Source organism: Bradyrhizobium sp. BRP19, from assembly GCF_020194195.1.
GTDB lineage: Bacteria > Pseudomonadota > Alphaproteobacteria > Rhizobiales > Xanthobacteraceae > Bradyrhizobium > Bradyrhizobium yuanmingense.
Window position 1 is genome coordinate 56,084 of the sequence record NZ_JADYVZ010000015.1, and the last position, 83,721, is coordinate 139,804.

The window sequence follows — 83,721 nt, forward strand, 5'->3', positions numbered from 1 at the left end:
TCGGCTCGGGCTTGGCCTCAGCTTTGGCGTCAGTCTTGGCGTCAGTCTTGGCCTCAAACTTCGGCACTTCGATCCGCGGCGGCTCAATCTTCGGGGCGTCCGCCTTGACCGGATCGGGCTTGGGCGGCGCTTCGTGGTCGGGGGCGATCGAGGGGGCCTCGATACCCGCGGCAGCCTCGATGGCCTGCGGCGCTGCCGCGTCGATGGCAGCGGAATCCTGGGCAGCCTGCTCGGGCATTGGTTCGCTCACGGCTCAAATACTCCAGTCTCGGTTGACCTTTTGGTAACTTTCATTGCTTGCGAAATCCTTACCTCGGGACCCGCTTACCGAAATTTTAGGAATTCATCCGGGGCCGAATTGGGCCGGGAAAGTGGAACCGGTGTGGCGGGCGTGAAACAGTTCGTAATCGGGGGAAGATGAACGGGGGCGGAATGGCCCCCATGGCGTCATTGCGAGCGCAACTCCGCGGAGGCAGTCTGGATTGCTTCGTCGCAAGGGCTCCTCGCAATGAGGGAGCGCGCCGCGCGCGCTCCGATCAAATCACTATCCGTCACATCACGACGGGAGCATCCGGCAGCTCGTTCGCATGCGGCCCTTGCTTAGGAAAATGCTTTGCCATTTCGCGCGAGACGGCCTCGATGCCACTGATCACGCCGCGTTCGAACCGGCCCGATCTGAACTCGGCCTCTATCGCGCGGCAGATCGTCTCCCAACCCTCCGCGCCGACCTTCGCGTCGATGCCGCGATCGGCGATGATCTCGACGTCGCGGTCCGCGAGCAGGAGATAGATCAGGACGCCATTGTTGTGGGCGGTGTCCCAGACACGCAGATGCGAGAACACGTCGAGCGCGCGCTCGCGGGCCGGCTGGTTGCGGAACAGCGGGCCGCCGTCGAGCGCCCCTTCGACGACGAAGCGGACCTGGCCGGAATGGGTGGCTTCGCCGCGCTTGATCGCCTGCTCGATGCGGTCGAGCACCGCTTGCGGAAAGATCTGCTTCGCCCGCCAGTGATGCTGCACGAGATGTCGGGCAATGCGCTTGATGCTCATGATCGCTACCAGCTCCCCGAGGCGCCGCCGCCGCCAAAACTGCCGCCGCCGCCGCTGAAGCCGCCGCTACTCGACGATCCGCTACTCCATCCGCCGGAGGAGCCGCTCGACCACGAGCCGCCGCGCGAGCGGCCCGTGCCCGGCGTGATCGCCGAAAACAGATCGGCGATGAATCCGACGATGAAGCCGAGGATGCCGACAGCCGCCGCGAGCGCCGCGGAGCCGAGAATGAGCCAGGTTACCGCTGCGATGATGCCCCCGGTCACCAATGATCCGAGCAGCCGCCCCAGGATGGCGCGGAAGAACCCGCCGACGCCGATCGAGGCAAACAGCGCCACCGCAAACACCGGCGCCAGATCATCCAGACTATTGTGGGCGAAGTTGACGCTGCGCGAGGGTGACGGCAGCGGCTCGCCGTCGATCACCCGCAACATGCGGTCCACGCCTGCGCTGATGCCCGCGGCGAAATCGCCACTCCTGAACTTGGGGGTGATCGCCTCGTCGATGATGCGCCGAGAGGTGACGTCGGTGAGCACGCCTTCGAGACCGTAGCCGACCTCGATGCGCAAATGCCGGTCGTTCTTGGCGACGACGAGAATCGCGCCGTCGTCGACCTTCTTGCGACCGATCTTCCAGGCCTCCGCGACGCGAATCGAGAATTGCTCGATCGTCTCCGGCTGCGTGGTCGCGACGATCAGGACAGCGATCTGGCTGCCCTTGCGGTTTTCGAAGTCGCGCAGCTTTTGCGTGAGCGTGGCGATGTCGCTGCTGGAGAGCGTGCCGGTCTGATCGACGACACGGCCGGTGAGCTGGGGGACGGCGACGTCGGCATGGGAGGGGAAGGCAAAGGTGAGGAGGAGGGCGATGGCGAACACAAAAGAGGCGATCGCTCGATGCGCCCACCAAATCCTCGCTGTCATCGCCCGGCTTGACCGGGCGATCCAGTATTCCAGAGACGCCCGTGGGATGCGGAGAGGCTGCGGCGTACTGGATTCCCCGCCTTCGCGGGGAATGACAGCGGAGTGTGGGGCGCGCATTCGAAACGACGCGCTTACTTCGACGGCGCCGGCGCCGCGTTAAAGTCCACCTTCGGCGCGGTCGAGATCGCCTTCTCGTTCTCGACAGAGAAGTTCGGCTTCTCCTTGTAGCCGAACGCCATCGCGGTGAGATTGGTCGGGAACGAGCGGACGGTGACGTTATAATCCTGCACCGCCTTGATGTAGCGGTTGCGCGCCACCGTGATGCGGTTCTCGGTGCCCTCGAGCTGCGACATCAAATCCTTGAACAGGGCATCGGACTTCAGCTGCGGATAGTTCTCGGTGACGACCAGGAGGCGCGACAGCGCGCTGGAGAGCTCGCTCTGCGCGGCCTGGAATTTCTGGAACGCGGCGGGATCGTTCAGCACCTCCGGCGTCGCCTGAATGCTGCCGACCTTGGCGCGTGCATTGGTGACGCCGAGCAGCACGTCCTTCTCCTGCTGGGCAAAGCCCTTCACCGAGTTGACGAGATTGGGCACGAGATCGGCGCGGCGCTGATACTGGTTCACGACCTCGGACCAATTGCCCTTGATCTGCTCGTCCTCGCTCTGGATCGCGTTGTAGCCGCAATTGGTCAGGCTCAGCGAGGCCAGGGCGGCCAGCACGGTCAGGATCTTGCGCATTAAATTTCTCCCGGTGGAATCCGGCGCAAACTATCAGATTGCGCGCCTGAGAAAAGCAGCAGGCTGACGCAAGCCTCTTGCCTCGCACCGGCCGACATAGTCAACTCCGGCAAAACAAGAGCGGAAACACCAGGGGGAACGCGATGTCCTCGTTCGAGACCATCCTCGTGGAACGGCCTGAGCCGGCGATCGTCCGTGTCGTGATGAACCGGCCCGAGGCGCGCAACGCGCAGAACCTGCAAATGACCTACGACCTCAACGCCGCCTTCGACGCGGCGGTGCAGGACGATGCGGTCAAGGTGATCATTCTCGCCGGGAACGGCCCGCACTTCTCCTCCGGCCACGACCTGCGCCCCGGAGACAAGAATACCGCAGGGGTCGATTTCCCGCCGATTGGAAATTGGGGCGGTTTCGCCGAGCCGAACGCCCATGGCCGGTTCGCCCGCGAGCAGGAAATTTATCTCCAGATCACCCGGCGCTGGCGCAATCTGGCAAAGCCCACCATTGCCGAGGTGCATGGCAAGTGCATCGCCGGCGGCTTGATGCTGGCCTGGGCCTGCGACCTCATCGTCGCCAGCGACGATGCGCAGTTCTGCGATCCCGTCGTCACCATGGGCGTGTGCGGCGTCGAATGGTTCGTGCATCCCTGGGAGCTGGGGCCACGCAAGGCCAAGGAGTTCCTGTTCACCGCCGACAGCTGGAGCGCGCAGGAGGCGCACCAGCTCGGCATGGTCAACCAAATCGTGCCGCGCGCCGAGCTGTCGTCGCGCGTGCTGGAGCTGGCGCGAAGGATCGCGACAAAACCGTCCTTCGCGCTGAAGCTGACCAAGGAGGCGGTCAACCGCTCGGTCGACGTCATGGGCCAGCCGGCCGCGATCGACCAGGCCTTCGCGCTGCATCAGCTCTGCCACGCGCACAATCTCCAGGAGTTCGGCATGATCGTCGATCCATCCGGCCTGCATCCCTCCGTGCGCAAGCCGCCGGCCGCCGCGGAGTAGACGCGATGGATCTCAATCTCAGTGACGAGCAAAAGTTGCTGCGCGAAAGCGCGGAACGTTTCGTGGCCGAGAGCTACGATGCCGAGCACCGCCGCACAATCGCGAATGATCCGCTCGGCTTCAGCCCGGCCGTTTGGAAGCAATTCGCCGAGCTCGGCTGGCTGGCGCTGCCGCTTCCGGAAGAGTTCGGCGGGCTCGGCGGCGGCGCGGTCGATATCGGCATCTTGATGGAGGCCTTCGGCCGGGGCCTGGTTTCTGAGCCTTATGTCGCAACCGTCGTGCTCGGGGCCGCGCTGATCGCCAGATGCGGCACCAGCGAGCAGAAGCAGGCGAGCCTGCCCAAGGTGGCGGACGGATCACTGAAGCTTGCCCTGGCGCATTCGGAGCGCGCCGCCCGGTTCGATCTTGCCAAGGTCACGACCAGCGCCAACAAGACCGGACAAGGCTGGCGCCTTTCCGGCAGCAAGATCGCCGTGCTCGACGGACATGCCGCCGACGAGATCATCGTCTCCGCCCATATCCACGATCATCGGGGCCCCTCGGGCCGGATCGGCCTGTTCCTCGTGCAGGCGACGACGTCAGGCCTCGTCATCAGTGATTATCCGCGTCTCGGCGGCGGACGCGCCTGCAACATCGAGCTGTTCGACGCGCATCTGCCGGAAGACGCCCTGCTCGGCGACGGCAGCGACGCCGTGCCCGCGATCGAATGGGCGATCGATCGCGCCATGGCCGCGCTCGGTGCGGAAGCTGTCGGCATCATGCAGACGCTGCTCGACACCACGCTCGACTACACCAAGATCCGAAAACAATTCGGCCGGCCGCTCTCCGCCAACCAGGTGATCCGCCACCGCCTCGCCGACATGGCGATGCAGGTGGACGAGGCCCGCTCGATGGCGCTGCGCGCGGCGTTGAAGGCCGATAGCGCGCCGATCGAGCGTGCCCGGGCAGCCTCGGGCGCGAAGGCGAAGATCGGCAAATGCGCGCGCTTCGTCGGCGAGCAGTCGATCCAGCTCCATGGCGGCATGGGCGTCACCGAGGAGCTTGAGGTCGGCGCCTATTTCAAGCGCCTCGTCGCGTTCGACACGCTGTTCGGCGGCAGCGCGCATCACTATGCCCGCCACGCCGAGCTGAGCCGCAGGGCCATCTCTGCTTAACAAGGAGCGCATCATGGACCTGTCGTTCAATGCCGAGGAGCGCGCCTTCCAGAGCGAGGTGCGCGGCTTCATCGCCAAGAATCTCACCGAGGAAATGAAGCGCGCGACCGCGCTGACGCCATCGGTGTTCTCCGATCCCGACATCGGCATGGCCTGGCAGCGCGCGCTGCACGCCCAAGGCTGGGGCGCGCCGGGCTGGCCGGTCGAATATGGCGGCCCCGACTGGACGCCGGCGCAGCGCTGGATCTTCGAGACTGAATGCGCCCGCGCCGGCGTGCCCAACGTCAACGTGATGGGCGTGAAGATGGTCGGGCCCGTCATCATCGGCTTCGGCAGCCCCGAGCAGAAGAATTTCTACCTGCCGCGGATTCTCTCCGGCGAGGATTATTGGTGCCAGGGCTATTCCGAGCCGGGCTCCGGCTCAGATCTGTCGTCCCTCAAGACGCGCGCGGTGCGCGACGGCGACGACTACATCATCAACGGCACCAAGATCTGGACCACGCATGCGCATCACGCCAACCGCATGTTCGCGCTGGTGCGCACCAGCGACGGGGCGCGGCAGCAGGACGGCATCAGCTTCGTCCTGATCGACATGAAAACGCCGGGCATCACCATCCGTCCCATCCTTACCATCGGCGGCGACCACGAGGTCAACCAGGTGTTCTTCGACGACGTGCGCGTGCCCGTCGCCAATCGCGTCGGCGAGGAAGGCAAGGGCTGGACCTACGGCAAATATCTGCTCGAGTTCGAGCGCGGCGCGGGCATCGCCTCGGCCAAGCTGCGCGAAGGATTGAAGGCGGTTGCCGATCTTGCCGAGTCCGACCTCACGGGCCGCGCCATCGACAGCCCCGACATCGCGACGCGGATTGCCGAGGTCGAGGTCGACATCGACGCGCTCGAGATGACGGAGCTGCGCGTGCTCTCGGCACTCCAGACCGGCCAGAATCCCGGCGCGGTGTCGTCGATCCTGAAGCTGCGCAACAGCGAGATCCGCCAGGCCGTGACGCGGTTGGGAGCCGACGTGATCGGCCACGACGCCCTCGCCGTCGAGCCGATGCGCCCGCTCTACAAGCTCAACCACGAGCCGGCGACGCCTGAGGAGATGCTGACGGTGATGCCGGAATATCTCAACGGCCGCGCCTACACCATCTTCGGCGGCACCTCGGAAATACAGCGGGATATTATCGCGAAGATGATGCTGGGGATTTAGGGCATGTAGCCCGGATGGAGCGCAGCGCAATCCGGGATATGGCGAGCGCCTGTGCTCCGATCTCCGCTGTCGTCCCCGCGAAGGCGGGGACCCATAACCCCAGGGAGAGGTTATGGGGCGAGCTGGTCACTCCGAGTCTTCGCCAAACCACTCCCTGTGGTTACGGGTCCCGGGCTCGCGCTTTGCGCGCCCCGGGACGACGAGCTGAGTTTGGTGCAATAGCCTGCGCAACAGCTAGCGCACCTAGCCCGCCGCCTTCGCGTCCCGGATCGCCTGCCACACCTTCTGCGGCGTCAGGGGCGTGTTCAGCTGGGTGATGCCGAGCTCGGCGAGCGCGTCCATCACGCCGTTGGTGACGCAGGGCGGGCCGCCGATGGCGCCGGATTCGCCGCAGCCCTTGGCGCCGAGCGGATTGGTGCGGCAGGGCGCGGAATCATCCAGCGTCACTACGATCGGCGGCACGTCGTCCGCGCGCGGGATGCAGTAATCCTGGTAGCTCGCCGTCAGCAGCTGGCCGTCGGCATCATACGACACGCCTTCATACAGCGCCTGGCCGATGCCTTGCGCGACGCCGCCATGGATCTGGCCGGTGACCAGCATCGGGTTCACGGCGACGCCGACGTCGTCGACCGTGGTGTAGCGCACGACCTTGGAGACGCCGGTCTCGGGGTCGATCTCGACCTCGCAGATATGCGTGCCGTTCGGCCAGCTGGGACCATCGACCTCGCCTTCGGAATCGACGCTGAGCCTGGCGCCGCTCTCCTTCTCGGCGAGATCGAACAGGCTGATGCGGCGGTCGGTGCCGACCACGGTGAGCATGCCGCCCTGATATTCGATATCCTCGACCGAAGTCTCCAGCACGTTCGCTGCTTTCTCGCGCGCCTTCTGGATCAGATCGTTGGAGGAGACCGCGACCGCCGTGCCACCGACGAACAGCGACCGCGAGCCGACGCTGCCGAAGCCCATGGCAAGATCGGTGTCGCCCTGCACCACGTCGATCTTGTCCATGGCAATGCCGAGCGTGTCGGAGATCATCTGGGTGTAGGTGGTCTGCAGCCCCTGCCCCATCGCCATGGTGCCGGAATGCAGCACAACGCGGCCTTGCGAGGTCGCTTGCAGCGTGACCTTCTCGGTGTGGGCGCGGCCGCCGGTCCACTCGATGTAGGAGGTGAGTCCGCGGCCGTAGAGCAGGCCCTTCTTCTTCGCGGCCTTCTTGCGCGCGGCAAAGCCGTCCCAGTCAGCGAGCTTCACGGCGCGGTCGAGCATGTGCGCGAAGGCGCCGGAATCGTAGACCTGGCCGGCCGCATTGGTGTAGGGCAGCTGCGCCGGCTTGATGTAGTTGGCCTTGCGGATCGCGCGCGGATCCATGCCGATTTTTCGCGCAGCGGCGTCGAACAGGCGCTCGACGATGAACACCGCCTCAGGGCGGCCGGCGCCACGATAGGCCCCGACCGGCGCGGTGTGGGTCATCACCGACTGCACCTCGAAGTGCACCAGCGGCAGGTCGTAGACACCGGTCTGTACGAACGGCCCGAGCACCAGCGGGATGATGTTGGCCGCGCCCGAGGAATAGGCCCCGGTGCAGCCGATCGACTTGACGCGATAGGCCAGCACCTTGCCCTTCTCATCCAGCGCGAAGGACGCCTTGGACGTGAGATCGCGGCCGTGGGTGCCGCCGACGAACTCGTCGGTGCGGTCGCCGCGCCAGCGGATCTTCTTGTTCAGCTTGGTCGCGGCATAGGCGACGATGCCGTCCTCGGGATAGAGATTGGTCTTCTGGCCGAAGCCGCCGCCGATGTCGCCGACCAGCACGCGGACACTGTCCTTGGGACGCTTGAGCACGGCTTCCGCCAGCACGTCGCGGGTCGAGGCCGGCGTCTGCGACTGCACGTGCAGCAGGAGACGGCCGGACTTCTTGTCGATCTCGGCAATGGTCGAGCGCGGCTCCATCGCGGACGGAACGAGACGCTGGCTGACGATATCGAGCTCGACGGTGTGCGCGGCCTTGGCAAAGGCCTCGTCGACCTTAGCGGCATCGCCGTAGCTCATGGCGCCGACGATGTTGTCGGGCGCCTCCGGCCACACCACGGGCGCACCTGATTTCACCGCCTCGACGGGATCGACCACCGCGGGCTGCACATCGTATTCGACCGCGATCGCCTCGGCCGCGCTCTGCGCCTCCACGCGCGATGACGCCACCACCGCGGCCACGGCCTCGCCGGCGTAGCGGACGACCTCGTGGGCGAGCAGCCGGCGCGGCGGCACGGTCATCGGCTTGCCGTCCGGGCGCTTGAAGATGTTCAGCGTCGGGATGGTGCCGATGTCGTCCTTGACCAAGTCCGCGCCGGTGTAGATCGCGGCAACGCCCGGCATCGAAGCCGCGGCGCTGGTGTCGATCGAGACGATCTTGGCGTGGGCGTGCGGCGAGCGCAGCACGTGCAACCACAGCGCGCCGTCCTCCGGCTTGTCGTCGATGAACTGTCCCTTCCCGGTGAGCAGCCTCTGGTCTTCCAAACGCTTGACGGGCTGCCCCGCTCCGAAACGCAAATTGCCGGGAAGAATGTTCATTCCGCTGTATCCTCGAGATCGGGAAAAACGACGGCGGCGGTTTTAACCGATTTTGCGCGCCAGACAACCGAGCCCCGGCGCATCTGCAATGCGCGTCAGGGCCCCTTGCAGGCGCGGATTGGGCGGCTAGGACCTGTCGATATCGACAATGCTCACATTCACGTCACGGGTGTCCGAGCCGCGCTTGACCGTGAGCCGAACGGTCTTTCCGGCCCCGGCCTGCTCGAGCGCATCGGTCAGGTCGGCAAGGCGCCGCACCGGCTTGCCTTCCACCGCGGTGATGATGTCTCCGACCGCTCCCGTGGAAAAGTTGACACCGCGAATCCCCGCCCGCTCGGCAGGACTGCCGGGGGCCGTCCGCACCACGATCACCCCTTCGACAGCAAGCCGGGTCGAAACATCCTCGCGGGCGGCCACGATGCCGATGCCCGGCGTCGGCACGCGGCCGTTGCGGATCAGCTCAGGGACGATCCGGTTCACGACGTCGACCGGGACCGCGAAGCCGATGCCGGCGTTCGAGCCGGACGGCGAGATGATGGCTGTGGTGACGCCGATCAGCCGGCCGGCGGAATCCAGCAGCGGCCCGCCCGAATTGCCGGGGTTGATCGCAGCATCGGTCTGGATGACGTTGGCGATCTCCCGGCCGCCATGGGTCGGGAGCCGGCGCTTGAGCGCGCTGATGATGCCAGAGGTCATCGACTGATCCAGCCCGAAGGGATTGCCGATCGCGAAGGCGGATTGTCCGACTTTCAGGTCGCTCGAACTGCCGAGAGCGATCGGCGCTGGAAGCTGGCGCACGCTGCGGATGCGCAACACCGCGAGATCGTAATTGGGCGCCGTGCCGACCAGGTCGACCTGGGCCACCTCACCCGAGGCAAAGCGCACGGCGATCTCGCCGCCATTGGCGACAACATGATTGTTCGTCACCAGGTGGCCGTCGCGGTCCCAGACAAATCCCGTGCCGGAAGCACCGCCGCCGGCCTGGCTCTCCTCGCCCATGAGGGGACTTGCCGCCGACTTGGCCGCAACCTGAACGACCGACGGCGATACGCGCTCGAAGATGTCGATGGTCGCCTTCTCGCCGTCCCACAGCGGCCCGCGCTGCTCGACGGCACGTGCGGAGGGCGCGGCCCATGGGACATACGAGACGGGGACATGCAGGATCTTCGCGGCCGTGACCGCGACCAGCAGGGCGGCGAAGGCTGCCGCGGCAATCGCATAGCGACGATTCATTGGGTGATCACCGTGTCTTGTGCTGAATGCGGGCTGTGAGATGCACATGCATGAACTGGCAGGATCTCGCTTACGCAGCAACGTCGCAAACGCGCGGAAGTTTCTCGGTCAGGTATGGACCATTTTGCGCCCGGCACGGATGCCGGGGCATATTGCCGCGTGGCGAGCTATTCCAGCTCGCGCAGCGCCGTTTCCACGATTTTGCGCGCATCCGCCGTCAGTGGCGCCTGCGGCGGGACGGGGCCGCCGACGTCATAGCCCTGGATCGCAAGGCCGGCCTTGATGCACGCCGCGAGATTGAAACGGGCGAAGGCTTCGTTGATCCGCCACAGCCGCCGCTGCAGCGCCATGGCCTCGTCCCAGCGGCCGGCCGTGCATAGATCGTAGAGCATCACGCTCTGGCGCGGGATGATGCAGGCAGGTCCCGCCATCCAGCCGCGGCCGCCGATCAGCATCACCGCCGCCGGAATGTGGGCGGAGGCGGAGAACACGCGCAAGGAGTCCCCGCAGCGGTTCATGATCGATAGCAGCCGACCGGTGTTGGTCGAGGCATCCTTGATGTAGCCGATGCGCGGATGCTCGGCGAGGCGCGCGATGACGTCGAGCGTGAGATCGGAGCGCTGGAATTGCGGATTGGTGTAGATGACGACGGGAATGTCGACGGCATCGGCAATGGCGCGGAAATAGGATTCGACCTGCGCATCGGCCAGCGGGAAATACGCCTCCAAAATCGCAAGGATGCCGTCGGCCCCACACTTCTGGCAGGCTTTCGCCTGCGCCACCGCATCCGCCGTCGCGGTCGAGGCGACGCCGGCGATAACAGGCACGCGGCCCTGCGCGGCCTCAATCGTGATCTGCACGACCGCCGTACGTTGCGCGGCGTTTAGGTAAGCGAATTCGCCGGTCGAGCCCAACGGCGTCAGCCCGTGCACGCCGGCGCCGATCAGGTCGTCGCAGAGTTTTGCCAGCACGTTGGTTCGCACCGTGCCGTCGGCATCGATGGGCGAGACGAGATACGGAAAGACACCGTGGAATTCGGACATGCGGCGCGGATCCCGGTCGATTGGTTTGCGGCTGACGGCTATTACCAATGCCGGCGCCGGCGATCAAACCCTGAGCAGACGCACCCGCGTGCCCCAGGGATCGATCGCCTCCACCCCGTCCGCAAGCGCCGTGACCTTCACACCGCCTTTGCGCAGCCGTTCTTCCTGCGCGGCGAGCAGCTCCGGCTTCGCCATCACCAGCGAGAACCAGGCAAGACCGGTCGTGGACTCGTCGCGCTGGCCGGCGCCCTGGCTCTGCCAGACATTCATGCCGAGGTGATGGTGATAGCGGCCCGACGCCAGGAACGCGGCGCCGCTGCGGCGACGAGTCGGGTCGAGGCCGACCGTGCCGTGATAGAAGCTCTCGGCCTGCGCGAGATCGCCGACGCGCAGATGCATGTGGCCGATGCGCATTCCGTCCGGCGCCTTGGCATAATCGGGAACGCGCGTATTGGTGAGCGACAACAGGTCGGGAATGTTGAGCTCGTCGGTCGCCATCTTCACGCTACCCTCGCTCCATTGCCATTGCGAGGGGTCGCGGTCGGCATAGACCTCGATGCCGTTGCCTTCGGGGTCGTCGAGATAGACGGATTCGGAGACGAGATGATCGGCAAAGCCCGACAACGGCACGCGGTGCGAGGCGGCATGAACCAGCCAGCGCGCCAGATCCTTGCGGGTCGGCATCAGGAAGGCAGTGTGGTAGAGGCCTGCGGCGCTGCGCGATTCAATCGCGGCTTCGGGACGGGCCTCCAGCACCAGCAGCGTGAGGCCTGATGTGCCGAGCTTGGCTGTGGCCGCCGAGCGCTCCATCACGGTGAGCCCGATCACATCGCGGTAATAATCTGCGACTTTGTCGAGGCTCTTCACCCGCAGCGTCACCATGCCGACCCGCATCGGCGTACGGCTGGCAAAGGTGGGGCCGCCGCCCTGCGCTGTGCCCTCGGCACGGGCCGCGGCTGCGGCGGCCATGGCGAGCGAGGTGGCGCCGGCGAGCTGCAGCAGGGTGCGGCGGGTCAAGTCGATGGTCATCGGTCGGGCTCGCTGGAAATCCTCGAGGCCAAATGGCCCAATTTTGGGATTGCTACACGTTCCCGTGAGGCGCTCCCAATCACATGTTCGTCGGTCGCGGTCTTGCGGAGGCCGTCCTGGTCCTGGCCACCCGGCCAGTTTCGCAATCGCCCGCGGCATCCCAGATTGAGGACAACTTACGGGAGCCCGCCATGACTGATCTTAGTCCCCTGTCCTCACTGTCCTCCGCGCTCGCGGACATTGTGGCGCGCACCGCGCCGTCCGTCGTCTCCGTACATTCGCATCGCTCTCGCGCGACCGGCTTCGTCTGGAGGAGCGGCCTGATCATCACCGCCGATGAGGCCCTCGCCGACGAGGGCGAGGTCGAGATCGGCCTCGCCGACGGTAGTCGGGTCGCTGCCACGATCGCCGGCCGCGACCACACCACCGACATCGCGCTGCTGCGCACTGAGGCCGCGGCCGCGCCGGTCAAGCTCGCCACAACCGTCCCGCCGCTGGGCGCATTGTCGGTCGTGGTCGCGACCAGCCGGGAGACACCAAGCGCGGCGCTCGGGATGGTGTCGGCGTCCGGAAAGAGCTGGCGTTCCTTGCGCGGCGGCGACATCGATGCGCGGATCGAGCTCGACGTCCGCCTGCGCGGCAGCCAGCAGGGCGGCCTCGCGCTCGATGCATCGGGCAAAGCCTTCGGCATGGCCGTGCTCGGGCCGCGGCGCGTGCTGGTGATCCCGACCGCGACGATCGAGCGTGTCGCGCCCCAGCTCGAGGCGCGCGGCCGCATCGCACGCGGTTATCTCGGCCTCGGGCTGCAGCCGGTGCGGCTCGACGACGGTATCGGCGCGATGGTGATGAATGTCGACAAGGCCGGACCTTCGGCCGCGGCCGGCATCCGCCAGGGCGACGTGATCGTGGCGGTCAACGGCCAGAAGCTGTCGGGCGTGCGCGCGCTGTCGCGGACGCTGGGACCTGCGAGCGTCGGCGCGGTGGTCGACCTCGCCGTGCACCGTGGCGGCGAGCCGGTCAGCTTCAAGGTCACGGTCGGCGAAAGGCCGGAGGCGTGAGCGAGGACAAGACGGCCGAGATCGTACTGTCGCTTGAGATCGACGATTCCGCCCTCGCCGATCGCCTCGCGGCCCTGCTCGGCAATGTCGCCGGGCTTCGCCTCGCAGCGCCCGGCGAGCAGCCCGCCGCAACGATCGTCGCCCGCGATACGCGCATCATGCCTGCGGACATCGCGCTGACGCAGCGCGAGCTCGACGTGCTCGCGCTGATGGCCGAGGGCGCCTCCAACAAGATGATCGCACGGCAGCTCGGCATCTCCGTGCACACCGTGAAATTCCATGTCGGCTCGTTGCTCGACAAGCTCGACGCCACCGGCCGCACCGATGCGGTGGCGCATGCGGCGCGCCGCGGCGTGATCGAGCTTTGACAGCCCTAACGGCGCCGCTCAGCCGCTACACCCGCTTGCCGCCGTTCTTCTCCGCCGCGCGGCGCAGCGCTTCGGCGAGCGCGCCGCCGCCAGAAGATTCCTGCTTGCGCGGCGCCGCCGACGTCATGCGGCTTGCGTTGCGCTGATTGTTGTCGCGCTGCATGCCGGGGGCCTCCTTCTTAGGCCCGACCTCGTCGTCGAGGCGAAGCGTCAGCGAGATGCGCTTTCGGGCGACCTCGAAGTCCAGCACCTTCACCTTGACAATGTCGCCGGGCTTCACCACCTCGCGCGGATCCTTGATGTAGGTCCTCGACATCGCCGAGATGTGCACGAGGCCATCCTGGTGCACGCCGATGTCGACGAAGGCGCCGAAGGCGGCGACGTTGGTCACGGTGCCCTCGAGGATCATGCCCTTCTTGAGATCCTTGATCTCCTCGACGCCTTCCTTGAACACCGCCGCCTTGAACGCAGGGCGCGGGTCGCGACCGGGCTTTTCCAACTCGCGAAGGATGTCGGTGACGGTCGGCAGACCGAAGGTCTCGTCGACGAAATCCTTCGGCTTCAGCGTGCGCACGACGTCGCTGTTGCCGATCAGCGCCTTGATGTCGCTCCTGGTCGCTTCGAGAATCCGGCGCACCACGGGATAGGCTTCTGGATGCACGCCGGAGGCATCGAGCGGATCCTCGCCGCCGAGGATACGCAGGAAGCCCGCGCACTGCTCGAACGCCTTCGGCCCGAGCCGCGGCACGTCCTTGAGCGCCTTGCGCGACTTGAACGGACCATTGGCGTCGCGATGCGCCACGATGCTCTGGGCGAGGCCGGAGCCGACACCCGACACGCGCGCCAGCAGCGGCGCGGAGGCGGTGTTGACGTCGACGCCGACCGCGTTCACGCAATCCTCCACCACGGCGTCGAGCGATTTGGCGAGCTTGGCCTGGCCGAGGTCGTGTTGATACTGGCCGACGCCGATCGCCTTCGGCTCGATCTTGACGAGCTCGGCGAGCGGATCCTGCAGGCGCCGCGCGATCGACACCGCGCCGCGCAGGGTGACGTCGAGGCCGGGCAGCTCCTCCGAGGCGAAGGCCGAGGCCGAATAGACGGACGCGCCGGCTTCCGACACCACGATCTTGTTCATCTTCAGCTCAGGCAGACCCTTGACCAGCTCGGTGGCGAGCTTGTCGGTCTCGCGCGAGGCGGTGCCGTTGCCGATCGCGATCAGCTCGACGCGGTGCTTGATTGCGAGCCGGCCGAGCGTCGCCAGCGACTCGTTCCATTGCCGCTGCGGCTCGTGCGGATAGATCGCGGTGGTGTCGACCACCTTGCCGGTGGCATCGACGACGGCGACCTTCACGCCGGTGCGGTAGCCGGGATCGAGCCCCATGGTGACGCGGGTGCCGGCGGGCGCGGCCAGCAGGAGGTCACGCAGGTTCGAGGCGAACACGCGCACGGCCTCGGTCTCGGCCGAATTCCACAGCCGCATGCGCAGATCGATATTGAGATGCACCTGGATCTTGGTGCGCCAGGCCCAGCGCACGGTATCGATCAGCCAGCGGTCGCCGGGACGCTTGAGATCGGCAATGCCGAACCGCTTCATGATCTTCAATTCATAGGCGCTCGGCACGCCCGGCGGCGGCGCCTCGGCCTCGGGCTGAATTTGCAGGTCGAGAATTTCTTCTTTCTCGCCGCGGAACATCGCGAGGATGCGGTGCGAGGGCAGTTTTGTCAGCGGCTCGGAGAAATCGAAATAGTCGGCGAACTTCTCGCCCTCGGTCTTCTTGCCGTCGCGCACCTTGGAGGCCATGCGCGCATTGGTCCACATCTCCTCGCGCAGGGCGCCGATCAGATCGGCGTCCTCGTCGAAGCGCTCGACCAGGATGGCGCGGGCGCCGTCGAGCGCGGCAGCGGCGTCAGCGACGCCCTTCTCGGCGTTGATGAAGCCTTCCGCCACGACCTTCGGATCATTGCCGGGCTCAGCCATAAGCTGGTTGGCGAGCGGCTCAAGGCCGGCTTCCTTGGCGATCTCCGCCTTGGTGCGGCGCTTCGGCTTGAACGGCAGATAGATGTCCTCGAGGCGAGCCTTGCTGTCAGCGGCCATGATCGAGGCCTCGAGGGCCGCATCGAGCTTGCCCTGCTCGCGGACCGATTCGAGAATGGCCTTGCGGCGATCCTCGAGCTCGCGCAGGTAAACCAGGCGCTCCTCCAGAGTTCGCAATTGCGCGTCGTCGAGCGCACCGGTCGCTTCCTTGCGGTAGCGGGCGATGAAGGGAACCGTGGCGCCGCCGTCGAGCAGTGTCACCGCCGCCTCGACCTGCTCGGCGCGAACCCCAAGCTCCTGCGCAATTTTCTGGTTGATGTTTGCCACGCGAGATTCCCTCTAATCCAAGCACGCGGGCGCAGGGGCGAACCACCGGCCGCGGGACGCCGCTTATGGACCAACCAAGGTTGATTCATCAAGGTGCGGTGCGCAACCGTCGACAGAGGATTTTTTGCCCGACCGATGCGATCTCGCCACATTCGTGGGGGCGCGGCGACTTGACATCGGCCCCGCGTTCCGCGCCTGCTTGTTCCCGCCGGGCCAATGAACTCTCCGCACGAGGACCAATCATGCGTACCACATCGGTCGGCGTCTTCAGGATCGCCACCACGGGACCCGGCGACGTCTCCGGCCTGATGGACTTGATCGGCTCCGGCGCGATCGATCCCACCTCGATCCTCGCCGTTCTCGGCAAGACCGAGGGTAACGGCGGCGTCAACGATTTTACCCGGGAATACGCGGTGGCCGCGCTATGTACGGCGCTGGCACCCAAGCTTGGCCTGTCGGCGGAGGCAGTCGAGCAGCGTATCGCCTTCGTGATGTCCGGCGGCACCGAGGGCGTGCTGAGCCCGCACATCACGGTGTTCACGCGCAGCGAGGCCGAGCGCCCGGCAGGCCTTTCCGGCAAGCGCCTCAGCATCGGCATGGCGCACACGCGGGACTTCTTGCCCGAGGAACTCGGCCGCGCCGCGCAAATCGCCGAGACAGCGAAGGCCGTGCAGTCCGCAATGGCCGATGCCGGCATCAACGATCCCGCGGACGTTCATTTCGTTCAGATCAAGTGCCCGCTGCTGACCAGCGAGCGCGCTGCGGCGGCGAACGCCCGCGGCAACACAACGGCAACGACAAGCGCTTACAGCTCAATGGCCTATTCGCGCGGCGCGTCCGCGCTCGGCGTTGCGGTCGCGCTCGGCGAGATCGGCTCCGACCTCGACGATGAGGACGTGCTGCGGCGCTATGATCTGTTCTCCAAGGTGGCCTCGACCTCGTCGGGGATCGAGCTGATGCATAACGTCGTCATCGTGCTCGGCAACTCGGCATCTTCAGCGAGTGAGTTCGAGATCGGCCATGCCGTGATGGAGGATGCGATCGACGCCGCGGCGGTGCTATCGGCGTTGAACAGTGTCGGGCTCGGCGCTGCGCCGCAAACCACCGCGGGCCGCACGCTCGTCAACATCTTCGCCAAGGCTGAGGCCTCGCCGGACGGCACCGTGCGCGGCTTCCGCCACACCATGCTTGAAGACACTGACATCAGCTCGACACGCCACGCCCGCGCAGCGGTCGGCGGCCTGATCGCGGGCCTTGCCGGCACCGGCGCGGTCTACGTGTCCGGCGGCGCCGAGCATCAGGGGCCGGCCGGCGGCGGCCCGGTTGCAGCGATCGCACGACTGTCGGATTGATAGCCGGCAGCCCGACCTCTCCGCCGGGCGCAACCCTGCCCCTCGTGGCGCCTCGGTTGATTCACGCGGGCCGTTGCGAAAAAGGTGACGCCGCGGCCTTAAGGGGATTTGACTTCATGACTTTGCCGATGAGCTGGAATGAATGGGCACAGCACGATGGCGTCGCGCTGGCGGGGCGCGTTCGCAAGGGCGAGCTGACGGCGAAGGAGCTGGCGCGCCAGGCCGCCGCGGGCGTTGCCAAGGTCAATCCAGCGCTGTCCGGCGTGGTCGAGCTGTTCGAGGACGTGATCGCCGATCCCGCCAAGGACGGCGCCAATCTCGCAGGTCCGTTCGCCGGCCTGCCCTTCCTGATGAAGGACCTCGGACCGACCATGAAGGGCCGGCTGCAGGAGATGGGATCGCTGCTGATGCGCGGCAATCGCGCGAGCGCCGATACGTTCCTCACCGGCAAATTCCGTCAGGCGGGGCTCAACCTGATCGGTCGCACCACGACGCCAGAATTCGGCGTGTGCTCGTCGGCCGACAATCCTGCCGTCTACGTCACGCGCAATCCCTGGAATACGGACTACACCACCTGCGGCTCATCGGCAGGCAGCGCGGCGATGGTGGCCGCGGGCGTGGTGCCGATCGCGCATGCGACCGACGGCGGCGGCTCGATCCGCATTCCCGCCGGCGTCAACGGCAATATCGGCCTGAAGGTCTCGCGCGGCGTGTTCTCGCTCGCGCCGCACATGTCGGACCTGACCGGCCTCGTCTCGATCCAGGGCTGCCAGTCGCGCTCGGTGCGCGACACTGCCGCCTTCGTCGATCATGCGCGCGGGCCTGCGCCCGGCGAGTTCATGCCGTTCTGGACCACGGCGCAGCCTTATTGCGAGATGATCAAGCGCGATCCCGGCAAGCTTCGCATCGCGCTGTCGCACACATGGGGCAATTACACCGCGACGCCCGAGCTCGCTGCCGAGCTGGAGAAGGCCGGACGCTTCCTCGAAGGCCTCGGCCATCACGTCGACTATGCGCTGCCGGAGATCGACCTCCCGGCCGCCTTCGAGGCGCAGACCACCTGCTACATCTCGAACTTCGCGGTGGTGATCTCCAACATGCTCGCTGCGCGCGGACTGGAAAAGCCGCCGGAGGATCTGATCGAGCCGATGAACATCCGCATCTGGGAAGCCGGGCGCCACACCAGCTTTGCCGAGCGGGCGAAGATGCAGGCCGTGTTCAACACGACCTCGCGCGGCTTCGGCAGCTTCTTCGAGCAATGGGACGTGATCCTGACGCCGATCACGGCGCTGCCGACGCCGAAGGTCGGCACCAGGGAATATCTCACCATCTCGGACAATCCTGATGTGCGCGACTGGTTCGACAATCTGTGGCGCTTCTTCGCCTTCACGCCGCTCGCCAATCTCTGCGGCATGCCGGCGATTTCGATGCCGATGGCAAGCCAGGACCACGGCCTGCCGCTCGGCATCCAGGCGATCGCCAAGCAGGCCAATGACGGCCTATTGCTGCAGCTCGCCGCCCAGATCGAGCGCGCGCTCGACGGCAAGTGGAACGGCGGCAAGAAACCGAAGGTGCATGTAGGCTACTAGAGCGTGATGAGATCAGTTCGATCGCTACGGCGGAGGTGCACTCCCTCTCCCGCTTGCGGGAGAGGGCTGGGGAGAGGGTGTTTCCGCGATGGGACAATCCCCTAGAGGAGAAAGCCCTCACCCGCGCCTTCGGCGCGACCTCTCCCGCAAGCGGGAGAGGTTGCAGCGAGCCCGTGGCATGGATCTCGCTTTAGCAAGTGTGCGATCGCATCGATACGCGATCGCAACAGCCTCAGTTCTTGACCGCCGGTATCTCCTCCGCCACCGGCTGCTTCTGACCCTGCTGATACATCGCGAGCGCCTTTTCGAGGGCTTCGCGCAGTGCCAGTGCTGCGGCGACACTGCAACGCAGATGCGCGGTCTGGACCACGTCGACCCTGACGGCAGCGCCGACCGGCATCAACAGGTTTGCGGCAAGCTCGATCTGGATCGCGCCGTTGTGGTGACCGAAGCAGGATGCGCCGTCGAAATAGATGATCGGCGCCCGCTCGGCGCTGGAGGTGGAAATGGTGACGGGCCCCTGGGCGGTCGAGGGCGTTTCGGGGTCGGCCATGGGCGCTCCTTGCAGTTCATCGACGAACGAAGCGCCCAACATCGACGCTTCGGCGCGCCCTGTCGAGACCAAACCGTCCCATGCGGGGCTCATTCGGGATTTTGCGCGAGGCCCGACACTGGTCTAGAAGGTCCCCATGAGCACCACGCCGACCACGCTTGCCTTCGAGGAACTCGCCGAGGCCATCAAGGGCCGCCGCTCCGATTACGGCCATATCAGCGGGCTCCAGCTCGACCGGTTCGCACCTGGCGAGGCTTGGTCCAGCCTGCCCTATCGACCGGTCTTCGTCGGCGACACCGCGACCGGCGTGCTGCATGGCGGCGTCGTCACCGCGATGCTGGACGAGAGCTGCGGCATGGCGGTGCAACTTGCGCTCGACGGCACCCGCGCGATCGCGACCCTGGATCTGCGCATCGACTACCAGAAGCCGGCAACGCCCGGCCTCGACATCAAAGCGCATTCGGTCTGCTACCGCACCACGCGCTCGATCGCCTTCGTGCGCTCCACCGCCTATCAGGAGTCCGAGGACGATCCGGTCGCGACCGCGACCGCCTGCTTCATGATCGGCGCCAACCGCACCAACATGCTCGCCGACCGCCGGATGGATGCGCGCAGCATCCCGACGCTGGAGGCGCCGGAGGATCCGGACGGGCCCTTTGCGCGCAGCCCGTTCGCGCGCGCGCTCGGCATCCGCGTCAACGATGACGGCACGCTGACGATGCCGTTCTCGCCGCAGATCATCGGCAATCCGATCCTGCCGGCGATCCATGGCGGCATGACGGGCGCCTTCCTCGAGACCACCGCCATCATCGGCGTGGCGCGGGAGCTCGGCGCTAGCGCACCGCCCAAGCCGATCGGCCTCACCGTCAACTACTTGCGCTCCGGACGCGCGCTCGACACGTTTGCCGACGTCTCGATCGTGAAGCAGGGCCGACGTATCGTCGCCTTCGAGGCGCGGGCCTGGCAGGACGATGCGACGAGGCCGATCGCCACCGCTTTCGGTCACTTCATGCTGCGCCCGACGCCTGGAAGTGACGAGGAATAAGCCCATTTTGACTTGACGGCCGCAGCTCCGGCCCCAACGATAGCGCGCCTTTCGCCAGAGGAATTGGATTGCGGCATCCGCTCGACATCGTTGCCATGTTCGCCGCACTCTGGCTGCTGGCATCGATGGTACTCGACACGCTGACGCCGAAGGAGCTGACCGCGATCATGATCGGCATCGCGATCGGCCCGGCCATCGTCATCACCGCCGTGTTCTATTACCTGCGGTGCCCGCGAACGGATTTTGCGGTGATGTTCGCAGCGCTGTGGCTGATCTCCGATATCGCGATCGCCTTAATCTCGCCGAAGCAGCTGCCGCATTTCCTGATCGCGCTCGGCTTTCTGCCGGCGCTGCTGATCGGCGTCGTGCTGCACTGGCAGACTTTCACCTCTCCCCGGAGGGGAGAGGTGAACCACCGCGCCGGCTGATATCACCGCGGCAAGAGATTCGTCTTCGCGAGGTCGAGCACCTCGTCGCCGCGGCCGTTCATCACCGCGCGGAGCACCCAGAGGCTGAAGCCCTTGATTTGCTCGGCCGTGATGGTCGGCGGCATCGACAGCTCCTGCTTGGCGGTGACGACGTCGAGCAGCGCCGGCCCATTGTGCGCCAGCATCTCTTTCATCGCGCCCGGAAGCTCGCCGGGATCCTCGACGCGCTTGGCAAAGATGCCCATCGCGCGCGCCATCGCGGCGAAATCCGGGTTCTCCAGGTGGACATTTGTGTCGACGAAGCCCGCCGCCTTCATCTCCAGCGCGACGAAGCCGAGCACGCCGTTGTTGAAGACCACCACCTTCACCGGCAGCTTCTCCTGCGTCAGCGTGATCAGGTCGCCCATCAGCATGGTGAAGCCGCCGTCGCCGGAGAGCGAGATGACCTGGCGTCCGGGCTGCGCCGCTTGCGCCCCGATCGCCTGCGGCATGGCATTGGCCATCGAGCCGTGAACGAAGGAGCCGATCAGCCGGCGGCGGCCGTTCATGTCGAGATAGCGCGCCGCCCACACCGTCGGGGTGCCGACATCGGCGGTGAAGACGGCATCGTCGGAGGCATGGTCGCTGATGACCTTGGCGAGATATTGCGGATGGATCGGCTTGGCTCCGGGCGTGCCCTTGGCTAGCGAATCGAGGCCCTCGCGGGCTCTCTTGTAATGCGCGACGGCGTCGTCGAGATGCTTGCGCTGCGTCTTCGTCTTGAGCAGCGGCAGCAGCGCCTCGATGGTGAGCTTGACGTCGCCGACGAGACCGAGATCGATCCTGCAGCGCCGTCCCAGATTTTCCGGACGGATGTCGATCTGCGCGACCTTCGCATCATCAGGGAAGAACTGCTTGTAGGGGAAGTCGGTGCCGAGCATCACCAGTGCATCGCAGGCGTGCATCGCGGCGTAGCCCGAGGAGAAGCCGATGAAGCCGGTCATGCCGACGTCATAGGGGTTGTCGTATTCGACATGCTCCTTGCCGCCGAGCGCGTGCACGATCGGGCTCTTCAGCGCTTCAGCGAGTTGCATCAAAGGCGCATGCGCGCCGGCGCAGCCGCGGCCGCAGAACAGCGTGATGCGCTCGGCGCCGTTGAGAAGATCCGCGAGCGCCTGCAGCTCATCCGCTTGCGGCACGACCTTCGGCGGAGCCAGTGCAAGGCCACGCGTCGTCGACAGCGCGCGCTTCGGAGGACTCCGGAACGCGACATCGCCGGGCATCGCGACGACGGCAACGCCGCGCAAGCCGACCGCCGCGCGAATTGCATTCTCCAGCACGAAAGGCAGCTGGCTCGGGTCCGACACCAGCTCGCAATAATGGCTGCATTCGCGGAACAGGTTTTGCGGATGCGTCTCCTGGAAATAGCCCCCGCCGATCTCGGCGGTCGGGATCTGCGCCGCGATCGCCAGCACGGGAACGCGGCTGCGATGCGCGTCGAACAGGCCGTTGATCAGATGCAGATTGCCGGGGCCGCAGGAGCCCGCGCAGACCGCGAGGCTCCCGGTCATCTCGGCTTCGCCGGCCGCCGCGAAGGCCGCGACCTCCTCGTGCCGGACATGAATCCATTCGATCGTGCCGCGGCGGCGCAGCGCCTCGGTGAGCGCGTTCAGGCTGTCGCCGACGATGCCGTAGATGCGCTTGACCCCGGCCTGTTCGAGCGTTGCCACGAACAGATCGGCCACGTTGTTGATCGCCATGTCGGTCTCCTGATTCAGCCAGTCGCATAACACGATGCGCGCATGTCGGCATCGCGCCACCATATGGCAGAATAGACCAAGTCAGGATTACGGCTAGTTTATTGTCGGCTCAATCTTTCTCAATTGCCCGATCGTAAGCGGCAATTGTCACCTCTGCGCGGGCTGCGACATCTGTTGCCGTCATGCCTGGCTTGTAGAGGCTGGAGCCGAGCCCGAAGGCGGTCACCCCGCCCTTGATGTACTCGGCAAAATTCTGGTCGGAGACGCCGCCGACGGCGGCGATCATCACGCCTGCCGGCAGCACGGCACGGATCGCGGCGATGCCGGCAGCGCCGAGCACGCTCGCCGGAAAGAATTTCAGGCTCGACGCGCCCGCGCGCACCGCCAGCAGCGCCTCGGTCGGCGAGAACACGCCGGGCATGGTCACCATGCGATGCTGATGCGCGCGCGCCAGCACTTCGGTGTCGACATTGGGCGAGACCATCAGCCTGCCGCCGACATCGTTGAGACGATCGACATCTGCCGTCGTCAGCACCGTGCCGGCGCCAATCAACACGCCTGGTGGCGCGAGCTTCACGGCAAGCGCGATCGAGCGGAATGGATCGGGTGAATTCAGGGGGATCTCGATCGCGGTCATGCCGGCCTCGACCAAGATGCCGACGATCGCTTCGGTCTCCTCAGGCTTGATACCGCGCAGGATTGCGACCAGCGGCCGCTGCATCGGCGGAAAGGGAACGCTCATCTCTCGCAGTCCTTCTACTTCGTCCAGATCGCGGCTGCCGCCATCGACAGGCCGCGGCGGACGGCTTCATCCGCATCGACCGGATTTGCGGTTACCGAGAGCGCCTCGAATGCCAGCAGATACAGCACCGCAAGCCGCCCCGCGGCAATCAGCTGGACGCCCGCTTGCGGCACGGTGCCGGAGAGCCCTGCCGCGAGTTCCACACCGATCAACGTGCCCGACAGCGTCTCACGTGCCGCTGCCGGCGTGCCGCCGAACAAGAGCTGTCGCGACCGTGCAGTGAACAGCAGGTTGGCGGCGAAGGCCGGAGCATCGAATGCGGCCTTTACGCCTGCCTTGAAGCTCGCGAAATCTTCGGCGTCATCAGCGCCGGCGACCGCGAGCGACAGGATCGTCTCGCGCGAGACGGCGCTGAACAGCTCGCCGGTCATGAAGGTGGAGAAGCGCTCGACCGTGCCGTCTTTCACCCGCACCCATTTCGAATGCGTGCCGGGCATGCAGACCAGCGCCTCGCCCGCGGCATCGAGGCCGAGCGCGCCGAGCAATTGCGTCTCCTCGCCGCGCATGACGTCCGGCGCCTTGGCATCGCGCTGGGCGATGCCCGGCAGGATGCGAATGTCGCGCGCCTCGCCCGGCACGCGCACGGCCTGTTTCAGGACGGCTGAGAGCTTTGCCGGCGTGTCGACGTAGCCGGCCTCGACCCAGCCGGTCTTGGCACCGGCCATGCCGCAGACCAGAACCGGCAGATGCGCGGGCGCTTCGACCGCGGCCAGATGCGCTTGCAGCACGGCAGGAAAGCCGGTCCTAGCCGCCGCCAGCATGCCCTCACCGCTGCGGCGCTCGGCCAGCACCTGACCGGCGCGATCGACCAGCCAGAGCCGGAAGCTGCTGGTGCCCCAATCCACCGCGACATAGGCGGGTTCGGTCATGTCAGGTCTCGTCCTCGTCTCATGGCCAAGACGCCGTCTCGCGACACATGAGACGATGTCCAGAAGGCTCCCGTCGAGATACCGGCTATTGCACGGGCAAACCAGCCCTTTCTCTTCATTTTGAGGCTCCGCCGCGCTGGCACACCGCTTGCTCAAGGTTCATCACTCGACAAGGTTCATCACTCAACTCCGTCAACGCGCGACAAGACGCGTCAACATCAGATGAGGAAACCCATGGAGATCGGCTATTTCACGATGCCTTCGCATCCGCCGGAGTGCGGCCTGAAGGAAGGGAACGACTGGGATCTGCAGGTCATGCGCTGGCTCGACGAGCTCGGCTATCAGGAGGCCTGGGTCGGCGAGCACCACACCGCGCCCTGGGAACCCAATCCCACGCCGGACCTCTTGATCGCGCAGGCCTTGATGCAGACCAAGAAGCTGCGCATCGGGCCGGGCGGCTTCCTGCTGCCCTATCATCACCCGGCCGAACTCGCCAACCGCGTCGCCATGCTCGACCATCTCTCCGAAGGCCGGCTCAATTTCGGCGTGGCGGCGAGCGGGCTGCCGAGCGACTGGGCGATGTTCAACGTCGACGGCATGAGCGGGCAGAACCGCGACATGACGCGCGAGGCGCTGGAGATCATCCTGAAGCTGTGGACCGAGCCGGCGCCCTTCACCCACAAGGGCAAGTACTGGACGGTGACCAAGCCAGACACGATGTTCGACTTCCTCAAGCCCCATATCAAGCCGCTGCAGGCGCCGCATCCGCCGATCGGCGTTGCCGGTTTGTCCAAGAACTCGGACACGCTGAAGCTCGCCGGCGAGCGCGGCTTCATCCCGATGAGCCTCAACCTCAACCCGGCCTATGTCTCGAGCCATTGGGACTCGGTCGAGATCGGGGCCGCCAAGACCGGCCGCAAGCCGAACCGCCAGGACTGGCGCCTGGTGCGCGAGGTATTCGTCGCCGACACCGACGAAGAGGCCTGGAAGCTCTCGACCGGCGACATGATGGGCCGAATGATGAGCGAGTACTTCCTGCCGTTGCTCGGGCATTTCGGCTTCAAGGACTATCTGAAGCACGCGCCCGATGTGCCAGACAGCGACGTCACGGTCGAATATTGCGCGAAGCGGAACTGGATCGTCGGCTCGCCCGCGACCGTCGCCGAGAAGATCGAGAAGATCTACGACGAGGTCGGCGGCTTCGGCGTGCTGCTCGTGTTCGGCTTCGACTACAAGCATAAGGCCGAGGCCTGGCACCACTCGCTCTCGCTGCTGAAGAACGAGGTGATGCCGCGCCTTGGGCATCTCGGCTCCGCGAAGAAGGCGGCTTGACGCAAGCATGATCCGGAAAAGTGCATAGCGGTTTTCCGAAGAGATCATGCTAGACTCTTGGCGCCGGGTGCGGCGCGATCGTGCCGCACCCGCTTCTATTCTGGGAGATTTCCGCGTGACGGTGGACGCGAAGGACTTCAAGCAGGCGATGCGCCAATGTGCCGGTGCGGTAGCGCTGGTCACGGTGGGCGCCGAGCACGGCAGGCGCACGGGGCTGACGGTGACCTCGGCCTGCTCGTTGTCGGACAAGCCGCCCTCGCTGATCGTCTGCGTCAACCGCAACGCCAGCGCCCATGCGCGCATCCGGGAGGAAGGTGCTTTCGCCATCAACTTCTTGCACGAGGATCACGCGCTGCTCGCCCTCACCTTCAGCGGCCAGAAGGGCGTCGACGGCGACGATCGCTTCGCCTTCGGGCAATGGACGCGTGGCGTGACCGGCGCACCGGTGCTGGCGGACGCGGTGGCCGCGTTCGACTGCGTGCTGGCGCAGGAGTTCGAGACGACGACGCATTCGATCTTCGTCGGCGAGGTCCGCAGCGCCTCGCATTCCGCTGCCGTCACGCCGCTGGTGTACTTGCGCAGCAATTTCCACACGCCACGAGAACTCCGCGAGAACGTGACGATCGGCGATCTCGACGCACGGCATCTGAGCTGGACGGATTTTTCGTAGGACGAGTGCTCGCTTTCTTCCTTCTCCCCTTGTGGGAGAAGGTGGCGCGAAGCGCCGGATGAGGGGTATCTCTCTGCAAACTCACCAGAGTCATACGCGGAGAGAGACCCCTCACCCGTCTCGCCGCGGCGCGGCGAGCCACCCTCTCCCACAAGGGGAGAGGGGAAGAAAGAGCTACTGCGCCGTCTCGATCTTCAACTGCTTGATCTTGCGATACAGCGTCGCGCGGCTGAGCTTCAGTGCGCGCGCGGCTTCCGTCACGCGGCCATCATGCTTACGTAGCGCCGCGACAATCGTCGCACGCTCGGCTGCTTCGAGATCAGGCTCCGTCCGTCCGCCAAACGGCGGCAGATCGAGATCGGCATCGGTGATGACGCCATCTTCCGCCGTGCAGCCGGCGAGCCGCAGCACGTGGCGGAGCTGGCGCATGTTGCCGGGAAACGGGTAGGCCGCGAGCTGCGACCATGCCTCCTCCGAGAGCCGGCAGCTCGGCGCCTCCTCGCGCGCGATCTGGCGGATGATGTCGTCGCGGTCGGCGCGCTCGCGCAAGGCGGGCAGGCGCACTTCGATGCCGCGCAGGCGAAAATAGAGGTCGGCGCGGAAGGCCCCCGCTTCCGCCATGCGGCCGAGATCGCGATGCGTGGCGCTGATCAGGCGAATATCGACGGTGACGGGCTTGAGCGCGCCGAGCGGCCAGACCTCGCGGTTTTCCAGAACGCGCAACAGGCGCGTCTGCAAGCCGATCGGCATGTCGCCGATCTCGTCGAGGAACAGCGTACCGCCGTCGGCCTGCACGATCAGGCCCTTCGAACCCTCGCGCCGCGCGCCGGTGAAGGCGCCCGCCTCGTAGCCGAACAGCTCGGCGTCGATCAGGCTTTCCGGCATCGCCGCGCAATTGAGCGCGACATAATTGTTGCGCGCGCGGTTGCTCGCACCGTGAATGGCCCGCGCGAACACGTCCTTGCCGACGCCGGTCTCGCCATGCAGCAGCACCGGCAGATTGTGGTCGCCGATGCTCCGCAGCCGTTTGACGCTTCGGATCAGGCCGGGGTCGCGGCCGGCGAGCCGGTGCAACGCATCAAAGCGATCGACTTGCGCATCGCGGCGCGGCGCATGCGATCTCGCATGCAGGGGCGGAGCAACATGCCCCTGCCCCAACGGACGGCCGTCGCCATGGCGCAGCTCGACGATCTCGCCGCTGCCACGCGCAGCGTGATGGTCGAACTTGAGATAGCGCGACAGGTCGATGCCGGAGGCGATCATGCCGTCGGTGAGGCCGAGCAGCGCACGCGCCGAGCGGCAGGCGCCGACGATGCGGCGGTCGTCATCATAGGCGACGAGGCCGCTGCCGCCGTCACCGGGCACGGTGGCGATCCAGGCATTGCGGAAATGCCCGCGGAAGATCGCACCCTCCATCCGCCGCGTCGCCTCCATGGTCACCGCAAGTGCAAGCTGATGCGCGGCACGCTCCAGATCCTCACGGCAGGAGGTGATGTTGACGGCACCGGCGAGCCGGCCGACCGGATCGAACAGCGGCGCCACCGCGCAGGAGAACATGTGCCATTGCGCCCGAAAATGCTCGTCGCGATGCACCAGGATCGGCTTCTGCTCGGCCAGCGCGGTGCCGAGCCCATTGGTGCCCTCGCAAGCCTCGGCGAAGTTCGAGCCGGTGTAGATCTTCCAATCCAGAAACATCCTTGCATCGGCTTCGCCCGGCAGACGGCTGAACAGCATGGTCGCGTTGACATCGGCGAGATTGACGCAGTAGCCGGCGTCGCGCAGCACACGGGCGAGATCGTCGAGCTCGGGCGTGACGAGCCGGATCGTCTCCTCCATCGGCTCGGCGACATGGCGGATTTCGGCTTCGGTGAGCGTCTGCGGTGGGCCCTGGCGGGCGGGATCGAGCTTGTGGTTGACGAGGCAGCGCCGCCAGGAACTCGCAATCCGCGAAGAGGCATCGACGTCGGCCACATGATTGGCGACGGACAAGACACGGGCGACATGGTTCGAGGCCGAGAGGCTGGCCATCGCGGACGTCTCCACCCTGTATTATTATGCAAAGTCTGGCAGCACAGGCGGGGATGTCAATCGGGAACCGGGAAAGCAGCTATTGCTGCACCGCCCTCACCACGTGTCGATGCACGGCCGCTTCTTCGCCGTCCTCGGCTCGGGCTTCGGCACCGTGCGCAAGCCCGCCATGATCCAGCGCCGCGTCTCGGCCGGGTCGATGACGTTGTCGATCTCGAACACGGAGGCGATCGAGACCGCCTTGCCGTTGGCATAGAGCTCGGCGACCTTGTTGCGGTAATAGGTCTCGCGCTCCTCGGGATCGGCGATCGCCTCCATCTCCTTGCGGAAGCCGAGGCGGACGTAGCCCTCCAGGCCCATGCCGCCGAACTCCCCGGTCGGCCAGGCCGCGGTGAAGAACGAGGCGTGGAAGCCGCCGCCGATCATCGATTGTGCGCCGAGACCATAGCCCTTGCGCAGCACGATGCCGAACAGCGGCACGGTGAGGCTGGCGCCGGTCACGAACATGCGTGAGACGTGGCGCACGATCGCGGTCTTCTCCGCCTCGGGGCCGACCATGAAGCCGGGCGTGTCGCACAGCGAGACAACAGGCAGATCGAAGGCGTCGCAGAGCTGGAGGAAACGCGCAGCCTTGTCGCCGGCATCGGCATCGATTGCGCCGCCGAGATGGCGCGGATTGTTGGCAATCAGGCCGAACGGCTTGCCTTCGATTCGGATCAGTGCGGTGATCATGCCGACGCCGTAGTCGCGGCGCAGCTCCAGCACGGAATCCTTGTCAGCGACGAGGTCGATCACGCTGCGGATGTCATAGACGCGCAGGCGGTTCTCGGGGATGGCGCGGCGGAGCAGGCGCTGGTCAGCAGCCTCCCAATCCGCCACCGCACCCTGGAAATAGGACAGATATTTTTGCGCGACGCGGGTCGCTTCCTCCTCGTCCTCGACCAGGATGTCGATGACGCCGTTCGGCGACTGGAATGATACGGGGCCGACCTCGGCCGGATGATAGACACCGAGGCCGCCGCCCTCGATCATGGCAGGACCGCCCATGCCGATCGAAGCGTTCTTGGTGGCGATGATGACATCGCAGCAACCGAGCATCGCGGCGTTGCCGGCGAAGCAATAGCCGGAAACAACGCCGACGACAGGCACAAGGCCCGAGAGCCGCGCGAACTGCACGAAGGACGGCCCGTCGAGGCCGGTCATGCCGAGCCGGTCGGTGTCGCCGGGCCGGCCGCCGCCGCCTTCGGCATAGAACACCAGCGGCACGCGCCAGTCTTCCGCCAGCGTCAGCATGCGATCGATCTTCTTGTGGTTCATGTGGCCCTGCGTGCCCGCGAGCACGGTGTAGTCGTAGGCCACGACGATGCAGCGCGCGCCTTCTGGCCCGAACTTCTCGGCATTGACAGTGGCGACGCCCATGACGAGGCCGTCCGCCGGCGTGTTCTTGATGAGATCGTCGAGCTTGCGCCGGCGGCGCTGCGCCGCGATCGCAAGGCTGCCGTACTCCATGAACGAGCCGTCGTCGACGAGCTGGGCGACGTTCTCGCGAGCGGTGCGCTGGTTGGTGTTGCGGCGGCGCTCGACCGCAGCGGGGCGGTTCTCGTCGAGCGTGTTGGCCTGGCGGGCGATCAGCTCGGCAAGATCGGGACGGATATGGTCGAGATCGATGTCGGCTTCCGCCGCCGCGCTGTCGGCGGCGACGTCGAGCGGCTCGAGATAGAGGATCGGCTCGCCATGCAGCAGCGTGACGCCGTCACCTGCGACGAGTTTTGTCACCCGCCCGCCCTGCTCGGCCATGACGAGGTGCTCCATCTTCATGGACTCGATCACGGCGAGTTGCTGGCCGGGGCGGACGATCTCGCCTTTCTTCACCTGGATGGTGACGATGGTTCCCTGCAAGGGCGCCGCGACCATCACCGTGCCTTCGGGTACGGCTGGCGCGACATGCACCTCCGCGCTGTGACCGGCGCCACGCTCGGCCGCGGCGAAGTAAAGCGGCTTGGCGGCACCATCCGATGCTTCCACGAGCCTGGCAATGTTGCGGTCGATGAAATCAGTCGCGATGCGGTTGGTCCTGAAATCGGGATGTGCGAGCACCGCCTGAAGAAACGCGATGTTGGTGACGACGCCATCGATCCGGAACTCGCGTAGCGCACGCGAGGCTTTCGCGACGACGTCATGCCAGGCCTCGCCCGGCGTGTGCACGATCACCTTGGCAAGCAGCGAATCGAAGGCCGCGCTGGTCTTGTAGCCGGCATAGCCGAAACTATCGACGCGCACGCCGGGGCCCGACGGCGGCTCGAATACCGCGAGCACACCGCCGGTCGGATGGGTGGCGCCTGACACGTCCAGCGTCTCCATGTTGACGCGCAGCTGCATGGCATGGCCGCGCGGCTTCGGGATCGATGCCTGCGCAAGACCGAGCGAGCTCAATGTGCTGCCTGCGGCGACCGCGAGCTGGGCGCGGACGAGATCGACGCCGAGCACCTCTTCGGTCACGGTGTGTTCGACCTGGAGACGCGGGTTGGCCTCGATGAAGGCGAAGCTGTCCTCGGCGGTTCCGTCGACCAGAAACTCGAACGTGCCGAGATTGTCGTAAGACGCGGCGCCCGCCAGCTGCTTTGCCGCCTCGATGATGCGGCCGCGCAGGGCATCGCTCAATGACGGGCTCGGCGCCACCTCGATCAGCTTCTGGTGCCGGCGCTGGATGGTGCATTCGCGTTCCCAGAGATGGGTGATCGCGCCATGGCGGTCGCCGATGATCTGGACCTCGATGTGGCGCGCCTGCCGGATCAGCCGTTCGGCATAGACGCCCTCGAAGCCGAACGCCGCCTTGGCCTCGGACTGGCAGCGCGCATAGGCCTCCGAAAGGTCGGACGCGTTCTCCACCACGCGCATGCCGCGGCCGCCACCGCCCGCCATCGCCTTGATCACGATCGCAGCATTGCTGCCGAGCGAGGTGAAGAATGCCGTGATCTCCTCGAGACTCGACGGCCCGCTGGTGCCGGCAATGATCGGCACGCCGCAGCGTTTGGCCAGCTGACGTGCCGCAACCTTGTCGCCGAACAGCTCGAGCGCAGCCGGTTTCGGCCCGACGAAGGTGATTCCGGCGTCGGCGCAGGCTTTCGCGAATGCCGCGTTCTCGCTGAGGAAGCCGTAGCCGGGATGCACGGCATCGCAAGCTGCGCTCTTGGCCGCCATCACCACGGCCTCGATGTCGAGATAGGCCCGTGCGCCGCGGCCGGGGATCTCGATCGCCTCGTCCGCAACGCGCCCGTGCAGCGACAGCGCATCGTCGGCGGGATGGATCGCGACCGTCGCAATGCCGGCATCGGCCGCCGCCCGTGCGATGCGGATGGCGATCTCGCCGCGATTGGCGATCAGGAGCTTCTTGAACGACATCGTCTCTCTCACTGGACGGCAGGAGGATTTGGAATGAGGTCCTGCTTCCTGACCTTGCCCGTTGCCGTCAATGGCAGCGCATCGATAATGCGGACTTCCGGAACCTTGTAGACGGCCATGCGCTCGGCGCACCAGGCGCGCAGTTCCTGTTCTGAGACCGTACCGATCGCTTCCGGCTTGAGCTGGATGTAAGCAACCGGCACCTGGCCCTTGTCCGGATCATCACGGCCGACCACGCCCGAGCCCAGCACCTTCGGATGCTGCCCCAGCAACGCCTCGATCTCCGGCGGAAACACGCTCATGCCCTTGACCTTCAGCATCTCCTTGCGCCGGCCGAGGAAGTGCAGAAAGCCGTCCTTGTCGATGGTGCCGATATCGCCGGTGCGCAACCAGCCGTCGACGAGCGATTCCGCCGTCGCCTCGGGCTTGTTCCAGTAGCTCTTGAGCAGCGACGGCGTACGCACGCGGATCTCGCCTTCGGCTCCCAGCGGCAGCAGCGCACCGGTCTCGAAATCGGTGATCTTGAACTCGGCGCCGGGGACCGGCAGGCCGACGAAGATCGGCTGGCTGTTGAGGTCGAAATCCCCGTCCTGAAAGCCAGCGGTGAAAGTATTGGAGGTGTGGGTCTCGGTCATGCCCCAGGCCGCCTCCATCAGGATCGTGCCGGTGAGGTCCTTCCAGCGCCTGCGATAGCCGGCGTTGAGCTTCTTGACGAAGGAGACCACGCGCACCTGTTGCAGCGACGACAGGTCGAACTCGCTCCAGCGCGGATGGTCCATCATCTCGACCGCGCTGTCGACCGGCATCGCCGTCATCGTGACCTTGTACTTGTCGATCGCCGCCATCGCGCCGACAGCGTCCCAGCGCGCGAGCAGAACCAGCGTGCCGCCCGAGAACAGCGGGAAGATCAGACCGGAATTCTCGCCCGCAATCCAGAACTCCGGAAAGAACGACAGGAACACGCTGCTCTCATCCGAGGGAAACGAGATGCCGTAATTGGCGGCGGCCGTGTAGACCATATCGCGATGGGTATGGACGCAACCCTTGGGCATGCCGGTGGTGCCGCCGGTGTAATTGAGCGCGGCGACATCATCGAGGTGGGGCGGCGGCAGCGGGGTCGGTGCGGGCAGTGCCGCGAGCGCCGGCAGGAGATCAGTTGCGCCGGAGACCGCAACGCGCGGCGTGCGGATCGAGTCCGGCGCGGGAAACGCAGGCGCCGCCGGCACGACATCGGCGAAGCTGGTGACGATGATCTCGCGCAGGCGCATCTCGCAGCGGACCTGATCAACGATAGGCATGAGCTGGTCGAGCGCGACGATCACCTCGGCCTCGGTGTCGTTGAGCTGGTAGGACAATTCGAACGCGCGCGACAGCGGGCTGATGGGGACGTGGATCGCGCCGAGCTTCAGGATACCGAAGAACACGACGTGGAATTGCGGGCAGTTCGGCAGGAAGACGGCGACGCGATCGCCCTTGCGCACGCCCTTTGCCTGCAACAGCGCCGCAAAGCGATCGCTCTTCTGATCGAGATCGGCATAGGTGGTCACATGCCCGTAGAAGATCACCGCGGGCCGCTCCGGACTCCGCTTCGCCCAGGTGCGCAGATATTCCGTCAGAGGAACTTCGCCGTGCAGATAGTTCGGCGAGCGCGGCAGGCCGGTCGGCCAGGCTTTGTCCCACAGGCCGCGCAAGGTGGCGAGGTAGTCATTCTCGTCGAGGCCCGTGTTCATGACGTCCTTCCCGTGTTGCTTTTCCTTTCGCGAGGGACGCAAGGCAGCATCGCTCGACCTCGTTACACGTCGAGCACCGCAGAGTTGATGTCAAGGAAAACAGTTTCCCGCAGCACGGCCGATGCCGCGGCGCGGAAAAACCGGGGCTACGCCGCGACGAGACGAATGATCCGTCGCACGGCAGATGGGATCGGGGCGATGATTGGCGCCGCGAACATCGGCTGAAGCTCGCGCGCCGCTTCACCCAGCGGCCCGCCGCCGATGATGACCGCTTCCGCTCTGTCTCGCACAATGCAGGCCTCAACCGCGCCGGCGAGCGCTGCGCGCAGCTGCGCCGGATCGCGCATCAGCTGTTGCGGATCACCATCGGCGAAGCGCGTGCCGGTGTAGCTCGCGCGCAAACCCAGCGTATCAGGCAATGCATCGATCTTCGCTTTCAGCAACGGCGTCGTGGTCGCCACGCCGAACCGGCGACCGTTCCCGGCGGCTTCCAGCATCGCGGATTCGCCGATGCCGACGGCGGGCAGCTTCATCGCCGCCTTGATCCCGGCGAGACCGGGATCACCGAATGCCGACACGATGACGCCGTCGCACTCGCCGCCACGGAGACGCGCGATCTCCTCGACCTCCAGCGCAGCCGCCTCCAGCGCGTCCGCCGAGACGATCATCGTGGGCGCACGCGTTGCCGTGGCGCCGACGATGTCGAAACCATCGGCGGCAGCGGACCTTGCGATCGCCACCATCATCGTGGTGGTCGCCTCATTGCTGTTCGGATTGATCAGGAGGATGCGCGCGCGTCGATCGGAGCTTTGGCCCATCCTCCCGTTATACTAAGCCGCCCGCACGCCCGCAACGAAGGCGCTGACCTCGTCCTGCAGCGATTGCAGCTTGTGCGTCAGCCGGCCGCTCGATTGCAGTACGAGGCCGGCGGCCTGTCCGGTCTCGGCCGTCGCGTCGGTGACGCCGGAGATGTTGTGCGAGACCTGGTCGGTGCCGGAGGCCGCCTCCTGCACGCTGTGCGCGATCGCCTTCGTCGCGGCGCCCTGCTCCTCGACCGCGGCGGCGATCGACGAGGAGATCTCGTTGACCTCCATGATGGTGGCGCGGATGCTCTCGATGTTGCCGACGACCTGATTGGTCTCGGCCTGGATCGCGGTGATCTGCGCGCCGATCTCGTCGGTCGCCTTCGCGGTCTGACTCGCCAGCGACTTCACTTCGCTCGCGACCACCGCAAAGCCCTTGCCGGCCTCGCCCGCGCGCGCCGCCTCGATGGTGGCGTTGAGCGCGAGCAGATTGGTCTGCGAGGCGATCTGGTTGATGAGGTCGATGACCTCGCCGATCTTGTGCGCGGCGGCGGCAAGGCCCTGCACGGTGTCGTTGGTGCGCTGGCCGTCGGCGGCGGCCTTGTCGGCGACCGTCGCGGCCTGTGCCACGCGCTGACTGATCTCGGCGATCGAGGCCGATAATTCGCCGGCGGCGGAGGCCACCGTCTGCACGTTGCTCGAGGCCTGCTGGCACGCGGTGGCGACGAAGCTCGCACGGTCGCTCGCCTTGTTCGCGGTTTCCGACATGCCCTGCGCCGCCTGCTGCATCGCGCGGGCCTCGTCGAAGACGTCGCGAACGACGGCCTGGACGCTCGCCTCGAACTTGCCGGCGAGATCGGTCATGGTCTTGCGCTTCTCCTCGTCGGCCGTCTGCTTCAGCTCCTGCTGCTCGGCATGCATCCGGCTCACCGCCGATGCATTGTCCTTGAACACGGCGAGCGCCTTGGCGAGGCCGCCGACCTCGTCGCGGCGGTCGGTGTAGGGCACGTCGAAGGCGCTGTCGCCGGCGGCAAGGCGCTCGGTCAGCGCGGTGATCCGGGCCAGCGGCCGGGTGACGCTGCGGCCGATCAGGAAGGAGGCGCCGAGCACCACGACCAGCACAGCGAGACAAATACAGGCGAAGGTCATCGCGTTCTTGCGGAAGGCGGCATCGACGTCGTCCAGATAGATGCCGGTGCCGATGATCCAGCCCCAGGGCGCAAAGCCCTTCACATAGGAGATTTTCCCGACCGGCTGGTCGAAGCCGGGCTTCGGCCAGAGGTAGCCGTAGAAACCCGCACCCTGCTTGTTGACGACGTCAACGAAGCCCATGAACAGCGCATTGCCGGCGGGATCCTTCATCCCGGAGAGATCCTTGCCGTCAAGCTCGGGCCTGATCGGATGCATGACCATCTTGGGGGTCATGTCGTTGATCCAGAAATACTCGACCTTGTCGTAGCGCAGACTCTTGATCTCGGCCATCGCGCCGCCCTGCGCCTGCTCGCGCGAGAGCTTTCCTTCGCCCTCGAGCTTCTGGTAGTGCGCCAGGATGCCGTAGCCAACATCGACCATCTGCTGCGTCTTGGCCTGACGGTCGGCGACCATCTGCGTGCGCAGGGTCGAGAGGGCGACCGGCGCCAACGCGATCATGCCGAGGAGGCTGATGCCGACAATCAGGACCAGCTTGAAACTGATGCGGGAGAAAATCATCGGTGCTCACAGGAATTGGAAGGGCTGATATGCCAGATTATCCCGCGTCTCTTAGCAAAGCTTTAAGCATTCGGGTTCCCGACACTCCGAAATTTTGCGGGGACGTTACCGGCACGCTCGTATGGCCACGAGACAAACGAGACCGACTTCACCCGAGATACGAATTCTTCCAATCTAGAACACCTCGACATCGCCTCTCCGCGCGTTGACTTGGAGAGCTCTCTGGCAGAACGATCGGCGCAGATCATCCGCGCCAGCGCTGGCGTGAGCGCAGCCGGAGGCCAGAAGCACAATGCATCGATCGACATACACCAGGCCCGTCGACCTTCCTGCGCTGAGCGCAGCGGAGCGTCTCTTCATCTGGGGATTTCGGGCGAAGGCGCGTAGCGGAAGCGCCGTCCCGACGGCGGCCGATATCCAGCAGGTGTACGACCATTTTCGCGTCGGCGATGCCGTGCTGTCGCTGGATTCCATCATCGAGATCTTTGCCTGCACCGCGCATACCGCGATCGAAGTGCACTGCCCCACCTGTCCGCGCATGTCCGACAGCGAGCGCGGAATCTTGCGCGCGATTGCCGCGGCCCAGCAGGACCGCGTCGATGTCGCGCGCGAGCAGTTCGAGCGCTGGCTGCCGCCGATCGGCGCCGATTGGGCGCTCGCGCCGGTCCTGGGGCTTGCGACGATCTTCCGCATGGCCGGCCTCGTCCTGCCCGACCGGCACGTGCAGCCTGTCGAGCATGACAGGATTTTGGCGATGAAGAGCTGGTTCGTGGGCAGCGCGACGTTGCATTGACGAGATCGTTCACGATGCGGGCCAGTTGCGATTCTGCGCCGACGTCGGACGCTGGTGAGCCGCTGCTCTGTCCACTCCAGGCCGCGCTTGCGACCCGGCCGGACATCGACAGCTACGATGATTTTTCCCGCCTCGCGCTGGCGCTGCTCCGCTTCATCGGAGCGGCCTATGCGACCGGCGCATCGGATTGCTGGGAAGCGGCCTATCGCTTTGCCGAGGAAGCGCCCGGCATTGCCGACAGCCCGCTGCTGGTCGCGCGCGCGGCCGCGCTCGTCAGGATTCTGCGCAAGGAGCGGTCCTGCGAGCTGTGCTTCATGCCGCCGTCCTGCAGGCGGCTTTCCAAGGACGAGGCGGAATTGATGCGACTGCTGGCGGTCGCGCGCCGCAAGCAGCCGGGCGAGCTCGAATCCACCGTTGGCCAGGTCGTTGGCTCCGGCAAGGAGGATGCTGCGACACGCGCGGTCAACGCGCTCGCGCTGTGCTGACACCTATCCGCCATTCCTGCCGAGCACGAGATCGATCGTGTGCGCGGCGATCTTGCGCAATTGGGGCTCGTCCCCGAAGGCACGCTCGAGCACGGCGAGGCCGCGCGTCACGGTGACGATGTGCAGCGCCGCAGCCGCGGGATTGCCGTCGAACTCGCCCCGCGCCGCGCCAGCGGCCAATGTGTCCTGAAGCAGTGCGGTGATGCGCGAGATCAGGTTCGCAAAAACCTGGCGCGCGTTGTCGTCGAGCCCCTCGCCTTCGGCGCCGCCGAGCTCCATCAGCCCGCGCGTCGTCGGACAGCCGCGCGGCGGTGTGCCCGAGCGGAAATTGGTGATGGTCAGATCGAAGAACGCGGTGAGGCGCTTGCGCAAGGAACCTGCCCCGAGCGCCTTTTGCAGCTTGGCGAGATAATCCCCCGCGTAGCGTTCATAGGCCTGCAGGAATAGCGCCTCCTTGCTGCCGAAGGCATTGTAGAGACTCCCGCGCTGGACCGCCGCATCGCGCGCAATGTCGGACAGCGAGGTGCCGCGCACGCCCTTGCGCCAGAACTGGTCGAACGCGATGCGCAGAACCTCGTCATGATCGAACTCGCGCGGTCTCAAGCTTGGCTCCGCAAAGTATTTGACATGCCGTCAAGAACATGCTTTCTCGACATCGTGTCAAAAACTGATCGAGATTGATAGTCCGTTTTTCTCAATTGGCCGAGCCGGCGGCGTTCACATCGCCGTGTCGGCCGGGACCGCATGCAAAGGGCCGCGTGATGCCTCTCCTCCACATTTCGATGCGCGCCGGTAAGCCGCAAAGCTACCGGCAGGCGATTCTGGACGGACTTTACCGCGCGATGCGCGAGGCCCTGAACGTGCCCGAAGGCGATGCGTTCATGGCCATCACCGAGCATGAGCCGGCCAACTTCCGCTGCGGCAATGCTTACGGCGTCGAGCGCAGCGAAGACGCCCTGCTGATCCAGATCACCGTGTTCGCCTCGCGCACGGCCGAGCAGAAGAAAGCGCTGTATCGTCGGATCGCCGACCTGCTCGGCGAGAACCCGGGGATCAGGCCCGAGGACGTGTTCGTCAACGTGCTCGACGCGCCCAAGGAGAACTGGTCCGTCGGTCACGGCATCGCGCAGTTCGCGTGAGGTGCACGGCGACGGATTGCCGGTCGAAGACTGAGATTCAGCGTCCCGCATGCGCACCGTGGTGACGGTGATACGCGCTCGGGGTAGGCCAGGTCCAGCCTTTCAGGGCCGTTCGATCCGGCTCGAAGATTTCGATCTTGAGCGGATGGCATGCCGCGGCATCGCTGGAATGGGTTGCGCTGCAGTCTCCACCCGGACAGGCCGACAGCGCGCCGAGCAGGTCGATCTCCGCGAAGAGCTCGATGAAGTCGCCGGGGCGGACCGGACTTGCCTTCATGAAATATTGGTGCGTATCCCCAGTGAAGCCGGTGCACATGAAGACGTTGAGCACGTCGTGGACATGATGCTCCACTGCGGCCGGATCCGCCTTCAATTCGGTGGCGAGGGCGCGGGACAGGTTGGAGTGACAGCAAAAATCGTAAGCCGTGCCGTTCAGCAGGAGATTTGTGTAGGGATCGCAGCGCGTGCCGATCACATCGTGAATGCCGGCACCGTCCGCGTCGAAGCCGTACCAGCCAAGCGTATCGTGGCTGATGGTCGCCATCGGCCTAAGATAGGGCATATTACTCCAGAGCCGGTCACCGATGCCGACATGCGTGCCATGGAGCGCCCGCGTCTTGCCGCTGAAGAAGCGCTCGGAGAGATCGTCTGCATTCCAGAGATTGAGGTCACCGACCTGAGGGCCTTCGATGCTCACGATGCGGAAGAATTGGCCGCGCGCCACGCGAAAGGCACGGGCATCGCGTGGCGGCACGATAAGCTCGTGCGTCTTGACCGCGGCACGGCGGACTGCTTCGAGCGCGGCCATGTCCGGCCCGGGCATCGTCCCGGCCGGATAGACGATGGCCGGCTTGGCAGCGCGGCGCGAGGCGGCATCAGCGGGGGCGAGTGGCATATTTGGCGGCATAGTTCGGCCTCGGATCGACTCGGCAAGAGGAGAGGTGGTGGCTAATGGCGGAAGCGGTTGACCCTACCCCCTCACCTCAGCCGCCGGCAACGCACGCCTCCATGACTTCATCGAGCTCCACCTTCGAGAGCATGCCAAGCTCGGCAATGAAGACGATGCGCGTCCGCGCCGCGCCCGGTGTCGGCGCATCGCCAGGCGCCAGGGTCGCGCGGCCGGCGGCGAACTGAAACACCATCGTGCGGCCGGGCTGCTCGAGCGTCTCGAACAGGCCCTTGGCGCGCGCCAGCTTCGGTGCAAGGCGGCTGATGGCCTGCTGCAGGCGCGGCAACGAGACCGGCTTATCCGAGGTCCAGCTCAGTGCCTCGAAGCGCTCCTCCGCCGGCCGTTTCGGTCCCACCTCGCGCGACGCCGGAGCGCGGTCGGCGCCGGCGGGAAACAGCAGCGCAGGCGGAATCTCGCCGTGGTGTGCATCGACCACCACCGCGGGCACGCGCTGGGCGCGGATGGCTTCACGCATCCGCGCCCCTGCGCCCGCGCCCACCAGATCGAGCTTGCTCAATGCCACGATATCGGCGACGCGCAGCTGCGACCGCTGCAACGCCTCGTCGAGGGCAGCGAGCGGTGTCCCTGCGTCCAACACGCAAAGCACCGTCTCCAGCTGTGCCTCGCGCAGGATCACCGGGTCCATCAGATTGCGCACGATGTCAGCGGGATCGGCGACGCCGCTGGTCTCGATGACGATACAATCGGGCTTGGGATCACGCCGCAGCAGCGTCGAAAGCGTGCGGAGCAGATCGCCCTCGAGCGAGCAGCAGATGCAGCCATTGGCAAGGCTGACCACGCCGTCGCTCGCGCCCGCGATCAGCTCCGCATCGATGTTGATGGCGCCGAAATCGTTGACGACGGCAGCGATCCGCCGCCCCTCCGCATGCGCCAGCAGATGGTTGACGACCGTGGTCTTGCCGGCCCCCAAGAAGCCCGTCACCAGGAGAATGGGGACCGCCATGGATCAGCCCTCGACGATTGGGCGGCGCACGGGCCTGCCCGGCCGCGCGGTCACATCGAGCATGCCGTCGCTGATCAGCACCTGGCCGCTGACGACCAGATGCCGGACGCCCTCAGAGGGCCGGTTCATCGCGGTGAAGGTCGCACGGTCCGAGAGCTTCTCGTAGTCGAACACGACGATGTCGGCATCCGCGTCCTTCGCGAGCCGGCCCTTGCTCCGCATCGCCGGCGTGCTCTGCGAGAGGATTTCCGCCGGGATCAGCGCGCATTTGCGCACGCCTTCCAGCAACGACACGGCTTTGCGCTCGCGCACCCATTCACGGATGAACTTCGTGAAGCAGCCGGCCGAGCGCGGATGCGAGGTCGCATCATCCGGCAGCGGCCAGGCATCACCGGTGTAGGTTGAGCCGTCCGACAGCGTCCACGGCATCGCGTCGGAGGCGATCGCGCCGCCGGGATACAGCACCGACATATCGAGCAGGTCGCGGTGGTGCGCATTGTTCTCGGTGTCGAGAATGTGCCAGAGCACCAGCGAGGACGGCTCCTCGGCCTGCGCCTTCAAGAGCTCCTCGCGGTCGTGGAAGCGGTAGCCGTCGGTGACGCGCTGCACGGAATCGTAACCGGTGCCGTTGCGCTCGACGAACTGGGGATCACTGAAGAAGGCCGCGGCCAGCACGGTCGAGCCGGTGCCGTAAGGATAAGCCTCGACCGTGATCGGCAGGCCCTGTCCTTGCGCCTTCTCGATCAGCACGCGGCAACGCTCGACGTCGGTCTTGCTCGACGAGTTGAAATGGCAGATGTGCATGTGCGCGCCGGTGGCGCCGGCATAGCCGATCAGGCGGATATAGGCTTCCACTGCGCTCTCGGGATCGATGCGCGACATGAAGGCGACATGGGTGAAGGTGGGGACGTCCTGGTTCGCGGCCAGCTGGCACACTGCGGTCAGCTCCTGCACGCCGGCGCCGGGCGCATAGGCGTTGAGGATGCCGATGCCGATACCGCCTTCGTTGAGGCCGCGGGCCAGACGCTCGAGAATGCCCGAGACCTCCGCATCGGTTGCGACGTTGTCCATCCAACGGCGGTCGCGCATGGCGTTGCCGAACGCTTCCAGCGAGCTCTCCGCGTTGGACCCCGTCATCGCGCCGATGCGGGCAAAGGCCCAGTTGGTGGCCGCGCCATAATTCAGCACGCGCCCCTTTCGGGCCTGGCGCTCATACCAGGACCCGACCGGCAGCACGCCGGCCTCGAGATCGAGGGTGGTCGTGACGCCGTCGAACGCCTGCATGCGATCGGCCGGGATCGACTGGCCATGGGCATGCAGATCGATGAAGCCGGGCGCCACCACGAGGCCGGTAGCGTCGATCACCCGCTCGGCGCCGCCGAGGCCCGTGCCGACGGCGGCGATCTTGCCGTCCACCACCGCCACATCCCCAACGGCGTCCATCCCGCTCGCGGGATCCACCACCCGGCCGCCAGAGACCACCAAACCGCTCATCTCGTCACTCCGAAAAGCAAATTGCCAGAATCTCCGAAGGCCCGGCAGCAGCTTCGGAGGCGCATCGGCGCGCATAGTGCATATTCTCGTGAGAACGACCACCACCACTGATGCCGATGCAGCATGCTTGCAAGTGAGGCCGGTGAACGCAGGAAGTGTATCGGACCGGAGCCCAACAATGCCGCTGCGTCAGTCCGCCGATCCAATCGGCATACGCTCGCGTTCTCGCGGCGTGATCCGCCCGAGCTATGCTCCGCTTCACACACCCCCTCAAGGAAAGGGCGCAGGGAAGACCGGGCGCCAGCTGGCACCCATAAGACCCCTGCGCTGAACGAATGCACACGCAGTGCACAGGGGAGACACAGGGCAGCCGAAACCAGGCCTTCCCTGCGCGATGGTTTGACGGCCTATGCCGCGCTCTCCCGGGAGCCGAGTTCCTTCTGGCCTCCCTCGCCTCCGCGAAAGTCACGCCTCTCGCGCCGGTTGACGCGATGACGTCTTCGCCAAGGCTTGACCGTAGCAACGACGGCCAGGACCACACGGTTTCGCCGTACGCAGGGCGCCGTTCGTCTTCGCGGGTCCCGCATGCTCACGAGGTTCATCTCGCCCTGCACGCGCAAGCTCCGCCTTCAACGCCGCCCGCGTCCACCGCAACTTCCAGCCCGCGCTCGAAACGACGTACGACGGCCCCTTGGTGGGCTGGAATGGCCGACACATACGACAAATCCGAATTTCGGTAAAGTGGAATATTTTTGGCGGGAGGGGTTGACAGCGGATCGGGGTGTTTTGCCGTCGACGCCGGGGCAGTTGCCTTCCGGACACGGCGAGGGTTCATTGCCTCGAAGGACGATCCGCTTATACTGTCCGGGCCGATTGCAGACAGCGCGGCATCGGTCCGTTGGCAAGGTGTCCAATGCGCGTGAAATTCGGAGACATCCTCCAGGCTTTTGAGTTCGCCGATATCAGCGGCATTGTGGAGTGCCGCACCTTCGTCTGCAGGCAGACAGGAAAGATCTACTACCAGTTCGATCAGGACGACCTCCAGGAGCTCGAGGACGACGAACTGCCTGACGATATCGAGGACGAGACCAAATACTTGCAGATCCCGAACTCACGAGACCTCGACCTCGGCAAGCCTCTCGTGATTGCCTTCGTCCGCGAGTTCCTGCCGAACGATCTGGACGACGTTCGCTATATTTTCAGCAAACGTGGCGCCTATCAGAAGTTCAAGGGCCTGCTCTCCCAACGGGGAGCGATCGATGCTTGGCATGACTACCGCAACAAAGCGAGGGAGCGGGCATTGCGCGATTGGTGCGAGATCCAGGCAATCGAGATCACCGACAGACCCGCCATTCACTTGAAGGCCACGACATGCGCGAGGCGGCTCCGCCGCGATCTCGCCCCCATTGTCATTCAGAGAGCAGATGGGGCGATGCTGTCGGGGGCAAAGTTCCCATGGGTTCCCAGTGATAGGCCGACGTCTTCTCCAAACAAATCATTCCATGTCGCGCCGCGCTCTCATCGGCGGTCTCCTGTCGACGGGTAGCGCGCTGGCGCTTGGCGGATGCGCTGGCCTCGGTGCGACCGGCGCGCGCTTCGACGCCTCCTCGCTCTCCGTCGATCCGACGTTGCTTGTCGTCACCACACGCAAGCCCGTGAACGGCGGCCGCGCGAAACCCTGGTTCGGGCCGGAGCGTGCGACGAGCATGACGGTCGCGCGGGCGAAGCTGACGGCGCCGGACGAGAGCCGGCTTTCCCTCGCCTCGGTCGGACTCGAGAATTGGCGTCTCGACCGGATCGAGCCGGTCCCGGCCGACGCCGGCGATCTAGCTGGCCAGGCCGGCGGCGGGGACGTGCTGATCTATGTGCACGGTTTCAAGCAGACGTTCGAGACGGCGGTGCTGGATGCAGCCCACCTTTCCGATGGGATCAAGTTCCGCGGCCGGACCATGGCGTTCTCCTGGCCTTCCAAGGCAGGACTGTTCGACTACGCCTACGACCGCGACAGCGCGATGTGGTCGCGCGACAATTTCGAGCGCGTGCTCTCTGCGCTGGTGTCGGCGCCGGGGGCGGGGCGCGTGCACATCGTCGCCCACAGCATGGGAACCATGCTGACGCTCGAAAGCCTGCGCCAGCTCCATGGAAGATACGGCGACACGGTGACGAGCAAGATTGGCGCGGTGGTGTTTGCCGCGCCCGACATCGACATGGACGTGTTCTCGTCGGCGATCCAGCGCATCGGCCCTCTCGCCGGCAAGATCACGGTGATCGCCTCGACCAACGATCGTGCACTGGCGCTGTCGGGGCAGCTCGCCGGCGGAATGACCCGCGTCGGCGCGGCCGAGAAGGCCGCCATCGCAGGGCTCGGTGTGCGCGTGGTCGATGCCTCCCAGGAAGGCTGGGGCATCATCAACCACGATTTGTTCCTGTCGAATACGGAAGTGCAGCGGGTGATCCGCCGCTCGATCGACGGCACGACGGCGTAGGAGAGCGCCGAGCCACGCGAAAAGCCTGCTCCTGCCCACACCCGTTGCGGCTCCGAGGGGAATTGCATTGCAGCTTGCGGATGGAAGACCTATGTTGGGTAGCTAGTCAGGCAGCCGCCCATCGAATGGCGAGAGTCTGCAGGATCGCCTCACGGTGGATGGTTTCCATTCCGCATCGGAGGTGATGCCATGGCCATTGCTCCCACCCTCCAGAAATACCTCGCCGCTGAGAACATCCAGTACGAGGTGATCCCGCACGAACTCAGCATGACGTCCGCCCGAACGGCGCAGGCATGCCATATCTCCGGCGATCGCCTCGCCAAGGGCATCGTGTTGCGGCGCGACGGCGGATACATGCTGGCCGTCTTGCCCGCATCGCATCACCTCCGCCTGTCGGACCTGAGGACAAGCCTCGGCGACAATGTCCACATGGCCAATGAAACCGAGATCAATCGGCTGTTCAGCGACTGTGCACACGGTGCAGTTCCTGCCGTCGGCAAATGCTACGGATTGGATATCATCGTCGACGACAGCCTCGAGGCACAGCCGGACATCTATATGGAAGCCGGCGATCATGAGACGCTGCTTCACATGGGTCACGCGCAGTTTGCGCGCCTGACGGCCAACGCACCACACGGCCGCTTCAGCGCGCATGACTGAGGACCTGTGCGCCGCCCATTGTCCTTGCGGCCTGGGCGGGAACTCTAGCGCAAGTTCGCCGTCATACCGTTCCGCAGGGTGGCGGCGAAAGTGTCTGCGCTTTGTCTGGTCGGAGTTCGGAAGATGGGGTGCCGCTGCATTGCATCAACGCACTTGAAACCCACGAACGGAGGCTCGCCATGAAAGTCAAAGACGTGATGCACAAGGGTGTCGACTGGGTCAGCCCCGACACCCCAATCACCGAGATTGCCAAACTGATGCGGGCACATGACATCGGCTGCATTCCGATTGGCGAGGATGACAAGCTGGTCGGAATGGTGACCGACCGCGACATCGTCTGCAAAGGACTCGCGAGCCACAGCTTCGATGCCGGCCGCGCGACGGCACGTGACGTGATGACCGAGGGCATCCATTGCTGCCGCGAGGACGATGACCTCGCCAAGGCGATGCATCATATGGAGAAGCTGCAGGTCCGCAGGCTGCCGGTGATCAACAAGAGCAAGCGGATGGTCGGCATCATCAGCCTGGGTGACGTCAGCCATTCCTCATCGGGTGACATGCTCACCGAGACCGTCAGAAGCGTTTCGGCGCATCACTGAAGTTACCGCCAAAACGTATGGCCACGGCTCCTCTCGCGATCCCCCCGAATAGGGTTGAGTGGGAGCCCGAGTCATGCGCTCGTGGTGCAACTATCGCGCGGCGCAGAAGCGACGACGCGATGCGGCTCATTTTGCGCCGGAGTGAATGCAAGTTGCGCCGGAATGGATGCAAGGCCCGTTCACTCGATCACGTCATCATCGATGACGCTGCGACGCGCAACCTACCACGATGTGTTTCTTTCGAATGCGGACGTGCAGCGGGCGATCCTCCGCTCGATCGACTGCACTACCGCGTGAAAGAGCGCCTGCGCGGCGTCGGGCTACGCGATCAAGCGCTGCACCAATGCCGACTCGCTCGAATACGTCAGGAGCGCCTCGTGAGTTGCCCGGGTCACCCCGACATAGGTCAGCCGGACACATTCCTCGACGGTCTCGCCGTGGCGGCCGAGCAGGCCCAAGCCGGCGATGGCGACGCAGGGAAACTCCAGCCCTTTCGCGCTGTGCATGCTCAGGAATCGCACGGCGACCCGCTTGACCGAAACCCGGTTGCGATTGTCCTTGGCGATGTCGATCGGCGCACCATGCCCGGCGACAATCTGCGCAACCCGTCCGCCGATCCAGTGCTCCGGGTAGAGACACGCCATCTGCGACCACTCGTAGCCGGCTTTCTTACGGTCGAGAAACCACTCGGCAACGCAGTGAGCTTCCGCCTCGATGCTCACGCACCGCCGCACATCCGGCTCCAGTCCCTGCCGACCCGCATCTTCGGGCAGCAGGATGGCGTGCTCGTCGTCGGCCGTGATGCCGGGAGCGCCGATGACGTCCGCGGCGAAGCGTCTCGCGAAGGCAACGATTTGGGCGGTGTTGCGATAGTTCACCTTCAGTACGGTCGTTCTGCCCTTTGCTTCAATGCCGAGCTGGCTCCAGACCGGCCGTTCACGCCCCTTATAGATAGCCTGGATATCGTCGTAGACGACCATCAGCGCCTTGGTGCGCGGGTTCACCATCTTGGCCGCAAGCGCGAGCCATTGCGGTTCGAAGTCGTGCGCCTCGTCGATCAGGACCGCGTCGTACTGCTCCGCCGGGATATGGCCGTGATCGACCGCCTTCACGACCTCTGAAACGCTCGCAGCCAGGCGCTCCGCGTAGTCCGGATAGTCTCGCTCGGATGGGGCGGTAATCCCGTACGTCCGCAGCATCCGGTAGCACCACGAGTGGAAGGTGAGAACCTGAACGCGGTCCTCGACACCCCTGCTCTGCATGGCATCTTCAAGCCGGCCGGCGATGCCGTTGGCGTAACACAGGATCAGCACCGGCTTTGCCGCCGCACGTGCCAGATACTCGGCGCGAAAAGCGAGGATCAGGGTCTTGCCCGATCCGGCGACGCCGCGAATGATGCGATGCCCCTCGCCCAGGCTGCGCGCGAACTGCTCCTGATGAAGGTCCATGACCGCGAGCGTCCGATCCGAAGAATCGGCGCGAGGCGCATCGTCCAAAGGCAGGGCAATCTGTCGTATCCGAACCTCCGGAAACAGCAGCGCGCGCAGGCGGTCGAATTGCGGCATGGACAGCGGCTCTTCGAGACGCGGATGAACCATGCGCCACAATTTCGACCGGAATTCCTCGGGGTCCGCGCCCTCGGTCATCTCGTCCTTGAACAGGCAGAGATGCCCGGAGAACACCTCCTTGAGATCGGTCTGATCGAACTGCTTGCGGGTGATGTTAGTGAACACGGCCCCGAAGCCGAACGGAACGATGGACCGGCCCGCGAGGCGATGTCCCGGCGGAAACAACAATTGCCCGTCGCGCTCCAGCGTGCGCACGACCTCGAATGTATATTTGCGAGCCTGCTCCAGCGGATTGCTTTCCCGCACCTCACCACGGCTGGTCAGCAGTTCGACCTTCGTCTTGTCGGCCGACACGATCGTCTCCAGGCGCCAATCCTTCACCTCGAGCACGAGCAGGCCGTTCGCGGGATGAATGATGATGAAGTCCGGATGCCGGTTGCGAGGCCCGACAGGCAGGTTGTGCCAAACGACGGCGTTCTCCTCGAGGAAGTCCTTCAATCGTTCCGCCAGTCGTAGCTCACCACGGCTGTCGAAGCGCGCGAAGCCGAGACTCGGGATCAGGATAGCCATGTCACGACCGCGAGCACCTCCAGGCTGACATGGTCGCCTAGAGTGTGCAGGTTTTCAATGGCTTAGGATCAGCTGGCGCTCCCTAGGGGAATCGAACCCCTGTTTCAGCCTTGAGAGGGCCGCGTCCTAACCGCTAGACGAAGGGAGCGTGAGGGCTAGCCAATAGCCTCGAAATTTGTCCGCCGCAAGGACCCCGAGGGGCGTTTTACGGCTCATTGGCGAATTTCAGCCGTCCGGCCGACTTCAGGGTATGGGCATCGAAGGTGCGGATCTCGATGATTCCGCCGAGATCCAGCGTCACTACGAGGCGGTCGCCGGCGACCCCGGTCGAGACGATTCTGGCGCCCTTGGGCAGGGTGGCAGTGACATCGCTTGCCGCTTCGACCGCCCTTCCCTCAGACTTGAAAAGGCGGTAGCCCACCGCGATCAGCACGGCGCAGAACGCCAGCGCCGTGGTCAACCCCGCGATCAGCATCATCCGCCGCACCCGCGCGAACAGCGCGGCCTGCTCGGGGGTCGGTTCGGGAACAGCGGTATCAGACGTCGTCATGGAAAGCCCTGGGTCAGCGCAAAGGTTGGAGGTTGTGGTCGAAGGCTCCGAGGGCTCGGCCCGGCTCGACCGCGTGCTGGCGGCGCGCCTGCCGGAGCTGTCGCGATCGAGGCTGAAAGCCCTGATCCTGGCGGGCGCAGTGCACCTGAAGGCCTCCGCGGTCCGCGACCCCGCTTATCACGTCGCATCCGGCGATACGATCATAATCGACGTGCCGGAAGCGGCGCCCGCCGAGCCCAAGGGGGAGGACATCGCCCTCGATATCGTGTTCGAGGACGACGACATCGTCGTCCTCAACAAGCCCAAGGGCCTCGTCGTGCACCCCGCGGCCGGCCACGAGACCGGCACCTTGGTGAATGCGCTGATCGCCCATTGCGGCGCCTCGCTCTCCGGCATCGGCGGAGTGCGCCGGCCCGGGATCGTGCACCGGCTCGACAAGGACACGACGGGGCTGATGGTGGTTGCCAAGAACGATCTCGCCCACGCTTCATTGACGGCGCAATTCGCCGATCACGGCCGCACCGGCGCGATGCGGCGCGGCTACATGGCATTCGCCTGGGGCGTGCCGAACCGGCACCGCGGCACCGTCGATGCGCCGATCGACCGGCATCCGCATGCACGCGAGAAGATGGCCGTGCGCCAGGGTGGCCGCGAGGCGGTGACGCATTGGGAAATCCTGGAGAGCTTTCATGGACACGACGGCAAGGGCGTCGCCGCCCTGCTCGCCTGCGAGCTCGAGACCGGCCGCACCCATCAGATCCGCGTCCATCTCGCCCATATCGGCCACCCGCTGATGGGCGATGCCGTCTACGGCCCGCATTTCAAGACCAAGGCCAACCAGCTCGGCCCCGCGTCGCAGGCAGCTTTGGCGGCGCTGGGTCGGCAGGCCTTACATGCTTACCTGCTGGTATTGGAGCACCCGAGGACGGGAGAATTACTGCACTGGGAGGCGCCTTTGCCGGAGGATTTGCTTCTCCTGGAACGTGCGCTCAAGGCGGCGCTATGACGCAGGCCGCTTCAGAAAGCCTTTACATTACAAAAAGTTATAGCTGCCACACGGGGACGTGACGTCAGCAATCCTTCCCTTTTTGACCCCCGATGGGGTATATTGCGTCTGCGTTGAAATGACCAACGCGGAACATCGCAGCTACGGCCGGCTTTAACACAGCGGTCGTCTGCCTGGCCCGCCGCTATCGGGGGCCTGAACCTTTTGGAGGGCGCACTATGGCCCGTACCGCTGCTTTGCCGGTCCTCAATGGAGAATCCGGCCTTTCTCGCTACCTCGCCGAGATCCGCAAATTCCCGATGCTGGAACCGCAGGAGGAGTACATGCTCGCCAAGCGTTGGCGCGAGCATGACGATCGCGACGCGGCACACCAACTCGTCACCAGCCATCTCCGCCTCGTGGCCAAGATCGCCATGGGCTATCGCGGCTACGGTCTGCCGATCTCCGAGGTCGTCTCGGAAGGCAATGTCGGCCTGATGCAGGCGGTGAAGCGATTCGAACCCGAGAAGGGATTCCGTCTCGCCACCTACGCCATGTGGTGGATCAAGGCGTCGATTCAAGAGTACATCCTCCGTTCGTGGTCGCTCGTGAAGATGGGCACCACCGCGAACCAGAAGAAGCTGTTCTTCAACCTGCGCAAGGCGAAGAGCAAGATCAACGCGCTGGACGAAGGCGATCTCCGCCCCGACCAGGTCAAGTTGATCGCCAAGCGCCTCGGCGTCACCGATCAGGACGTGATCGACATGAACCGCCGCCTCGGCGGCGACGCGTCGCTCAACGCACCGATCCGCGACGATGGCGAAGCCGGCGAATGGCAGGACTGGCTGGTCGACAACACGCCCAACCAGGAAGCCATGATGGCGGAGCACGAGGAGTATGATCACCGCCGTGACGCGCTGAACGGCGCCATGGGCGTGCTCAACCCGCGCGAACGCCGCATCTTCGAGGCCCGCCGCCTCGCCGATGAGCCGATGACGCTGGAAGACCTTGCTGCCGAGTTCGGCGTGTCGCGCGAGCGCGTCCGCCAGATCGAGGTCCGCGCCTTCGAGAAGGTGCAGTCCGCGGTCAAGGGCACGATCGCAAAGGCCGAACAGGCCGCGCTGGAAGCCGCGCATTAAGCGCGGCGGCTCAGCGCCAGAGATTGGCGGATCGAAAGAGACGAAAAGCCGGCGGCAACGCCGGCTTTTTTGTTGGTGTGATGCGAACTGCGCCCGATAGCGGTGCGTGTGGGCACACCGCCTACTCCCCCCATTGCCTTGCCATCGTCGCGAGCGTGCAGCCTTCGCAATAGCGGGCGTCCTTGTAGTCGATCCAGTTGTGCGCGTAGACCCGCTCGAGCGGGATGTCGTAGCGCGCGCGCAGCACTTTCACGAGGATCCTCCACGCCGCGACCTGTGCCTCGGTCGGCCCCGCCGTCACGTCGGGATAATTGCCGGCGAACTCGACGCCGATCGAATTGTCGCGCACCACCTGGCGGTAGGTCGGACGGTTGTCGATGTACTTGTTGTCGTTGCGGTTGGCGCCGTCGCCGTGGGTCGGCACGAGGTTCTCGGCGACCGCCCAATAGACCGTGCCGTCGGTCTCGACCCAGACCGTGACGCCGCGCCGCGTCGGGTTCTTCGCCTGGGCCTGCGCGCCGCCGCGGGCAGAGCCCGCAGGTCCCTCCGTCTGGTGCACGATGATGTTGCGCCAGGGTCTTGCGTTGCGGACCTCGCCCCAAGGCGCCAGCCAGACGATCTTCAGGCCGGGAATGACGGGCGTGCCGGAGGCGCGCGCGAGCCTGGCGAGCTCGGCATCCGCAGCAGCGGCGGGGAAGATCGGAAGGAGAGCGGCCAACACGGCCGCGAGCAGGCGAAATATCATCATGCAGGGTCCAATGCGACCCAAGCCTAACAGGCTTTACGCGAATGTCCTCACCGTCCCGACAGACTCGGGCGATAACGGCGGGGTGGGGTCATAGACCGCAAAATCGTTCTTGCCGTTCTTCTTGGCCGCATAGAGGGCATGGTCGGCATTGGCCATCAGGCGGTCCGGGAATTCCCCGATGCCGCGATCCCACTCCGCAACCCCGATCGAGATCGCGATCGGAATGTCGCGGCCGCTGCAGCTGACGGCATCCTGCCGGCAGACCTCAAGCACGCGGCGGGCGATCGCGGCAGCCTCGCGCAGCGACGAGGACGGCAGCACGATGCAGAACTCGTCGCCACCGGTGCGGGCGAGCATGTCGCCGGGCCGCAGGCGCGTCTGCGCCATCAGGGTGAAGTGCTTGAGGCAGGCATCGCCGGCGGCATGGCCATGGGTGTCGTTGATGGTCTTGAAGCCGTCGAGGTCGATCAGCAGCAGCGAGAACGGCTCACCGCTGCGCCCCGAACGGGCGCATTCCTCGGTCAGGCGCTGCAAGAGATGCCGCCGGTTGGCAACGCCGGTGAGATCGTCGAGCAACGCGAGGTCGGCAACCTCGCCCCGCAACCGGTCCATCGCCATCAGCAGGAAACCGAAATTGAGCGTCATCGACAGGAACAGCAGCCCGAGCACCATGATCGCATGGGCCTGGCCGCCGGCGCGCGCCGAGAGATCGTAGCCGAGCAGATTGCCCACGGTGCGCACGAGCAGGATCGCGATGATGCTGAGGATGACGATGCCGGACAGCTTGGCGCCCGGACTGACGCGGCCTTCCGGCGACAACAACAGACGCAGCGCCAGCACCAGCGGCAGGGCCTGACCGAGCGTGTAGCTCAGCATGCGCAATTGCATGTGCTCGAATCCAACCATGAAGAGCACGACGCCGACAAGGCTCAAGCACCCTGTCGCGGTCATCAGGCGCCACGAGACCGGCCGGTCGTAGAAGCGCTGAATTCCCATGGCGGCAAGGCAGCTCGCAGCGATGACACCGCCGGCGCCGAGCAGCAGCGGCAGGGGAGAGGCGACGAACAGACGGATCAAGGCCGTCATCGCGCCGGCGGCACCGACGAAGGCCGATGCCATCCAGAACCGCGCAGCCGCGAAATTCGGATAGGAACGCGTCACGTAGGCCCAGATCACGCCGAGCGCCAGGAAGTTGACGACGAAGACCGTCCACAATGTCGGTACGTTCAGCATGACGCGTACAGCACGCGCAGCGTCCCGCCCCCCGATCCCGGCAGCCGTCCGTCCATGACCCATCCCCGTTTTCTTGCGGAAGACAATGCGATGGTTGCGCTTAATGGAGTCTCACTGCGGCTCGCGAAAACGCGCCCTTGGTTTTGGATTCATGAACGGCACGCGGCTATTGCCGGATCGTTAAGGCTGTCGCGCCCGATGGCCTGACGCGTGGAGCGGATTCGCGCCAAAAAATCACCCGAAAGTGCATCTGAGCTGTGGATAACAGGATGACACGGATGTGACGACGCGGGGCAGCCGGCTCCGAATCTGCTGAGTTTGTCGTCGAGGATGTTGCGAGGCTGGCCCTCCGCCGAGCACCCTCGTGTCGCGTTCCACCATTAACCCTTGAGAGGATACTATGGCTAAGAAAGCGAAGAAGGCGGCGAAGAAGAAGGCGAAAAAGGCCAAGAAGGCGAAGAAGAAGTAACGAGGCTTCTGTTTCTTTGCCCGGGTGGAGTGAGCTCCGCCCGGGCGTCGGGTCGATCGAAGGTGGCGGGCGCAAGGCCCGCCTTTTTTATTGTGCGAGAGTTCGAAGTGTACCCGCTCTAACAGCGTCATGGCCGGGCTTGTCCCGGCCATCCACTCCTTGCCGCACAGTCCGAAGAGCGTGGATGCCCGGGACAAGCCCGGGCATGACGAGACCTTTCGAGAGGTGACGAAGAAGCTATCGCTCCGACAACGCCAGCTTGGCGCCGAGCGCGGCGAAGCCGGCGGCAAAGGAGCGGCGCAGCCAGGCCATGACGGCCGGGCGGGAGATGACGCGCTCGCGCACCGCGGCGGCGCAGAGGCCGTAGAGGACGAACACCGCGAAGGTCATCACCATGAAGGCGCCGCTCAATTCCAGCATGCGCGCCAGCACATGGGCCTCGTCCGCCGCGACGAATTGCGGCAGGAAGGCGAGGAAGAAGATCGACAGTTTTGGATTGAGGATGTTGATCAGGAAGCCGGTGACGATGACGCGGCTGCTCGACCGCTCGCGGATGTCGCCGCCAACCGCCAGCGCCCCGGTCTCGCGCAGCGCCTGCCAGGACATGTAGAGCAGATAGGCGACGCCGCACCATTTCAGCGCGGCGAAGGCGAGCGCGCTGGTGTGGAGCACGGCGGCAAGACCGAGCATCGCCGCCGCCATGTGCGGCACGATGCCGAGCGTGCAGCCGAAGGCGGCCGCCACGCTGGCGCGCGAACCGCGGGTCAGCGCCGCAGCGAGCGTGTAGAGCACGCCGGTGCCGGGGGAAGCGACGACGATGAGCGAGGTGAGCAGGAAGGACCAGGTCATGGGCCGACCTTATCACCGCAGCGCGCTGCGAGAAAGCGGGCGCGTCAGGACAGCTGAGCGATCTCGGCCTCGCGCAGCACGTCGAGCGGCGCCCAGGGCTTGGCCCAGAACTTGGCGCCGTCGGGCAGGGCCTGCTTCAAGGGCCGGCCCGAGGTGACGACGACGTCGAGCTTCGGATTGCGGTCCTTGGCGACATGCGCGAGCTCGACGCCGTTCATGCGGCCGGCCAGCTGGACGTCGGTCAGCATCAGACAGAGCGCGCCGGCGTTCTTGTCGAGCACGCGCTCGGCGGCCTCGGCGCTTTCGCACTGGATGACCTGGTAGCCGCTCTCCTCCAGGAGGACGCAAAGCATCTCCCGCTGCATGGCGTCGTCTTCAACGATCAGCGCTGTCGCGCGTAATGGCGTCGCTTGTCCCATCGGCGGCTCCCAATGCATGCCCTCATAACGGATGTTAAAAACCCAGGCGGACGTGGGTTCGGTTTCATTTCAAAAAAAAGTAATTCATAGTTCCATCATCGGGGACTTGACGGGGGAACTCATGACGACGATTCGGGGCGCCGCCGCCATCACGGGAGCCGCGAGCGGCATCGGCCGGGCGCTGGCGATCGAGTTCGCCCAACGCGGCTGCGACCTCGCGCTGGCCGATCGCGACGAGGGCGGATTGAAGGCACTCGCGGCGGAGATCGGAACAGCGCGCAAGGTCAGCCTGCATCGCGTCGACGTCGGCCAGCCGAGCGACATCGCGCAGTTCGCAAGCGAGGCGGTCGCCGCGCATCCTTCCCTCGGCATCGTCGTCAACAATGCCGGCGTTGCGCTGATGGGCACGTTCGAGGAGATCGACCAGGCCCAGATGGACTGGCTGTTCGACATCAATTTTTGGGGCGTGGTGCACGGCACGCGCGCCTTCCTGCCGCATCTGAAGACGAAGGCCGAGGCCCACATCGTCAACCTCTCCTCGATCTTCGGCATCATCGCCCCGCCGGGCCAATCGGCCTATGCCGCGGCGAAGTTCGCGGTGCGCGGCTTCTCGGAGAGCGTCCGGCACGAGCTCAGCGTCGCGGGCAGCGCGGTGAAGCTGTCGGTCGTGCATCCCGGCGGCATCGCCACCGCGATCGCGCGCAACGCCCGCACCGGCGTCGGCGTCACCGACAATGCCCGCCGCGCGCAATCGATCGAGCGGTTCGAGAACGCGGCGAAGACCTCGCCGAAGGACGCGGCACTGCGCATCATCAGGGGCATCGAGCGGAACGAGCCGCGCATCCTGATCGGCAACGACGCCCGCTTCATGGACCTGCTGCAGCGCTTCCGTCCGGGAACCTATTGGGCGCCGCTGCAGCGGCGGCTGGAGAAGATGGCGAAGGGGATAGAAAAGTAGCCAGGAGCGCAACGGCCTCCACACCCACCGCTGTCATTCCCCGCGAAGGCGGGGAATCCAGTACGCCGTGGCTTCTCGGCTCTAGCCGCGCCGTCTCTGGAATACTGGATCACCCGCCTTCGCGGGTGATGACACCGATGATGTGGTCACTGCCCCATCAGCCGATCGGCGAAATAGCCGATGGTCTTGCGGTACACCACCGCCCTGTTCCACTCGCGCATCGCCTCGAAGTTCGGCGTTCCCTCGCCATAGGGCTGGCCCATCTTGAAGCCGCTCGTGTGCAAGAGGTTCGCGGTCGAGGCGAGCACGTCGGGGATGCTGTGGCGGAGGTCGACATGGCCGTCGCCGTCGAAATCGACGCCGTACTTGATGTAGGACGATGGCAGGAACTGGGTCTGGCCGATCTCGCCGGCATAGGCGCCGATCATGTCGCGCAGCTGCAGGTCGCCGCGCTGCACGATCTTGAGCGCCGCGAGCAGCTCGCCCTGGAACAGATCGGTGCGGCGGCAATCATGCGCGAGCGTCGCCAGCGTGCGGACCACCGGCAGCTTGCCGGTGTCGCCCTTGCCGAAATCGCTCTCCAGCCCCCAGATCGCGACCAGGATATAACGGGGCACGCCGAACTTCTGCTCGACGCGCGAGAGCAGCGCCGCATGCCGCTGCAGCATCGCGCGCCCGCCATTGATGCGGCCGGGGCCGACCCGGGTCGAGACGTACTGCTCGAAGGTCTTGTTGAAGGTGTAGCGCTGGCGCCGGTCGAAGGCGAGAACCGCAGGGTCGGGCGCAACGCCGCCGAGCGCCGCATTGGTCACGCTCGCCGAGACGCCGGCGGCCTGAGCCTCCTGCGCCATGCTGGCGATGAAGCCGTTGAAGTCGCCGCCGCAGCGGGCGGCCTGCGCCGATCCGCCGGCCAAAGACAAGACGAAGGCGGCAGCGAGAAGCAGTCTCGGCATGTGGAGCAATCCCCCAGAGAATTCCAGTGCGAAGCAGCGCGCGGATCATGCCCGGGAACGCCGTGAGCGTCAAAGCACAAGGCTTGATCCGCATCAAACCGTCTCACGCCGTGCTTTCTAGACTGAGCCGAGCAGGAGAACCACACATGACCGGAATAACCTTGAGCGCCGAGCAGATCCGCAATGCGCCAGCACCAGTGCGGCAATGGATCGAGCAGGAGGTGATCGCCGCGCTCGGCCTTGCGCCACGGACGCCGGCGGCCGCGCCGCCGCAAGTCCCCCACCTCGTCGCCTGCAGCGTGGAAGACATGGCCGGCGTGCTCGAGCACATCCGCGGCGCGCTTCCGGCCGTGAACGTGCTGTTCGAGCTCGGCCGCCCGGGCATCAGCTTCGGCCGCCCCGCGGTGATGACGTTCCGCCTGATGGACCTCCTGCATCACACGCGCCTCTCGGACGTCAGCGAGGTCATGACGTGCCTCGAGATGATCAACCAGGCGCTGACCGAGGTGAAGAAGGACGCTTCCGTGCGGTTCTGCGGCTTCGACAATGAGGGCCATTGCCTGATCGCGCCGCAGACGCAACAGAGCATCGCGACGTTGTGGCAGACCATGATGGAGCGACAGCAGGCCGCGCGCGCCGCGCCGGCGGCGTGAGGGGAACGTCATCGCCATGCCCAATCGCCAGCAGCCGCAATCAACCCGCTCGCTCCTCCGCATCCCGCTGTTTCGCCTGCTCGCCATCAATCTCGCGATCGGCGCCTGCGCCGCCGTGCTATTGGTCGGCGGCCTGCTCTGGCTCAATTCCGGGCATCTGCGCGAGCTGATCTTCGCCGACCGCGCACCTGGCATTGCGCTCGTGTTGCTGCTCGCTTCCTTCCTCATCACCTTCGGCTCGGCCGCGATGGGCAGCGCGATCATGGCGCAGGGACGCAAGGAGCGTAGCAAGAAAGGCGGCGGACGGGGATCGCGGCTCGCCGTGCAGGAGGTGGTGCACCGCCGGCGAGATTGAGGCGCGCAGCGCGAAGCGTGCGCGTCGGCGCCGAAACAAAACCGCAAAAACAACCCCATGCACAGAAGAAGTCTTGATGTGATCTTTGCGATTTTTCCGAATCGACGTTGACCGTCGGGCAAAACAGTGGTATGGTGCCAACATCGCAAGACTCCAGACGCTGACGCCCGCGCGCTCTCGTTGCCTTCCGAGAGCGCAGCAAGATGAACAAAGTACTTCGAGGATCCAAAGCATCTGATTTTCGAAATTGTGGGAAATCGCGATATCCATCAGCTGCATATCTGATGCGCCTGCTGCGACATCGTCGCGCGACGATTTACCTTGCCATCGCGGCGCGCCTTCTATAGCCTTCTATTTTAGGTTGTCGCCCTGCCAGCCCCGGGCGACGCTGAAAAGATAAACGGCGGGCTTCGGCCCGCCGTTTATTGAAGGGCGTGGCGACGATCGCGAAGGTCACAATCCCGAAAGTCATTTGACTGCGGCGTCCTGATCGAGGACAAGCCGCCATGGCCAAAAAACCCGGAACCAACCCCAAAGGCGAATTCGCCTTCTTCAACGTCGTCTACGAAGACGATTCCCAACGCTCCAACCGCCGCGTCCCTTCCGAACTGCTCGGCGGCCTCGACGGCGACGAACCCGCCCGCAACTTCATCATGGAACAGGACCGCGAGATCGCGGAAAAGAGCGGCCGCCCGGCGCTGGAGATCAAGCGGATCGAGCGGGTGGGAGCGAAGAAGAAGTAGGCGGGCACAGCGGGGCGTTCACCAGCGCCCGCTCCATTTATTCCAGGCAAATAGCAGATCGGAAAACCGGTCATAGGCAAACCGCGTGACCGGCAGCGCCACGCGATTGCCGAACAGCACCGCAAGCCACCCCTGTCCCGGCGTCAACCGCCACAGCGCAATCGCGACATCAGCGCCGACGACGAGCCGCCCGGCCTCATCCGTCGCGTGTAGGCGCCGCCTGATGTCGTCGAGCGAAGCGCCAAAGTGCGCCAGTGCATCAGGCTGCTCGTTGATGTCCCTGAACTCGACGGTGCCCGCGCGCACCAGCGCTAGCAGCTTGTTGCGCTGCCAGTCAATGCCGGCGTCGCAGACGGGGCAGCGGGTGTTGTAGTAGACGGTGAGGTGGGGTGGCATCAATGAGCCTTTCTCGTCGGAATTATAGTCCGAGAGAAAGCCAGATAAACGCCTTCGGCTGAAGCTGCCGATACAAAGGCACAAAGAAGGACGACCCGACCTCGGCCCGCCGAATTGCGCGGCAGCCTCGACGGCGACGAGCCGGGCGCAACCTCATTGGGAGCAGCATCAAGAGTCGCGTAAAAGAGCGGGAGGTCGGCGCTGGAGATCGAGCGGATTGAAAGGAGGCGAAGAAGAAGCAGGGTTCGGCCCTATCCCCGTCATTGCGAGCGCAGCGAAGCAACCCAGATACGTCTGTGGGGATGGGCGGCAGAGCAGACCTGATTTGCTCAACTTGAGTTCTTCGCATTGTGCCCCCGAAGCGGACATGATGCAGCGAATGACAACTCGACTATCGAGCCCTCCATTGCTCGCGGAATTGCCCGGGCGTCACGCCTGCAACCCGGCGGAATGCACGGGTAAAATGGGCGGGATCTGCGTAGCCCGAAGCAAACGCAATCTCGATGATCTTGGAATCCGTATCTCGCAAAAGTCTTCTGGCATTTTCAAACCTCACGGTATCCAACAGCCGCGAATATGTCATCCCGGCGCGAGATAGCTTGCGTTGAAGGCTGCGTGCGCTGACCCCCGCCATCTCCGCGACTTCCGCCAGCGCCGGAGGCCGCTCGTCAATGTAGGATGGAAGCATCAGCTTAAGTGCGTGGATGAAGTCAAAGTTCGAATGTTCGACAAGATCGCTCTTCGGATGTGAAGGAGCTTGATCCAATCTGTTAGGAAGGCCCAGCAATGAAACAGGTACGTCGATCCACGAAGCTTCTTGACCAGACAGGAATTGAGACGTCGGCCAGAAAGACCGACATGCCGGACCCGGCGTGTACCGCGCCTCAAAGGCGATAGTTGCCGGAGCCCAGTCCGGTCCGGCGAATTGGCGGACGATGTAAATCGGGAAAACGTTCTGAAGCCATTGTGAATGCTCGAGATGCTGAAGTCCGGCAGTGCCGGCTAGCTTGCTGCAATAGCGAACATGGTCGCCGTGGCGCTCGATCCAGTTGCTCAAGTTTGAATCTTCGAGCGAAGCTAATCTACAGGCCTGGTGCAGCGCGACGAGCAAAGTCGGAGAATGACTGATTAGATACCTGGTCTTCTCACTAAGGTGTCCGAAATTGAGCGACTTAGCAGCGTGGAATCCAAAATCTTCAATACCTTGCGACCGGCTGGCAAACTCCGCAAATTCGATAGCAGGCAAAATCGGGACGTAATGATCGGCTTTTTCCTCCAGAGAAGCGGGCAGCAGATACTTTTCCAGTAAAGAAGCGGTTGGCGCGCCGAGATTATCCAGAATGTCAGCGAAGGGACTGAGGTGCTGACAACGCGTCAAATGAATCTTTGGCATTGGTGCGTCTCGATCACTTAATTCAGCGCACGAGCGGCGTAGCAGGACGACAACTCCCTAAACAGGGAGCGCCGACGCCTGTCACACGCTTAGATTATCAGGACTGCAAGGCTCTTTGCGTGCTTTTTGTCGCCTGGCTATGCCTCCAGAGGATCGCAGTCTCAGCTCATTCCATTCGACGAACATTTTGGCGCCCAATGGCCAGATGCGCCTCTCAGCTTCCCTAATCCTATGGATCGATTTTCCGCTGTAGGAGCATAGGCTTCAGGCCTGACGTCAAACGATGAGAGCCGTCCGCTTGCCTTCATCCACGGCGGTCCGCACCGCCATCGTTGCATCACTGCGGCACGGTGACGCAACCCTCGATAGCACAGCGCAGGCGCTCAGAATTAGCGGGCGCACATTACAGCGTCATCTAGAACGCATGGGCACAAGCCACAGCAAGATCCTCGACGAAGTCCGATTAGAGATTGCGTGCCGCCTGCTGGCCGATACGAGTAAGCGCTTGTCGGATATTGCAGAATTTCTAGGATACACGAACGCGAGCAGCTTCAGCCGCGCTTTCGTGCGTTTGATGAAAATTCAACCCATCGTTTATCGGCGGCAGCAACGCGGCCGCAAGCATGATCGGTCGCTCGTCCGCCGACGTTCTCACCCCACCAACCCGTTGAATGATTCCTGACGATTGGCGCGAAATGGCAAGACGCGCCGCGTGATTTGGCGCGAGATGCAGAGATGCCGCCGCCACTAGCGACGCTCTTGTCGCTTCCGAATTGCTCACGTGCTGTTCGAGGAAAAATGACTAGCCTGCAAAGGAGAGGACCATCATGACAATCCGCGTTGCCTTGATCGCGGTCTGCGCCGCTGGCTTAGTGGCAATTCCGCACAAGCTTCTTGCTCAATCTCCGGCCGAACCCAAGCCGCACATTCCGCTCGAGAAATCGATTGGTCAGGCTAAGCCGGAAGTGGTCCCATCGCTGTTTGTCCTCAACTCGCGCGGGGTGAGCCTGAAGGAGGGTAAGCTGGTGCTGAGTGCGATTTCTCCGAATGCGATCGTGTTTGCCGACCGACCGGTTCGTGCCGCCGGGCATGATCTGACCTCCCGGATTATCGAGGACTGGGGCAATGGCAGCGACAACTTCGCTAAAGACCCGCCCAACGCCACGGTGTCAGGATTCAAGAAAGACGGATCGTCGGTGTTGGATGCCGTCGTCGTGTTGAAATCCCCCAAGCTTGAGGGTGATAAGCTGACTTTCGACGTCGATCTCCTCGAAGGTGATCTCGCCGGGGCGGACGGGCCGGCATCTGTCTTTATCGATATCATTGGCCGTCCGTTGACGCCGTTGTCTTTCGCCGGCGTCGCTCGCCGCACCGCCTGGCGCGGAGCGTTCTACCGCGGCGCTGCCGTGGCAGGAGCCGCTGCTGTGGCCGGGGCTGCGGCGTATCCCTATTACTCACCGCGCTGCGGCTACTACCCCTATCCGCCCTGCTATTGAACCGTTCGCCCGAGTGGCTCCGTTACAAAGGCGTGAACTGCGAATCCACGTGACTGGTTTTCTATAGGAAGGAGATTAGCGATGAACATCACCCGTCGATCCCTTGCATTTGGCGGAATGGGGCTGCTCGCGGGAGCCGCCGCCACACGACCGGCTCTTGCCCAGGATTCATTTTTCGGAGTGGGACAAGGCCTGGAGGATTTCTGGCTGGCCAGCGACGCCTACATCTTTGGCTACCCGCTGGTGACGATGGAGATGACCCGGCGGATCATCACGAATGTCGCCGAGCCCGTCGGCACGCGCGGTCCGATGGGACACATCATCAAGCTGCGCCAGTATCCCGATGCCTCCTTCAGGGATGTGACGGCACCGAATGCCGACACCTTGTACACGACATCCTTCTTCGACGTCGGAAAGGAGCCGTGGATACTCAGCATTCCGGACATGAAGGGCCGCTATTTCCTGATGCCGATGCTGGACGGCTGGACCACCGTGTTTCACGTGCCAGGTAAGCGCACCACCGGCACCGGGGCGCAGACCTACGCGATCACGGGGCCGGGTTGGAAGGGCACGCTGCCGGCGGGTGTCAAGGAGTACAAGTCTGCCACCAATATCGTGTGGCTGCTCGGGCGCATCTATTGCACCGGCACGCCGGACGATTACGCTGCGGTGCACAAGTTGCAAGACGAATGCAAGCTCGTTCCGCTCAGCGCTTATGGCAAAGCCTACACGCCCGCCCCCGGGAAGGTGGATCCAACAATCGATATGAAGACGGCGGTCCGCGAGCAGGTCAATCGCATGGACGCGGTCTCATACTTCAAGCTGCTTTGCGAACTCATGAAGACTAATCCGCCCTACGCCGCGGACGCGCCTCAACTTGCGAAGTTTGCCCGCATCGGCATCGTCCCAGGGCAGGATTTTGATGAGAGTAAGCTGAAGGCAGATTTTCTGAGGCGCCTGCCGGAGGTGTCGTTCGACCGGATCATGCTTCAGTTCAAAATCAACAAGGCCATCAAAGACGAGAATGGGTTCGCGTTCACGACCAAGACCGGCATTTACGGCACCGACTATTTGATGCGGGCTTTGGTAACCGCGATCGGGCTTGGTGCCAACCGGCCGCAGGATGCCGTCTATCCGACTTCGCAAAAAGACGCCGACGGTCACAAGTACAGCGGCGCGAACAAGTACGTGATGCGATTTCCGAAAGGTCACTTGCCTCCAGCGGAGGGATTCTGGTCGCTTACGATGTACGACAGCAACTATTTCTTCGTGAAGAACCCGCTCAACAGGTACTCCGTCAGCGCTCGAGAAGATTTGAAGGAGAATCCGGACGGATCAACTGATCTGTACATCCAGAAGGACTCTCCCGGCAAAGAGAAGGAGTCGAACTGGCTACCTGCGCCTGAAGGAGATTTCATCCTCATGTTGCGTATGTACTGGCCTCAGGAGACGGACCCCTCGATCATCAACGGCACATGGACGGTCCCGGCCGCCAGAAAAGTCGGAGCCTAGCGCTAGCAATCATGCCGGCGCGCAGGCGCCGGCATGATTGCTAGGTCGCTCACAGATGGCCCACAGCACGCTGTACTCGCTTTGGGGTTTCTGGGGCGAATGACACGGTATTCGCGATGCAGGAGGCCATGATGTCGGCACTTGACCTCGGAAAAGGAAAACAGCGCGTTGGACGGAGCGCGACAAAGCCGTCTCTCTCTTCTGCGTTCAGGAATGCAGCCATTGCCTCGGCAGTCGTGACGCTGTCGGTGCCTGCTGCCACCGCTTACGCCGACGAAGGTGGCGTTTCCTACTGGCTCCCTGGCCGCTTCAGCAGCCTTGCCGCCACCCCTCAAGCCCCCGGCTGGTCAATGGCAGCGGTCTACTACCACACCAGCGTAAGTGCATTCGGCACCGCGGCTGCCGCAAGGGAAATTCACGTCGGCAGAATTCCCGCAACAGTAAACGTCGATCTGAACTTGCGTCTGAATGGGCGGGGGGATCTCGTCCTGCTCAATCCTACATACACGTTCGCAACCCCCGTGCTGGGCGGGCAACTGGCCATCGGAGTAACAGGACTGTTCGGACGATCGAGCGCTGATCTAGCAGGAACGCTCACCGCAACTGTCGGCCCCCTGGCCGTGACGCGCACGGGCAGCTTCGGCGACTCGATCACGTCAGTCGGGGATCTCTACCCGCAGGCGACGCTCAAGTGGAATGCAGGCGTCCATAACTTCATGACCTACGTAACCGGAGATGTTCCCGTCGGCGCTTACAGTTCGTCCCGTCTCGCCAATCTCGGCATCGGGCATGGCGCCATCGACGGCGGCGCCGGCTACACCTACTTCAATCCGCAAACTGGCCACGAGTTTTCCGCGGTGGCGGGCCTCACCTACAATTTCAAGAATCCGGATACGCAGTACCAGAACGGCATCGATCTTCACGTTGACTGGGGAGCCTCGCAGTTTCTGTCAAAGCAAACTTTCGTCGGCCTCGTTGGTTATGCCTATCAGCAGATAACTGATGACTTTGGCCAGCATCCCGCCCTAGGCGGCTTTCGGTCCCGAGTCTTCGCAGTTGGTCCGCAGATTGGCTTTCTATTTCCGGTAGGCGATATGCAGGGGTATTTGAATCTGAAGGGATATGGCGAGTTCGCTGCGGAGAATTGGCCGGCTGGCTGGAACACTTGGCTGACGTTCTCAATATCGCCGATAGCGCCGACCAGAACTGTCGCATCAACCCGGCGGATCACAAAATAGCAGCGTGGCCGCTTAGCCGATCTCGCCGACACACCATGGGTCGGTCGAACGTCTCACGTGAACATATCGAACTGAGCTGGTTATCTGCGTAGCCTCGAACCTTCCACCTGCTGAACAAAGCTGGCGTGAAGGTAGTCGAGAAGATCTACCTGCATCGAAATCCCGCACTTTGAAGAAGGAAAGTCGCCCCCCGGACCGGCACTTCCGCTTTCGGCCCATCTCGGAAGTCGGGCACCGTCCGCACTTTTGTTGCTGTTGGAATGGAATCGGGCATGGGTAGGGCAATCGCCTGGTGGATTACTTCGTCGCAAGCGCTCCTCGCAATGACGGGGCGAGAGCCGAGTCAAAGAAAAACGGCGGGCTGTTGGCCCGCCGTTTTCGTTCGGATTGAAATCGGATCAATTATCCAAAAAGCTCCGCAGCTTCCGGCTCCTCGACGGATGCTTCAGCTTCCGCAGCGCCTTCGCTTCGATCTGGCGGATACGCTCGCGCGTCACGCTGAACTGCTGTCCGACTTCCTCCAGCGTGTGGTCGGTGTTCATGCCGATGCCGAAACGCATGCGCAGCACGCGTTCTTCGCGCGGGGTGAGCGATGCCAGGACGCGCGTGGTGGTCTCGCGCAGGTTGGACTGGATCGCGGCGTCGATGGGCAGGATCGCGTTCTTGTCCTCGATGAAATCGCCGAGATGTGAATCCTCTTCGTCACCGACCGGCGTCTCCAGCGAGAGCGGCTCCTTGGCGATCTTGAGGACCTTGCGCACCTTCTCCAAGGGCATGCCGAGCTTCTCGGCGAGCTCTTCCGGGGTCGGCTCGCGGCCGATCTCGTTGAGCATCTGGCGGGACGTGCGCACGATCTTGTTGATCGTCTCGATCATGTGCACGGGAATGCGGATGGTGCGGGCCTGGTCGGCGATCGAACGGGTGATCGCCTGCCGGATCCACCACGTGGCGTAGGTCGAGAACTTGTAGCCGCGGCGGTACTCGAACTTGTCGACCGCCTTCATCAGGCCGATATTGCCTTCCTGGATCAGGTCGAGGAACTGCAGGCCGCGGTTGGTGTACTTCTTGGCGATCGAGATCACGAGACGGAGGTTGGCTTCCACCATCTCCTTCTTGGCCTGGCGGGCCTCGCGCTCGCCCTTCTGCACGGAATGCACGATCTTGCGGAACTCGACGATCTCGAGGCCGGTCAGCGCGGCGAGCTGATGCACCTCGTGGCGGAGGTCCTTGATGCGGTCCTTCTCGTGGTGGACGAAGTTCTTCCAGCCCTTGGCCGACAGCTTCGAGACGCGGTTGAGCCAGCGCGGATCGAGCTCCGAGCCGGTGTAGTTGCGCAGAAAATCCTCGCGGGCGACACCGTGGCTGTCGGCAAGGCGCATCAGGCGGCCCTCATGCGAGACGAGGCGCTTGTTGATGTCGTAGAGCTGCTCGACGAGGCTATCGATGCGGGCCTGGTTGAGGCGCAGCGACTTCACCTCGACGATGATCTCGTCCTTCAGCTTCTTGTACTTGCGCTCCTGGTGCGGCGAGAGCGACTCGTTCTGGAGCTGGTTCTGGATGTCCTGCTCCTGAAGCTTGCGCAGCTTCTTGTAGCTGTCGGCGATGCGATCGAAGATCTCGACCACCTTCGGCTTGAGCTCGGCCTCGATCGCCGCCAGCGACATCTGGTTCTCGAACTCGTCGTCGTCCATGTCGGACTCGGCGGCGGCCTCGCCCGGATCCTTCTCCTCACCCTCGGGGGCGGCCGCAGGCGCGGCGCGGAACGGCGTCGGCGACGGGGGCGCGGCAGGCGGCGCGACATGCGCGGGCGCAGCGGCGGACGCGGTGGCTTCGCCGCCCTCGGCCGAGGCTTCGCCGCCCTCGCCATTGGGTCCTGCGATCATCGCGGCGTTCATGCCGCCCTTGGCATCCGGGCCGGCATAGGTGGCTTCGAGATCGATGATGTCGCGGAGGAAGATCTTGCCTTCGTTGAGCTCGTCGCGCCAGATGATGATGGCCTGGAAGGTCAGCGGGCTTTCGCAGAGACCCGCGATCATCGCCTCGCGGCCGGCCTCGATGCGCTTGGCGATCGCGATTTCGCCTTCGCGGGAGAGCAGCTCGACCGTGCCCATCTCGCGCAGATACATGCGCACGGGATCGTCGGTGCGCTCGCCCGGCTCGCTCTTCTTGACCTCGGTGACGGCCTTCTGGGTGACCTCGACGAGCTCGTTATCGGTCTCGTCGTCGCCCTCGTCCTTCTCTTCCTCGCCTTCGGTGTCGTCGGCTTCGGTGACGTTGATGCCCATGTCCGAGAGCATCGACATGATGTCCTCGATCTGTTCGGGCGAGGTCTGGTCGGACGGCAAGACTTCGTTGAGCTGATCGAAGGTCACGAAGCCGCGCTTCTTGGCCTGCTTGATCATCTTCTTCACGGCCGCGTCGGACAGGTCGAGCAAGGGCGAGGGCGCGTCCTGGGAATCCTTCTCCGGCGCATCCGCTGCCTTGTCGTCTTTTTCCTTGTCCTTCGCCTGCAGCGTCTTTGCCTTGGTGGCCATCCATTGCTCCTAAACGCGCTTCATGCGAGACGCGCCGCGCCTTCGCGTGAATTCACATGAACCTGTTGCTCGACGCTCTCGCTTCGGCAGCTCTCGACACGGAAAGGGCGGCGCACAAACCTCTCGCCACCCCCAACTTTCTCTCGCCGGAATTGCCTAACGCTTCGTCAGCCTCTTTGTCGCGGCGGATGCAGGTGTAGTGCCAACAGCGATTGCGCGGATTCATTCCTGACGCGTCTGTTATGCCTGCGGCCGCCTCTGGGCCAAAGTGCTACAAGACCGTTAAGCCTCGATTAACCCTGTTTTTGCCGCCAAACCTAGGATTTGGCGAGTCTTTTAGCGGTTCCAGCCGTGGCCGTCCGCATGTTTCTTTCATCACATGCTCTTCTGGAGCCGGCCCGACAGCTCGCCAAAACCCTCGATCAGGGCCTCGGTACCGTCGACTTCACCTATCCGAGCCTTGACGTCACGCAGCCACGCCAAATTGGCCTCGCTGGGATCCTCCCCCAAGGCCAGCTCGGCGTCTTTCAGCTCTCTAAGTAGTGAATGCCATTGCCGATGCAAGGCAACCAGCTGGTGCCAGGTGGCAAGAACGTCGTCCCGCGCCGCGCCCTCGCGGGCGGCCCACACCGCCTGGGTCGTGATGACATTCTCAACCCTTTGAAGAGTTTGAGAAAATCCGCCCTTTTCGAGGTCGCCGCGCATCTTTTCTGCCTGCTCGCCGGGGTCCGGCGAGTGGTGATGGTCGTTGGCGAAGGCGGCGATGATGCCGGCCCGGAGCTTGTGGGCCTCCGGATGGGCCAACTCCAGGGCGGCGACCTCCTCCAGATGCTCGTGCAGCAGCCAGGGGTGGTTGATCAGGCATTGCAAGATAAGCGCCTCCCGGCGGGAGATGGCGCTGCGCTGGCCTCGCAGGATCGGGCTTGCCGCCAGCTGCGGGCTCGCCGCCTGGTAGGGGCCGGACGGTAGCGGGGTCGGACCCGGGGCGCCGCGGCGGCCGCCGAACCCTTGTCCGCCGAATCGATTCGCCCCGCCCCGCGGCTGGAACGGCCGGCCGCCACCGGGGCGGAAATTGCCCCGGCCGCCAAAGCCGCGGCCGCCTTCGGGCGCGAAGGCGCGCTGCAGCCGCTCGACGAAGTCGTCGCGATAATAGCGCCGCACCACCTCGTCGCGGATGCCGTTGGTGAGCTCCCTGATGCGCGCCTCCAGCGCGGCGCGCCGTTCGGGCGTGGCGAAATTGCCGCCTTCGAGCTCGCGCGACCAGATCATGTCGGCGAGCGGACGGGCAGCGCCGATCACCTCCTCGATCGCGCCGCGCCCGCCCGAGCGCACGAGATCATCGGGGTCCTGCCCTTCCGGCAGCAGCGCAAAGCGAAGACTCTTGCCGGGTGCGAGGAACGGCAAGGCAAGGTCCGCAGCACGATACGCCGCCTTCTGTCCGGCGCGATCGCCGTCGAAGCAGAGGATCGGCTCGTCCGCCATCTTCCAGAGCAGCGCGAGCTGGCTCTCGGTGAGCGCGGTGCCGAGCGGCGCGACGCTGCCGGCAAAGCCGGCGGTGACCATGGCGATGACGTCGACATAGCCCTCGACCACGATGAGCGGGCTGCCGTCATGGGTGGCTTTGCGCGCGGTCTGGTGGTTGTAGAGATTGTCGCCCTTGTGGAAGAGCGGCGTCTCCGGCGAATTCAGGTATTTGGCCGGAACGTCCTTCTCCAGCGCGCGCCCGCCGAAGGCGATGACGCGGCCGCGCAGATCGGTGATCGGAAACATCACGCGATCACGGAAGCGGTCGTAAGGAACGGGGATGTCGTCGCCGCCGATCAGCAGACCGGTCTCGACCATGTCCTCGACGGAGACGCCGAGCTTGCCGAGATGCTCCTTCAGTGCGAATCTTTCGCCCGGCGCATAGCCGAGGCGGAACTGCAATTGCGTCGCCGGCGAAATGGCGCGATCGGCGAGATAGCCGCGCGCTTTCGCGCCCACGCGCGAGGCCAGCGTCTCGGCGAAGAATTTCGCCGCGAGATCCATCACGTCATGCAGCGAGCGCCGCCGCTGCTCCTCGCGCGCGGCGTTGGGCGTCACCGCCGGCAGCGGCAGGCCCGCCATATTGGCGAGCCGCTCCACGGCTTCCGCGAACGGCAGGCCGTCGGTCTCCATCACGAAGGTGATGATGTCGCCGTGCTTGCCCGACGAGAAGTCGTGATAAAAACCCTTCTGGTCGTTGACGTAGAAGGACGGCGTCTTCTCCTGCTGGAACGGCGACAGCCCCTTCCACTCGCGCCCGGCCTTCTTCAGCTTGACGCGCTTGCCCACGACTTCGGAGACCGAAAGCCGGGCACGAAGCTCGTCGAGGAACTGGGGCGTGAAGCGCATGGGGCGAGTTTAGCCGGGCGTTTGAGTCGGGCGAAGGATCAGGGATATAGGGACGGCCCGGTCAAAGGCCAGGTTTGTCGGGCTTATCCGGCTTATTCGACCTATGCACAGGGCCGTCATTCCGGGGCGCCCCGCAAGGGGCGAGCTATGGTGCGCAATTGCGCACCTGAGAATCCATGGCGCCGCCCGAATACTAGGAGAAATGGATTCCGGGCTCGCGCTGCGCGCGCCCCGGAATGACAGAAAGCTTGAACCGCGCCCGGTTCCACGCTTCCATACCGCCATGTTCAGGACCTTTCGGGGCGGCCAGACCGGGGGTTGGCGGGTGACCTCGCTCTCGCCTGTGACGGGCGAGTCCCTGCCCTTCGTGCCGGCGCTGTCGGTGACCGACAGCGAGGCCGTCTCGTTGCCGCTGGTGCCCTCGCGCAATGCCTGGCGGCTGGTCGGCGTCGCCAGCAGCCTGCGGTACACCGAGCGGGCCGAGAAGCAGCAGCTCGTTGCCGTGCAGGCCGGCCTCGGCCGGCTCGAGGCCACCAGCGCGGCACTGATCCCGATCCGCAAGTCGCAGGCCTGGTGGGAGCTGACGCAGGAAGAGCGCCGCAAGATTTTCGAGGACAAGTCGCACCACATTGCCAGCAGTCTTCGTTTTCTGCCCGCGATCGCGCGCCAGCTCTATCATTGCCGCGATCTCGGCGGCCCCTTTGATTTCCTGACCTGGTTCGAATTCGCCCCCGTGCACGCCTCGCTGTTCGAGGAGCTGGTGGCGATGCTGCGGCGGACCGAGGAGTGGAGCTATGTCGAGCGCGAGGTCGACGTGCGCGTGGTGAAGGAAGTGCTGTCGGCCTAGAGAATGATCCGGACCCGGAGGGCCGCGCAGCGCAAAGTACGCAGCGGTTTTCCGAGAAGATCATGCTCGAAAATATCTAGTGCTCCAGGAAGCGCCCGGACTCGATGACCGGCAGATCGGTGACGGGCCAGTTGTACACGTAGGTCCATGCCTTCGCGGTGGCGCCATCAGGCAGAGTTACCTGGATCATCTGCCGCAAATATTCGGTGGGCTCCGGAAAGCCCTCGCCGCAGGCCTCGTACATGTCGAGCTCGCGCAGAAGCTCGTCCGCCAGGCGCAGCTGAAACAGCTCGCCATGGACGATGTCGGTCGGCGCCTCGGAGAGCAGCAATCCCGGATAGTGCTTCACCAGAACGAGCCGGCCGCGGCAGGTGGCTTCACTGAGGAATTCCGCATGGCCGGCCAGCAGCCGCGCCATCGGGTGGTCGAAGCCGCGCATCAGGGTGCCGTAAACGAAAAGTCTATCCGAGCTCATGCCGTTCCAACGTTGCGGCGTCGGTGCGATACCGCTACTCCGTCTACACAGTTTGTCATTCCATAGGCAAATCAGGATGGCTTTGGATATAGCCGACGCAACCGACCAGCTGCTCGGCGAGGGCGACATTCCGCCCGTGCATGAGGTGAATACGGCAGGGACATCGCCGTTCCTGCTCACCGCGGACCATTACGGACGGGTGCTGCCGCGCGCGCTCGGCGAGCTCGGCGTCGCGGAGAGCGATCTTGTCAGGCACATCGCCTGGGACATCGGCATCGCCGGTGTCGCCGAGCGGCTCGCCGAGATGCTCGATGCGCATCTGATCGCGCAGCGTTATTCGCGGCTGGTGATCGACTGCAACCGCCCGCCGGGCGTCGCAAGCTCGATTCCCGTGATCTCCGAGGCGACCGCCATCCCCGGCAATGAGGATCTGTCGGCCGCGGCCAAGGAAATGCGCCGGCGCGAGATCTTCGATCCCTATCACCGCCGGATTAGCGCTGCGATCGATGCGCGCATCAGGGCGGGCAGGCCGACGGTGCTGGTGGCGCTGCACAGCTTCACGCCGGTCTTTTACGGCGAGCCGCGGCCCTGGCACATCGGCACGCTCTATCACCGCGACACGGTGCTGCCGCGGCTGATGCTGCAGCATTTGCGGGCCGAGAGCGCGCTCGTCGTCGGCGACAACCAGCCTTATGCGGTGAGCGACATCACCGACTACACGATTCCAATCCACGGCGAGGCGCGCGGCCTCGTCAACACCGGCATCGAGATCCGCCAGGACCTGATCGCCGAAGAGAGCGGCCAGCAGCAATGGGCCGAGCGGCTGGCGCGGATCCTGCGCGAGATCGAGGCCGCGCTGCGCGAGCAGAGAATGAGTTAAGCGGTCACTTCGCCCGCGTCAGTGCCAGCCAGATGCCGCCGCCGATCATGAAGCCGCCTGAGATGCGCGACACCATCCGCGTGCGCCGCGCCGAGAAGAATTTTCGGGCGCGCCCGGCGGCAATCGCGTAGAGCGCATCGGTCATCACCGCCGTCACCATGAAGGTGGCACCCAGCAGCGCGACCTGCGGGAAATGCGGCTGGCTCATGTCCATGAATTGCGGGATGAAAGCGCCGAAGAAAACCAGCACCTTGGGGTTCGACAGCAGCACCAGGAATCCCTGCAGGAAGAAGCCGCCGCGCGGCGGCGGAGGCGGCGCATCGACATCGACGCCTTCGACCGGCTCCCAGATCAGCTTGATGCCGAGCCAGATCAGATATGCGGCGCCGGCAAAGCGCACCCAATCGAACCAATAGCCCATGGTCGCCATCAGCGAGGTCAGGCCGATCGCGACGATGCCGATGACGATGGCAAGCCCGGCCTGCGCGCCGGCCACGTTGATGAGCGCCGCACGCGTGCCGTGGCGCAAGCCATTGGCGATGACGAGGGTGACGATCGGCCCCGGCAGCAGCGCCAGCGCAATGCAGGCGGCGACGAAGGCGAGGTAGGCTTGCATGGACATCATGGGAGGGACTCGCTGAAGGCGGTTTCGCCGCATTAATGCATGGCGAGCGCTGGAACGGAAGACGCGTCAGTCGCTCCAAGCCGATCCCTTGACATGCAACCATTTAGTTGCCTATTATCGCCGCCATGGATGAGGTCTTCAAGGCGATCGCGGATAGCTCGCGACGTTCGCTGCTCGACAGGCTTCACGCCAGAAACGGCCAGACACTGAACGAGCTCTGCGAGGGGCTTGCGATGACACGACAGGCCGTCACCAAGCACCTTGCCATCCTGGAGGAAGCGAACCTCATCACCACCATCAGGCATGGACGCGAGAAGCTGCACTACCTCAACCCGGTGCCGATCCATCAGATCGGCGAACGTTGGATCAGGAAGTTCGAACGCAGCAAGCTCGCCGCGCTCAACGAGCTGAAACGTCAGTTGGAGAACGGCGACGAGTGAGTCCGCTCAACGAAGGATTTGATGCACGATGAACCTCGATCAATTCAAGCCGCTGACCGTCTACACCATCTACATCGCCTCGACGCCCGAGAAGGTGTGGGAGGCGCTGACCTCCGCCGAGTTCAGCCGCAAGTATTTTTCCGGCTTTGCCGTGGAGATGGAGCCGAAGCTCGGCGGCAGTTTCGTCGTGCACGCGCCCGACGGCTCCGAGCACATCCGCGGCGAAGTGTTCGAATACGATCCGCCGAGGAGGCTCACGGTGAGCTGGAACGTCAATTGGCCGGACCTCGTGGAAAAGCTCGGCACCACCATCGTCACCTACGAGATCGAGCAGGCCGGCGAAGCCGTCCGCCTCACCCTGAGCCAACGCCACGACCGCGAGCTCAGCGACGACATCCTTTCCGGCGGCCGCACCGGCTGGCCCGCGATCCTCTCCGGATTGAAGAGCCTGCTGGAGACCGGCAAGGCGCCGCATATCGAGATGTCCCCGCCGGTGCGGTTGCTGGAAGCGCTGAAGGCGATGGGGATCAAGGTGCCTTGAGCGAGGCAATCTCCGCTGTCGTCCCGGGGCGCGCGAAGCGCGAGCCCGGGACCCATAACCACAGGATGAAGTTTGGCGAAGACTCGTGGTTACGACTTCGCGCCCCAACTTCTCCCTGGGGTTATGGGCCCCCGCCCCCGTGCGCAGCTGCGCACTAGGCGGGGGCGACGGCTTACACCGGCGCCACCAACCGGCGGTACAGGTGCCATGTCGCATGCCCGAGCACCGGCAGCGTGACCACCAGCCCGAGAAAATAGGGCAGCGCCGAGACGATCAGCAGCATCACGATCAATGCGGCCCAACCGATCATCGGCAGCGGGCTCGTCACCACCGCGCGCACGCTCGTCACCATGGCCGTGACGAAATCGACCTCGCGATCGAGCAGCAGCGGGAACGACACCACGGTCAGCGAGAACAGGATCAGCGACAGCACGGCCCCGACCGCATTGCCGATGGCCAGGAACAGCAGGCCCTCGCTGGTCGTCAGCACCACCGTCATGAATTCCTGCAAGCTCGAGAACGAGGCGTTGAGGCCGAGCAGCAGCGCGATCAGGAGCCGCACCTGGTACATCCAGACCACGAACACGAACAACGTCACGAAGGCCATCCAGCCGATCTCGCTGCGCGAGCGGATCGCGGACCAGATCGCAGCGAACGAGACCGGCTCGCCGCGCTCGCGGCGCCGGCTGACTTCGTAGAGGCCGATCGCAACGAACGGTCCGATCAGCGCGAAGCCGGCAGCGAGGGGATAGACCAGGTAGACCATGCCGAAGGCAGTGAGACAGAGCATGATGACGATGCCGCCGGCGGCATAGAGCGCGCCGAAGCAGAGACCGTAGAGCGGCAGCGCCTGGAAATCGCGCAGCCCCTCGACCAGCGCCTCGGCGATGTCGACCGCCGCCACGGGACGCACCACCGGATCGACCTTGCCCGAGATGGACATCAGCTTCCTCCGCACATCGGCGCGATCTTCGTCGCGCGCATGCCGCGATATTAGCGCCGCCGCGCGGCGGCGCAACTTGATGCCGGCCGGCGCGAAGGGTGGCAGTGACAAGACGATGCTCGCACGGCGAAATCGTTAGCCTTTCGCGCGATTTTTGCAACGCCCGCTATGGACGGGGCAGATGATCGTGCCGCAAATTGCACCTCCGAATACCGTCGCCCGAGAGTCGATCGCCCACCGATGAGCCTGCGTACCCGGTTACTTATCCTCGTCATCGCGGCCATGCTCGTGCCGGCGATTCTGGTCGGGCTGCGCTTCGTGCAGAACCGGACGAGCGAGATCGACGCGGCGCTGGCCAATCTCGCCGCATCCGCCGACGACATCGCCAGCGATCTCGGCGAGAAGATCCAGGGGACTGCCCAGCTTCATTACGGGCTCGCCCGTGCCCGCGACCTCGACACGCGCGACAAGGCGGCATGCTCGGCGTTTCTGTCGGATGTCCGCGAGGAATATCCGCAGTTCACGGGTATCCTGACCATCGATCCCGACGGCAGGCTGTTCTGCGACTCGCTGCGGACCAACCGCACGCTCGACCTGAACGACCGCGGCTATTTCAAAGAGGTCAAGACTCTTCACGGCCTCGTCGCGGTGGAACCGGTGTTCGGCCGCCTCACCGGACTGTCGGTGCTGCAGATCGCCTATCCGGTGCGATCGGATACAGGCGCGCTGAAATTCGTGCTGCTGGCCTCCTTCAACCTGAACAAATTCGCGGAGTTTCACGACAAGCGGCTGCTCGGCGAGAAGGACATCCTGCTCGTCGACGCCAAGGGCACGGTCCTGGCCGCCGCCAAGCGCGGCGGCTGGAGCATACCCATCGGCGGCTCCATTGCGGGCTCCGACCTGTTCCGCTTCGCGGCAGACCCCGACGGCGAACCATTCCGGGAGATCGCCGATCGCGACGGCCGCACGCAGATCTGGGGCGTTGCCCGCTCGCCCGCGATCCGCAAGGCCGGACTCTATATCTTGGTGGGGCGGTCCAAGGACGGACTGATCGCGGCAGCGAACCGCCGGCTTTACGAGGACATGGCGATCCTGGCGGTGGCCTCGCTGCTGCTCCTCGCCGGCCTCTGGATCCTCACGACGGTGAGCATCGGACGGCAGGTCGGGCGGCTCGCTGCCATGGCGAAGAGCCTGGGGCACGGCGATCTCAGCGCGCGCATTCCGGAGCCCCACCCGGGGGGCGAGCTCGGCGGGTTGATGACGCTGCTCAACAGCACGGCCGAATCGCTCGAGCAGCAGCGCGCCGCCATCGCCGATCTCAGCCACAAGCTCAGCCAGTCGCAGAAGATGGAAGCCATGGGCCAGCTCACGGGCGGCGTGGCGCACGATTTCAACAATCTCCTGACCGTCATTCTCGGCAATTCCGAGCACCTCGCCGACAGGCTTGCGGGTAACAAGGAATTGCACCGGATCGCCGACGACATTGCGACCGCCGCCGAGCGGGGTTCCGACCTGACGCGGAGCCTGCTCGCCTTCGCGCGCAAGCAGCCGCTGCGGCCGCGCGAGATCGACATCGCCGAGCAGGTGACCGGCATGAAGCAGCTTCTGCAGCGGACCCTGGGCGAGCACATCGAATCCAGCTTCACGTTCGCGCCGGATCTCTGGCTCGCCAGCGTCGATCCCGGCCAATTGGCGACGGCCGTGCTCAACCTCGTGCTCAACGCGCGCGACGCGATGCCTGACGGCGGCAAGCTGATGGTCGAGGTGCGGAATGCATCGCTCGGTGAATCCGACCTCGACGTCAACGGCGAGCCGCGGCCCGGCGACTACGTCATGCTGGCCGTGAAGGATACCGGGTCCGGCATGAGCAGCGAGGTGTTGCAGCGCGCGTTCGAGCCGTTCTTCACCACCAAGGAGGTCGGCAAGGGCACCGGCCTTGGCCTCAGCATGGTCTACGGATTTGCGCAACAATCCGGCGGACTCGTGCAGATGCAGTCCGAACCGGGTCAAGGCAGCGTGGTCAGGCTGTTCTTTCCTCGCCTGCCGACGTCGTCGAGCGAGGAGCCGTCACCGGCAGCGCGTGTCGCCGCACCCGAGGGATACGAGACGATCCTCGTCGTCGAGGACGACGACATGGTGCGCGCCTATGTCGAGAACGAGCTGAAGGCGCTCGGCTACCGCGTCATCACGACGGCAAACGGCCCCGCGGCGCTGGACGTGCTGCGCCAGTCCGCGGACATCCAGCTGCTGTTCACCGACGTCGTGATGCCCGGCGGCATGTTCGGGCCGGAGCTGGCGAGGCAGGCCGCTCAACTGCGGCCTGGCCTCAAGGTGCTCTTCACGTCCGGCTACAGCCAGGATCCGGTCAAGACGCCCGACGGGATCGACGCACGCATTCTGACCAAGCCGTTCCGGCGCAAGGAGCTCGCCGCGATGCTGCGCGCGGCCCTTGCGGAGCCGCCGCGCTAGATCAGGACGCAATCGTGAGCTGCAGCGACACTGCGAGATTGGCCGCGAACAGAGCCGCATCGATGACGAAGATCCGGAGCATCGGGCCCTTCAACACCGGCCAATAGGCCACCCCGACGCGGCCGCCGCGCATCAGCACCGGGACGTTATAGGCGAACTGGCTGAAATGGCAGGCGGCAAAGAACAGGAAGAGCGCGAGCTGCGCTTCGGCCGGCTGGAAGAAGGACGGACGGGCGGCCAGAAGATAGAGCGACAAGAGCCCGATCGGCAGATTCATGCCGCCGAGGAACGCAACGCTCGCCGCAAGGGTCGGCGCGATCGGATTGCTGCGCTCCTCCCGCGGCAGCAGGATCTTCAACGTGTTGGTTTGCGCGATGCTGAACTGGATGAACGCCCCGACGAACCAGAGCGTGTTGAGGAGCAGGACGATATCCGAAAATCGCATGGTCATTTTCCGTAAAAGGCTTCACTGCGCACCACACGGCCCGCATCGTCGAAGTCCATGAATTCGCTGGCGCGCGTATCGCCCAATTGCCACCACACCGTCAGTCGCGCGATCGCCTCGTCCCAGCTCCAGTCCAGGATCTTCAGGTCGGCGCTTTCGATGTGGCCGTAGGCTTTCCGCCAGTAGGCGCGAATGTTCTCGGCGCCGGTGACGGTCGGAGACCCCGTCAGGGTGAGCGCGAGAGGGCTGCGCATCTGTGCATCGTCGGCGAAATGGGCGACGACCGCGTCGATGTCCACTTTGCGCCAGTTCGCGCACCATGCCGCGACGAAGCTTGCAGCGGCCGCGCGGTCCATTGCCTGTCCGCTCACGACACGGATCCTCCCTTCGGCTTGTGGCCCGGAAGGTGGCAAAGCGCGCGCCTCATGTCAACTATGTTGACTTGAGATTTCGGTCAGTTGTTGTCGGCGATCGCCTCCATCACGCCGATCCATCCGGCCGCACCGCTCGCCCCGGCGCGCGCGAACGCTTCGCGCAGGACCTGGCGCTCGTGGTCCGAGGCCCGCTGCTCGATGCGCCGCCCCGCTTCCGTCAGGCGCAGCAATTTCGAGCGGTGCTGCTCCGGCGAGCGCTTCGAGGTCAGGAGCTTGCGCTCCAGCAGCAGATTGAGCGGCCGGTTGAGGGCCTGTTTGGAAATGCCGAGGATCTCGATCAGCGCGCCGATGGCGATGTCGGGCCGGCGCGCCACCACGTAGAGGATGCGATGGTGCGGACGCGACAGGCCCTGCTTGGCCAGATATACGTCGGCCTGCAGCGTCATGCCGCGCCAGCCATAGTACATGAGCTCCAGCGCCGCATCGAGCTCGTGCAGCTTTGCGAGCGAGGCGCGGTGAAGCCCCGCGGCTTGAGACGTCTTTGCCATGGTCGGAAGCCAGCCCTTGTATGAAGTCAGCCTTTGGCCCGCAGCTCGCGGCGCAGCACCTTGCCGGTCGCCGTCATCGGCAGCGTCTCCGTGAACTCGACGAAGCGCGGATATTCGTGCGCGGCGAGCTGCACCTTGACGAAGTCCTGAATCTCGCGCGCCAGCGCGTCGCTGCCGGAAAAGCCCGGACGCAGCACGATCCAGGCCTTGATCGATTCGGTGCGGATCGGATCGGGAATGCCGACCACCGCAGCCATTGCCACCGACGGATGTTTCATCAGCGTGTGCTCGATCTCGGAGGGGCCGACGCGGTAGCCGGCGGTGGTGATGACGTCGTCCTCGCGGCTGACGTACCAGAAATAGCCGTCCTCGTCCTGCACGCCGAGATCGCCTGTGAGCAGGAAGTCGCCGGCATATTTCTTCGCGGTCGCCTCCGGATTGCGCCAATATTCGAGCATGGTGACGGGGCACGGCTGGCGCACGCCGATGATGCCGCGCTGCCCCCGCGGCAATTCCTCGCCCTTGTCGTTGACGATGCGGACATCGAAGCCCGGCGTCGCCTTGCCCATCGAACCCGGGCGGATCGGAAACAGGTTCGCGTTGCTGCCGATCACGAGGTTGCACTCGGTCTGGCCGAACACCTCATGCGCGTCGACACCAAACGTCTCGCGCACCCAGCCGAGCAATTCACCCCCGAGCGATTCGCCGCCGGTGAAGATGCTGCGCAGCTTGACGCCGGAATGCTTGACGCCGGCCTGCCGCATCAGCTTCAGCGCCGTCGGCGGCAGGAATACGTTGCGGACGGCAAGATCGGCCATCATCTGCATCGCCGCTTGCGGCTCGAATTTCCGCGCGCGATGGCCGACCAAGGGAATGCCGTGGTACCAGAACGCGAGCAGGCCGTTGATGAGCCCGCCGATCCAGGCCCAATCCGCCGGCGTCCACATGAGATCGCCGGGCTTGGGCAAGAAGTTGTGGCACATCTCCACGTTCGGCAGATGGCCGAGCACGACACGATGCGCATGCAGCGCGCCCTTCGGGTTACCCGTCGTGCCCGATGTGTAGATGATCAGGGCGGGATCGTCGGCCGAGGTGTCCGCGCGCGTAAAGTCGGGCGAAGCGGCCTTTACCGCATCCCAGAACGATGTCGTGCCGGCGGGCACTCGCGCGCCGGCGATGTAGACGTTCCTCAGCTCCGGCAGGCGGTCGCGGATCTTGGACAGCTTTTCCCAGCCGGCTTCGTCGGTGACGATCGCCTTGGCCTCGGAGTTCGACAGACGGAATTCCAGCGCGTCCTCGCCGAACAGGGCGAACAGCGGGATCGAGATCAGGGCCGAGCGAAACGCCGCCATGTGCACGATCGGCAATTCCAGCGACTGCGACAGGAACACCGCGACGCGGTCGCCCCGCACAAGCCCGTCCGCCCACAGCACATTGGCGAAGCGGCGCGACATCTCCGCGATCTCGTCGAAGGTGGTGCGGCTGGTGGCGCCGGTGTCGTCGACATAGATCAGCGCAAGCCGGCCGGTGCCGTCGGCATGGCGATCGCAGCACGCCTCCGCGATGTTGAAGCGCGCGGGGATATCCCAACGGAAGTTGCGGACGAGTTCGTCGTAGCTTGCGGCTTCGGTGAGCATGGTATGGTCGTTTCCGGTGTCTTGTTATTATCGTTCAGTCTAGGGCCGCGGGCGCACGGGACAAGTCCCTCGCCGTCATTCCGGGGCGCCCGAAGGGCGAGCCCGGAATCCATCGGGCCACAGGAAATGCCGCTTGATGGATTCCGGGTTCGACGCTGACGCGTCGCCCCGGAATGACGGCGGAGACTCACCGCACCGTCGCAAAAAACTTCCGGACATCGCGCACGAACAGCTCCGGCTGCTCGAAGGCGGCGAAGTGACCGCCCTTCTCCATCTCACTCCAATGCGTGATGTCATGGAAGTTCGGCTCCATCCAGCGCCGCACCGGCGTGACGATCTCCTTGGGGAACACCGCGACACCCGTCGGCACCTTCACCACCGGCGTGGTGCGGCGCTTGCCAAAGCTCTCCCAATAGAGCCGCGCCGACGAGGTCGCCGTCTGCGTCGCCCAATAGAGCATGACGTTGTCGAGCAGCTCGTCCTTGCTGAAGATGTTTTCGGGGTGGCCATTGCAATCGGTCCAGGCCCAGAATTTTTCCAGGATCCAGGCCGCCTGGCCGCTCGGCGAATCCGTCAGGCCATAGCCGAGCGTCTGCGGCCGCGTCGACTGCTGCTTGGAATAGCCGGAGTCGAGATCGGCGTAGTGCTTGAGGCCGGCCAGCGCCCGCTTCTCCTCTGGCGTCGGCTCGCCCTCGACCTTCGGTGCCGCGTTGAAGGCGAGCGTGATGTGGATGCCGGCGCAATGAGTGGGGTCCTGCGCTCCGAGCGAGGTCGTCACCGCCGAGCCCCAGTCGCCGCCTTGCGCGCCATAACGCGCGTAGCCCAGGCGGTCCATCAGCTTGGCCCAGGTCGCGGCAATGCGATCGACGCCCCAGCCGGTGGTCCCCGGCTTGCCCGAGAAGCCGAAGCCAGGCAGCGAGGGGCAGATCACGTGAAAGGCATCGGCGCGATTGCCGCCATGCGCGGCGGGATCGGTGAGCGGCGCGATCACCTTCTGGAACTCGACGATGGAGCCGGGCCAGCCGTGGGTGATGATCAACGGAAGCGCCGACGGCTCCTTCGCGCGCGCATGAATGAAGTGGATGTCGAGGCCGTCGATCTCCGTGGTGAACTGCGCAAAGCGATTGAGCTTTGCCTCGCGCGAGCGCCAGTCATACTCGTTGGCCCAATAGGTGCAGATCTCCTGGATCCATTTCAGCGGCGCGCCCTGGCTCCAGTCGTCGACCAGCTCGGCCTCCGGCCAGCGCGTGCGGGCAAGGCGTGACTTCAGGTCGGCGAGGATGTCGTCGCCGATGGCGATGCGAAATGGCTTGATGGCGGTCATCGGTTGCTCCCGATTTGTTTCTGCCGGGAGAGTAGACCGAACCTATGCGGCATCAAAGGTGCCCCTTCTCCCCTTGTGGGAGAAGGTGGCGCGAAGCGCCGGATGAGGGGTCTCTATCCGCGTGAACTACTGGGAGAGGATCGCCCGCGGAGAAAGACCCCTCACCCGTCTCGCCGCTACGCGGCGAGCCACCCTCTCCCACAAGGGGAGAGGGGAAGAAGCTAGCCCGACAGCGCTGCCTTCACGAGACCAGACGCCTTGCCAAAATCCATCTGGCCCGCGTATTTCGCGCGCAGCACGGCGATCACCTTGCCCATGTCCTTCATGCCGGCAGCGCCGGTCTCGGCAATCGCATCCGCGATCGCCTTCTTCACGTCGTCATCGGACATCTGCTTCGGCAGATACGCCGAGATCACCGCGATCTCCTCGCGCTCCTGCGCGGCAAGCTCGGCGCGGCCGCCCTTGTCGTAGAGCTCGACCGCCTCCTGACGCTGCTTGATCATCTTCTGCAGCACCGCGAGGATGTCAGCGTCCGACAACGGCGGCTTGCCGCTGCCGCGCGCGTCGATGTCGGCGTTCTTGATGGTCGAGTTGACCATGCGCAGCGTGGACAGCTTGCGCTCGTCCTTGGCCTTCATGGCCTCCTTGACCGCATTGTTGATGTCGTCGCGCAGCATGATCGTGATCCCTTCGATATAAACGCCTGATCTAGGCCCTTTGCGGCCGTCGCACAACCTGGCTCCCCAGCCATTCGGTCAGCGCCTGAACCGTCGCCTCCGGCTGTTCGGCTTGCGGCAGGTGCCCGCAGCGATCGAGAATCACGAGCCTGGCGCCGGCGATGCCTTCGGCCATCTCCTTGGAGAAGGCGTTGGGGATGGTGTTGTCGGCATCGCCCGTCAGCACCAGCGTCGGGCATGTGATCGTCGCCAGCAAGGAGCGCGAATCCGTCCGTGCGATGATCGCGGTCTGCTGCCGCAGATAGCCTTCGACGCCGACGTCCTCGTCCTGCGCATGCACGAGCCTGAGAATCTCGGCATCGTCGCGCCGCGACGGATGCACGAGCTCCGGAAAACTCTCCTCGCGCACGGCACGGAGCTCACCGCGTCTGGCGCGCTCCATCTGGGCACGGCGGCGCGCGGTGGCCTCCGGCGAGTCGGGCCGCGCCTGTGTGTTGATCAGCGCGAGTTTTGTCACGCGCTCGCTGGCCTGGCGCATGATCTCGAAGGCGATGTAGCCACCCATGGAATGGCCGACGAGGGCAAAGCACGGCGGCGCCTCGGCGAGGATGCGGCGGGCGATCGCAACCATGCTGTCGTCGCGGATGTGGTTGGCGACCGTCACCGGCCCGAAACGCCAGAGCGCAGGGATCACGGGCGCATAGATCCGGGCCGAGGACGCCAGCCCCGGAACCAGCACAATGGGGGTGGTCTGGTCCATTATTGCCTCGCAAGCCCAGGAAATTGCCGGAAATTGTGCGTCCGAGCTTAAGGGTGGGAGGAGGCCTGTCAAATATGCAAAAACGCATGTGAATCGGCCCTCTCTCGCTTTGACGTGCACACGCGGGGGGCTTATGAAGCGGGCTCATGACACAACATGACAACGATCCCGCCTGGCCGGACCACAAACCGACCGCGCTTCTCGTGCTTGCCGACGGCACGGTGCTGGAGGGCTTTGGTCTCGGCGCCGAGGGCCACGCCGTCGGCGAGGTCTGCTTCAACACCGCAATGACCGGCTATGAGGAGATCCTGACCGATCCCTCCTATGCCGGCCAGCTCATCACCTTCACCTTCCCGCATATCGGCAATGTCGGCACCAATGAGGACGACATCGAGACGGTGAACATGGCCGCGACGCCCGGCGCGCGCGGCGTGATCCTGCGCACCGCGATCACCAATCCCTCGAACTACCGCGCCACCAAGCATCTCGATGCCTGGCTCAAGGCCCGCGGCATCATCGGCCTCTCCGGCATCGACACCCGCGCGCTGACCGCGCTGATCCGCTCCAAGGGCATGCCGAACGCCGTGATCGCGCACTCGAAGTCTGGCGAGTTCGATTTGCACGGCCTCAAGGAAGAGGCGCGCGAATGGCCGGGCCTCGAGGGCATGGACCTCGTGCCGATGGTGACGAGCGGCCAGCGCTTCACCTGGGACGAGATGCCCTGGGCCTGGGACAAGGGCTTCGGCCGCCAGGACAAGCCCGAGTTCAACGTCGTCGCCATCGACTACGGCATCAAGCGCAACATCCTGCGCCTGCTCGCCGGTGTCGGCTGCAAGGTGACGGTGGTGCCGGCGACGACCCCCGCCGAAGACATCCTGGCGTTGAAGCCGGACGGCGTGTTCCTGTCCAACGGTCCGGGCGATCCGGCCGCGACCGGCAAATATGCCGTGCCCGTGATCCGCGACGTGATCAAGTCGGGCACGCCGACCTTCGGCATCTGCCTTGGCCACCAGATGCTGGGCCTTGCCGTCGGCGCCAAGACCAAGAAGATGCATCAAGGCCATCACGGGGCCAATCACCCGGTGAAGGACGAGACCACCGGCAAGGTCGAGATCACCTCGATGAACCACGGCTTTGCCGTGGACGAGACGACGCTGCCGAAGGGCGCGACGCAGACCCACATTTCCTTGTTTGATGGATCCAACTGCGGCATCCAGCTCGACGGCAAGCCGGTATTCTCCGTGCAATATCATCCCGAGGCCTCACCCGGCCCGCGCGACTCGCATTACCTGTTCCAGCGCTTCGCCGACCTGATGCGGCAGAGGAAGAGGGCGTAAGGCGCGTTCTCCACGGATACTTCACGACAAAAGCCCGGGCTCGCCCCGGGCTTTTCGTCATTCCGGGGCGCGCGTAGCGCGAGCCCGGAATCCATCTGACAACAGACTTTGCAGTGTCATGGATTCTCTGATGCGCAATTGCGCATCATAGCTCGACGCTGCGCGTCGCCCCGGAATGACGGTGGAACGAGGAACGTCGCCGCACGCGTTTGGTTGATCCCTGCTATTCTTGCGCAGGAGCACAGCCATGTCCGTCGTCCGCGACAAGGCCGAGCCGCTCGCCATTGTTTTCGAGGATGACGGGCTCGTGCCGAACAACATCCTTCCGTTCCTGGTCTACCAGGGCGCGGTGAAGCTCGACCCAAAGCGCCCGGAAGAGACCATCGAGAATCTGTTCGAAGCGAACGGCTGGGGCGGGACGTGGCGCAACGGCGTCTACGATTATCTGCATTATCATGCGACGGTGCATGAGGTGCTCGGCGTCGCGCGCGGCAGCGCCCGCGTGCGTTTCGGCGGCGATCACGGCCAGGAGCTTCAGATCAAGGCCGGCGACGTTGCGATCCTGCCCGCCGGCACCGGACATCAATGCATCAAGGCGAGCGATGATTTTTGCGTGATCGGCGCCTATCCGCCAGGCGCAAAAATGGAGATCACGCGCGCAACGCCGGAGAACCATGCGAAAGCGCTGAAGACGATTCCGCAAGTGGCGCTGCCGCCCGCTGATCCCGTAACGGGAAAGGACGGCGCGCTGATGCGGCTGTGGCGGTAGCCACACGCGTGGTGCAGTAGCAACCATTAAGTTGCGGCGGTATTTTCACGCCAGGGCGTACCTCGGGCAACAACGGTGTTGGCGTAGATAAGGAGCTTCCTGGCGCAAGCGATCAGGGCGACGCTGTGCGCTTTTCCTGCGGC

The 83,721-nt window shown here is 64.9% G+C and carries 78 protein-coding genes and 1 tRNA gene (1 of these 79 running past the window's edge); 35 read left to right on the forward strand and 44 right to left on the reverse strand.

All coding sequences use genetic code 11. The annotated features are described in order from the left end of the window. The 4 genes from I6F36_RS30905 to I6F36_RS30920 all read right to left on the reverse strand — a co-directional run. On the reverse strand, window positions 1-238 hold the 5' end (the start) of the coding sequence (locus I6F36_RS30905) for a hypothetical protein (protein WP_225172853.1). Its footprint begins 758 nt before the window's first position; the window shows 238 of its 996 coding nt (coding positions 1-238); its start codon is at window positions 236-238; its stop codon lies off the left edge, out of view. A 313-nt stretch (window positions 239-551) separates the two neighbouring features. After that, window positions 552-1,049, reverse strand: a complete 498-nt coding sequence (locus tag I6F36_RS30910; RefSeq protein WP_036009684.1) for a TPM domain-containing protein — start codon at window positions 1,047-1,049, stop codon at window positions 552-554. Between the two features lie 5 nt (window positions 1,050-1,054). Continuing rightward, the gene (locus I6F36_RS30915) at window positions 1,055-1,969 is read right to left on the reverse strand and encodes a YgcG family protein (protein WP_036009682.1); all 915 of its coding nucleotides are present in this window, start codon (window positions 1,967-1,969) and stop codon (window positions 1,055-1,057) included. Between the two features lie 131 nt (window positions 1,970-2,100). After that, entirely contained in the window at window positions 2,101-2,709 is a 609-nt protein-coding gene (locus I6F36_RS30920; protein ID WP_036009681.1) for a LemA family protein, read from the reverse strand. Between the two features lie 143 nt (window positions 2,710-2,852). On the opposite strand from I6F36_RS30920, the gene I6F36_RS30925 reads away from it, so the two are divergent. Genes I6F36_RS30925 through I6F36_RS30935 form a run of 3 tightly spaced genes read left to right on the forward strand, consistent with a single transcriptional unit; the run spans window position 2,853 to window position 6,071 of the window. Then, entirely contained in the window at window positions 2,853-3,707 is an 855-nt protein-coding gene (locus tag I6F36_RS30925) for an enoyl-CoA hydratase (RefSeq protein WP_036028670.1), read from the forward strand. 5 nt (window positions 3,708-3,712) lie between these two features. Beyond that, a complete protein-coding gene (locus I6F36_RS30930; protein WP_225113908.1) occupies window positions 3,713-4,861 on the forward strand; it encodes an acyl-CoA dehydrogenase family protein in 1,149 nt (382 codons plus the stop codon). Between the two features lie 13 nt (window positions 4,862-4,874). Then, window positions 4,875-6,071 (forward strand): acyl-CoA dehydrogenase family protein, encoded by a 1,197-nt coding sequence (locus I6F36_RS30935; RefSeq protein ID WP_225113907.1) that lies wholly within the window; start codon window positions 4,875-4,877, stop codon window positions 6,069-6,071. A gap of 243 nt (window positions 6,072-6,314) precedes the next feature. Here the strand turns inward: I6F36_RS30935 and I6F36_RS30940 are convergent, their stop codons facing one another. The 4 genes from I6F36_RS30940 to I6F36_RS30955 all read right to left on the reverse strand — a co-directional run bounded on the left by I6F36_RS30940 (window position 6,315) and on the right by I6F36_RS30955 (window position 11,944). Beyond that, window positions 6,315-8,639 carry a xanthine dehydrogenase family protein molybdopterin-binding subunit gene (locus tag I6F36_RS30940; RefSeq protein ID WP_225172816.1) on the reverse strand — a complete coding sequence of 775 codons (2,325 nt, stop codon included), beginning with the start codon at window positions 8,637-8,639 and terminating at the stop codon, window positions 6,315-6,317. Window positions 8,640-8,765: 126 nt separating this feature from the next. After that, window positions 8,766-9,872 carry a S1C family serine protease gene (locus tag I6F36_RS30945; RefSeq protein WP_225172817.1) on the reverse strand — a complete coding sequence of 369 codons (1,107 nt, stop codon included), beginning with the start codon at window positions 9,870-9,872 and terminating at the stop codon, window positions 8,766-8,768. Between the two features lie 167 nt (window positions 9,873-10,039). After that, a complete protein-coding gene (locus tag I6F36_RS30950; protein WP_225172818.1) occupies window positions 10,040-10,915 on the reverse strand; it encodes a dihydrodipicolinate synthase family protein in 876 nt (291 codons plus the stop codon). A gap of 63 nt (window positions 10,916-10,978) precedes the next feature. Further along, the gene (locus I6F36_RS30955) at window positions 10,979-11,944 is read right to left on the reverse strand and encodes a VOC family protein (RefSeq protein ID WP_036009665.1); all 966 of its coding nucleotides are present in this window, start codon (window positions 11,942-11,944) and stop codon (window positions 10,979-10,981) included. Window positions 11,945-12,135: 191 nt separating this feature from the next. Here I6F36_RS30955 and I6F36_RS30960 point away from each other — a divergent pair, with 191 nt between their 5' ends. Together I6F36_RS30960 and I6F36_RS30965 are read left to right on the forward strand one after the other, a co-directional pair. Beyond that, entirely contained in the window at window positions 12,136-13,002 is an 867-nt protein-coding gene (locus I6F36_RS30960; RefSeq protein ID WP_225172819.1) for a S1C family serine protease, read from the forward strand. Next, window positions 12,999-13,370 (forward strand): response regulator transcription factor, encoded by a 372-nt coding sequence (locus I6F36_RS30965; RefSeq protein WP_057027757.1) that lies wholly within the window; start codon window positions 12,999-13,001, stop codon window positions 13,368-13,370. Before I6F36_RS30960 ends, I6F36_RS30965 begins: the two co-directional genes overlap by 4 nt. A gap of 25 nt (window positions 13,371-13,395) precedes the next feature. Here the strand turns inward: I6F36_RS30965 and I6F36_RS30970 are convergent, their stop codons facing one another. Then, window positions 13,396-15,732, reverse strand: a complete 2,337-nt coding sequence (locus I6F36_RS30970; protein WP_225172820.1) for a Tex family protein — start codon at window positions 15,730-15,732, stop codon at window positions 13,396-13,398. 242 nt (window positions 15,733-15,974) lie between these two features. Between I6F36_RS30970 and I6F36_RS30975 the strand changes: the two genes are divergently transcribed. Both I6F36_RS30975 and I6F36_RS30980 read left to right on the forward strand, forming a co-directional pair. Then, complete coding sequence (locus I6F36_RS30975; RefSeq protein ID WP_225142143.1) at window positions 15,975-17,084, forward strand: ring-opening amidohydrolase; 1,110 nt, start codon at window positions 15,975-15,977, stop codon at window positions 17,082-17,084. A 116-nt stretch (window positions 17,085-17,200) separates the two neighbouring features. Beyond that, window positions 17,201-18,673 carry an amidase gene (locus tag I6F36_RS30980; protein ID WP_225126715.1) on the forward strand — a complete coding sequence of 491 codons (1,473 nt, stop codon included), beginning with the start codon at window positions 17,201-17,203 and terminating at the stop codon, window positions 18,671-18,673. A gap of 232 nt (window positions 18,674-18,905) precedes the next feature. Here the strand turns inward: I6F36_RS30980 and I6F36_RS30985 are convergent, their stop codons facing one another. After that, window positions 18,906-19,226: a hypothetical protein gene (locus tag I6F36_RS30985; RefSeq protein WP_036009675.1), complete on the reverse strand. Its 321-nt coding sequence runs from the start codon at window positions 19,224-19,226 to the stop codon at window positions 18,906-18,908. Between the two features lie 136 nt (window positions 19,227-19,362). On the opposite strand from I6F36_RS30985, the gene I6F36_RS30990 reads away from it, so the two are divergent. Together I6F36_RS30990 and I6F36_RS30995 are read left to right on the forward strand one after the other, a co-directional pair. Then, window positions 19,363-20,271: a PaaI family thioesterase gene (locus I6F36_RS30990; RefSeq protein ID WP_225126717.1), complete on the forward strand. Its 909-nt coding sequence runs from the start codon at window positions 19,363-19,365 to the stop codon at window positions 20,269-20,271. A gap of 68 nt (window positions 20,272-20,339) precedes the next feature. Beyond that, window positions 20,340-20,699, forward strand: coding sequence for a hypothetical protein (locus tag I6F36_RS30995; RefSeq protein WP_036036192.1), 360 nt, complete (start codon window positions 20,340-20,342; stop codon window positions 20,697-20,699). 2 nt (window positions 20,700-20,701) lie between these two features. Here I6F36_RS30995 and poxB read toward each other — a convergent pair whose 3' ends face one another. The 3 genes from poxB to I6F36_RS31010 all read right to left on the reverse strand — a co-directional run bounded on the left by poxB (window position 20,702) and on the right by I6F36_RS31010 (window position 24,109). Beyond that, a complete protein-coding gene (gene poxB / locus I6F36_RS31000; RefSeq protein ID WP_225172821.1) occupies window positions 20,702-22,438 on the reverse strand; it encodes a ubiquinone-dependent pyruvate dehydrogenase in 1,737 nt (578 codons plus the stop codon). A gap of 109 nt (window positions 22,439-22,547) precedes the next feature. Continuing rightward, complete coding sequence (locus I6F36_RS31005) at window positions 22,548-23,180, reverse strand: 2-dehydro-3-deoxy-6-phosphogalactonate aldolase (protein ID WP_225172822.1); 633 nt, start codon at window positions 23,178-23,180, stop codon at window positions 22,548-22,550. Window positions 23,181-23,194: 14 nt separating this feature from the next. Continuing rightward, a complete protein-coding gene (locus I6F36_RS31010) occupies window positions 23,195-24,109 on the reverse strand; it encodes a 2-dehydro-3-deoxygalactonokinase (RefSeq protein ID WP_225172823.1) in 915 nt (304 codons plus the stop codon). Window positions 24,110-24,343: 234 nt separating this feature from the next. On the opposite strand from I6F36_RS31010, the gene I6F36_RS31015 reads away from it, so the two are divergent. Further along, window positions 24,344-25,441, forward strand: a complete 1,098-nt coding sequence (locus tag I6F36_RS31015; RefSeq protein ID WP_036028702.1) for an LLM class flavin-dependent oxidoreductase — start codon at window positions 24,344-24,346, stop codon at window positions 25,439-25,441. Between the two features lie 115 nt (window positions 25,442-25,556). Further along, window positions 25,557-26,111, forward strand: coding sequence for a flavin reductase family protein (locus I6F36_RS31020; protein WP_036009648.1), 555 nt, complete (start codon window positions 25,557-25,559; stop codon window positions 26,109-26,111). 174 nt (window positions 26,112-26,285) lie between these two features. On the opposite strand, the gene I6F36_RS31025 is transcribed toward I6F36_RS31020, so the two are convergent. From I6F36_RS31025 to I6F36_RS31045, 5 genes are all read right to left on the reverse strand, one after another. Continuing rightward, window positions 26,286-28,139 (reverse strand): sigma-54-dependent Fis family transcriptional regulator, encoded by a 1,854-nt coding sequence (locus tag I6F36_RS31025; protein ID WP_225172824.1) that lies wholly within the window; start codon window positions 28,137-28,139, stop codon window positions 26,286-26,288. Between the two features lie 96 nt (window positions 28,140-28,235). Beyond that, the gene (locus tag I6F36_RS31030; RefSeq protein ID WP_225172825.1) at window positions 28,236-31,541 is read right to left on the reverse strand and encodes a carboxyl transferase domain-containing protein; all 3,306 of its coding nucleotides are present in this window, start codon (window positions 31,539-31,541) and stop codon (window positions 28,236-28,238) included. Between the two features lie 8 nt (window positions 31,542-31,549). Then, window positions 31,550-33,271: an AMP-binding protein gene (locus I6F36_RS31035; protein ID WP_225172826.1), complete on the reverse strand. Its 1,722-nt coding sequence runs from the start codon at window positions 33,269-33,271 to the stop codon at window positions 31,550-31,552. 146 nt (window positions 33,272-33,417) lie between these two features. Further along, on the reverse strand, window positions 33,418-34,089 hold the full coding sequence (locus tag I6F36_RS31040; RefSeq protein WP_225172827.1) for an aspartate/glutamate racemase family protein: 672 nt from the start codon (window positions 34,087-34,089) through the stop codon (window positions 33,418-33,420). Between the two features lie 12 nt (window positions 34,090-34,101). Beyond that, window positions 34,102-35,784, reverse strand: coding sequence for a methyl-accepting chemotaxis protein (locus I6F36_RS31045; protein ID WP_225172828.1), 1,683 nt, complete (start codon window positions 35,782-35,784; stop codon window positions 34,102-34,104). 292 nt (window positions 35,785-36,076) lie between these two features. Between I6F36_RS31045 and I6F36_RS31050 the strand changes: the two genes are divergently transcribed. Then, window positions 36,077-36,577 carry a hypothetical protein gene (locus I6F36_RS31050; protein WP_225113887.1) on the forward strand — a complete coding sequence of 167 codons (501 nt, stop codon included), beginning with the start codon at window positions 36,077-36,079 and terminating at the stop codon, window positions 36,575-36,577. A gap of 14 nt (window positions 36,578-36,591) precedes the next feature. After that, window positions 36,592-37,062, forward strand: coding sequence for a hypothetical protein (locus tag I6F36_RS31055; protein WP_036028721.1), 471 nt, complete (start codon window positions 36,592-36,594; stop codon window positions 37,060-37,062). 3 nt (window positions 37,063-37,065) lie between these two features. On the opposite strand, the gene I6F36_RS31060 is transcribed toward I6F36_RS31055, so the two are convergent. Then, complete coding sequence (locus tag I6F36_RS31060) at window positions 37,066-37,665, reverse strand: TetR/AcrR family transcriptional regulator (protein ID WP_225151082.1); 600 nt, start codon at window positions 37,663-37,665, stop codon at window positions 37,066-37,068. A gap of 158 nt (window positions 37,666-37,823) precedes the next feature. Here I6F36_RS31060 and I6F36_RS31065 point away from each other — a divergent pair, with 158 nt between their 5' ends. After that, complete coding sequence (locus I6F36_RS31065; RefSeq protein WP_109145972.1) at window positions 37,824-38,201, forward strand: tautomerase family protein; 378 nt, start codon at window positions 37,824-37,826, stop codon at window positions 38,199-38,201. Between the two features lie 37 nt (window positions 38,202-38,238). Here the strand turns inward: I6F36_RS31065 and I6F36_RS31070 are convergent, their stop codons facing one another. From I6F36_RS31070 to I6F36_RS31080, 3 genes are all read right to left on the reverse strand, one after another. Next, complete coding sequence (locus tag I6F36_RS31070; protein ID WP_225172829.1) at window positions 38,239-39,108, reverse strand: DUF1989 domain-containing protein; 870 nt, start codon at window positions 39,106-39,108, stop codon at window positions 38,239-38,241. Window positions 39,109-39,184: 76 nt separating this feature from the next. Next, a complete protein-coding gene (locus I6F36_RS31075; RefSeq protein WP_225172830.1) occupies window positions 39,185-40,114 on the reverse strand; it encodes a GTP-binding protein in 930 nt (309 codons plus the stop codon). 3 nt (window positions 40,115-40,117) lie between these two features. Then, on the reverse strand, window positions 40,118-41,683 hold the full coding sequence (locus tag I6F36_RS31080) for an amidohydrolase family protein (RefSeq protein WP_276573741.1): 1,566 nt from the start codon (window positions 41,681-41,683) through the stop codon (window positions 40,118-40,120). Between the two features lie 838 nt (window positions 41,684-42,521). On the opposite strand from I6F36_RS31080, the gene I6F36_RS31085 reads away from it, so the two are divergent. The 4 genes from I6F36_RS31085 to I6F36_RS31100 all read left to right on the forward strand — a co-directional run bounded on the left by I6F36_RS31085 (window position 42,522) and on the right by I6F36_RS31100 (window position 45,353). After that, window positions 42,522-43,154 carry a hypothetical protein gene (locus tag I6F36_RS31085; protein WP_225172831.1) on the forward strand — a complete coding sequence of 211 codons (633 nt, stop codon included), beginning with the start codon at window positions 42,522-42,524 and terminating at the stop codon, window positions 43,152-43,154. Further along, complete coding sequence (locus I6F36_RS31090) at window positions 43,111-44,094, forward strand: alpha/beta hydrolase (protein WP_225172832.1); 984 nt, start codon at window positions 43,111-43,113, stop codon at window positions 44,092-44,094. Before I6F36_RS31085 ends, I6F36_RS31090 begins: the two co-directional genes overlap by 44 nt. A gap of 189 nt (window positions 44,095-44,283) precedes the next feature. Beyond that, window positions 44,284-44,754, forward strand: a complete 471-nt coding sequence (locus I6F36_RS31095; RefSeq protein WP_036009608.1) for an aminoacyl-tRNA deacylase — start codon at window positions 44,284-44,286, stop codon at window positions 44,752-44,754. Window positions 44,755-44,933: 179 nt separating this feature from the next. Further along, window positions 44,934-45,353 (forward strand): CBS domain-containing protein, encoded by a 420-nt coding sequence (locus I6F36_RS31100; RefSeq protein WP_036009620.1) that lies wholly within the window; start codon window positions 44,934-44,936, stop codon window positions 45,351-45,353. Window positions 45,354-45,673: 320 nt separating this feature from the next. Here the strand turns inward: I6F36_RS31100 and I6F36_RS31105 are convergent, their stop codons facing one another. From I6F36_RS31105 to I6F36_RS31115, 3 genes are all read right to left on the reverse strand, one after another. Next, entirely contained in the window at window positions 45,674-47,491 is a 1,818-nt protein-coding gene (locus I6F36_RS31105) for a DEAD/DEAH box helicase (RefSeq protein ID WP_225172833.1), read from the reverse strand. Window positions 47,492-47,564: 73 nt separating this feature from the next. Beyond that, window positions 47,565-47,639 (reverse strand) — tRNA-Glu (locus I6F36_RS31110). Window positions 47,640-47,696: 57 nt separating this feature from the next. Then, window positions 47,697-48,041, reverse strand: a complete 345-nt coding sequence (locus I6F36_RS31115; RefSeq protein ID WP_036009606.1) for a hypothetical protein — start codon at window positions 48,039-48,041, stop codon at window positions 47,697-47,699. On the opposite strand from I6F36_RS31115, the gene I6F36_RS31120 reads away from it, so the two are divergent. Together I6F36_RS31120 and rpoH are read left to right on the forward strand one after the other, a co-directional pair. Then, entirely contained in the window at window positions 48,040-49,047 is a 1,008-nt protein-coding gene (locus I6F36_RS31120; protein WP_225172834.1) for an RluA family pseudouridine synthase, read from the forward strand. The two genes, I6F36_RS31115 and I6F36_RS31120, sit on opposite strands and share 2 nt — an antisense overlap. Window positions 49,048-49,265: 218 nt before the next feature. Beyond that, a complete protein-coding gene (rpoH, locus tag I6F36_RS31125) occupies window positions 49,266-50,165 on the forward strand; it encodes an RNA polymerase sigma factor RpoH (RefSeq protein ID WP_036009602.1) in 900 nt (299 codons plus the stop codon). Window positions 50,166-50,286: 121 nt separating this feature from the next. Here rpoH and I6F36_RS31130 read toward each other — a convergent pair whose 3' ends face one another. The 4 genes from I6F36_RS31130 to I6F36_RS31145 all read right to left on the reverse strand — a co-directional run bounded on the left by I6F36_RS31130 (window position 50,287) and on the right by I6F36_RS31145 (window position 53,883). After that, on the reverse strand, window positions 50,287-50,913 hold the full coding sequence (locus tag I6F36_RS31130) for an N-acetylmuramoyl-L-alanine amidase (RefSeq protein ID WP_225144260.1): 627 nt from the start codon (window positions 50,911-50,913) through the stop codon (window positions 50,287-50,289). A gap of 33 nt (window positions 50,914-50,946) precedes the next feature. After that, complete coding sequence (locus I6F36_RS31135; RefSeq protein WP_225172835.1) at window positions 50,947-52,146, reverse strand: GGDEF domain-containing protein; 1,200 nt, start codon at window positions 52,144-52,146, stop codon at window positions 50,947-50,949. A 706-nt stretch (window positions 52,147-52,852) separates the two neighbouring features. Next, entirely contained in the window at window positions 52,853-53,464 is a 612-nt protein-coding gene (locus I6F36_RS31140) for a LysE family translocator (RefSeq protein ID WP_225172836.1), read from the reverse strand. A gap of 44 nt (window positions 53,465-53,508) precedes the next feature. Beyond that, the gene (locus I6F36_RS31145) at window positions 53,509-53,883 is read right to left on the reverse strand and encodes a response regulator (protein WP_036009616.1); all 375 of its coding nucleotides are present in this window, start codon (window positions 53,881-53,883) and stop codon (window positions 53,509-53,511) included. Window positions 53,884-54,004: 121 nt separating this feature from the next. On the opposite strand from I6F36_RS31145, the gene I6F36_RS31150 reads away from it, so the two are divergent. After that, window positions 54,005-54,841 (forward strand): SDR family oxidoreductase, encoded by an 837-nt coding sequence (locus tag I6F36_RS31150; RefSeq protein WP_225172837.1) that lies wholly within the window; start codon window positions 54,005-54,007, stop codon window positions 54,839-54,841. Window positions 54,842-54,987: 146 nt separating this feature from the next. Here the strand turns inward: I6F36_RS31150 and I6F36_RS31155 are convergent, their stop codons facing one another. Continuing rightward, complete coding sequence (locus tag I6F36_RS31155) at window positions 54,988-55,794, reverse strand: lytic transglycosylase domain-containing protein (protein ID WP_225114062.1); 807 nt, start codon at window positions 55,792-55,794, stop codon at window positions 54,988-54,990. A gap of 146 nt (window positions 55,795-55,940) precedes the next feature. Here I6F36_RS31155 and I6F36_RS31160 point away from each other — a divergent pair, with 146 nt between their 5' ends. The 3 genes from I6F36_RS31160 to I6F36_RS31170 all read left to right on the forward strand — a co-directional run bounded on the left by I6F36_RS31160 (window position 55,941) and on the right by I6F36_RS31170 (window position 57,545). Then, on the forward strand, window positions 55,941-56,447 hold the full coding sequence (locus I6F36_RS31160) for a hypothetical protein (RefSeq protein WP_109145267.1): 507 nt from the start codon (window positions 55,941-55,943) through the stop codon (window positions 56,445-56,447). A 16-nt stretch (window positions 56,448-56,463) separates the two neighbouring features. Continuing rightward, complete coding sequence (locus I6F36_RS31165; protein ID WP_225172838.1) at window positions 56,464-56,802, forward strand: hypothetical protein; 339 nt, start codon at window positions 56,464-56,466, stop codon at window positions 56,800-56,802. 506 nt (window positions 56,803-57,308) lie between these two features. Further along, window positions 57,309-57,545 carry a hypothetical protein gene (locus tag I6F36_RS31170; RefSeq protein WP_036009587.1) on the forward strand — a complete coding sequence of 79 codons (237 nt, stop codon included), beginning with the start codon at window positions 57,309-57,311 and terminating at the stop codon, window positions 57,543-57,545. 18 nt (window positions 57,546-57,563) lie between these two features. On the opposite strand, the gene I6F36_RS31175 is transcribed toward I6F36_RS31170, so the two are convergent. Continuing rightward, window positions 57,564-57,941, reverse strand: a complete 378-nt coding sequence (locus tag I6F36_RS31175; protein WP_225172839.1) for a thiol-disulfide oxidoreductase DCC family protein — start codon at window positions 57,939-57,941, stop codon at window positions 57,564-57,566. A 391-nt stretch (window positions 57,942-58,332) separates the two neighbouring features. Next, window positions 58,333-59,334 carry an AraC family transcriptional regulator gene (locus tag I6F36_RS31180; protein ID WP_225172840.1) on the reverse strand — a complete coding sequence of 334 codons (1,002 nt, stop codon included), beginning with the start codon at window positions 59,332-59,334 and terminating at the stop codon, window positions 58,333-58,335. Window positions 59,335-59,632: 298 nt separating this feature from the next. Here I6F36_RS31180 and I6F36_RS31185 point away from each other — a divergent pair, with 298 nt between their 5' ends. The 4 genes from I6F36_RS31185 (at window position 59,633) to I6F36_RS31200 (ending at window position 63,580) form a co-directional block, all read left to right on the forward strand. Next, window positions 59,633-60,016 (forward strand): helix-turn-helix transcriptional regulator, encoded by a 384-nt coding sequence (locus tag I6F36_RS31185; RefSeq protein WP_225172841.1) that lies wholly within the window; start codon window positions 59,633-59,635, stop codon window positions 60,014-60,016. Between the two features lie 145 nt (window positions 60,017-60,161). Then, on the forward strand, window positions 60,162-60,830 hold the full coding sequence (locus tag I6F36_RS31190; RefSeq protein WP_225114066.1) for a hypothetical protein: 669 nt from the start codon (window positions 60,162-60,164) through the stop codon (window positions 60,828-60,830). Between the two features lie 81 nt (window positions 60,831-60,911). Continuing rightward, on the forward strand, window positions 60,912-62,342 hold the full coding sequence (locus tag I6F36_RS31195) for a DUF1254 domain-containing protein (protein ID WP_225172842.1): 1,431 nt from the start codon (window positions 60,912-60,914) through the stop codon (window positions 62,340-62,342). A 221-nt stretch (window positions 62,343-62,563) separates the two neighbouring features. Further along, on the forward strand, window positions 62,564-63,580 hold the full coding sequence (locus tag I6F36_RS31200) for a transporter (RefSeq protein WP_346656683.1): 1,017 nt from the start codon (window positions 62,564-62,566) through the stop codon (window positions 63,578-63,580). A 398-nt stretch (window positions 63,581-63,978) separates the two neighbouring features. On the opposite strand, the gene rpoD is transcribed toward I6F36_RS31200, so the two are convergent. Together rpoD and dnaG are read right to left on the reverse strand one after the other, a co-directional pair. Continuing rightward, complete coding sequence (rpoD, locus tag I6F36_RS31205) at window positions 63,979-66,114, reverse strand: RNA polymerase sigma factor RpoD (RefSeq protein WP_036009578.1); 2,136 nt, start codon at window positions 66,112-66,114, stop codon at window positions 63,979-63,981. A 375-nt stretch (window positions 66,115-66,489) separates the two neighbouring features. Further along, entirely contained in the window at window positions 66,490-68,487 is a 1,998-nt protein-coding gene (gene dnaG / locus I6F36_RS31210; RefSeq protein ID WP_225172844.1) for a DNA primase, read from the reverse strand. A 283-nt stretch (window positions 68,488-68,770) separates the two neighbouring features. Here dnaG and I6F36_RS31215 point away from each other — a divergent pair, with 283 nt between their 5' ends. Next, window positions 68,771-69,334 carry a chlorite dismutase family protein gene (locus tag I6F36_RS31215; RefSeq protein WP_057027835.1) on the forward strand — a complete coding sequence of 188 codons (564 nt, stop codon included), beginning with the start codon at window positions 68,771-68,773 and terminating at the stop codon, window positions 69,332-69,334. Window positions 69,335-69,410: 76 nt separating this feature from the next. Here I6F36_RS31215 and I6F36_RS31220 read toward each other — a convergent pair whose 3' ends face one another. Next, window positions 69,411-69,809 carry a gamma-glutamylcyclotransferase gene (locus tag I6F36_RS31220; protein WP_225172845.1) on the reverse strand — a complete coding sequence of 133 codons (399 nt, stop codon included), beginning with the start codon at window positions 69,807-69,809 and terminating at the stop codon, window positions 69,411-69,413. Window positions 69,810-69,885: 76 nt separating this feature from the next. Between I6F36_RS31220 and I6F36_RS31225 the strand changes: the two genes are divergently transcribed. Then, window positions 69,886-70,689, forward strand: coding sequence for an N-formylglutamate amidohydrolase (locus I6F36_RS31225; protein WP_225172846.1), 804 nt, complete (start codon window positions 69,886-69,888; stop codon window positions 70,687-70,689). A gap of 4 nt (window positions 70,690-70,693) precedes the next feature. Here I6F36_RS31225 and I6F36_RS31230 read toward each other — a convergent pair whose 3' ends face one another. Then, entirely contained in the window at window positions 70,694-71,314 is a 621-nt protein-coding gene (locus I6F36_RS31230; protein WP_081494564.1) for a LysE family translocator, read from the reverse strand. Window positions 71,315-71,439: 125 nt separating this feature from the next. Between I6F36_RS31230 and I6F36_RS31235 the strand changes: the two genes are divergently transcribed. Both I6F36_RS31235 and I6F36_RS31240 read left to right on the forward strand, forming a co-directional pair. Further along, window positions 71,440-71,754: a helix-turn-helix transcriptional regulator gene (locus tag I6F36_RS31235; RefSeq protein WP_225172854.1), complete on the forward strand. Its 315-nt coding sequence runs from the start codon at window positions 71,440-71,442 to the stop codon at window positions 71,752-71,754. Between the two features lie 28 nt (window positions 71,755-71,782). Further along, complete coding sequence (locus I6F36_RS31240; RefSeq protein ID WP_036009564.1) at window positions 71,783-72,295, forward strand: SRPBCC family protein; 513 nt, start codon at window positions 71,783-71,785, stop codon at window positions 72,293-72,295. Window positions 72,296-72,467: 172 nt separating this feature from the next. Here the strand turns inward: I6F36_RS31240 and I6F36_RS31245 are convergent, their stop codons facing one another. Continuing rightward, the gene (locus I6F36_RS31245; protein WP_128264068.1) at window positions 72,468-73,238 is read right to left on the reverse strand and encodes a DUF2189 domain-containing protein; all 771 of its coding nucleotides are present in this window, start codon (window positions 73,236-73,238) and stop codon (window positions 72,468-72,470) included. Between the two features lie 240 nt (window positions 73,239-73,478). Between I6F36_RS31245 and I6F36_RS31250 the strand changes: the two genes are divergently transcribed. Further along, entirely contained in the window at window positions 73,479-75,707 is a 2,229-nt protein-coding gene (locus I6F36_RS31250; protein ID WP_225172847.1) for an ATP-binding protein, read from the forward strand. 1 nt (window position 75,708) lies between these two features. On the opposite strand, the gene I6F36_RS31255 is transcribed toward I6F36_RS31250, so the two are convergent. The 7 genes from I6F36_RS31255 to I6F36_RS31285 all read right to left on the reverse strand — a co-directional run bounded on the left by I6F36_RS31255 (window position 75,709) and on the right by I6F36_RS31285 (window position 81,472). Continuing rightward, a complete protein-coding gene (locus I6F36_RS31255) occupies window positions 75,709-76,152 on the reverse strand; it encodes a hypothetical protein (protein WP_225172848.1) in 444 nt (147 codons plus the stop codon). A 2-nt stretch (window positions 76,153-76,154) separates the two neighbouring features. Continuing rightward, window positions 76,155-76,523, reverse strand: coding sequence for a nuclear transport factor 2 family protein (locus I6F36_RS31260; protein ID WP_225126766.1), 369 nt, complete (start codon window positions 76,521-76,523; stop codon window positions 76,155-76,157). 83 nt (window positions 76,524-76,606) lie between these two features. Beyond that, entirely contained in the window at window positions 76,607-77,074 is a 468-nt protein-coding gene (locus tag I6F36_RS31265; protein WP_036009555.1) for a MarR family transcriptional regulator, read from the reverse strand. 26 nt (window positions 77,075-77,100) lie between these two features. Next, window positions 77,101-78,711 carry an acyl-CoA synthetase gene (locus tag I6F36_RS31270; RefSeq protein WP_225172849.1) on the reverse strand — a complete coding sequence of 537 codons (1,611 nt, stop codon included), beginning with the start codon at window positions 78,709-78,711 and terminating at the stop codon, window positions 77,101-77,103. A 187-nt stretch (window positions 78,712-78,898) separates the two neighbouring features. Continuing rightward, a complete protein-coding gene (locus tag I6F36_RS31275; protein ID WP_225158092.1) occupies window positions 78,899-80,035 on the reverse strand; it encodes an epoxide hydrolase family protein in 1,137 nt (378 codons plus the stop codon). Between the two features lie 221 nt (window positions 80,036-80,256). Continuing rightward, window positions 80,257-80,712, reverse strand: a complete 456-nt coding sequence (locus I6F36_RS31280; RefSeq protein WP_036009550.1) for a GatB/YqeY domain-containing protein — start codon at window positions 80,710-80,712, stop codon at window positions 80,257-80,259. A 31-nt stretch (window positions 80,713-80,743) separates the two neighbouring features. Further along, on the reverse strand, window positions 80,744-81,472 hold the full coding sequence (locus I6F36_RS31285; protein WP_225158093.1) for an alpha/beta fold hydrolase: 729 nt from the start codon (window positions 81,470-81,472) through the stop codon (window positions 80,744-80,746). A gap of 146 nt (window positions 81,473-81,618) precedes the next feature. Here I6F36_RS31285 and carA point away from each other — a divergent pair, with 146 nt between their 5' ends. Continuing rightward, window positions 81,619-82,809: a glutamine-hydrolyzing carbamoyl-phosphate synthase small subunit gene (gene carA / locus I6F36_RS31290; protein ID WP_109145280.1), complete on the forward strand. Its 1,191-nt coding sequence runs from the start codon at window positions 81,619-81,621 to the stop codon at window positions 82,807-82,809. Between the two features lie 247 nt (window positions 82,810-83,056). Next, on the forward strand, window positions 83,057-83,578 hold the full coding sequence (locus tag I6F36_RS31295; protein WP_225114077.1) for a cupin domain-containing protein: 522 nt from the start codon (window positions 83,057-83,059) through the stop codon (window positions 83,576-83,578). Window positions 83,579-83,721: the final 143 nt, after the last annotated feature.

Bases quoted from the DNA above. Each gene is read 5' to 3' on its own strand.
- I6F36_RS30910 (WP_036009684.1), bottom strand. From the start codon at position 1,049: ATGAGCATCAAGCGCATTGCCCGACATCTCGTGCAGCATCACTGGCGG.
- I6F36_RS30915 (WP_036009682.1), bottom strand. From the start codon at position 1,969: ATGACAGCGAGGATTTGGTGGGCGCATCGAGCGATCGCCTCTTTTGTG.
- I6F36_RS30920 (WP_036009681.1), bottom strand. From the start codon at position 2,709: ATGCGCAAGATCCTGACCGTGCTGGCCGCCCTGGCCTCGCTGAGCCTG.
- I6F36_RS30925 (WP_036028670.1), top strand. From the start codon at position 2,853: ATGTCCTCGTTCGAGACCATCCTCGTGGAACGGCCTGAGCCGGCGATC.
- I6F36_RS30930 (WP_225113908.1), top strand. From the start codon at position 3,713: ATGGATCTCAATCTCAGTGACGAGCAAAAGTTGCTGCGCGAAAGCGCG.
- I6F36_RS30935 (WP_225113907.1), top strand. From the start codon at position 4,875: ATGGACCTGTCGTTCAATGCCGAGGAGCGCGCCTTCCAGAGCGAGGTG.
- I6F36_RS30940 (WP_225172816.1), bottom strand. From the start codon at position 8,639: ATGAACATTCTTCCCGGCAATTTGCGTTTCGGAGCGGGGCAGCCCGTC.
- I6F36_RS30945 (WP_225172817.1), bottom strand. From the start codon at position 9,872: ATGAATCGTCGCTATGCGATTGCCGCGGCAGCCTTCGCCGCCCTGCTG.
- I6F36_RS30950 (WP_225172818.1), bottom strand. From the start codon at position 10,915: ATGTCCGAATTCCACGGTGTCTTTCCGTATCTCGTCTCGCCCATCGAT.
- I6F36_RS30955 (WP_036009665.1), bottom strand. From the start codon at position 11,944: ATGACCATCGACTTGACCCGCCGCACCCTGCTGCAGCTCGCCGGCGCC.
- I6F36_RS30960 (WP_225172819.1), top strand. From the start codon at position 12,136: ATGACTGATCTTAGTCCCCTGTCCTCACTGTCCTCCGCGCTCGCGGAC.
- I6F36_RS30975 (WP_225142143.1), top strand. From the start codon at position 15,975: ATGCGTACCACATCGGTCGGCGTCTTCAGGATCGCCACCACGGGACCC.
- I6F36_RS30980 (WP_225126715.1), top strand. From the start codon at position 17,201: ATGACTTTGCCGATGAGCTGGAATGAATGGGCACAGCACGATGGCGTC.
- I6F36_RS30985 (WP_036009675.1), bottom strand. From the start codon at position 19,226: ATGGCCGACCCCGAAACGCCCTCGACCGCCCAGGGGCCCGTCACCATT.
- I6F36_RS30990 (WP_225126717.1), top strand. From the start codon at position 19,363: ATGAGCACCACGCCGACCACGCTTGCCTTCGAGGAACTCGCCGAGGCC.
- poxB (WP_225172821.1), bottom strand. From the start codon at position 22,438: ATGGCGATCAACAACGTGGCCGATCTGTTCGTGGCAACGCTCGAACAG.
- I6F36_RS31005 (WP_225172822.1), bottom strand. From the start codon at position 23,180: ATGAGCGTTCCCTTTCCGCCGATGCAGCGGCCGCTGGTCGCAATCCTG.
- I6F36_RS31010 (WP_225172823.1), bottom strand. From the start codon at position 24,109: ATGACCGAACCCGCCTATGTCGCGGTGGATTGGGGCACCAGCAGCTTC.
- I6F36_RS31015 (WP_036028702.1), top strand. From the start codon at position 24,344: ATGGAGATCGGCTATTTCACGATGCCTTCGCATCCGCCGGAGTGCGGC.
- I6F36_RS31025 (WP_225172824.1), bottom strand. From the start codon at position 28,139: ATGGCCAGCCTCTCGGCCTCGAACCATGTCGCCCGTGTCTTGTCCGTC.
- I6F36_RS31030 (WP_225172825.1), bottom strand. From the start codon at position 31,541: ATGTCGTTCAAGAAGCTCCTGATCGCCAATCGCGGCGAGATCGCCATC.
- I6F36_RS31035 (WP_225172826.1), bottom strand. From the start codon at position 33,271: ATGAACACGGGCCTCGACGAGAATGACTACCTCGCCACCTTGCGCGGC.
- I6F36_RS31040 (WP_225172827.1), bottom strand. From the start codon at position 34,089: ATGGGCCAAAGCTCCGATCGACGCGCGCGCATCCTCCTGATCAATCCG.
- I6F36_RS31045 (WP_225172828.1), bottom strand. From the start codon at position 35,784: ATGATTTTCTCCCGCATCAGTTTCAAGCTGGTCCTGATTGTCGGCATC.
- I6F36_RS31050 (WP_225113887.1), top strand. From the start codon at position 36,077: ATGCATCGATCGACATACACCAGGCCCGTCGACCTTCCTGCGCTGAGC.
- I6F36_RS31055 (WP_036028721.1), top strand. From the start codon at position 36,592: ATGCGGGCCAGTTGCGATTCTGCGCCGACGTCGGACGCTGGTGAGCCG.
- I6F36_RS31065 (WP_109145972.1), top strand. From the start codon at position 37,824: ATGCCTCTCCTCCACATTTCGATGCGCGCCGGTAAGCCGCAAAGCTAC.
- I6F36_RS31070 (WP_225172829.1), bottom strand. From the start codon at position 39,108: ATGCCGCCAAATATGCCACTCGCCCCCGCTGATGCCGCCTCGCGCCGC.
- I6F36_RS31075 (WP_225172830.1), bottom strand. From the start codon at position 40,114: ATGGCGGTCCCCATTCTCCTGGTGACGGGCTTCTTGGGGGCCGGCAAG.
- I6F36_RS31080 (WP_276573741.1), bottom strand. From the start codon at position 41,683: ATGCGCGCCGATGCGCCTCCGAAGCTGCTGCCGGGCCTTCGGAGATTC.
- I6F36_RS31085 (WP_225172831.1), top strand. From the start codon at position 42,522: ATGCGCGTGAAATTCGGAGACATCCTCCAGGCTTTTGAGTTCGCCGAT.
- I6F36_RS31090 (WP_225172832.1), top strand. From the start codon at position 43,111: ATGTCGCGCCGCGCTCTCATCGGCGGTCTCCTGTCGACGGGTAGCGCG.
- I6F36_RS31095 (WP_036009608.1), top strand. From the start codon at position 44,284: ATGGCCATTGCTCCCACCCTCCAGAAATACCTCGCCGCTGAGAACATC.
- I6F36_RS31100 (WP_036009620.1), top strand. From the start codon at position 44,934: ATGAAAGTCAAAGACGTGATGCACAAGGGTGTCGACTGGGTCAGCCCC.
- I6F36_RS31105 (WP_225172833.1), bottom strand. From the start codon at position 47,491: ATGGCTATCCTGATCCCGAGTCTCGGCTTCGCGCGCTTCGACAGCCGT.
- I6F36_RS31120 (WP_225172834.1), top strand. From the start codon at position 48,040: ATGGAAAGCCCTGGGTCAGCGCAAAGGTTGGAGGTTGTGGTCGAAGGC.
- I6F36_RS31115 (WP_036009606.1), bottom strand. From the start codon at position 48,041: ATGACGACGTCTGATACCGCTGTTCCCGAACCGACCCCCGAGCAGGCC.
- rpoH (WP_036009602.1), top strand. From the start codon at position 49,266: ATGGCCCGTACCGCTGCTTTGCCGGTCCTCAATGGAGAATCCGGCCTT.
- I6F36_RS31130 (WP_225144260.1), bottom strand. From the start codon at position 50,913: ATGATGATATTTCGCCTGCTCGCGGCCGTGTTGGCCGCTCTCCTTCCG.
- I6F36_RS31135 (WP_225172835.1), bottom strand. From the start codon at position 52,146: ATGCTGAACGTACCGACATTGTGGACGGTCTTCGTCGTCAACTTCCTG.
- I6F36_RS31140 (WP_225172836.1), bottom strand. From the start codon at position 53,464: ATGACCTGGTCCTTCCTGCTCACCTCGCTCATCGTCGTCGCTTCCCCC.
- I6F36_RS31145 (WP_036009616.1), bottom strand. From the start codon at position 53,883: ATGGGACAAGCGACGCCATTACGCGCGACAGCGCTGATCGTTGAAGAC.
- I6F36_RS31150 (WP_225172837.1), top strand. From the start codon at position 54,005: ATGACGACGATTCGGGGCGCCGCCGCCATCACGGGAGCCGCGAGCGGC.
- I6F36_RS31155 (WP_225114062.1), bottom strand. From the start codon at position 55,794: ATGCCGAGACTGCTTCTCGCTGCCGCCTTCGTCTTGTCTTTGGCCGGC.
- I6F36_RS31160 (WP_109145267.1), top strand. From the start codon at position 55,941: ATGACCGGAATAACCTTGAGCGCCGAGCAGATCCGCAATGCGCCAGCA.
- I6F36_RS31165 (WP_225172838.1), top strand. From the start codon at position 56,464: ATGCCCAATCGCCAGCAGCCGCAATCAACCCGCTCGCTCCTCCGCATC.
- I6F36_RS31170 (WP_036009587.1), top strand. From the start codon at position 57,309: ATGGCCAAAAAACCCGGAACCAACCCCAAAGGCGAATTCGCCTTCTTC.
- I6F36_RS31175 (WP_225172839.1), bottom strand. From the start codon at position 57,941: ATGCCACCCCACCTCACCGTCTACTACAACACCCGCTGCCCCGTCTGC.
- I6F36_RS31180 (WP_225172840.1), bottom strand. From the start codon at position 59,334: ATGCCAAAGATTCATTTGACGCGTTGTCAGCACCTCAGTCCCTTCGCT.
- I6F36_RS31190 (WP_225114066.1), top strand. From the start codon at position 60,162: ATGACAATCCGCGTTGCCTTGATCGCGGTCTGCGCCGCTGGCTTAGTG.
- I6F36_RS31195 (WP_225172842.1), top strand. From the start codon at position 60,912: ATGAACATCACCCGTCGATCCCTTGCATTTGGCGGAATGGGGCTGCTC.
- rpoD (WP_036009578.1), bottom strand. From the start codon at position 66,114: ATGGCCACCAAGGCAAAGACGCTGCAGGCGAAGGACAAGGAAAAAGAC.
- dnaG (WP_225172844.1), bottom strand. From the start codon at position 68,487: ATGCGCTTCACGCCCCAGTTCCTCGACGAGCTTCGTGCCCGGCTTTCG.
- I6F36_RS31215 (WP_057027835.1), top strand. From the start codon at position 68,771: ATGTTCAGGACCTTTCGGGGCGGCCAGACCGGGGGTTGGCGGGTGACC.
- I6F36_RS31220 (WP_225172845.1), bottom strand. From the start codon at position 69,809: ATGAGCTCGGATAGACTTTTCGTTTACGGCACCCTGATGCGCGGCTTC.
- I6F36_RS31225 (WP_225172846.1), top strand. From the start codon at position 69,886: ATGGCTTTGGATATAGCCGACGCAACCGACCAGCTGCTCGGCGAGGGC.
- I6F36_RS31230 (WP_081494564.1), bottom strand. From the start codon at position 71,314: ATGATGTCCATGCAAGCCTACCTCGCCTTCGTCGCCGCCTGCATTGCG.
- I6F36_RS31235 (WP_225172854.1), top strand. From the start codon at position 71,440: ATGGATGAGGTCTTCAAGGCGATCGCGGATAGCTCGCGACGTTCGCTG.
- I6F36_RS31240 (WP_036009564.1), top strand. From the start codon at position 71,783: ATGAACCTCGATCAATTCAAGCCGCTGACCGTCTACACCATCTACATC.
- I6F36_RS31245 (WP_128264068.1), bottom strand. From the start codon at position 73,238: ATGTCCATCTCGGGCAAGGTCGATCCGGTGGTGCGTCCCGTGGCGGCG.
- I6F36_RS31250 (WP_225172847.1), top strand. From the start codon at position 73,479: ATGAGCCTGCGTACCCGGTTACTTATCCTCGTCATCGCGGCCATGCTC.
- I6F36_RS31255 (WP_225172848.1), bottom strand. From the start codon at position 76,152: ATGCGATTTTCGGATATCGTCCTGCTCCTCAACACGCTCTGGTTCGTC.
- I6F36_RS31265 (WP_036009555.1), bottom strand. From the start codon at position 77,074: ATGGCAAAGACGTCTCAAGCCGCGGGGCTTCACCGCGCCTCGCTCGCA.
- I6F36_RS31270 (WP_225172849.1), bottom strand. From the start codon at position 78,711: ATGCTCACCGAAGCCGCAAGCTACGACGAACTCGTCCGCAACTTCCGT.
- I6F36_RS31275 (WP_225158092.1), bottom strand. From the start codon at position 80,035: ATGACCGCCATCAAGCCATTTCGCATCGCCATCGGCGACGACATCCTC.
- I6F36_RS31280 (WP_036009550.1), bottom strand. From the start codon at position 80,712: ATGCTGCGCGACGACATCAACAATGCGGTCAAGGAGGCCATGAAGGCC.
- I6F36_RS31285 (WP_225158093.1), bottom strand. From the start codon at position 81,472: ATGGACCAGACCACCCCCATTGTGCTGGTTCCGGGGCTGGCGTCCTCG.
- carA (WP_109145280.1), top strand. From the start codon at position 81,619: ATGACACAACATGACAACGATCCCGCCTGGCCGGACCACAAACCGACC.
- I6F36_RS31295 (WP_225114077.1), top strand. From the start codon at position 83,057: ATGTCCGTCGTCCGCGACAAGGCCGAGCCGCTCGCCATTGTTTTCGAG.